Raw genomic sequence first — 109,636 nt, forward strand, 5'->3', positions numbered from 1 at the left:
CACTGTCTCAACGAGAGACTCGGTGAAATTATAGTACCTGTGAAGATGCAGGTTACCCGCGACAGGACGGAAAGACCCCGTGGAGCTTTACTGCAGCCTGATATTGAATTTTGGCACAGCTTGTACAGGATAGGTAGGAGCCTTAGAAACCGGAGCGCCAGCTTCGGTGGAGGCATTGGTGGGATACTACCCCCGCTGTGTTGAACTTCTAACCCGCGGCCCTTATCGGGCCGGGAGACAGTGTCAGGCAGGCAGTTTGACTGGGGCGGTCGCCTCCTAAAGAGTAACGGAGGCGCCCAAAGGTTCCCTCAGAATGGTTGGAAATCATTCGAAGAGTGTAAAGGCATAAGGGAGCTTGACTGCGAGACCTACAAGTCGAGCAGGGTCGAAAGACGGGCTTAGTGATCCGGTGGTTCCGCATGGAAGGGCCATCGCTCAACGGATAAAAGCTACCCCGGGGATAACAGGCTTATCTCCCCCAAGAGTCCACATCGACGGGGAGGTTTGGCACCTCGATGTCGGCTCATCGCATCCTGGGGCTGTAGTCGGTCCCAAGGGTTGGGCTGTTCGCCCATTAAAGCGGTACGCGAGCTGGGTTCAGAACGTCGTGAGACAGTTCGGTCCCTATCCGTCGTGGGCGCAGGAAATTTGAGAGGAGCTGTCCTTAGTACGAGAGGACCGGGATGGACGCACCGCTGGTGTACCAGTTGTCATGCCAATGGCATCGCTGGGTAGCTATGTGCGGACGGGATAAGTGCTGAAAGCATCTAAGCATGAAGCCCCCCTCAAGATGAGATTTCCCACACGCAAGTGGTAAGATCCCTGAAAGATGATCAGGTAGATAGGTTCGAGGTGGAAGCATGGTGACATGTGCAGCTGACGAATACTAATCGATCGAGGACTTAACCAAATCGGTTGATTCTCGGAAATTCCCTTACTTTGATGTCGTATCCAGTTTTGAGAGAGCGAATTTTTTCGTTTTTTCTCTAAACCTGTTGTTGAAATCAGCAATGGAAACTTGGTATAATAGATTTTGTTCCAAGTTAAGCAGATCAGTCTAGTGATGACAGCGAAGAGGTCACACCCGTTCCCATGCCGAACACGGAAGTTAAGCTTTTCAGCGCCGATGGTAGTTGGGGGTTTCCCCCTGTGAGAGTAGGACGTCGCTAGGCATTGTTCCACAGTAGCTCAGTGGTAGAGCAATCGGCTGTTAACCGATCGGTCGTAGGTTCGAGTCCTACCTGTGGAGCCATTTTTCTGCTTCCATAGCTCAGCAGGTAGAGCACTTCCATGGTAAGGAAGAGGTCGCAGGTTCAAATCCTGTTGGAAGCTCCACAGAGGCCCGTTGGTCAAGTGGTTAAGACACCGCCCTTTCACGGCGGTAACACGGGTTCGAATCCCGTACGGGTCACCATTTAAAATTTATTCCCATGGAGAATTAGCTCAGCTGGGAGAGCATCTGCCTTACAAGCAGAGGGTCGGCGGTTCGAGCCCGTCATTCTCCACCATTTCTAGCCGGTGTAGCTCAACTGGTAGAGCAACTGACTTGTAATCAGTAGGTTGGGGGTTCAAGTCCTCTTGCCGGCACCAGTTTTCAACTTTATATGGAGGGGTAGCGAAGTGGCTAAACGCGGCGGACTGTAAATCCGCTCCTTCGGGTTCGGCAGTTCGAATCTGCCCCCCTCCACCATTTTTTAAAAAAGGACATGCTTTTGAGGTGTCTTTTCGTTTTTTTCGGGTATATTACTTTTAAGCGTTGGGCTATAGCCAAGCGGTAAGGCAACGGACTTTGACTCCGTCATGCGTTGGTTCGAATCCAGCTAGCCCAGCCATACGAGCCATTAGCTCAGTTGGTAGAGCATCTGACTTTTAATCAGAGGGTCGAAGGTTCGAGTCCTTCATGGCTCACTCACAAAGCTTTTCAGCGATGTTGTCATCGCTGAAAAGCTTTTTTTATTGTTTAGTTAGAGCATTTCAGGCATGTTATACTATTGCGAGACAGATCTCTTACGATGAGAGGCGTGAATAGAATTTGAAATTGAAAGATACTGGTGAAAGAATTATTCCAGATGAAATGAAGCCTTCTAATATGATGCTGCTTGAGCATATGGCGCGTTATCAGTTTGCGTTTCCTTATGTGAAAGGGAGAGTATTGGATTTGGCGTGCGGCTCTGGTTACGGCAGTGTAATGGCAACCAGACAGTCAAAGCGTAAGATTAGTGAAATGGTCGCAGTAGACTTCTCTGAAGAAGTTCTTACTTATGCACGCGGCAGGTATCATCATCCAATGATCTCTTATGAATGTCATAATGCGGCTGACCCGGCACTTCCTGAGAAGCTTGGTACTTTTGATTGTATCCTTTCATTTGAGACTTATGAGCATCTTGAAGAGGAAGGCGTGTTTTTGGATAATTTATTTCAAATGCTGAAGCCTGGGGGCATACTGGTGTTATCAACGCCTTTTGGAGAAGGTAGAGGAAAACCGACTTCAGAGCCATTTCATATTCATCAGATTACGCGGGATGAATTCAGGTCATTGTTCGATCAATATGCATACGTTAAAAAGGATTTTTATTATCAGTCCGGTGTTTTGGTAGAGCCTTTGAGAGAGGGCATGAACTATCAGATGGGGATTGCTGTGTGCAAAAAAGAAGGTTAGTTTAGTATATTCTCATAGAAGAGGTGCATATAGATGAAGAAACTTTTAGTTGCAACAGACGGTTCAGAACACGCAAAGAGAGCTTTACTGAAGGCAGTTGATATTGCTGGAAAAGATGAAGAAGCGGTTATTAATCTCATGTATGTAGTGGACGGTGAGACATCTAAATCTGATGTCCTGCATTATGGTGATTCAGATACAGCCAGCTTTAAACGTGAGAAGAAGCTGCAGGGAAGTGTGGAATTGGTTGAGGCAGAAGGTATTAAAGCTAACCTGATCATTGAACATGGAGATCCTGAAGAAATGCTGATTGATCACGCTAACAGCAATGACTATGACCTTGTACTTGTTGGCAGCCGCGGCCGTAATAAGCTCCAGACAATGGTTCTTGGCAGCGTAAGCCATAAGCTTGTGAAACATATTAATGCGCCGGTGATGGTTGTTAAATAAGTGAGATAGAATGCCCTTGTCGTTCCTTGGTGGACGGTGGGGTTTTTTTGTGGAAGTGGCATGACCGGAGGAGCGGAAGAATTGGATCTTAGCTCAGTTTAATTGGGGTGGCAGGCCTCGTAATTGGTTACTTCCCCCGGTTCATTACATCATCGTTCTCTATATTTGAACACAATTCTGATCGCGTTTAGCCCCCGTGCATATTCATACATTATCCTGAGCAGTTGAACCACCTGAAATGTAAGCGTTACAATAGCTAAGTGAGACAAATTTCAGGGGGTATAAAGAGATGCAGAAAAAGAACATTTCAGTGATCGGTGTGCCAATGGATTTAGGGCAGATGCGCCGTGGAGTAGATATGGGACCAAGTGCAATCCGTTATGCCGGTTTGCTTGAGCGTTTAGAGGCAATTGGTCATACAGTGACAGACCTTGGTGATATTCAGATTGACCAGCCGGAACGTGTACATACGGCAGATACAAACCTGAGAAACCTGGATTCTGTTGTAAAAGGAAGTACAGCGCTTGCTGACCAGGTCAAGAAGGTAAAAACAGATGGCGACTTCCCGCTGATTTTAGGTGGAGACCATAGTATTGCGATTGGATCACTTGCAGGTATCAGCAGTAACTATGAGAATCTTGGAGTGATCTGGTATGATGCACACGGTGATTTAAATACAGGTGATACGTCACCTTCAGGCAATATCCACGGAATGCCGCTTGCTGTGAGTCTGGGTATCGGTCACGAAGACCTTGTAAACATCCATGACTACACGCCAAAAGTGAAACCTGAAAACATCGTGATTATCGGCGCTCGTTCACTTGATGAGGGTGAGAGAGAGCTGATTAAGGAAAGAGGGATCCGGGTCTATACAATGCACGAAGTGGACCGTATGGGAATGACGAAAGTGATGGAAGAATCAATTGAGTATCTGAAGGACCGTACAGACGGCGTTCACCTTTCACTTGATCTTGACGGCCTGGATCCAAATGATGCACCAGGCGTCGGAACACCTGTGATTGGCGGGATCAGCTACCGTGAAAGCCACCTGGCAATGGAGATGCTTGCAGAAGCAGATATCCTGACGTCAGCTGAATTCGTTGAAGTGAATCCAATTCTGGATGAAAAGAATAAAACCGCTACTGTTGCTGTTGCGCTGGTAGGGTCGCTGTTTGGCGAGAAGCTTCTATAATAATGTGTGCCGTCTGTGGATGAATGCTGCAGGCGGTTTTTTATGAAATGGGTGTGGGTCTAATTACATGATTTCCGGAACTACTGGCAAAATCTCCTGAACCACCACCAAAGTGTCATGAACAAGCCAAGTAATCTCATGAACACCAACCGTAATCTCCGGAATTACACACATAATCTCCTGAACCAATCCCCAAATACCCCCTACCGCTATTCCAAAAAATCCCTAACATTTTTGCAATAACTGGATGACACTGTACTACAATTAATAGTACAATAGAAGTGCGTGTTTATAATCAGATTCGGCTAATTACGTTTACATAAAAAATCTTGAAATAAAAATAAAAAAGCGTGAAACCTTTTGCGCGATACTTACGTAAATAGGTTAGAGCCGCATGGAGCGGAGGTAAAGAAGATGGAATCCATAGTGAAAAAGCGAATACAGCAGGTGCGGAAGGGAGATCAGGATGCGTTCGGTGAAATCGTGGAACTCTTTAAAGACAGAGTGTACCACGTATGCTTCAGGATGCTTGGCAACCGTCATGAAGCTGAAGATATTGCACAGGAGGCATTTATCAGAGCATATACGAACATTCACACGTTTGATATCGACCGGAAATTCTCAACGTGGCTGTTCCGTATTGCAACGAATCTGTGTATCGACCGGATCAGAAAGAAGAAACCTGATTATTATTTAGATGCTGAAGTCTCTGGTACAGATGGCCTGACGATGTATTCGCAGGTTGAAACAGACGGTCCTCTTCCCGAAGAAGAAGTCGAGTCGATGGAACTTCAGGAATCAATTCAAAAAGAAATTTCCAGATTACCCGACAAATATCGTTCTGTTATCGTATTAAAATATATAGAGGAGCTTTCTTTAAAAGAAATCAGTGAAATTCTTGAGCTGCCAATCGGAACAGTCAAGACGAGAATTCACAGAGGCAGAGAAGCGCTCCGAAAGCAGTTAAGATCAATATAGGAGAGGGTGAGTAAAGTGAACACTTGTCCTGAACATATCGTGCTATTGATGCATGATTATTTAGATGAAGAGATTTCACATGAAAACGAAAAGGAGTTGAAGGCGCACCTTCAGTCATGTGAAGCGTGCAAAACTCATTTTCATGAATTGAAAAAGACAGTTGCGCTTGTGCAAAGCACTTCACATATACAGGCACCATCTGACTTCACAAAGAATGTGATGGCAAAGCTGCCGAAGGAAAAGAAAAGAGCGGGTGTGGAGCGCTGGTTCCACCGTCATCCGCTTATGGCAGCGGCTGCAGTATTCTTCGTACTGATGGGTGGCAGTCTGTTTACAAATTGGAACGGGACAGAAGAGCTTTCCTTCACCCAGAGTGAACAGGTTGTCGTAGAAGGAAGTACGGTTGTAGTACCTGAAGGAGAAACGATTCAGGGTGACCTGACAGTCCGCAATGGAGACCTCCGCATCGAAGGAACGGTTGAAGGAAACGTCACAATCGTCAACGGTGAGCAGTTTATGGCCGGAGCCGGTGGCGTTACAGGAGAAATTGAGGAAATTGATCAGGCTTTTGAATGGTTATGGTACTCAATGAAGTCAGCTGCTAAAGAACTCGGCAGTTTTGGGCAGGATCAGGAAGAATAGATCAGCGATACGCCGGCAGAAAATGCCGGCGTATTTTTATATTAAAAAAAGATTTCTCTATGAATTAATGACAGAAAATTCTATTATTATACCGTTGTTTCTTATATGATATGGATATAGCGGATTTAATAAAATAGACCTGGATAAAAAATGTTAATGGCGAAAATATTCATTTATAGATAATGATTCCTATCATAAGGAGGTTTTAAAGATTTGAAAGACATCAAAACGGAACAGATTTTCTCGTATCTGAGATGGATTTTTTTAGTTGGTATACTGATTACATATCAGGTTCCTTTTCTTAAAGAAAAAATCGGTTATCACGGGAATTCGTTTTATCTGCTGCTGACCGCCTTCTTCCTGTTCACAGTGATCTCGCAGTGGCAGCTTCATATGAGTACGAAAAAAGAGATTAATTTTCCGCTGCTGATCAGAACGAGTGTCTGGATCGATTACGTGGCGTATGTCTGGCTGATTGCAATTACCGGTGGCATTCAGAGTGTTTTGTTGCCGATCATGTATGTCATCTTATTGCATGCGATGGTGCACTGGAAAGAGCGGGGAGCGATCTGGATGACAGCGGCATTAATCGTGGGATTATGGTCAGCACCGTTTTACTCGATCGGCTATACTGCTGAAGCAGTCGTAACAGGAGCTGTTCAGACTTTTGTATTAATCGTGATGAGTACATTCAGTGCGGTGCTCGTCATCAGGGAACGCAGGTATTACTCTCAGGCAGCAACGCTTGGCAATGAATTGAAAATGGATTATCTGACCGGGCTGTATAATGTACGATATTTTAGAGAGCAGATGAGAGTGATGGAACAAAAGCGTGAGCCATTTCATCTGTTGATCGGTGATATTGATTTTTTCAAGGTGGCAAACGACCGTTACGGACATTTGTTTGGCGATCAGGTGCTTGCTGTGATCGGACCGATTCTCAAAGAGATAACTCATGCACATAATGGGAATGCTTTTCGCTATGGTGGTGAGGAATTTGTCTTTTTATTTCCCGGGAAAGATTTTTATGTCGAAGACTTTTTATATGAGTTGAGAAATGAGCTTGAGAAGGCAGATATAAAGCAGGAAGACTGGCGTTTAAGCCTGAGCTTTGGGCATGCAGTGAGTGATGAAGGTGCCGGAGTGGAGGACGCAATTGCGCTTGCAGATTCGCGACTGTATCAGGCAAAGGAAAATGGACGTGCGTGTGCAGTATTAAATAATAATGAAGTGCTGGCTTATTTATATGCACTGTAACAACTTTTAAATTCATGTTTCAACTGAACAATGTAAGACTTATGCGGCGTGGTTGTGTTATAATGAGATGGTTTAAATTTGTTGGGTTAAATAGAGATTTTTTAAATAGATAATTGGAGGAAGTCACATGCCGTTTGCCGACCAGTTTTCAGATTTAACGGTGTTAGACCTTGCTGTTCATGCAATTGACATACTCCTCGTGTGGTTTGTTTTATATAAGCTGATCACGGTGATCAGAGGGACAAAGGCTGTACAGCTGTTAAAAGGAATTTTTGTTATTGTTGTCGTCCGCGTAGTCAGTGAGTTACTTGGATTTAATACACTGGCGTGGATCATGGAGCAGGTCATGCTCTGGGGGGTTCTTGGGATTATGATTATCTTCCAGCCTGAGCTGCGTCGTGCACTTGAACAGCTTGGACGGGGGAAGTTATTTGCCAGAGGAAACCTCCAGGAAGACGAGGAACGTAACCGCTTAGTAGAGGCTGTAACGAAATCAGTCAGCTATATGGCGAAGCGGAGAATCGGTGCCTTGATCACATTCGAACGTGAAACAGGTATGGGAGATTACATCGAAACAGGTATTCCGATGGATTCAAACCTTACATCCGAACTGTTGATTAATTTATTCATTCCTAATACACCGCTTCATGATGGTGCGGTGATTATCCAGAAAAACCGTATTGCAGCAGCTGCATGTTATCTGCCGCTGTCTGAAAGTCCGTTTATTTCCAAAGAACTTGGTACACGTCACCGGGCAGCCCTCGGTGTCAGTGAAGTAACCGACAGTATTACAGTCGTGGTTTCAGAAGAGACAGGTGCCATTTCCGTCACAACCAACGGCGAGCTTCAGCGCGATCTGGAGCTGGATGAATTCAGCAAGATCATCCGACGTGAATGGTTCGGTGAAAAGGAAACAACAGACTCTTCGACACGATGGAACTGGAGGGGGAAAAAGAATAATGGATAAATTCCTTGAAAGCCGCTGGTTCCTGAGAGGATTTGCTTTGCTGGTGGCTGTACTGATGTTTATCACGGTCAATACGGAAGAAGAAGGAACGAACACATCTGCAAGCTCTCAAAATGATGTGGAAGTGATTGAAAGTGTTCCTGTCGATACGATTTATAACGAGGAAGAACTCGTTGTGACGGGTGTGCCGAATACGGTCGACGTTACAATTCAGGGTCCTACTCAGTTTGTCACCAGAACCAATGCGGTGAGGGATTTCCGTGTGTTTATTAACCTTGCAGATCTGGAGCTTGGGACACATGAAGTTGAGCTCCAGTCAGAAGGTTTTTCATCACAGCTGACTGTGACAATTTCTCCTGCGGTTGCCACTGTGACAATCGATGAGCGCGTCACAGAAGAATTTGCAGTGGATGCAGAATTTAACCAGTCTATTATTCCTGAAGGCTATGAACTTGAGGGGATTGAATCAGATCCGGCAACGGTTCAGGTAACCGGTGCAAGAAACGTCATTGAATCAATCCGCTATGTCAGAGCATCAGTGGATATAGAAGGTCAGGTAGAGGATGAACAGACCATTGAATCCACGGTTCAGGTACTCAACGCCAATCTGGACAAGCTGCCTGTTACAGTTGAACCGCAGACAGTGGATCTGAGTATCAGCGTAACGCAGCCAAGTAAAGAAGTAACGCTTGTGCCGACAACATCCGGTACACCATCAGATGGCTTTGAACTTGAGTCCATTGAGCTGGCAAGTGAAACAGTAACCATCTATGGGCCAACAGACACGATTGACAATATTAGTGAAATTGAAGTACCATTTGATCTTTCGGGTGTTTCAAATGATGGTTCACGGATTGAAGTACCGATTCCGGTCCCTGAAGGTGTGACAAGCTTATCCAGTGAAACCGTCGCAGGTGTAATCTCACTCACTGAATCAGCAGCAGAAGAGGGTGCTGCAGCTGAAGATGAGTCAGAGGAGACAGCTGAAACACCTCCGCCTGAAGAAGATGAAGAACCTGCTGAGGAGACAGATACTGCCTCAGATAATAACGATAATACTGAATCCACAGAGGAGCTGACATTGTCGGCTCTTCCTGTTGAAATGCGCAATATAGGCGATGAACTGCAGGCGGCTTTTTTAACTCCTGCCAGCGGGGAGCTTAACTTACGCGTAACCGGAGAACCGGAAACGCTTGAAGAGTTGTCAGAAGAAGACGTCTCACTGTTTGTAGATGCGGAAGGGTTAGAAGAAGGCGAACATGAAATGGAAGTCCAGATCGAAGGACCTTCCAATGTGACATATATTTTATCGCAGTCCAGTATTACATTTACACTGGCAGCTGCATAAGCCCTGGGAGGGGCGTTTTATAAGAAGGAGCGATGTTTATCATGGGTAAATATTTTGGAACAGACGGAGTCCGCGGAGTAGCAAACGCTGAGCTTACGCCTGAAATGGCATTTAAGCTTGGACGTTTCGGAGGATACGTGCTGACAAAAGAAACAACACGCCCGAAAGTGTTAATTGGACGTGATACAAGAATTTCAGGTCATATGTTAGAAGGCGCACTTGTTGCGGGTCTTCTGTCAATCGGTGCAGAAGTCATGCGTCTTGGTGTCATTTCTACACCAGGTGTGGCATTCCTGACAAAGGCAATGGGAGCGCAGGCTGGTGTCATGATCTCAGCTTCACACAATCCTGTACCGGATAACGGAATCAAATTCTTTGGTCCGGACGGATTTAAGCTGACTGACGAACAGGAAGCTGAAATTGAAGGATTAATTGATGCAGAGACAGATACAACACCTCGTCCGACAGGTGAAAATCTTGGCGTTGTAACAGATTACTTCGAAGGCGGACAAAAGTACCTTCAGTATCTGAAGCAGTCAGCTGATGAAGATTTCAGCGGCATCCACGTCGCGCTTGACTGTGCACACGGTGCAACGTCAGCACTTGCGACACACCTGTTTGCAGACCTTGATGCTGACCTTTCAACAATGGGTGCATCACCAAACGGTCTGAATATCAATGAAGGTGTAGGGTCTACACACCCTGAAACACTTGCTGACTTTGTAAAAGATAAAGGTGCAGACGTTGGTCTTGCATTTGACGGAGACGGTGACCGGATCATCGCAGTTGATGAAAACGGTCAGGTTGTCGATGGTGACCAGATTATGTTTATCTGTGCGAAGCACCTGAAGAGCGAATCTCGTCTGAAGCAAAATACAGTCGTATCAACTGTCATGAGTAATCTTGGTTTCCATAAAGGGCTTGAAGAAGCGGGGATCCTGAGCATCCAGACAGCTGTGGGTGACCGTTACGTAGTAGAAGAAATGAAAAAAGGCAGCTACACACTTGGCGGTGAGCAGTCAGGACACATTATCTTCCTTGATTACAACACAACTGGTGACGGACTATTAACGGGTCTTCAGCTTGTAAATATCATGAAGCTGACAGGCAAGAAGCTTTCTGAGCTTGCTGCTGAAATGGAGATCTTCCCACAGAAGCTTGTGAATATCCGCGTAAGCGATAAGCACGGTGTAACAGATAATGCTGAAGTAAAAGCGATCATTGAACAGGTGGAAAAAGAGATGGATGGCAACGGCCGCATTCTCGTACGTCCATCAGGCACTGAGCCGCTTGTACGTGTAATGGCAGAAGCACCGACGAAAGAGCTTTGCGAAGAGTATGTAAACCGCATTGCTGAAGTGGTTGAGAATGAAATGGGCGTTAAAGCTTAATATAGATGGTTAGTGAAAGGAGAAATACACTGCAGCAGTGCGGTGTGTTTCTCTTTTTTTGTGTTGTGGTCGGAGCGTGCCTGTGTTTGCGGTTGAAGGAAAAGTGTTCACATGTGAGGTGAATACTGTAAATGGTGAAGGGAATATCATGAAACTTGAAGGGAATAGCCCCATTGATAGTCACCATGAAGAAATCTTTTTTGATATTGAAGGGATATTTTCTAAATTGAAGGAATCCATCAGTAGATTGAAGGGATAACTCTTGAAATGAAGGAATTCGCCCGCCCAAACCAGCCAACCAAAATCAACCACCACCACATGCGCCCGTATCCACCTTATCAACACAAAAGGCATACGCTCTCAAGCGTATGCCTCATATAGATAATTAGCCAGCTGCCTCACCCATCATCTCATAAGGATGAACATCCTTCGCCATGAAGTACGTAAGCGGCAGATTCTCGAGCGGCTGGTGATCTGCGGTAATATAGGATTTCAGATCAACGCCGTTGACCGCCATTTCAATCGCGCGGATCATCCAAGGGTCAATGGCTTCTCTTGTGATGGAGAATGTATCGTTTGAAGAAAGCATGAATTTAAACGATAGAATGCTGTCTTCGAGCTGCGATTTTTTATAGTTCACTGACAGTGGTTTGACCAAAAAGACCAGTATCGCCAGCGTAAATCCATATGTCAGGAATGTGAGGTTCAGACCGATATCTATGAGCATAATACCGGTAATGATATTCATGGCAATCACAATCAGCCACAACCATTTGTTAAGCGTGAACTTAAACGTCAGGGCGAACAGAATAACAGGAACCGTCAATAGGATCACGATCGCGAGCCAATGACTCTGATCAATGACATGTGTCGCAATGAGCAGTGCAAACATAAGTAACATCAGTATTCTCAGTAACAGAAGCGGTCTTTTGTTTGGTCCGAATTGTGAATTAAATTCTTTCTTCGCAAGCTTCTCCCATTTTTTATAGTCCTGGGATGGGAATTTAGTCAGCAGTGACTCATCCACCACCACTTCATCATGGTGTCGGAATAGAGCTTCCAATAGAAACTTTTCACTTTTCGTAAGTGATACGGTTTGTCCACTTTTACAGAAGGTCAGCTTTTCACCACGCACTCCGGATGTTAATGCACCTTTTTCTTTCATTGTATAAAGTGCTGCTAAAAGACTTTCAGGTTGCTTTGGTGCTTCATTTTGTCCGAAAAGGATTGCAAGCGGTGTAAAGTTCATCACATTTTCCGCATGCCCTGTAGAACGTTTACGTATAACGAACATCAGGATAACGGACGTAATGATTGCGATGATCAGGAAAATATTAAACCACATGATTGCATTTTGAATTGAAGACAGTGTCGAGGATCTCTCATCTGCTTCCGCATAAATGGCTTCCTGTTCCTCGATGGCTTCTTCAATAGACATCGGGGCAGGAACAGGCTCGGCTTCAGTCATCACATCTGAAGGGAACAGGATACGTACCTCAGAGTTTGTAAATATGGAAGAAGAAGGTGTGTAAAACCGGACACCGGACTCATCCTGCAGAGTGATCTCACCTTTTTTATCAGCAAAGAACACTGCCTGCTGATCTGTTGGAACGGGTCCCGGGAAAATGACATCAAGATACAGTTCATTTATATCTTCATCATGATGCGACCCGTCACTGAAAAATGGAAGGTAGGCGTCAGTATAGTCATCGTATACCCTGACTGCATTCTCAAGTGTATATGTATAGAAAACCTTGATTGTCTCGTACTCTCCGTCAACAGTCGTCCAGACTGTCTCGTCTCCATACTCGTACTCTCCGTCAACAGTCGTCCAGACTGTCTCGTCTCCATACTCGTAATCAAGCATGGCAAGGTCGGCGCTTTGGATAAAGCCGGGCTCATCATTCGACCCTGTAATGGCATAAGCCTCAAAGTCAGCAATCCCGCTATGTCCATCACGGTAAAGGGTACGACCGACTTCCTCCTCGTATTCAGTAAATGAATAATGAAAGACTTCGTTTACTTTTACATCACCATTGGGCTGAATCCATGCACGAACCTTTGCTTCTTCTACAGTATAAGCAGCAGCCTGTCCAGCAAATAGGAGCCATAAAAAACCTGCTGTCACCGTCAATTTCTTGATCATATTGTCACCTTCTTATTTTTAAGTCAGTATGCTTACGCATAATAACAGGAAAAAGTTTCAAAATGAAGCCGCTAAGTGAAACTGAAAAACATTTGTAACCAACGTAACAAACGAACATGGTATACTACTTCTCGTGCGTCACAAAAAATTAGATTGACGTAAAATTCGTTCAGACGTATGATAAGGTAAGTGTATTTTTCCCAAAATAGGGTATACAGGAAAAGTCGCACTTTTATTCAAAAAAGAAAGAGAGGGTCGTAAGGTATACAACACGATACAAAAAGCGCCAGGACTGTCCAGAGTAGCGGCAGTTGACGAGGAGAAGGAGCATCGAGTGTTCGGCGGATGCCTTCCGGCTGATGACTGCACAGCCGAAAACCTGTTTTTTGAAATCACCGAGGCGACTCAGTGGACAAAGAAAACAGGACTGCAGCACCCTAAAAACCAATCTAGCAAAGTTGAAGTACAGAAAGACAATCTAAGAGATTGCACAGCTGTGTGATTGGAGCGTAAGGCGACGACTCCGGAGCGATTAGTGGGACAGCTGAGACCCCACAGGCGAAGCCGAGGAGGCTCAGCGACCACCGCTCGGAAAGCGTTCGCCTGAAGCGGAAATCACCAGCCAACTTTAATAGAGCAAAAAACTAATAGAGAGATAAAGGGGGCACGTCCGTCCTCTATACGGTCATGCCCTCCTTATACTCACAGGAGGAAACTTATTATGTGTGGAATTGTAGGATATATTGGATCAAACGATACGAAGGAAATCTTGCTTAAAGGTCTTGAAAAACTTGAATACCGTGGTTATGACTCTGCTGGAATCGCAGTGAAAAATGACGACGGCGTATCAGTATTCAAAGAAAAAGGACGCATCGCAGACCTTCGTGCAATCGTAGATGACAGCGTGAGCGCTAACATCGGAATCGGCCATACACGCTGGGCAACACACGGCGCACCAAGCCAGGTGAATGCACACCCTCACCAAAGTACAACAAGCCGCTTTACGCTTGTACACAACGGTGTCATCGAGAACTATGCACAGCTGAAGCGTGAGCACCTTGCAGACGTTGAACTTGTATCTGAAACAGATACAGAAATCATCGTTCAGCTGATCGAAAAGTTTGTAAAAGAAGGCCTTGAAACAGAAGCTGCATTTGCAAAAGCACTAGCAGAACTGAAAGGTTCATATGCAATCGCGCTTTTAGATAACCAGAACGAAGACACAATCTTTGTTGCGAAAAACAAGAGCCCACTACTAGTTGGTCTTGGAGAAGACTTCAACGTTGTTGCATCTGATGCAATGGCTATGCTTCAGGTAACTGATGAGTACGTTGAGCTGATGGACAAAGAAATGGTCATCGTGACAAAAGAAAGCACAACGATCAAAACGCTTGATGGCGAAACAGTTGCGCGTGATTCTTACAAAGCAGAAATCGATGCAAGCGACATCGAAAAGGGTACTTACCCTCACTACATGCTTAAAGAAATCGACGAGCAGCCGGCAGTAATGCGTAAAATCGTTCAGGCTTACCAGAACGAAGAAGGCGAGCTTTCAATTGCGAAAGACACGCTTGACGCTGTAAATGCAGCTGACCGCATCTATATCATTGCTTGCGGAACAAGCTATCATGCAGGACTTGTAGGGAAAGAGTACCTTGAGAAAACAGCGAAAATCCCGACTGAAGTACACGTAGCGAGTGAGTTCGTATACAACACGCCGTTACTATCTGAAAAGCCATTATTTATCTTTATTTCTCAAAGTGGTGAAACAGCAGACAGCCGTGCCGTACTTGTACACGTTAAAGAACTTGGACATCCAGCACTAACACTGACAAACGTAGCAGGCTCAACACTTTCACGTGAAGCAAACCACACACTTCTGCTGCACGCAGGACCAGAGATCGCAGTAGCATCAACAAAAGCTTACACTGCACAAATCGCAGTCCTTGCGATCCTTGCAGAAGCAGCTGGAAAAGCAAAAGGTTTCGAAATGAAGTTCGACCTGATTCAGGAAATGGGTATCGTTGCAAACGCAATCCAGACACTGACAGACGACAAAGAAGCATTCGAGCAAATCGCACGTGACTTCCTAAGCACAACGCGCAACGCATTCTTCATCGGACGCTCAATGGATTACCATGTCGTTCAGGAAGCAGCGCTAAAGCTGAAAGAAATCTCTTACATCCAGGCTGAAGGCTTCGCAGGCGGCGAGCTGAAGCACGGAACAATCGCACTAATCGAAGACGGCACACCAGTCGTTGCACTAGCAACACAGGAAAACGTCAACCTGAGCATCCGCGGTAACGTCAAAGAAGTAGCAGCCCGCGGCGCCAACCCATGCATCATCTCAATGAAAGGTCTTGAAGAACAAGGCGACAGCTACGTGATCCCACACGTACACGAACTGCTTGCACCACTGGTATCAGTAGTGCCAACACAGCTGATTGCTTACTATGCAGCACTTCATAGAGATTGTGATGTTGATAAGCCACGTAACCTTGCGAAGAGTGTTACTGTAGAATAAATAGAATTTTAATAAAAAAAGCATCCGTTCTTTTATTATTTAATAAACGAGCGGATGTTTTTATTTAAAGAGAGTACTTTTGAATATTCTGAATTAAGAGGGTTTAATAAAAATTTATTAAGTGTATAAGGATCATAAAAATTTCGTATAAATTCAATCGATTTTATTAAATAACAAATGTTGTGATTAGTTTAATATTCAATTAAAACTTATATGATTCACATTTTAAGCGGAAATATTTGCTTAATAATAATTTCACATTAAATGTAAGATAAAAACATAGAGTATAATAAACGTACGAAATGATTTTTACATTAAACATTAGCTGTTGGAATTTTTAAACATAGGACACCCTATAAATGAACATACTTCTTGTCCTGAAAACTAGTATTTACTATTTAAATTTTAGATATGGCAATGTGATAAAATATATTGCATGAATAGTAAATGCATTTTTAATAGAAATTAGGTGAGGGAATGATAACTTACTTGAAAATGGACTTATTCCAAAGTCCGGCTCATGTATTAGTAAACACCGTCAATACGGTTGGTGTTATGGGAAAAGGAATTGCTAAAACATTTAAAGATATTTATCCCGATATGTTTACAGAGTATCAAAAGCTTTGTGAAAATAATTTGTTGACAGTTGGCAAGCTTTGGGTTTACAAGACCCCTAATAAATGGATACTAAATTTCCCAACTAAACAACATTGGCGAAGCCCTTCAAAGATAGAATATATTGAAGAAGGGTTAAAAAAGTTTGTTCAGCATTATGAAGAAAAGGGTATTGATTCTATTGCTTTCCCACCTTTGGGTTGTGGAAATGGTGGGCTTAATTGGGAAAGTGAAGTAAAACCCTTAATGGAAAGATACTTGAAGGATTTACCTATTGAGGTTTATGTTCACCTTCCACCTGAAGAAATGAAACATAAGAAAAAAGAACATCAAAATATCCAAGAGATTAAAAAATGGCTTTGGTCTCAACCAACCGAATTAAGTTTTTTTGAAGTTTGGGAAGATATTGTAAATAAAATTGATCAACAGCTAACTTTATATGCTAATGAAGTTCCCTATGATATCAGTTTAATTAACGAAAATAATGAAAATGCTATAAGATTTAAAACGGAGAAAAGCATCACTAATATATCAAAGAACCAATTAAATGATGCATGGGATACCTTAAGAAATATAGGGGTTATTACCAGAAAAACGATACCGGATCATCTAAAAGATGTAAGCAATTTGACCTTTAATCTTTTAAATCTATTACCTTATATTGAGCCTATCGAGGTTGCTCATACTTCGAAAAGTAATCAGGAGGGTTTTGAAGTGGGAATTAGGTTAGTTCCTGTTCTGGAAGATATTAATCACCAAGGGGAATTAATGATATGAAACCTAACACTCATTTGTTTAAAGAAAAATTAAAAGAAATTGAGAAAAGTGATTGGGTAGGTAATCGTGCATGGTGGCTCAAATTTGTATTCCACTTTACTAATATTCATAATGCGGTTCAGATATTACAAAGTGAACGGCTCTGCTCTAGAAATCTTGCAGCTAAAGAAGAATTAATGAAAACCGATAATGCCAGTGAAGAAGTCATGAGGGTAACTGAAGATAAATGGAAAAATTATGTGAGATTTTATTTTCGCCCTAGAACACCTACACAATATTATAATGAGGGTTTTAAGACTAGAAAAATGATTGAAAGCTCAGGTCTTACAGCACATTGTCCAGTCCCGGTATTTTTTTTATTCGACTCCTTATCAATGTTGAGTATGGATGGTTCATATTTCACATATGGAAATTTAGCGAGAAGTCCTGAAGTTTATTATGAAGGTAAAGATTTTAAAGAAATGCCTTTTCAAAATATTTATCATGACGATTGGAAGGGGTTTGACGATAAAATTATTTTCAATCGTCATGCTGAGCTGATTGTTGAAAATGAGTGTCAACTAAATCACTTGAAATACATCGTATGTAGAAGTCAAGCAGAAAAGGAAACGCTAGTCAGTCTTTATAATAACTTCCAGGGGAATGTAGTTGAGCCTCACAAGATTATCGTGAGACCCAGATTGAATATGTTTTACAGAAAATGTTTTTATATTGAGAAAGTGTCTTTGGGTATAGATAGTATTGAAATTAAGTTTAACAAAGGTGAATACTTTGATGAAAAATATAAACTATTGATTGAACTTTATAAGATCAATACAGATGAATTAATAACTTGGAAAAATGATGAGTTTCCCCCACAAACATCGTTAAAATTAAAATTTAAAGAAGAAAGACCTGAATATGTACTTACTATATACATAGAAGATCATATTGCTTACAAAAGTCAATATGTTTATGAATACCCTCTGCCGTTTTAATTGAATTTAAAACCAGAATTTGCTCTATATTGAAAAAATCGCCTTGTCCTGAGAACTATTCTGACAATACAAGTCAATTGAATAAGCAAAAGTAAGAAGTTAGTGAATAAAGCGCTTTACAACTGCTATTTTGAATAGTTATTTGTAGCTGTAAATATTCATAAATGTTTGTAGGACAGGGAGATATTCAATGATTTACTATGTGGAACTGGGGACGGAATTTACTGCGATGTATGGGGATATTGACGGGGCCTTTTATTCAAGTATGGCGAGCACTTTTGCGCAGGCGGTAGAGAGGATAGATACTTCCTATGAGCGGGTAGCTCCTTATGAAGATAGACTTCAATCTATTTTAGAAGAGGCTGCACAAGTCGGCTGGGGATATCCAGACGCGCTTATGGAAATTTATTATGATATGGAGTTTCGCGATGAGGATGAATGAAGTAAGTTGTCAGTATGTTTACCCTTGGGCAGGGGGCAAATATCTATTTTTCTAGCCATTAGTATTTAGAATGCTAGGCCGCCGCATTAGAAAAGTATCTCAAATGTATATTAATCAGCTTATCTAGTTTCTGGCTGCATTTAAGCGTTTGTATACTGCCTACCCCATGATGATTTGCCGTTAAAAACATTTCGTTTCTCATTTCATCAATTCTCTTCAAAACTATTTTTTCAAGATTATCATGATTCATTGTATAACACCTCCTAACTATTATCTCATTTTCCACATAATTGATAGTATAATAACTATTTTAAAATATAGATATAGTATCGACAAAGGTTTTAACAATTAGACAAAAACACTTATATTTTGTCTGTGGGGGAAGCGAAGAAGTAGAAGAAGCATGAAAAAACTCCCTGTCCTAAACACATCTCTAACACAATTTCACTTGTTGATATAACCAGAATGAATTGTGTGGAAATTGTTTTCAGGACAGAGAGCAAACAAAGATGTAAGACCCTGTTTTACGATAGAGAATCAAGACTGAATGTACTCAACAGCCTCTTTCAACAAATCAGTAAAATCATCAGGAAAGAAATGACCCAACCCTTCTTTGACAATCAATTTGCATGGGAAGTCGTTTTCTGCTAAAAGCTTTACAAATTCAACAGTTTTATCGTAAAAAGGATCCTGGTCACCCGTGATGATGCAGCCCTTCATTTTATTTTCATTTACCGCTAATAACCTTCCTAATGGGGCAACATCCTGAATCGCGGGTATAGCAGCTATAAACCCTTTTGTTCCAAGAGTATTTCCATTCAAACTGAGTTCAATTGCTAGCTTACCGCCTTGTGATGCACCAGCAATAATGTCCTGTTTGGTGTTGAATTTTTCTTTGAAATCCCCGAATGCTGTGTTAATTTCATCAACTGCAATACTTTGGTCATCCCAGCAATAAGCGTTATATCCGAAGACCTGAGATGATTGTGGAAAGGCAAAAAGCAGCTCGTCTAATAGCTGGTTGTTGAACCAATAGGCTGCAGAACTTTCCACATTGGAGCCCCGCATATGCAAAGAGAATAATCCTGTTTCTGATTGAGTATTTCCGTATGTAAACAATTGTGGCTGAGATATATGTTCTTGATTCTTCAAATTCGCATGGCATTCATCTAAGATTGTGTTGAATTCTTCGATGTTTTTGAGAGTACTTAATTGTCGATCACGAGTTAATACCATTGGGTTCCACCATATTCCCTGCTGCAGACCCTCTCTGAGCGCTGCAATAGCGTTTTCCTGATTCCCTTCAGCAGCATAAGCACAAGCCCTCCAAAAAATCGTCTTATCCATTCTTTCCGGAAATGCCGTCTGTGCTTTTTCAATCAGTGCATGAATTTCAGTGTATTGTTCCATTTCAAATAAGTGAAACAGTTCTTTTTGAAGCTCAGTAAAATTTGTTTCCGACATGATGTTCACGCTCCTTAATCTCTTTTTGAATAAAATTAATAATGCTAAGAATGGTTGCTACTATATAGTCTTTTTCACTATATAATTTCCTATTTACCAGATAATAACATAGAATGATGGTATGGTTTCTTGAAATTTAATATTTTATGTTCAAGGGAAGGTGAATATATTTGGAAAAACAATTTCTCCCACTTATGCAGTTCTTCGAAGGCTACGTAAGGAATTATCGAAGAATAAATTTATCCGACTTACATAATCGCTCAATGTTTACAAAAAGAGAGATAGATTATTTTGCTAATCTTGGTGAGATACTTGGTTTCAATGCATTTGTAGAAGATTCAAAATTTGATAAGTCGAAAGGGCGGTCCAGGCCGATGGATTTATCTTGGTGGAAGTGGGATGCACGGATTGACGACAAACATTTTTTATTCCTTGCTTTGCATTTGGAACGAGAAAATGTTTTAAGCAAAGATGTGGATACAGTTGAAAAGTTATTCTCACAAACAGATAAAGAATATATACCTCATAATGTAATAGGGATCCAATACGTTGAGTCAAGTGACAGAATTGATTTTCTAACCGAATTAATTCTTGAAAATAATTTGGTTCAACAATCGAATTGCTTAATGATCTATCGTTATTATGATAATGAACTTGAACTAGAAAGAGTTTGCGCCTATAACTATAATTCAAATGGATTGGAAGAAGTGAGAAAAGCTATATGTAAACAAGACGATTCTGGGTATTGGTATATGTCTTTTGATGAGGAATATGCACCTTTTCAAAATCATGCAAAATAGGGACTGAACATTTTCAGTTGTAGGGTTTTCGTTGGCTTTGCTTATTACAGGATGTTCAGGCAATCAGAATGAACCAAAACCGGATTTAGGTGAATAGTGAATCATTCCTGTCCTGAAAACTATTCCGAAAATAAAAGTTAGCATGCTGACTCCGTGACAAAATTTCGTTTTCACGCCATGTTATTTGATTATATAACTCAAATGAATTGTTTGGGAATTGTCTTTAGGACAGGGGAAAATACTGGTATAATCAGAATGAATTGTATGAAAGTTGTTTCTAACACAGGGACACTCACCGTTTTAAATGACCGGCAGGAGGGATTTCCCTCCTGTTTGGGTAAGTGCTGTGAAAAACCTGTGAAGTGGCTACTAGCTAAAAAAGCAGCTGGTGATCACTTCACGGAAGGAAGAAAAGCATACGCTTTTCTTTATGATTAGCAGGCATCGAGCCTGCAAGACCTCAAGACCGCTGCTAACGCAACCTTTAAAACCTCTTCTGTGTCATAGACTTTAAGCAACTCCTAAGAGCCAAGGTGAATAAAATGTATAGTTTATATGTTCTCTATTTTTAAGATGACCTTTGCAGTTCATATAGACTTAGTTGCTGTTAATAGAAGATAGTCTTACTCTATTACTTAAAAGAGGGTCTATAAGTAGATAAGGCTCTTCCTTTGTTACTTCATCAAAAGGTAAAGTTATCATGATGATTTGGTGGATATTTTTATTTGAAAGATGTCCACTGCTTATCTGTATGTCTGTATATTTTTCTTCATCGGCATTTAATTCGTCATAAATAAAGGTCTTTTCATTTATAGGCGTTTGCTCGTAGTCCACAAGAGAGACTAAGTAAAAGTCTAATTTCTCGGAGAATGAATTACCATAATACAATCGGTATTGAAAATCCTTAATACCCTCATGATCAAACACTACTTCATAAGGAGTGGCTTCTGAACTTATTAGAGGGCCATGTACTGTTCTAGATTCAGATAAAACTTGATCTTTATTAGCAAATGGCCGTTCATTGGGAATGTCTGCAATATTTTTTAACACATTTACTCTAATTGAATAGAGATCTGATCTTAACATAGCATCTTCATTATTTTCAGGAATTTCATCGGGATCTTTCATTAACATATAGGTTATAGAATGAAAACCATCCTCTATCCCGTTCAAATTAATTTCAAAATTTTTATATTCCTCAGATTCAATTTCAAACTTGTAATGGGTCATTACTTCTTCGCTGTCTCCTAAAGTAAAGCTTACCTGATTGCCATGATCAAAAACCAGTAAAACGAAGGAGCCATTTAAAGAAGTTCGATTCCCTAATACAACTGATTTTGAAAAGAACTTGTCACTAATAGTAAACGTTCTTTCATATTCAAAGTCCCCTCCCTCATATAACGCCATACTATAAACCTTAATTATTGTCCCTGTGTTGAACACAACTCCCACACAATTTTACTTGTTTATGTAACCAGTATAAATTGTGTGAGAGTTGTTTCTGACAAAGGGTCTCCCAGGACTATTCTATTCACCTGTCACCTGCTCAAGACCCAACACAGTATCAGCAACCTCCTGCCCATTAACCAAAAGCACAATACGATGCTCGCCTGGATAGTGGCGGCGAGTCGTCAGATCTGACCAGTTGTGTGTCCGTGTTCCTGTAAGGTGTGCACCGCCGGATACTGTTTTATTGGATAGGAGAAATGACTTGCGGCTTGTCTGTCCTTTGGCTTTGATAAAGTCGATTGCATATTCGATCCGAAGATAGACGGGCTCACCCTGGCGGATCGTTACTTGATAATGTAACTCAGATTTCTCACCTATTGTTAATAAGTCAGGCTGTACTGATATGGAAGCATGAGTGGTGAGCGAGTCTTCCATTGCATAACCGAATAATGCCATCGCTTCAGGGTTGGCGTGTTTGATTAATGTGCGGCAGCCGTGTCTGATGATCCAGTCTGTATCGGGATTTTTACCTGCCCACCTGCTTGCGGTTTCAAGCACGAGGTCAGGATGATCCTTTGAGATGTCATTCAGGTTATTGGCGATGCTTTTGCGTACATATAATGAATCATCTTCTTTAAGGATTTCTAAAACAGCTAAAACTGGTGCCGGATCCTTCTTGAATACTGGCAGCGCCTCACCCCATGGAAGACGGGGGCGGCAGCCTTCACTGGCCAATCGCCGCACGTGCTCATTGGGGTGCTTTGCCCAAGTGGTCATTTGATTCATAACTTTATCAGGATCACGCAGTAAAAACGGTCTGATGGCAAACTCAGAAGATGATTTCTGCGTGAAGTTTTCAAGTGCGCTCATAGAAAGGTCCCAATGTTCTTCTGCCTGTCCATATACCGCTACAAAATCCGGGAAGAAAAGGTAGGGGAACCCCACACAATCATCCGCAATTTTAAACAATACGTCTAACGCATCTTCATACTTGTCTGGCAAAAACTCACCCAGCTTCTTTGATATTCTGCGGGTGCGAGCCTTGAGTGCCAGCTCGTCCCACGTTTCATCCATGACCGAATTGATAAAGTCTGCTTGATGAAAAGCAGGGTATACTGATTGTACTTTTCTACTGAAATCCAACAAAAAATCCTTCGTATAAATGTCTTTTAATTGTGCTGCCATTTTTTTATCATCTCCCGGGAAAGTGCTGCAGATTTTTATGATTTACCTGCTGTAGTGATATTCAGTATAGCAATCTTCTGATCTTTCATCGTAAATACATATATATATAATAGAGAACCTAACAGCAGTATGGCATATGATCATGCCGAAAATAAAAGAATGAAAAGCTCCAGAAATAAAATTTCTGAAATATTAAAATATAAACTGATCTTTTTTCCCTTAATCTTCGTTTACTTGTTAACACAACCTAGAAAGGGTGGGAAATATGAAAAAGCAGCAAAAGCGTTTGTTCTTTCCTTTATTTTTATTGTTGGTTTTCACGGTATTGCTCGTAGGGTGTAATTCTAATGATTCCTCTGAACCGGCAGACATGTCCGATGGTGATACAGAGACAACTGAAACTGCAGAAGATACTGTGACAAACGAAGAAGAAGCTACAGAAGAGACAGAAACAGAGCATGATCAAGAGATGGATCATGAAGAAGCTGCGGAAGAAGACAGTGATCAGGAAATGAACCAGGAAGAAACAACGGAAGATCCGGAAAGCGCTAACGGAACTGAAGAAGAAAATGTAGTAACAGAAGACGTGGCTTCACCGCTCTTAGCACAAGGTGAAACAGCTACTTTCACATTTCAGGATGAGGGAGTTTACAATATTCACTGCGATCCGCACCCTGTGATGAAAATGACCGTTACGGTTGAAGAGGGTGCAGAAATAGAAGGTAGTATCGAATTGGATATTGCAGACTATGAATTCAGTGAGGATATTTCGGTGGCTCCAGGTACAGTGATTACCTGGACGAATCAGGATAGTGCAAGACATAATGTTGCGATAGAAATTGGAGAATAATTGAGGTGAGAAGCTATTCCGGTATGAGGGGATAGCTTTTTTATTATTTGCTCAATCACCTTCCCTGATTGATTTTTATAAATATCTACAAGGAAATCTTACTCATGATAAAGCTCAATTTTCAGATAACTGATATAATGTTAGATATTACCTAAAATGAAATGAGGGTTATCATGAAGAGCTGGCATGGAGCGGCGGGCGTTTGTGTGAATGAAAAAAATGAATTGTTAATGGTGTTGCAGGCAGCACCGGGTGAGGATAAGAAATGGACGATTCCATCAGGCGGGAAAGAGAACACAGAGACTTTTGAAGAATGCTGTGTAAGAGAAATTTTTGAAGAAACCGGCTATATCACGCAGGTGATATCCTCTATCTACATAAAAGAAACCAGACTTAAAGAGTATGAGGTGCTGGTTCACTATTATACTGTCACATGTACGGGCGGAAGTGCATCGATTCAGGACCCTGATGAACTCATCCATGATATTGCGTGGAAAAATGCAGAAGAAATCGGGCAGCTGCCACTGGCATTTCCTGAAGACCGGACGCTTTATTTGGAATGGGTGCAGGGTAAAATTTAATCAGTGAAACACCTCATCATAGGCAACATATTTATTGGTTTGTATAAAGGAGTAATGGTATGAAAATTCGTATAGTTGGATCTGTGGGCAGCGGGAAGACGACTTTGGCGAGAAGGTTTTCTAATCAATCCGGCACGCCATTTACTGAGTTGGATGAGATCGTATGGGAGCGAAGTAGAGAAGGGCTGGAGGACAGAAGGAGAACGGAGGCGGAGAGGGAATCGATGCTACATGGTATACTTGTTCGCCCTTCATGGATCATTGAAGGTGTGCATTCTGAAGAGTGGACACTCAGTACTTTTGAAAAAGCAGATGCTGTTTTGTTTTTGGATCCGCCGAGAAATGTTCGGAAATGGAGGATCACCAAACGATTTATCAAACAGCGGCTGAAGCTTGAATCTGTCCATTATAATCCAACCTGGACCATCTATAGAAAAATGTTCAAATGGGATCGCTACTTTGAGGAAAACGGAAAGCCACATGTGCTTCGGTTTTGTGAGGATTTTCCATGTCGGCTGGTCATCATCAAAAATCAGGCAGATCAGAAACGTTTTGTAAATGAAGTTACACTTATAAAGAAATAAGATGACTAAAAAATATGGCTGTTTTGAAATCGAGTTTGATCATAAAAGTTAGAAGAGTAATTAATAATTAAAAGGAGAAAAATATGCAGATAAAATGGAAACGTGAAAATATCATATTTGCCACTTTGCACGAAGCAGATGTCTGGGCTGATTCAATCGGGAATGAAATATATGCGGGGCTGTATAATGGATACGACACACCTGACTATAAAATCGCTTATTCTTTAGCTTTTATGCTCGGTCAGGCGAATGAGTTCAGAGTACTTACAGAAACGACAATAGCGCATGAAAAAAGATATAGGGTCTGGGTGAGGGTGTTAGAAGACCGTTTATCCGGCTGATCATATTTGCTACGATTGTTTTTCGTTCCTCAAGCAGGTGTACTGTTAAATTCATTGATGAATTCAATGATCAGAGCAATGATGACAATCGTTAAAGGTGATAAGTTAATAACAAGAGAAAAGCATCTTTTAAAAAGGTGTTCTTTACTGAACATGGAGATGATACTGATTGGAATATTCATCACAGATATTAAAAATGCAAAGAGCGAAAGGTTGTTAAGGATGGATTGCAACCGGTTATCTGATATCAATGATGATATATAGACGGATAGAGGAAGAAAAAGAATCGTAATCAATGCTGATATGAAGGCAATTTTGGTTAATAGATTGAGCGTTCTTCTTTTCATGATGCAGGTCACCTTTTTTGTTCAATTATATCGCGTGTGGATTAGCTAAATCTCAGTACCAATTGTACTCAATTCTTTTACATAATGATCAACAAAATGGCATTGATCATGACCAGTGTAGCCACCAGCCCCAATATGAGCTTTTTAACTGTGGTTCTGTTTCCGCTTTTCTTCGTCGCAAGTATCAATAAAGCAATACTGAAAATGATGACGCTGAAAGTAAGTTCCATGTGCGTGCTCCTAATCTGATGCAGTGTAATCCACTACTCTACTGTTAATATAGATAATTGTATCATGGATCAACTGACCTCACACTTTTATTTCCATTTAAACCCTCAAATTCAAATGATTTCAGCTATAATAGTAAGAATAGTTAGATAAATACATATAAAAGGAGACTCCTATGTATCTGAACATGTTTGAAGAAGTTGTGACGGCCATGCACTACGACTACTCCGGCTTTCTTGATAAAAAGGGATGGGATCAGCCGGAATTATTCAGAGAAAAGGTAAAGGGACTTGACCCGAAAGCTTTGGAATCACGTGCTGCTTTTACAGCTATTGTGAAGGATTACTTATTGGATTTCAGAGACAGGCATGTTTCGTTTACGGCTGCTGATCAGGAGGGGAGTCCTTCTGAATGGGCCGGATTTAAAGTGAGGCGGAATCGTGAGTTTTTGTACATAACAGAATCTGAGGATTCACGTTTTCAAAGAGGGGACAAAGTGATTTCACTAGAGGGAGAGCGCATTCCCGCAGCCGCAGAAACATATGCAAGAAAGCTTTATCGCGAAAAGGAAGAGCGCCAGGATTGGAATCTGGTTATGCTTTCAGCTGGCGAGATTGAGGTTGAAAGCATTTCAGGTGAACGGGCAGTGTATAAGGTACATAAGAAGAAAAAGCCGGTCTATGTCCCGGAATATACATCAAAAGAAATTGAACCTGGCATTCATCTGATCAAGCTGACTGACTTTGGTGATCCGGATTCAATTTTTAAGTTATTGGCTATGTTAAAGGTCAATGTTGATATTTGAAATTTACGAACGTTTGTTCTATAATAAGTGTATCAACTAAGGGATGGTGATGACAGTGAGAGCGACAGATATTCTTAAAGAGATACAAAGATTAAATCCCGCAGAAAAACAAAGACTGCGAGCATTTCTTATAGATGCTCTCACTGCATCATCTTCCACAGGAAACGCTCTTCAAGAGATTTCAGAACGAAAAAATAAACAGGGATACACTTGTCCTCGCTGCCAATCTAAGCAAGTAGTGAGATTTGGAAAATACACTACCCTTGTAGATGGCGACGAAGTAAAGAAACAGCGTTATCGTTGTAAATCCTGTACTGCTACTTTCACCGATTTAACCAACACTGCACTTTATAGAACCCGACGCTTGAACAAGTGGATAAAATTCATTGAATGTATGATTGATGGTTACTCCTCCGTAAGTCAGCTGAGATGGTTAAAGGTGTAACACACGTTACGTTGTTTTATTGGAGACATAAATTATTATCAGCGCTAAAGCAAATTGAAGTAGCCGATTTCCAAGGTATCGTTGAAATGGACGAAACCTATTTCCTGTACTCTGAAAAAGGGCAAAAGAAGATTGCAGGCAGAACACCTCGTAAACGTGGCGGAACAGCAAAGAAACGTGGTATCAGCAAGGAACAGGTCTGTGTTTTAGTAGCAAGAGACCGTGACAAAAATACAGTTTCGACAACCCTTGGTGTAGGTAGAATAAAAAAAGAGCAGTTGGATAAAGCCATTGGTCAAAAACTGTCATCTCAAAACATTTTATGTACAGACTCTTGGCGAGCGTTCAGAACCTACGCTACTGACAAAGGTATGAGCATTTATCAGTTTAAATCAGACGGGAAGGTCCGCACAAAGGGTCTTTATCATATCCAAAACGTCAACAGTTATCACAGCAGACTAAAAGGATGGATACAGCGTTTTAACGGTGTAGCAACCAAATATCTTGATAATTACCTTACGTGGTTCCAGGTGCTTGAGAGCATACAGCACCAACTGAACGAAGTGACAGTCAATAATATGATAATTAAAGGGAATTTAATTCCAATTGTCGAAACATATGATAGTCTTAGATTATCTAAATTTACTTTATAAAGGCAGGTGTGTTGAATAATGAAGCAAATGTTAATTACTTTTTCGGTTCTTATCGTCTTTTTATTGTCAGGATGTATTGCTGAAGATTACGACTTTACCCCTCCTAGTGTTACACTGATAGATTCGTATGTAGATGAGCAAGGAGAATTGGCAGAAGCAAATATAAAATGGAATTCTGATAAAGAGTACGCAAAAGAAACAGAGGATATTTTCTCGTTAGCTAAAGAGCAAGAACTAATGTACTTTAATTCTGGTGAGCAAGTTCAAATATCATTTGATAGTCAAGATTTTATAATTGAGGACCTAAGCGCTTATGTATGGACGAACGATAAAAAGACTGAATTACAGGTGAACGATAAAGAGTTCTCTCTCCCGGATGATAAAGGAGAATTTGTAGTCGTTGTAGACCTTATTTCAGATAATGGGAGTGCTCAATACGTAGGTAATATCGTCATTAATTAATTTAAAAACCAGGCTAATCTATATTCTTAATACCTGTTTGTTTAAAAGGTATTAAATAAATTGTTATTAAAGTGGCAGAGCTTTAATTAAATAAGACGGATAAGAAAAAGATAACTTCCATATAAATAAGTGGAAGTTATCTTTTATTAGTAATATCAACATTAATCTTTAACACAGCCAAGTTATTTAAAAAACATGAAGAAGCCTATAAAACAGCGAAGGCGTTGATCTTTGATGTAAGGGTCAACTATGGCGGAAGTGATTCAAGCTATTATCCTTTCTTTCCGTTTATTTTTGGACCGGAAGAAATAGATCCTTATGAAATGAGTCCGGAGATGCTGTTCAATTGCACAGAGAAAACTGCACAAAATCAGCTGGAGGAATTAAAGAAGACCCTGCAGGTAGTAGAGGAGGAAGAGACCCGGAAAATCCTGAGATTCTTTGAAGAACAGTGGCATGAAAAGAGCGGGAACGGGTTTCAGCGATTTCCTTTTGAACAGGTGATGAAGGCAGACAAAATAAGTGGTTTTCAAAAACCTGAGGAGATCTTTATTTTATCTGATATCTACTGTGGAAGCTCCGGAGATTCATTTGTAGAAACAAGTAAATGGTCAGAAAAAGTGACGGTTGTCGGCAGATCGACAATGGGGATCAATGACTACAGTAATGTAGCTTCATTGGATCTTGGGGAAGGGTTTACGCTCAGCTATCCAACTTCAAAGCTTGTGTATCAAAATCCTGATGATTACCAGACAGGGCGGGGCATTGAGCCTGATGAGTATATTGAGTGGACGCCTGAGCATTTAGAGCGGGATGTTGATTTAGAGGCCGTAATGGATCGGATCAAAAGCAGGTTATAACAATGAAGTATTAAATGTATTCTTCTAAAGTCTCTGAAGAAAGGACTCATCTCAAATGACAATAGCCAGCATCATCAAACACTTCGGTCTCTCCACTCAGTCCATCAGTGACGTAGCCGATTCGCACAGCTCAACGGTTTATAAAGTGCTGCTTTTAAATGGGGAGACTGTCTACATAAAGATTCCGTTCAGTAAATTAAAGTTCTACAGAGAGATTGAGGCATATAGCATTCTTGAAGGCCGTATATCAGTTCCGCGATTACTTGATGTATGGGAAGGCGACGATGAGGCAGTTGGCGCACTGTTGCTGTCGGAATTGAAGGGTGAGCCTCTTAGGCCAAAGGTTTCAACTTCCCTTGCTTATGAAACGGGGGTTTATCATGCTTCAATGCATTCAATTCAGCCACCTTCTGGAGTGGATATAATACATATAGATAATGAATTTACGCACTGGTCTGAATTTATGGACCGCGTGTTTTATGGGTTTGCAGAAGATACAAAGAAGGTGATTGAGCCATCCTTGTATGAACATTCTATCCAGAAATATATGAAGCTGAAAAGGGAACTTCCTGCACCGGATGGACCTGCGTTTATTCATATGGATTTTCGCCCGGCTAATATTTTAGTGAAGGACGATCTGGTCATGGGTTCTATTGATTTTGAAAGTGTCCGCTTTGGTGCAACAGAAATGGACTTTTCAAAAATTCACCGGGATTTTTTAAGTCTCGATCCGTCTCTAAAGCTGGCGTACGAGAACGGGTATCGTAGTGTCCGTCCACTGATTGATCTCGATCAAGTGCTCGAATTTTACCGTTTTACTGACGCTTTTAATAGTATTGGGTGGTGCCAGAGGCGTGGGGTTGAGAAAAACAGATCTTTTTATGACCAGAATCTTGGCATTTTGAGAGCTGAAGTATTGATGTAGGCTTGATACTAATTTTATGAAAGGGTTGTCTTTACCTAATATAATAAAAAAGGAAGTGCACATTCATGGATAAAGGTGATAAGAAAAAACAAAGTAAAATTCAAACTGATGATAGTTTCAGTAGAACATTGTATGGAACTCCTACAATAGGTGGATTTATCGTTATTCTAATCATTGTTGCCTTTATTCTTTACAACATCTTTTTTAGTTAAAGCTTCACAGAGTTTTAAAAGATAAAAATTCAAAGAGAACAGACGGATTGAACAAGTTTCGATTTGCTATAAGTACAAAAGAAGAAGAACCCAAATTTCCTCAAACCTTTTCAATTACAGGATACCGTATGGAGCATATAGAAGGTAAACGGTGTCACACCTATATAGGAGGATTTGATCATGAAGGCCCTTGGTACTTTAATGTTGTGTATATTCTTTCTGACCGGATGTTCAGACAAAGCGACATTTCTAGTTACAGAAGTCTCTGAGTATCAAGAGGAGGCCAATCAATATATGAAAATTGTTTTCAAGCCAGAAAACATCCCAGATGATGTGGAATTAAAAAGTATTAAGGTTGGTGGAGTGGTAATCAAAGAGGCTTATTTGATAGAAGATAATCATATTAACTCTCCGGCTGAATGGGAAAAAAATAAAGTTAGTAATTTACCTGTAAAAATTACTGAAGGAGAGACACATGCTGTGTTAATCATCTCAGAAGATCCTGAGATTAAAGAGCAGAAAAGATTATTGTTCGACTATATAGATGGAAACCAGGTGATTTCTGTAGAATCAGATTTTCTGAAATGAAGAATGTTTAAATAAATTAATTATAGAAATCAAGTATGAACAAGTACAATGAATTGTATGAAACCTGTAACTAGCATAGGGTCATTCTAATGGTTTTAGAGATCACTACTCTTTACATGAGAAAGGAAGAGCGCAATGATGAAAAAGTTAGATCAATCACGATGGAAACTTAGTCTTGCTGGCTTTACTGCGTTTATTTTAGCTACTCTTATCTACTCAATAATAGGTCCTAATATACCTGGAGTCCTTGGCTTTTTAACAGCGGCAATTATACTGTTCATTATAAATGTGGTGTATGTTTTTTATACAAACAAAAAATCCAGAGGAAAAAAAGCAAATGTGGAATAAATACTAGGCAGGCACTCTATTTATTTAAAGCCGTCCGAAATCTAACCCTATATGGCAACCATCCAATGATTTTACGAAACTTTTGTTTAAAACGACCCGTATACGTAACAAAGGGAGTGGAAGTTTTGAAAAAGTATCTCGTATTCATTGTAAGTTTAGTTGTGTTATATGCAGGTTTTCAAATCATATCCGGTCACGTATTAACGGCTCTTTATACGCCTGATCCATTCATTACAAGTCAAAGCGCAGGAGAAACACCTGTATTCTACTTATCTCCGGCCATTCAACTGATAGGAGTACTTGTCATCGCAACACTGGCTTATCTTTTCTCTCAAAAGCTGGTCAAAAACGCATGAAATGAGTAGAGCCATGCATCAGCACGGCTCTTGTTTTATTTAAAATAGATATATGATCAAAGCCCCACCATGTCAACCGCGTAAGTAGCATCTTCAACACTGAACCCCTCAAATATTAACTGGTCAATCAGGCCGGACCTTGAAAAAGAGGTGAAATCAAGGTAACTCTCAGCAGATTTAACTGCTTGTTCACTCCAGTCAACGCTAATGTTTTCAACTGCATATGTTGCATCTTCTGTACTGAATCCCTCAAATTCCAGCTGGCCCACCAATCCACTCTTTGAAAAAGCCGTATAATCTAAATAGCTTTCAGCAGATTTAACCGCCTGCTCTGTCCAGTCAACGCTAATATTTTCAACTGCAAATGTTGCATCTTCTGTGCTGAAGCCTTCAAACTCCAGCTGATCAACGAGTCCGCTTTTCGAAAATGCAGTAAAGCTCAGATAGCTTTCAGCCGTTTGTACTGCCTGCTGCTGAGACATTGTGCCGGCAGCTGCTTCGGCTTCTTCAGCAGCCAGTCTTTCAGCTTCCTCTTCGGCCTCGCGTTCCGCTTCCTCGGCCGCAATTCTTGCAGCCTCTTCTTCCGCTTCCCGCTCAGCTTCCTCAGCAGCCAGTCGCTCTGCTTCTTCTTCGGCTTCGCGTTCCGCTTCCTCAGCGGCCAGTCTTTCAGCTTCCTCTTCAGCCTCGCGCTCTGATTCTTCAGCCGCTAACTTCTCCGCTTCCTCTTTGGCTTCCTGTTCTTCCTCTTCAGCCGCAACCCTTTCCGCTTCTTCCTCTGCTTCGCGCTCAGCTTCCTCCTCAGCCAGACGTTCAGCCTCTTCTTCCTCCGCCTGTGCAGCGGCCGCATCCGCTTCAGCTTCCTCAACACCAGCAATATCCTGTTCTGCCGGTTCCGCTGTGACCCCGATCATCACGAAGAAAACGACCATTGAAGATCCGAAGTACATCAGCACTTTTTTTCTACTCCGCTGACCTGCAGGCACCCACCTCAGTACAAGGTCAGGCTTAACCAATCCAACAAAAAGAGCATCTGCTGCAACGACAAAAAGCAATAAAAAAAAGACCGCCATATGAAATCCTCCTTTGATGTGTAGTGAGATCACTTTGCCTGCACTGATCATAAAGCTGAACGTGACATCTGAGAAGATATTCATTTGGTGACCCTGCTTTAATGGCTTCTATGTAACTATATTAACTGAATATTTAGATTTATTTATATTGTAATGATTTATTACTTTAAACACAAGTAATTTAAATATATTACCAAAAATAAAATTCGTTTGAATTGATCAGTGTGTAAAGCGTTAGAAAAACAAGATACCCTAATTTAGCTTTTATAAGACACTAAATAGGGTACATGGATAAAAAAGGGAGGTTTTTAATTTGCATAAAATCGTTAAAACGGCCGGCATAGCATCTGTTGCTTTACTGCTTGCAAGCTGTCAAGGCAGTGAAAATGAAAGTGCGGAGCAGGACATCCAGCCGGCTGATGAAAACGCTCCACAGGAAGAAAGCTCAATGGATCAACCGGATACTGAAGATCATTCGGCAGAAAATATAGAAGATGAGACTGTAGATGAAAGTGAATCGGATCCTTACGAAGAAACCGAGGCGTCTCCTGACTATTTCATTGATACATATATTTATAACGGAGAAACTGAGTTCTTTACAGCGTTTACGATTAATCGCGAAGAAGGTCAAAGCACTTCTCCTGAAGAAAGACTGAAGTCGTCTCTTCTTGAAAATGATCCTTCTGAACAGGAAATCCTGCGTTCTTTTACTGAAATGACAGTTGAGTGGCCAAGGCTTCTGGTGAATTTTACTGAAGAGGGGAATCAGCTCTCTACTACCACTGCGCAATCAAATTTGTTTTATGACTCGCTGACGGGCATTAGTGGTTTATACGGAATTGAGGAAGTGTCATTTTTGAATCCGGATGGGGAGGAGGACATTATCGTAGCTGAAAGTCCGATTGATCAACCGATTCTGATTGAAGAGGAAAGAGGACTCACACGCGGGTATTATACTATTTACGATAAAGATTCAGAGCAGACATTTTTCCTGCCGGGCGGGGTGTTAGAGGAACCGGTTGAAAATGAAGATGGAGAACCTTTAACTTTTCCGGAAACGTTAGAAGCAATGGAGTCATTGAAAGGTGAGGATGTCTTTTACGATTCGGCGATTATAGAGGGGTTTGAAATTGTAGAGGCTTCAATGGACGATGATGTGGCAACAGTTCAATATACGATGGATGAACAAATGGTCACTGAGTTTGACCAGATCGTATTTGAAAATGCTATACAGCTTGCCGCGCTGGACTTTCATGCTGCAGAAGTGCATTTGTTGAATGATACTTTGCAGGTAAGCACGATTTATCCGTTAGTCAGTTACTAATTTAGTTTTGTTATGCCTTGGTTTGAACAAAATGATTACGCTGTATAAAAATATAAATAGATTCACCAAATGTTAAATGTAATGACTTATAATGGAAGTGAGAATGTAGCAGCGTCTTTACGATGAATTGAGAAGGGGAGTAACATGACAAGAGAAAAGTTAAACGGCTTAATCATTTTTAGCATTACGATCACTGTAATTGGTTTTGTTCTGCTGTTCTTCAGCGTGAGCTTCGGAACATCGCTTGCTGAGAACTGGTTGGTCCAAAGAGGCTCAGCAGATACTGCAATGTACCTTATTATTATCGAAAGCTATATTCAGAATTTCATTGTTGCCGGAGGTGTGCTTTTTGGTATTGGCCTCGTCACAATGACAATCTTTTATTACAAAATACTAAGTACTGCTGAGTTGAAGTGAACCTGTTCACACTTTAATATACTGAAATTATTGCCTCTGTATTGCGCACAACTCAAGCACTTTAAATAGACAGAATGAATTGTGCAGCATTTGTTTCTGACACAGGGTTCTCTACTGTAGATAAATATAAAAGGTGAATCACGCAAACAGCAGTTGATTCACCTTTTGTGCTTCTTATAATGATAAACGCCACGCAATAAATAAATGAATGAACCTGTGCCAAAAATAATAAGCGTGATCATGGTGTTAAATTCAAATTGAGCAAGTGCGATCGCTAAAACCAAAAAAATAATAAAATTAATAAAGTCGAATACGTAGACTAGGGTTTTACTCATTTTAAATAGCCACCTTTTACTGCTTAAAGACTGCTCTTATGCCAGAATTAATTTCCACACAACCACGTTTACTGATTACATGAATAAAGGTTTTCCGGGTTTCCTGGATTCTTTTGTAAAAAACCAAGAAACTAAAATAATGACACCAATCACACCGCCGATGAATTCAGCAATATAAAAATCTCCATCCCGTAATAATCGAATCAGAAAGCCCCCGCCAAAAATAAGTGTAATCAGTACACCTGCATATAACATCCAATACTTCATCTTTATCCACCTCTCTAAAAATCTGAAACCATCATTATCTTCCAATTGTTTATCTTTATTCTATATAATGATCATAATGATTGACCTAAACTAAGCGTATAAGCTTGTTGGAAAAGAGGGATTACTCCTTGAAACATGATGGTGAAACCGTACGTGATATTAGAATTTCAAAAAATTATAGTCAACCTGATGTGAGTAATGGAGCAATGCATCAGGCGAGTTATTCTAAATTTGAACTGGGCCGGATTGAATTGACTGATCATAAGTTTAAAAAGGTGCTGGACTCATTAGAGATGGACGTGGATGAATTCTTGTATGTCCATCATGACTATGAATTTCCTCCAAGGGAAAAGATTATACGCCTTTTTGAAGATCAAAGATTTATAGAAGTCGAGGCATTGAATCAAATTATTTCATTGTCGGAGAAATATTTAACAGAACATGAGGATCGATACGTTGAAGATATATTACAGATTTCTAAAGGATTTATATTAATTAACAACGAAGAGAGCTTTGAACCTGCCATGTCTCATGCAAGAAAGGTATGGGAAAGGCTTCAAAAAGCAGACACCTGGTATTTAACTGATTTCAGACTGGTTGCTGTCATCTTATTTTTATTTCCAGTCAGTACTGCGATTTCTATTACTGAATTTGCACTGCAACAGAGTAAAAAGTACAAAAATTATCCTGATTACAAAAAGCGATTTATTCCATTTAAATATAATCTGGTGATGTTACTGATGAAAGAAGAGATGTATGAAGAAGCGCATTCCTTGAATGAAGAAACCTTGGAGGAAATACGGGAACAGAATGCTTATAGGCAGGTTGCGCTTAGCTATCTAAGGAAGGGGATCATAAGTCAAAGGCTCAATAAATCAAATTCAGAAGTCTTTGTGCGCAAGGCATTTGATATCGCACAGGTGATGGAGGATGAAAATCTCAAACGTCAACTTGAAGAAGAAGAAAACCTATTTAATAAGTAGTTGATAGAAAGGAAGATCACCATGAAAAAAACACCTTTCTCTATCCATATCAACGCACCAAAAAGCCGCATATGGAACACGCTCTGGGAAGATAAAACATTCCAGGACTGGGCGAGTATTATTGATGAAGGTACGTACAAAAAAGGTGACATGAAAGAAGGAAGTGATATGGAGTTCATCTCATCAGTCAACGGCTATGGTGTCACAAGTAAAGTGGAGAAGCTCCGCCCTCAGGAGTACGTGTTATTCAGACATCGTGCTGACACGCAGCAAAGCGGTCAGCTGGCGCGTGATGATGAATGGACTGGCGGAAGTGAAAGCTACACGCTGACGGAGCAGAGTGACGGGACACTGTTAGTTCTTACAATGGATATTCCGGAAGAAGAGGAAGAAACGTTTGCTGAGCGGGTTCCGAAGGCTTTGGAGCGGATTAAGCGGTTAGTTGAAAGCGAATAGTTCCAAGCCTTGATTCAAGCTGAAAAAAAGGGGGTTAATCACCCGCTTGATGATCTAACCCCCGACGATTTTTAGTAAATAAAACAATCAATACATTGACCAGGACCAAGATGACAAGAGAAGTTAACGCACCCCACACTACATAGATATTGAGATTCACAATCAGCCCGCCAATGATGACCCCAATACTTGAAAGAACTGCATAACCGCTGAGTTTCCACTTAGAGTTTAAAATATTCTTCATCTTAGACCTCCACTATTATCAGCTTCATGATCTTCATTTCTATTTAATCAAGAATCTCCTGACCGTCCGCATCAAAATAACTAAACAGGTAATCACTTTCCAATCCATCTTCTACATCATGCAGGAAAAACACTTTGATCGAATCGTGATTCAGTTCAACTTCCTCAGCTTCATAAGGTCCATATGTGACCCGCACTGTTTCGGGCCAGGCATAGGCTGCTATAAAATGTTCGGTGCCCATAGCTGAACCTTTCTGTCGCTGGTCCATGTCCCCGAGCCCAATCGCTTCTTTCATACGCCAGCCATTTTCATTCTGATGTACTTCAGCGACTGAGAGATCGTTTCCTTCTGTCTCATCTTCCTGCGAGTAGAAAAATACATACGCAGTCTGATCATAGATTTTCGTCTCAATAAGCTGATCCACGTTCAGTGAGGGGTCTGCAGTATTTGATACCGCCTCTTCAGGTGTAGCAAAGAAAGAGCTTCTTGCCTGATTTTCCATAAAGAAATAGACCCCTAATATTAAAAGAATTGACCCGGCAAATAATAATTTTCTCATTGTATCCTCCTTTTTTTGAAAAACTGGATGTAAAATGATGGTTGCGATTTTAATTTTTAATGAGCATAGTATAGTTAGATGGATAATTTTAGTTAATGTTAGTGTAACAGAATGCAGATCTAAAAAAGAGTCTAAATCGATAATGCATAACTCTATTACATGAAGAGGCAGATGGACGCAATGACAGTTTTTCCATTCTTAATCAATATTGTCTTAAGCTTATTGATGTTTTCAGCCGGCTATTATGCCTGGACAAGATCAAAGGTGCAGAAAAATTATCGGATCGTATCCGTGATTTTAATGATCACTGGGATTGTTTCTCTAGTCGGTAACGGTGTAACTGCTATAATGGAAGTGTAATTAAATGGGAATTAAATGTTGCAACTCAAGTTTGAACGGGCCACAATCTTAAAGGGGGACTCACCCATGAACCGAACAGAAATCAAAAGAACAAACTGGGTTGTCTATGTTACCGCATTGGTGTCAGGGCTGATTTTCACAGCATATGCATTCTACGAAACAGCAAATCCCGGCACAGGTCCTGATGCCAGCCAATCAAGGTTCGGCTTTTCATCTGATGAAGCCATGATGTATTCACTGTTCTCATTATTTTTTATTGTGCTGCTGATCATCCTTTGGAAAAGAATCGCTCCTTATCACGTTGCTGCTTTAACTTTCGTTTCGTCTGTACTGCTTTATAACCTGATTCTTTCTGTCACGATTGGATGGGTTGGAATAGCGGGGATGGTGATTTTATTTTTTGGTTTATTGCTCACGATCTGTATGGTCATTTTTAATTTTTTTGTCCATCGCAGACTTAAAAAGCAGGTGCTTGCTGGAGAGTAGATCGAAATAAGTATTGAATTTATAAATTGGAGGACTATGAAAATGTATTGTTTTTGTGAAAATAAAAAAACGCATACTTTAAAGCTTGAAGGTGATGTCGGAGCGGATCCGATCTGGTGTAATCAATGCGGATGTAATCTGAATGTAGAAGATGCGCCAATTTCAAATGAATTAAAACGTGCACTGATCTTATGGGCAGGAGAGTATGGCGCATGGATAGATTGGAATAAAGATTGTCTGATTCAAAATGGAATTGAATTAGAAGATCGATTTAACGAGACTGGATATATTTTGACTGAACAGCTGAAGCGGGAATGTGGTGAGAGCTATAAAGTGACGTACAGTCCTTCTTCGAGCGCAAGGCATTATGCAAGAAAATTCAGGGCTGATTCTCAGACATAATGAAAGTCACTGTGTCCTGGAGATTATTCTGAAGCACGAGTAAATTTTAAGTCAAAGCGGGGGAGACTATGCACAAATTAACCTTGGAATTTGAATTAGATCAAACAAACCCGATAGAGCCAAAACTGCTCAAGAAGAGAAATGGCAAACTCCTTGTTGATATACAAGGGAGATTAGACATTTTCATAAATGGACGTTGTTTCTTCTCTGAACCATCTCTTGCCCTGTTGGAGTTTGGGGTCACCATGAAAAAGTGGAAAAGGGAAAAGGACTTTTATTACTTTACAATGGAGCATGATGAACGGGAAGGTCCTATTTTGGCTTTTGTTGAAAAGGAAAAGAAACAGTGGACTTTATTTTCAATCTGGCAGAAATACAATTTAAATGAACAATTAACTTTTAATGTGATCAGCGATGCTGTTGATTCTTTCTTGATGGAATTAGATAAAGATTTGATAAAAAACTACAGGATTAAAATAGATGATTTTATATAAGAATAATCTCATGAGATGCTTAAAATACTGACCCTGGGATAGACTCAATCCACACACAATTTTGATTGATAATATAATCAGAATGAATTGTGTGGAATTTGTTTCTGACACAGGGTCATTTACTAGGGTCATTTACTAAATCTCCTCATAAGCCCGATTCAAATGCCTCAACATCAACTTCTTCGCATCCTCAGCCCGCTTATCCTTAATTGCTAAATAGATCATCTCATGCTCAGCATACGTCGTCTGATAACGTGAAGCATCTGACACAAAACGCTGCCTGCGCGTCGTTTTAATGTTCTTTTCCATCTGTGCGACAATCCCATCCACTGCCTCAATCAGCATCCGGTTTTGTGAAGTGCGGACGACTGTCAGGTGAAAGGCGACGTCTGCTTTTGCACCCTGTTCTTCAGTCAGTGCATGCTTCATCAGATCCAGGCATTCCTCAAGCGTATCGAGATCCGCCTGAGTTGTGCGAATCGCCGCCAGATAAGCCGCTTCACATTCGAGTGCTCTTCTGACTTCAAGCATTTCAGCTGTGAGGGAGGGGTCTGCCTTCAGGTTCAGCGTAGCCTGGTTATCGGCCGCATCCTCAATCCGCGACACGAGCAGGTAATGCCCGCCGCCCTGCTTTGATTGGATCGCACCGGCTTCCCGCAGATAATGCAGCGCTTCACGCACGCCTGTACGGCTGACCCCTAGCTGCTTTGCAAGCTCACGTTCCGGCGGGAGCTTTTCCCCGATTGCCCGGTTTCCATTCAGATACTTATGTGAAAGCTGTTCCACTACTTTTTTGTACTTTGGGTAAGTTTCCACCGCGATGTCAGCAACTCCTTCCAAAATGTTCTTGAAATGTTCAGATTATTGCGTATAATGAGACTAAATTGGTTGGACCAATTAGTGTCAGGAGGTACATCTTATGTCAGTTACAGCATTTGTAGAGAGTTTACATGAGTTTTTACAAAAAGACCAGATTTCCGAAAATGAGACTGTAAGAGAACAGCATTCGGTAGATGAGTCTTATCATAAAGGCAGTATTACGCAGGTTGTCGTCTTCCCACGATCGACTGAAGAGACATCACAAATTTTAGCGGCAGCATCAAAGCATGTGATTCCGGTCGTGCCATTTGGTCTTGGCACAAGCCTTGAAGGACACGTTGTCCCAATGCAGGAGTGTGTGACGATTGATTTTACTGAAATGAATGCAGTGCTTGAGGTATCTCCGGATGATCTGATTGTAAAAGTCCAGCCGGGCGTGACACGGAGCCAGTTGAATAAAGAGCTGAAGAAACACGGATTATTCTTCTCAGTGGACCCCGGGGCGGATGCAACACTCGGCGGCATGGCTGCGACAAATGCGAGCGGCACAACATCTGTCAGATACGGAATCATGCGGGATCAGGTGCGTGACCTTGAAGTCGTGCTTGCGAGCGGTGAAGTTATTCACACCGGCTCAAAGGCAGCCAAGTCATCAGCAGGATTGCACTTGAATGGACTCTTCGTCGGTTCTGAAGGCATCTTAGGCTGCATTACAGAGCTTACGCTAAAAGTGTATGGCATTCCTGAATATGAAATGGCAGGACGTGCAACATTTCCTTCCGTTGAAAATGCAGTGCAGGCGGTAGTCAGTCTGCTGCAGTCAGGGATTCCAATTGCACGCGTTGAACTGCTTGATGAGATTTCACTAAAGCAACTGAATCACCATCAGAAAACAGATTACCCTGAGATCCCAACGCTGTTCATGGAGTTCCATGGTAATGAAGCAGGACTCGCACAGGACGTTGATTTTATGAAGGAAATCGTCAGTATGTATTACTGCAAAGCGATTGAATTCGTGGCAGACAACGCTGAACGGAATCGCTTATGGGAAGCACGCCATAACCTCGCATACTCATTTATCCACGGCTATCCTGGCCGCAAAATGATGGTCACGGATGTCTGCGTACCGATCTCTGAACTGGCAGGGGCTGTCCGTCATGCGCAGGAGCAGCTTGGTGAGTTGAATCTCATTGGCGGTGTGACAGGTCACGTTGGAGACGGGAACTTCCACGTCATTCTGATGATTGATCTGGCAGATGAGGAAGAGAAAGCACGAGCAAATACTTTTAATGAAAGTCTTGTAGCATACGGACTCGCGCGCAACGGTACATCAACCGGAGAGCATGGCGTCGGTTACGGCAAGCAGAAATATATGGAGCAGGAATTTGGGGCAGCGCTTGGCGTCATGCAGCAGATCAAGGCTGCGCTTGATCCACAGGGGATTTTAAACCCCGGCAAACTATTACCCGCTAAAGGAGAGAACGCCTATGAACCTGTTATCAAAAGTTAGCACGCTCGCAGGCAAATACTTTGCAGTCTGGGTCGTTTCGGCTGCACTGCTCGCCTTTTTCGTACCAGGCATCTTTTCTCCTTTCGGAAGCTATATCACGATTTTACTTGGAATCGTCATGTTCGGAATGGGGCTTACACTAAAGCCGGTTGATTTTAAAATCGTCGCGAAGCGTCCACTCCCGGTTGTACTTGGCGTGGCAGCTCAGTTTCTTGTTATGCCACTCGTTGCATTTGCGATTGCCTATGCACTGAACCTTCCACCTGAACTGGCAGCGGGGCTTGTGCTTTTAGGATCCGTACCTGGTGGAACAGCATCTAACGTGATGGTGTATCTGGCAAAAGGAAACCTTGCACTGTCCGTTGCGATGACAAGCTTATCAACGCTTTTGGCACCAATCGCAACACCGTTGTTGCTGTTACTGTTAGTCGGACAATGGATGCCGGTAGATGCAGTATCAATGTTCATGTCGATCTTCCAGGTCATCATTATTCCAATCGTACTCGGCTTTTTAATCCAGCGTCTTGCACCTAAAGCAGTGGAAGCGAGTCTTTCTGTGATTCCATTGATCTCTGTTACTGCGATCCTGATCATTGTAGGTGTTGTAACAGGCGCAAACGGACCGAACGTCATCACAGCCGGCTGGATCGTTTTCGCAGCAGTCTTCCTGCACAATGGCTTTGGCTTACTGCTTGGATATCTTGTCGCAATGGTACTTGGTCTGAAAGAAGACGACCGACGTGCAATTTCACTTGAGGTCGGGATGCAGAACTCAGGTCTTGGCGTGGCACTCGCAACCGCACACTTCAGTCCGCTTGCTGCACTGCCAAGCGTCTGGGGCGCAATCTGGCACAATATCTCAGGCCCATTCCTTGCGACGATCTGGTCGAAGAGAGCGGCTGGTAAAGCGAGAAGTCAGGATGAGGCTTATGAGTATGAGACCCGTAGTGTGACGGGTGGGTGAATAAGTGATTGAAAAAAGGAATGAGCGGGGATGTGATCCCGTGCTCATTCCTTTTATGTTGATTTTTCTTTTGAGGGACTTGGCTGAAATAGCCAGGTTAAAAACAAGATAATCAAACCATTACAAAATCTCATAAATAAACTAACCGCAGTAATAGGATGATCAAATAAATCTCCCGGAATAAAATAAGTCATGATAAATCCAATGAGGAAAATAGCTATATATCTGTACTTCATTGTCAGCCTCCTGACATATACCTTAAGTAAACCGCCTGCACTTCACACAATAAGGCGTCGTATGACCTCTCTTAATCGCACCATCACAACCCGAGCAGCGGATATACCGTGATTCCTCCGCATTCACACCGTCCCAGCCCTTTGCCATCAGGCGGCTGAGCAAGCTCATTGATTGAACCTCATACTTAAAGTAGATCCAGATACCAAATGCACAAATGAATAAAACGAGAAGAATCATGGCAGTCACACTCCTTATGAAGTTAGATGAAATGTGTAAAGTTCTTTAGATGATCATATCATACATTTAGTGGAAAAGTTTCCTTATACTGAATGAGGAGTTGTGGTAGGGTAGATAGTATAAATGCTATTAGGAATTGGAGGAGAGTCTCATAGAAATTTTCATTAATATCTGTATGTCCTTAACGATGTTCATGCGTGGCGAACCTAAGGATGAAAAGGTAAACAAAAATATTAAACTGTTACATAAAACAGAATGGTTTCCACCGGTCTATGCTGAAAATGAGGCGTTATTTAAAAACAATGAACATCTGCGGTATGTTGTTGGGTGGGCAAAGGTTGAAAAGTCGTTAAGAAGTGAAAAGCGGACAGATAAGCTGAAGGCAGATATTTTAGAAGCAATGAGCGTGAAATATTAATCAGGTTTTAGTGTAGGTCAGTTAAATTACAAAATAAAAGGGGATAATCATATGTCTATTGGCATTCTTACCTTATTAACAAGCGTTGTGTGGATTATAGTAATTCAGGAGTTTTTGAAACCTGAAAAAAAGCAAAGTAACCGAAAAATCGTTACCTTAACTTCAGCCGGTTCCTTGCTAACTTTCGTTCTGACTATTTCGCTGTTTCAAAACTTAAATTTTTAAATAAAGGAGCAGGTCATTTGATTGATTTATTCTTATATAATTGGCAGGTGCGGGATGACTGGTTTGAATGGTGTAAATCGCTTCCTGAAGAACAGTTTCATGCAGAAAGAACAGGAGGAATGGGCAGCCTGTTTCAGAATTTGGTCCATATTATAGACTGCGAACTTTTATGGATTAACCATCTTGTAAAGGATCCGGTCACTTATGAACCCCGGGAAATGATCAGCACTTTAGAGGATATCATTGACTATTCGGATTTCACTAAAGCCATGACACAGCGCACACTTACAACATGGAACGATGGAATTGAAGATCAAAGCATTCAAATCACCGGCAGGAACGGAAAGGTCCATTCTTTTACATACGAGAAGGTCATCAAACACCTGATCACACACGAGGTTCATCATATTGGTCAGTTATCCGTCTGGGCGAGGGAGATCGGCAGTAAGCCTGTTTCTTCAGATTTGATTGCTCGTAACTATGAGACATAAAAGTGATATTAGACCAATAAACAGAAGAAATGTGAAAAGGATGTAAGAATAAATGGATGGCTGTCTGTACATTGAATTCCGCATAGTTTTCCGTTAAAATGATTATAATAAAAAGAGAAGAGCGGTGAACTCTTCTCTCTTGCAGCCTCTACCGTCAGGGTGGTGGTTGTCACAAATTAATTGCGTTTATGAGAACCACCCTTTTGCTTCCGACGGCGCAGGGTGGTTTTCTTTTCGTCCAGAAAAGCTTTGTGAAAGAGATACGCACTCACTGCGCGCGTAATCCCTTTCAGTACTTCTCGTGTAAACTCAAGAAAAATGTCCATAGTTATCACCCCCCTTCCCAAAAAGGAAAAGGAAAAGGTGACAACCATCCACCCGTACAATGTTAGCTGCCAACATATTCTACCATAAAAAAATCAGTGTATATGTAAGCATCCTGTACTAAAGATTCTACTTAGGTCATTGCATTCATCATGGCTGTTGAAACCCATACATACCCACAAAAGAAAGCGTCAGATTAGCCCCAATCAGCACTACACTTCCAGCCAGCAGCAATATTCTGTACCTGTCCCTTTTTCCAAAGATCGCGCAGAACAATGCAAGTGCTCCATAGAGGTTAAACAGCAAAATAAAAGCGGCACCTGATGTACCAAATGTCAGCGCTGCAATCATCTCGCCTTTGTTTGCTAAAGAGATGATATTACTAAATCCCAGTATAGAAAATATTAATGATAAGGTCGAAAGAATGCTTCGCATGATCATCCTCCTGGTCAATAAGTATGATATAAACTGTAACATACATCTACGTTATTCATTTAAAGAAAAAAATAAATTCCGTCTCTCGAAACAGTTCAACTCATGGTATTATGTGGATAGAAACAGCTTAGTATAGATGGAGGTTACATATGACAAGGAAAGCTTATGGAATATACCCTGACTGTCCATTTATAAAGAAGACTGTAGAAGTCGGTGGCATGACGAAGTATGAATTGATGCAGCAGCTGCATATAGCCTCCATTCATTTAAATGAATACGCTGAAAAACTGCTGCTGGATGAAAGCTTTCTGATCTCTGAAACCGCATATTCTTTGGACGTAATAGAGGTAGCAGTGCATGCACTCGACCTTCAAAAAGGTGCTGTCTCAGCAGATTTGTTCAAGAGAGCAGAGGAGCTCGGATTAAGTCTCTGTCCTGTGGAACTGGGTCCATTTTTAAGGCTCGCATACACAGATCAGACTGAGCAGATCTCCACGGTGAAAAACGAGGCGCCCACTGGAGCAGTTACGATTGCGTCAACTCCACTGTATAACATTGATGATTTTCCAAAAGGCTTTTACTTAAGACGAATTGAAGGTGAGATTTGGCTGAGAGGATACACAGCAGATGCCTTACATGTCTGGAATCCTCAGGATGTTTTTGTTTTCTGTATAAAGGGTTAAGCGTTTACAGGTGAACAATCATATAGGAGGGAATCGTTTGGAGTGGTCAAAAAAGCATTACATTGTGAGCGATGATATTGAGTTGTTGGATGTTGAGCGCATTTATCAAATGCTTGTCAATACATACTGGGCTTCAAACAGAACGAGAAAAATAATTGAGCAAAGTATCGGGCATTCGATTTCTTTTGGGATGTATGAAGAGGGAAAACAAATCGGCTTTGCGAGAGTGGTCACAGACCGCACCGTTTTTTCATGGATCATGGACGTTGTCATTGATGCTGACTATAGAGGAAATGGCCTTGGACAATGGCTGGTGGAATGCGTACTTGAACATCCGGATATTAAATACACAGCGATTGCACTGGCTACATCAGATGCACAGGATTTTTACAGGAAGTTTAAGTTCAGGAAAAATGAGTGTATGACGAGGCCTGTGGTGGAGCGGGAGTAATCAATAATCATTCTATTATTTAATATCTGAAAATAATGAATATTTAATAAAAATAAGATGTTTCCGGACAATGTCTGATATAGGGAGATTTCTTTTTCGGTAGTACGCGCTTTCTCATATAAAAAATTTTAAGAAAAAGGTGGCGTTCTCCATGACCCTGGCGAATAAAAAGTATAGGCAAATGAAGGCGCAGGAAAAGTACAGACGGACGAAAAACAAATATCAAAACAACGCAACAAAATTAGAAGTCTATCTGGTTGTGATTGTTTTGTTTCTTATTGCTGTTTTTAATAAAGTCCTATAAGAATCTATTGTAACGACAGCTTTAAGATACTTTGTAGTAATTTCTCTGTATCCCCAGATTGTTTTTGGATTGGCTGGAGATAGGGCCAGGTTACATTATGGTAAGAAGCAAAAGACCCGGAGATCTGTACGATCTCCGGGTCTTTGTGTTATTGGCCGCTGAATTCTTCAGCTTTCATTGCCTGAGCCAGTGTACTGTATATTTCAATATCCTTAAAGTTTAAACCTAACTGAACAGCGGTCTGGGCAATTTGAGGACTGATCCCTGACATGGCTGTCTGGACACCAATCAGTCTCAATCCGCTGATTAATTGAAAAATCTGTTGAGCGACCATGGTATCAATAATAGGAACGCCCGATACGTCAATGAATAACTTTTTCAATTGCTGATTAGCACTTTGAGTCAGAGTTTGTCCAAAGACAACCTGTGCTCTATGGGTATTAATTTCTCCTACTAACGGAAGGAAGCCAATATCTTTTGTGAGTGATATTACAGGTGCGCTCATTTCAATGATCATTTCCTGCTGAGCATGCAGTCTTCTTTCAGCAACCCTGGAGTGTTGTAGAGTGAATTCAAGGATGATCTGATTGATGGACTCAACAATCAGGTTTGTCCAGCTCATCATTTCCTGGTATGTTACTTCTTCAGGCGTATGATGCACAAAGTTTTCTATTAACTTAAGATATTGTTGCTGAGTTCTGAAAAACTCCTGAATGATGTCTTCAAGCGCTGTCGTCTGGTGCGCCTCGTCTCCGGCAATGCTTTCAATCCAATCTTGAAAGCTCGCTATATAGTCTTCACTATCAGGATGGAAAATCTTGCAGAAACGCAGGTGGAAAGCTCTGTTCTGATCTTTAATCTTCTGGATCGCCTCAGGGTTAGTCGATCCATAAACGCCACCTTTATTCTTATCCAATGATTCATACCACTCATCAGTTAACGCTTCTGCTTTATCACATAGATAATTATGCAATTCTTGATCTCTCAGCATGTTTTGGTTCCTCTCCACTATGTCATTGATTCAATCTATAATATTGGTTTATATTCCCTTTTCCGACAGAATGAAACCAGGTGTTGGATTCCTTTCTTCAATCAATATTGAGTATCCCTCCAGGTCACGATGCGTAAATGCAATCTCGTGTGACAATGACTTCGAAAAGAGCTCCATTGTATATTTTACCACTTAAATGCATTACAGGAGCATAATTACTTATAGATTGAAAACATATGTTTTACATTCTCATCAATTTCTAATCTTCCTCAAGCCTTCCTCTCATCTTGCCTGGCTAATATAAGGGTAAGAAACAAACACAAATTATCAGGAGGCGTTATAAATGAAGAAGGTAGTTGTAGGAACAGTAGCGAGTGCAGTGATTTTAGGTGGAGCAATTGGTGCAGGTGCGATGACAGACGGATTTAAAACATTTGGATCAGTTAATCCAGCACCATCTGAGCCATCTGAGCTGATCAGTGTGGAAGAAGCAAAGGAAAAAGCACTGGCAGAATATGATGGTGTGGTAGAGAGCATTGAGCTTGAGAAAAAGCGTGACGGTTATGTATATGACATTGATGTTGATAATGGGGACATGGATTACGACCTTGACATGGATGCGTCAAATGGTGAGATTTTAAGAGTTGAAGAAGAACGTGATGACGACGATGACAGCGACGACAATGTAATATCGACTAACTCAGACGGAACAGCAGGCAGTACAAGTGAAGACTATATTTCTCAGGAAGAAGCGGTAGAGATTGCACTGGCTGAAGTGGAAGGGACACTTGAAAGCGTTGAGCTGGACGACGATGATGGAAGAGCCGTTTATGAAGTAGAGATTAATACTGGATCAGGCGATGACGCTGAGTTTGATATTGATGCAGTGACAGGTGAGATTCTGGAAATGGATATGGACTAATAGAGTAGAGAAGCCGGCCTTGGCCGGCTTTTTTGTATTGTGTGCCGGGGGAAGGATGGTGATGGTGAAGGGAACGAGAGTGTAGTTGATGGAATGATCGGCAATATTGAAGGATATCCCGGTAAAGTTGAATGAAAAAGTGTGATCTGGAGGTAAATGAAGGAATCATTATTAACATTGATAGAATCATTTTCGATATTGATGCAATGATTTCAGCTCTGAGCGAAAAAGTGTGTAAATTGAAGGGAATCCTTTTTGCATGGTCGGGCCCCCTGGATCCGGGACGTAGTGATCCATCCGGGAACTTATCGCAATCCAGGCGCAGGATGTATCAATCAGTGAGCTCAAATGTTACTTTCATCTGAGTTGAAGTGCTGTTCCCACTTGATGCCCTTGAGAAACTAAAGGCTTGTTACCTAAGGGCATGCAGGGCAGCAAACCGAAGATAGATTAAATTCAAACTGGGATCATAAAGGAAAGTGATATCCTTAGCCTTATAATAGCGGGTGCAGGATATCACTTTGTTAAGTCCGCTTAAGAAATATCACTCTTCAAAAGCGAGGTTCACCGGCTCATTCCGTATAACGAAATCCGTCTCAAGATTCGTAGTGGGTGTTTTTTCATCGACTTCTTCAAACGTCACAGCATCTGCCCAAATGCACCCATTACCTGAGAGAATCATTCCAAAGGAAATGGTCGCGCTGTTTTCAGGTATATCCAGCACAATCGTATAATGATTCCAGTTCGACGTACCCTGAAGCGGACGGTCACTCATATTATCGAATTGCAGTACTTCCTCAGAAGCACTGTCTACCCGCATCCATATAGAAGCCATATGCTGTACATCCTCTGTCTTTAAAAAAGCAGACAGCTTCATTCTTTTTCCTTTATAGTTGTCAGCCTTAAACTGCTGCATCATCGTCGCAAATTCACCTTCCGCAGGGTTTACCGTCTTGGACTTTAAGTAACCGGATTGCTTACCCTGATGAACGATCTCCGTATCTGCACCCATTTCATAATTAAAGGGGTGACTCCCACTTAAAAACCAGCCTCTTAACTTTTCTTCCATTTCAAATTCCTCCTTTTGATTGACCAATCTCATCATCTGCTTCCGGTACTGCCCTGGTGGGAATCCATAAACTTTTTTGAACGCACGTGTAAATACTTCCTGAGAATCAAAACAATAATGGAAAGCAATATCGATGATCCGTGCATCAGTATGAATGAGTGCGACTGCTGCATTTGTGATTCTTCTTATCCGTATATACTCAGAAAAAGACATACCGACTGAAGCCTGGAACAGCCTGTGAAAATGATAGCGTGAGAACCCTGCATAAGCGGCAATGTCTTCTGCTGATATTTCTTCGTGTAAATGCTCCTCAATCCAATGAATCGTCTTTTGAATGATCGCTTCGTTTGTCACGTCGTCACCTGCCTTGATTAAATCATAGCAGAAGGATATGAGGCGTTTTTGACTTTTTTTGCTAAGTATATGGGGGTGTGCGGGGGCTGAATTGTCGGGATGTTTCCTGAAGTTGCAGCAATCCATCCGAAAGTTGTATCGATCCACCCGGCAGCTTGTACCATTCCAAGCGCAGGATGTACTCATCACTTGGGAGTTTGCACCATTCCGCGCGCCGGGATGTAGTACCACCAATCGGGTGTTCTGTCTCTCCAACAACCATGTCCACAAAAAATACACACCCTCCATATTTTTCCGTAGATCTAATTGCTTTCAATGCTTCCATATGGATATTCTATCCATATAAGACTTTTCGAAATGACCAGGGGGTGCACGATGCCAATTTTAGAGGTGAGCAAGATTGTAAAAGTGTATGGGGACTCAGGTAAGGAGCATTCAACTACTGCTTTAAAAGAAATTGATTTGTCTATTAATCAAGGAGAATTCATCGCAATTATGGGTCCTTCAGGGAGTGGGAAGTCCACTTTGCTGAATATCCTTTCTGGCATGGATCAGCCGACAAGCGGTGAAGTGACAATTAAAGGTGAGAAGATCAATGAGATGAAAGGTGATCAGCTCGCTTTGTTCAGGCGCAGGGAGCTGGGGTTTATTTTTCAGCATTTTAACCTGCTGGACAGCCTGACGGTTAAGGAAAACATGATTCTCCCAATGGTGCTTGAAGGGAAATCAACTGATGAAATGGATAAAAGAGCAGACTATTTATCAGACTTGTTCGGGATTCAATCGGTATTGAATCAATATCCTTATCACATCTCAGGCGGTCAGCAGCAGCGGACTGCGGTGAGCAGGGCGCTGGTGAATGAGCCGGGGATTATATTAGCAGATGAGCCCACCGGTAATCTGGACTCTTCTTCATCAGCTGCGATTATGGAGTGCTTTGAAAAGGTAGTGGAGGAACTTTCAACAACTGTGATTCTAGTGACGCATGATGTATTTGCTGCAAGTTACGCGGACCAGGTGATCTTCTTAAGAGATAGGGTTATCCACTCTTCCATCACGAAAAATGACAGCCGGGAGTCATTTCTAAAACAGATCATTGATCATCAAAGAACATTTGGAGGAGCGAGTCATGTCTTTTAACCAAATGGTTCGTAAAATGATCAGGCATGATGTTAGAAAATACATATTTTATTTTGTCTGCAACAGTATGGCTGTGATGCTGTTTTTCCTGTTTGCCACGTTATTTTACAATGATGCTGTCGTGACAGCGAACACAACAGAGTTAATCCGGGATGCGCTGACCATTCCTGGTGTTGCGCTAATCGTCTTTACCATCTTTTTTATCAGTCACGCTCACCAACTTTTTATTAAAAGCAGAAAGCGCGAATTCGGTTTGTTCAGGACACTGGGTATGACAAACCGTGATGTTGTCAGGCTGCTGATGATAGAAAACGGATTAATTGCGTGTCTTTCAATCATCACTGGCTTGCTGACAGGTATGGTGTTCTCCCGTTTATTCTTTTCAGCTTTATCCACCATAATGAATTTTCAAACGATCTCTCATGGGCTTAACACTCAGATGTTTACAGCGACGATTTTTGTCTACCTGCTTATATTTACTATAGCGGTAGGGAGAACGCTTTACATGATTCTGACACAGAATCTGATTCTAACCCTGAAGAGTGACAGAGTCGGGGAAGTTGTGAAGCTGAACAGTCCACTGCTTGGGGGGATCGGGGCAGGTCTGATTCTGCTTTCTGTAGTGGGTCTGTATCTGACCTCTTCAAATAGAGGAAATCAGGGCGGTGAACTTCTTCTCCTCTGGATGACACTTACAATGATCGGACTGTACTTCAGCATTAATCAGCTCTCCAGCTTATTAGTACAAATGGTCAAAAAGAATAAAGGGCTGTATTACAAAAATCTATTGCCTTTAACCAGCCTGAACCATAAATTTAAGCAGCTGACTTCCACGCTCATGCTGATCAGTGTGATGGTTATGATAACAGTTTTATATAGCACGATTATTTTATTCACCTACCTTGATGCTGCTCGTCAGATTGAGGAGCGTAACCCCTATGACCTGGCATATTTACAAACAGAAGAGAAAAATAATCTGGCGGAAGAACAGCTTTACCGCATTGTTGGCCAGGAAGAGAATCCGGTACAGACGCATGATAAACTGCGGGTTTTTACATTTTTTCAGGAGAATATAGATGCGGGATGGACTGACACTTTTCATCTTGTGGATGTACAGAACTTCAATCAGTTAACTGGACACTCACTTGGTCTTGATAACGGTGTGTATATTTATCACCCAAACCAGACTGCAGCAGATCCTGACGCAGAATATCAATTTCAGTTCGAATTTAAAGAGGAAGAACCCGCTCAATCCTATACACAAGCTGATGCACTTGTGGAAGACACGCTTAACTATCTGGGTGGAGAATTGATTCTCGTGAATGAAGAGGATTTCCGTTCACTGCAGATGCATTTGAATGGCTTTGAAGCGACAATGAACTTTATCAACGTGGCCGACTGGAAAGGAGCTTTTGAAGTCACTGAAAAGCTTGGAACTGCATTTATGGAACAGAATCAATTGACTCCGCCTGTCACCTCTGAATCTGTTGGGGATGTTTCAGAGGAACGATTGTTTCAAGTTGATTCAAAAATGGAGGATGCTGCGATCATCCGGCAGACAGATGGATTGACCTTCTTTGTTATCTCCTTTCTAAGCGTGCTGTTTTTCATTGGATCATTTGTGATTCTTTACTTGAATTTATTCTCGAGTATTGAAAAAGAACAGCTCAGATTCAGTAATCTTTACCGGATTGGCGTTACTATATCAGAAATCAAAAAAGCGATCTCAAAAGAGCTGATTCCAGTCTTTTTTATACCTGCACTCGCAGGTATTCTTTTGGCGTTGCTATATATAATTGCGATGGCCGCTGATATTGGAGGGGTTCTGCAAAACCCGGGCGTGCTGGCTAATTTTTCAGTGAATGCAGGCGTTTATATTGTGCTGCAGATCGGGTTTTACCTGTATTCGAAGCAGAGAATTGTGGCTGCGGTGGTGAAAAGACTTGGGTGAAAGGAAATCATAGTTTTAAATGAATCATACAAATAACATCCGGCACAGATTGTCGGATCACATCCTTTGGAAGCTGTTAACCTTTTCTACCAGGAGGTCATGAGAATGGATACACTAAAACTTTTTAACGAAGCTATCAGCTAAATTGAAGAAAACCTGACAGGCGAGATTGACATAAAAGAGGTTGTCAGGCGGGCGGGGAGTTCTGAATATCACTTCCGGAGAATGTTTTCATTTCTGGCGGGTGTTTCTTTATCCGAATATATTCGCTTCAGAAGACTGACGCTCGCAGTTTCTGACATGCAGGATCACCGGGTGGTTGATCTTGCGGTAAAGTACGGCTATCAATCCGCGGATGCATTTTCAAGAGCATTCCAGAGTTATCATGGCGTTACGCTTGCAGAGGCCAAGACGACAAACAAGCCTCTGAAATCATTCTCTCCAATGACCTTCCAGCTGACGATCAGAGGAGGAGAAAATATGAATGTACGCATTGTGGAAAAAGACGCTTTTCGTATGATTGGTTTGAAGAAGAGAGTCCCGATCATTTTTAACGGAGTAAATCCGGAGATTGAAAAAATGTGGCACAGCCTGACTCCAGAAAATATTCAGGAGTTGAAGCACTTATCAAATATTGAACCTGCAGGAATGATCAGCGCCTCGGTAAACTTTTCTGAGGACAGAATGGAAGAAAAGGGTGAACTGGATCATTATATCGGTGTTGCATCCACTGAAAGTTGCCCCGAACGCTTCGACTGCCTGGAGGTTCAGGCTACAACATGGGCAGTATTTGAAGCGACAGGTAAGTTCCCCGACACGCTGCAAAATGTGTGGGGCAGAATCTACTCAGAGTGGTTTCCAACCAACCCATTCGAACAGGCGGAAGGGCCTGAAATTCTCTGGAACGAGCAGTCGGATACAACAGTGCCGGATTTCAGAAGTGAGATTTGGATTCCTGTGAAAAAGAAATCATGATTGAATCAGACCTGGCCAATTTGGTCAGGTCTGTTTTTTGGAAAAGTGTAGAAATTTGGAAGGGATTTGAGGTGGGGAGTAGAAGGTTATAAGAATGAAATATTTGAAAGGGATGACAACATGAAGATTATCGATACGGCGTCTCTTTTTGTCCGTGACTATGAACCGACGATTGCATACCTGGATAACTTTTATGCACGACATGCAGATGAGTATGCACACTATTTTGAACGGCATTGTCTGAATCCTGAAGAGAAAAAGAAGAAAGCAATACATAAGCACCCTGAGAAGTTGAAAGACATTCTGCCAATGCGCAATCTGTTTTTTGAAGAGATTCCCCGGATCACTGGTGCTTATGAAGAGATGTTCCAAGTGACGTTTACACAGGACGTGCACTTATTTGTAGGTCTTTATGGCAGCAATGCATTTACATATAGACAGTACAATCCGGAAGTCGGCTTTTGCCTTGAGAAGCTTCCTTATAATCGAAAACATATTCAGCTGATTACTGCCCATGAGTTCGGTCATGCCACGCATCACATTTATAACGATACGCATGGAACGGACTGGGAGAAGGTTGACTGGCTAAGTCCACTTACCTGGCTTTTACAGGAGGGGATCGCGACCTACCTTTCGATACAGCTGGTTGAAGCTGATTTTGATGAGTATTTTGCTTATGAAGAGGATAAGGAATGGATTCAGTTTGTATTGGAAAATGAAACGCAGATTGCGAAGCGGCTGATGGAAGATATAAATCATCAAACGGACAATAACATCATTTTCAAAGAGTGGTTTTCAATCAATGGCGGCAGTTATTTCACCTATACGCGCCTTGCTTATTACATAGGATATAAGATTGTAGAGCGACTGGCAGCGCAATATAGCATGGAAGAGATATTTACGTTTTGGGTGAAGGATGGATTTCAGAAAGAGATGAAGGATCGCCTTGCAGAGTTGGCTAAAGCTGTTGATTGAATGGAAGGAGGTACACACATGGGTTCAAGAATCATGCACTTAGTGATCGCAAACAGAATTGCTGAAGAGCTTTCTATCAAAGACAAGGTCTCCTTCCTATTGGGAGGTATTGCCCCGGACGCTGTTTCACCAAAAGATCTTTCTCACTTTTATAAAGGCAGTGAAGCCGATTATTCCAGAGCGATTGACTATCAGGGCTTTCTGAAGAAGTACCACTCAGAAAAAGATAAGCCTTTTATACAGGGGTACTACACCCACCTGCTGGCAGATGATATCTGGTTAACAGGCTTCTATCTTCCTTGGCTGAGAAACAGAATGCAGGCTGATCAGAATACATTCAGCCGCTATCATCAGGATTTTAGATTCCTTAATGCTAAGTTGTTGGAGCATTATGGGTTTGCTCAGGATTTAAAAGATGTTTTAGTACAGCCTTATCATGTGAAAGAAATTAAGGAAGTCACGGCAAAAGAGGTCTCTGATTTTATCCCTTATGTAATTGGAGATATGCAGTACGAACAAAGCGATGTGGATCAACCACTGGTGGTTTTTACATTAGAACAGATCATTGGGTATGTGGAAACGTCGGTTGAACGTGGTGTCGCCCGCCTCCGCGAAATCAATGAGTTATAAGTGTAAGTTGTAAAGGAGAAGATTAGTCATGCATCCAAGAGCAAATGCATTGGGGATTGTTATAAAAGGGGAGTCTATCCTTTTAGAGGAACAGAAAGGAAAGCACTCAAAGGGAGATGGATACTTCTATCGTCCAATTGGCGGTACGATTGAATTCGGTGAGTGGTCAGAAGAGACCCTGGTGAGAGAGTTTCGAGAGGAAATAGACGTTGAGATCATCGTTAAAAGTTATATGACTTGTATAGAAAACATTTACGAGATAGGTCAGCGCAAAGGGCATGAAATTACACAGTTGTATATGGTGGATCTGCAAAGTAAGGATTTATATCAAAAAGAAAAATTCACAGTTACTGAAGGGGATAAAATTACTTGTGCAAAGTGGATTCCATTAGAAGATGTTTACTCAGGTGAGAAGGTGATTTATCCGGATGGATTGGCAGCTACGCTTAAGCTGGAGGTATAGGCTGGTAATAGTATCATCAATTTTTGTACTTTAGTAAAAAAGCAGGTGGAAATCATGCCAAGAATATATATCATCTCAGGACCATCAGGCGTCGGGAAGTCAACAACTGCAAGAAGGTTAGCTGAGTCTTTTGAGCACAGTGCTTATATCGAAGGTGATGTCGTCAATCACATGATCGTTGGCGGATATTTGCCGCCATGGAAAAGTGAAGCATCGCTTGCGTTAGTCTGGAAAAATATCGCGGATCTGAGTATTAATTTTATTCATCATAATAAGAATGTCGTGGTTGATTATGTAGCTTTTCCTGAAGAAGTAGAACTGTTTTCGCAGAGGGTACGCGCTAAGTGCCCGCAAGTTGAGATTGCGTATGTTGTTTTGTGGGTGAGTCCTGACGAATTGCTGAAAAGGGACGCCCGGAGGATTAGAGAACATCAAATGGGTGAAAGGTGTCTGGAGTTAGTAAAGGAATTTGAAGCTGCAAAAGTGAATGAGCGCTACATATTCAATACGACAAATTTACAATTATCTGATGTAGATCAGGTTATCAAGGAAGTAAAAAGAAATCCTTTATTTCTCATTCATTAACTAAAAAAGTTGTTAGAAAGGATGGAGTAAGGTGACCAAGCACAAAATCTACACTATGAGCTTCGCAAGCGTTTATCCCCATTATATTAACAAAGTCGAAAGAAAAGGGCGCACAAAAGCAGAGGTGGATGAAATCATCCGCTGGCATACAGGATACAGTCAGGAAGAACTTGAGACATTGATTGAGAAAGAGACTGATTTCGAAACTTTCTTTGAAGAAGCACCTGAATTGAATGCTTCACGCAAATTAATTAAAGGTGTTATTTGCGGTGTAAGGGTTGAGGATATTGAAGAGCCGATTATGCAGGAGATTCGTTATTTGGACAAGATGATTGACGAGCTGGCAAAGGGGAAGAAGATGGAGAAGATTTTGCGGGCATGATGATTTGATCTTATATAGGAGGATTTGATGAAAAAGAAAGTAATAGTTATTACACTTTTGGTTATAGCTCCTGCAATTCTAATTGCTGTTTTGATTGACCGGCAAACACCAACAGAATCAGATTTTGCAGATTGGATGGAAAGTACATATGTAGTGGAATGTCAGGATGAGCGCTGTGGGGTAATTGAAGCTGAGACTGAGAGCGGTGAAACAGTTTTAATGCAGACTGCCCGCGGCACGTATTCGCCGGGTCCATTTATTCTTGATATAGACAGAGCATACATTAGCTTTGAAGATAATTCGTATCGTCTGGAAGTTCATGTGAAAGGTTTTATGAACCAAATCAATCTAGAAAAAGAAGTGCTTCGTAACATCGAAAAGAATGAACCCTAAACCTTTGCAAGGGGTGACCCATCATGAACTTAAAAACCGGTAACCGCCTGGTGCAGAAATTCTGAGAGCGGATTGTGCCAGGCTGATAAAAGAGCTACCTGAATTGCTGCATCCTTATCATTGAATAGCAAAATGAAAAAGAGCGGTGATCACGAAGAAGTATATAAAAGAATGGTTGAATGAAGAAGAAGTAAGTTTTTCGGAGTGGCATTATTAGAAAAAAACCACGAATCAAGAAGATAATAACTGCGTAAACTTCTACTCTCGAAGTTGTTTCCGTATTCTATAAATGCTCCTAATAATAGATGTAGACATGAGTAACGGCACAAGAATATAAAACCAGACAGGAGGGTCAAAACTTACAACATTGAAAACCAAAATAACAGCCAGGATCCATATGATGATATTCGCAATTAAATTATGTTTTTCAGACTTAAACATTCAGGTCACTTCCTTGTATTTTAAAACTTAATGTCACTTTTAAAACCTCCGCGCCACCATCCCAATCACCGATCCAATCATCATCAACACCCCTGCAATCACTAAAATGATACAGCCAAGCGCTAGTACGTAAGCGATTCCTTCAGTAGGGGCAATGGCTGCGACTCCACCGCTGACGATAAATATCAGAGGCAATATAGTAAGAATCAATCCTGCATACAGTAGCGTTCTAACTCCATTTTCCATAACAGACAACTCCTTATCCAAACGTTTTTTCAAGCTTCTCTTTATGATAATAGGCTAATCGAATCGGTTCGAAACGCTGTTGCTCGATCATAATCTTCAGCGTATCAGCTTCTTTCCACGCAAGATCATACATCTGCTGGTCAATCACCTTATTTTCCAATGCCTCCTCAAGCTCATCCGCATCCTTTACAATCAGCTCACCACTGGGTAAAAGAATCAGATCCAAAAACAAATCATCCATCCACGGACCATGCTCATCCTTCCCGTTAGAAAGACAAATGTCAATATACCATTGGACCACATGTCCATCCGCATCAAACATTGTGGTGACCGAATGATGAGCGTCAGCAGGAAACTGTTGCAGCCATGTATAGCCGTCGTCAACAATACAGATCTCTTTATTGCCGTATGTAAACGATGCTGGTGCGGTGACTTTCACTGCGTGCAGCAACGTCAGGTATCCTTTGAAAGTATCTGTCTCTTCAAATAAACTGGCAGATTGTCTCGTAATAATCCGCTGCCAATCCGGCCGTTTTCCGTATTTTCTTTTTAGCATAAGGGGTGGTCTCCTTTTTAAAAGTGTAAATCCATAATTTTCATTGTAAGTAAAAGCGTATCATAACCTTCATATTTATAATGAGAATTTTTAGAAAAAATCCAAAGTTTAGTAGTATCAAAATATCTGTTCAGGTACACTAAAATGGATAAGACTTTTCTAAATATGAACATAAGGAGTGTCCCCAGCATGCCGCAGGAAAACAAAATTGCCTCAATCCTGAAAATGATTGGTTATATCATATTTGGCTTAACAGTTGTGGTTGCCTTTATTCAATTTCTGATGGTGAATCCTACTTTTCTTACGCTGGTTTTAACCTTTTTCAGCGGATTTGTAACAGGCATGGTGTTTATTGCACTGGGAGAGATTATTGAGCTGCTTCAGTCGATTCATAATCGTCAGCTTGTCACGACTGGTGTGAAAGAAGTTCCGGTAGCTGAAGTACAGGAAGAGCCGAAGCAAGTAGTTGATCAACGCATCGGTGAATTTGAAAGAACTGAAATCGTGGAGTTTTTTGAAAAGAAAGGTCAAACCGTAACGGAAATTAAGCAGATGGAAAAAGTGGATTTTTACCTAGTGACTGTTGACGGTGAAAAGCTTGTTGTTGAACTGGGTGGATTCCAGCCGATTGTTCGTAAAAGGTATTAATCATGATCTTATATAATTTATTCTTACTATTTACAATAACCGCTGCAGGGCAGTTGATTGCAGATCCTTTACTGAGTAAGCTGATCAAAAACGAAGACCTTACTGACCTCATTGCCTTTCCATTATCAGGACTCATCGCCTATTCGCTGAGCTTTGTACACAATAGAGATACGGCATTGCTTCTCGAAATCCTTTCACTGGCTAATGTCGCAGTATTTATCACAACAGGTATCAAACTGATCATTCGCAAAAGAAAGTTACGTAAATAAAGGAGTCTGTACATGTACACAATTGATGGATACATCAGCTCAATAAAAATGAATTTTGATAAACAGAATGACCAGGTATCAGAGAGTCTTTATGTGTTATTTAAACGAACTTTTACTGATGAAATTGAGCTGCTGGACTTTACGGTGTTTATTGAGCCCACCCGATTTGAGTGCAGCGTGAGCGTTTTTGCTATGGACAGGAATGCGAACGAGGTATTAAGCGATTCAACTGGCACCGGTCATTTTTATGGGAGTCAGGAGATTGCAGCAGAGATAGAATATTTTAAGCTTCCGGACAACAAGCGTACTAAATTTGAACAATTTTATATGGAGAATGAGGAAGAGCTTATGTCACTGGAGCTAAAAGTACTGACAGACTGGTTCCAGGAGAACTGGGAGAAAGCCGGTGGCAGGTCGCTGGCACTTCCTTCGTATCTGATATTACACGATGGTTATTCATCATATGACCTGAAGCAGAATCGCTGGGTCGGTGATGGGGAAAAGTGGGGGTAAAGAAGTTAGGAGGTGCTCCTTATGGCTGAAGTGATTGTAAATCTGGTGCTGATGATTCCGTTTCTGATTATGGGTTTCGTGTTTTCAAAGGGAAAAGGCGCATCGCTGATTGCGGGATACAATACCATGTCAGAAAGTAAAAAAGCACAATATGATGAAACCGCACTTTGTAAGTTCATGGGCAAGGTGATGTACGGGGTAAGTTTTTGTCTATTGCTATTTAGTTTGAACGCAGCGCTCAACATGGAGGTCATTTTCTGGACAGGGATGATCCTGCTGTTTGCACTGATTCTTTTTACTGTTGTGTATATGAATACGGGAGATCGGTTTAAGAAGGGACTATGATTTTAGAGGAAATGAAACTTTTCCTGTTTCTTACACGTAATTCCAGTTAGAGGTGAAGAAAAATGTATTTAAACATTCCAGAACCGTCCCGGCCGATCTCTGCTAAAATCATCAGCATTTGGCGCTGGACGAACACAATTGGTCACGCAGTTACCCTGATTATTCTTGGCGCATTGCTTTATTTTGATGCAGCCTACAACTGGGTTAGCTGGATTGATAATGTACTTTACATACTAATCGGACTAATGGTCATATCATCTGTATTTTCAATCTTGATTGAACCATCTTTCGTACAAAAATCCTGGCGCTATGAGATTAACGAGGAGTTTGTTCAGTTAAAGCACGGGCGTTTTAATCAGCAGCACACATTGATTCCCATGACAAAAGTGGAATACGTGACGACTGACCAGGGTCCATTTTTAAGAAAACATAACTTATATAATCTGAAAATCGGAACGACCACATCAAGTCATAACATTCCGGCGCTTCCTAAAGAAGAAGCGATTCAGCTCAGATCGCAAATTGCCATGTTTGCAAAGGTCAAGGATATCGAAGGGGAAGAAGCAGAATGAATGATCAGCCAAAACGTTATCATCCTTCCTGGCTCGTATTCGAATACGTTTCATTTATCAAAAATGCATTCTTCTTTGTCCTGTTCTTATTTGTCCTGCGCGGGGATGTCATGACCGGCTGGATTCTATGGGCAAAAATCATTTTTCTCCTGATTGCCGGCTGGACCATTATTCATATTTTGCTGAAATGGCTATTTCATACATATCAGATCAATGAACGTTCAATTACGTTAAGAGAAGGCGTATTTGTGAAGAACCACCGGGTAGTGCCGTTTGAACGGATTCAAAATCATCAGACAAACACGAACTTTCTTCACAGACTATTTAAGATGACGTCTTTAAGCCTTGAAACGGGAACCAGTGATTCAGAATCATCGATCAAATTCTCGGTGATCACGCATCATGAAGCCAGAATGATCCTGAAAATGATAGAAGAAAAGGATTCTGGTAAGGATGCAGAAAATGAAGTGTTAGAAGAAAAGCCTAAGCGTAAGGTCTATTTCCGTTCAACCAAAAAGGATACGATCAAAGCTGCGCTGACGTCATTCAGCTTTCTTGCGATTTTTCCGCTATTATCAGCAGCATATTTTCAGGTGAATGATTTTTTTGACCTGGAATCCACGACTCAAAGTGCATTTGAATACTTACAAACACATATCGGTCTGCTGATCATGTTGTTTGTCGTTGCGATGATTCTGTCAGTGGTGATCGGTTACATTCAAACAGTCGTGAAATACGGGAATTATGTAATTTCTGCTGATAGTGACAGGATCTATATTCAAAAAGGTGTATTTCATACATCCACTTTTTCGATTCAGAAAGATAAGGTACAAGCGATCAAAATTGAGCAGCCATTGATCAAACGGCTGCTGAATATGGTTGAAATCAAGTTGATCAGTGCCGGGGGTTTAGGAGAGGAAAAGCTTGAAACAAATGCGCTCTATCCTTTTATGGCAAAGCATGCAGCTTATGAACTCGTGAATACACTTCTGCCTGCTTACCATATTGAAGAAGAGATGAAGCGGCTGCCGCGGAAAGTACTTGTTCTTAAGCTGCTTACACCATACTATGGCACGCTGATCGTCGGGGCAGGACTGTTCTTCTTTCAGCGCGAATGGCTGTGGGTAACAGGTGTCGTCTTTGTAATCTCGATTCTATCCCGCATACTGGATTACTTTTTTACTAGCTACCTGCGCCACGGCGAATTCATCCAGACGAGAAAAGGCGGTTTTTCAAACGAGACGTTGCTGACCAAGAGAGCGCGGATCGAGGAAATAGAGGTTCGGCATTCCTGGATTCAGCGGAAGTTTAACGTTGCTTCTCTAAGTTTTTCAAATCGCGCAAAGCCGGTGTTTATAAGTGAACTGACGTATTTGCCAAAAGAGGATGTAGCTGCTTTTTATGTGTGGTATGGGGAGCGGAAATAATATGATTACCCCGCCTGATGCGTATTTGTTTGGCGGGGCTTTGTTTATCAAAGCAATTAATTACACCTTATAAGACGAGCCGTTTTTTGCATGATAGTAGGGTGTGGAGGGTTTAAATGATTGAATTGATCATCGGATATGCAGTGGCACTTTTCATTTTTCAGCCCATCAACGTTCTGATTCATGAAATCGGTCACGCTTCTTTTGCCAAAATGTTTGGCGGGAAAATCGAAAAGGTTGAAATAGGGATTGGAGACCCTTTCTTCTCTATTGGTAAATACGTTCAGGTGAATAAAGTGTTTTTTATGATGGGAGCGCTCCATTATGACAATAACCTTGACCAGAAGCGTCATAAAGTGAGGTTGTCATTGGTGGCTTTAGGTGGTGTTTTATTTAACTTGCTAACTGTCGTGCTGTTCATTTCCTATAAGGCCTATACCGGACATCAGCACTTTCTGGACGGATACTTTTTTGGTTTTACGGCTGTATTAATCATTTCGGCACTGATTCCTGTTACGTACTCAACTGGATATGACAGCGACGGGAAATGGCTGTTGGATATATGGAAGAGGTGAACGATAGTAATCGCTCTATATTCTAATAAAAAATAATCTACTTTGTTGATGTCCAAGTAAACAAGGTAGTTACTATTTACTAAACACTCTATTAATACTCAAACGTACTTCATGTGGACCTCGGCTGCATTGACAGTGTGTAGATCTTATCTGGTCTTTTTTATTATATTTTCATTTTATAAAGGTTATCAGTATTTTTTACATTTCTCTGTAAATCGTGCTTAGTTGAACTTAGCTAAAAATGAAATAGGAGTTGGTCCATTTGTTAATTAGAGAAATAGAAACAAAAGATGCTGAAAACTTCAGACAGCTGATCCAACAGGTAGAGAGCAAGTCGGAATTTATGATGATGGAGCCTGGTGAACGCAAAACAGCGCCTGAACAGCAATTGAGACAGATTGAACAGATTAAAAAGCAATCGAACTCCACTGTGCTTGTGGCTGAAGATCAGGATCAGCTTGCCGGTTATATGTTCGCAATTGGCGGGAGTGCGAAGCGGAACAGGCATGCTGCATATCTTGTGATTGGTATACTGCCGGAATATCGTGGTAAAGGCGTCGGCACTCAGTTATTTCAGCAGATGGAGGAATGGACGGCTGCAAATGGGATTTCAAGACTTGAATTAACGGTTGTTACAGAGAATGAAGCAGGTCTCGCGCTTTATAAAAAGCAGGGGTTCGAGGTTGAAGGAACGAAGAGGCAGTCGCTGAAGATTAACGGAAGAATGGTTGATGAGTATTATATGTCGAAGCTGCTATTTACATAAGGAGTATTTTTCGATGGAAAAGCGGTAAAACGGCCGTGATGGAATGACGTGCAAAGTTGATGGGATTAACTAGCTGGATGAAGGGATTCGTTATCAGAATGAATGAAATAAGCACTGTCATACTGCTAGTGAAGGGATTATTTTCGATTTTGAGCGAATCATTTCAGGATTGAAGGAATCATCACACAACCTGAAGGAATAACGCTCAAATTGAAGGGATTCCGCCTGAACGCCAAATCATGCCCGGTCCCCCATCACAACACAATCACTACATTTTAATAAAGGAGGTATGCCAACATGATCCAATACCCAACACTACATAAACCCGCAACAATCGGCGTCACAGCTCTATCATCAGGTGTGCCGGAAGCGCTGCACCCTCTTTTGAAACGAGCAGACAAGCAGCTGCAGAAAAGAGGCTACCAGCTAATTTTCGGTGGAACAGCCTGGACACAGCATAAGGCAAAATCAGCCCCTGCAGATGTCCGCGCCAAAGACTTTCACGCAATCATTCAAAATGAGGACGTAGACCTTGTCATCCCGCCGTGGGGTGGTGAGCTGCTACTTGAGGCGATGGAGTATCTCGACTTTGATTTGATACCACCTAAATGGATACTCGGCTACTCAGATACGAGTGTACTACTGCTCGCGATCACACTCACTAAGGGAATCGCGACTGCTCATGGAACCAATCTGGTTGATCTGAGAGGCGAATCGATGGACGCGACGACAGCAATGTGGGAAAGCGTCCTGCTTACAAAAGAGGGTGAGTCTGTTACACAATATTCATCATCCCTTTATCAAAAAGAATGGGATTTTGAAAATCCAACACCGCATATTTTTGATCTGACAGAACAGACCGAATGGAAAACAGTGTCCGGGAATCCCGAGACATTAAAAGGGCGTCTGCTTGGCGGTTGTGTGGATGTCATCAGGCACTTGATTGGCACGCCTTTTGGCAATGTAGCTGCTTTTCGCAAAACATTTATTCAGGACGAGCCGATTCTCTGGTTCTTTGAAAACTGTGAGCTGTCAGCGACTGACCTGAGACGATCACTTGTGCAGATGAAGCTTGCCGGGTGGTTTGAACATTGCTCAGGAATCCTGTTTGGCAGAAGCGACGCGAATCATGAGGTTGATGGATACACTGTAGCCGATTTATATCAGGATCTTGCAGAAGAACTGCAGATTCCAATTGTTTATGACGTTGACTGCGGTCACGTTCCGCCTCAGGTTACATTTATAAATGGGGCCTATGCTGAGGTTGAAGTGGAGAATGGTAAAGGGAAGGTTGTGCAGTATTTCAGGTGACATAGAGGAAATAAATGGGCTGCAGGAGCCAAATGAAAATCGGTTTGAGGTGAGTCATATGAATGTTAAGTTTTGGACAGTCTGTATGGTGCGGAGTGGAGATGATGTATTGTTACTTGATCGACAGCATGATGATCACAAAGGTTTCATCCCTCCCGGTGGTAAGGTAGAGTTTCTTGAAAGCTTTACAGCATCCGCAATCAGAGAGGTAAAAGAGGAAACCGGGTTAGAAGTGAGCGATCTCATTTATAAAGGCCTTTATGAATATGTGAACCCGGAGAAAAATGACCGGTATATGATTTTTAACTATATCTCCAGCACTTATACGGGGGAATTATTGGAGAACGCACCTGAAGGTAAGCCGGTCTGGGTTTCGATTGAAGAAGCTGCTCAGCTTCCTATGATGGATTCCATTAAAAGAAGGTTTCCATTGTTTTTTGAAGAAGGTACTTTTGAAATTCAGGTGGAGTGGGACAATGAAAAGGATCAGGAAGGGAAAGTGACGGTGAGGAGAACATAAACCGTTTCTGAAAAATCATCCAAAGCAGAGGTGTGACAATGTTTTCGACTGACAGGATTACATTACGCAAAGTAACTGAAGAAGATACAGAGATCTATCACAGCTGGCGGAACAATACCGAGGTCATGAAGAGTACAAGCCCGACCTTGGACCAGTATACAAAAGCGGATACAGCTTCTTTCATCCAGATGATTTCAGGAGCAACTGATGCGAAGAGTTATATGATTGAACTGAACGAGACAGCCCAGCCTATCGGTATTATTTCACTTATTCATATCGATTACAAAAACAGAAATGCAGAGTGTGTGATTGACCTTGGAGAAGCAGATCAGTGGGGAAAAGGGTTTGGGAAAGAGGCGATGCAATTGCTTCTGTCGTACGCTTTTGAAGAATTGAATCTGCATAAGGTGTATTTGCGTGTTTTTTCATTCAACGAGCGTGCAGTACGGCTATATGAAAAGCTTGGTTTTGAAAAAGAAGGGGAGCAGAAGGATCAGCTGTTCCGAAATGCTGAATGGCATAGTGTAGTCCTAATGGCCATTTTTCAAAAAGTATATCTCGAACAAAGATAATCAATCATCACGGGGGTAAACGATGAAATTCTACATAGCTTCAGGATTTATTAATAAAGAAAAAGTCCAATATGTTGGCCAGCGCCTGATTGAGCAGGGCTATCAACTGACTTATGACTGGACGGTCAATGAGAGAGCTTCAACGATTGAAGAACTGCAGTCGATTGGTCAAAAAGAAAAAGACGCGGTCATTGATGCAGACTTTCTTATCGTACTGCTCCCTGGGGGCAAAGGAACTCACATTGAAATGGGGATTGCGCTTGGTTACGGTAAGCAGGTATTTCTTTATTCACCTGATGAAGCGGTGAACAATCCTGAGACGACGAGTACGTTTTATCATCTGCCGGAGGTGAGGAAGTGCTCTGGGACGCTGGATGATTTGGTTAGAATGATCATTCAAACTAGTTAAGTTTACTAAAGCAGTCTACCATTATCTTGTCAGAAGGCCCTTCGATTGAACAGATTCTAATACATCCGAATCGAATTCAGTAGAGGCTTTATGCCCGCTGTTCAAAGCCCTGATGAGCAAATATCTTATGGCAAATGAAGAGGAGTATTTGTCATGAAATATCAGGTTGCTTCTGTGGTGTAAAGTTCATCACTTATTTGCTCCAAAAGGGCTATAGCCTAAAAAATCTTGTGTATTAAATGACAAAAGAAATCAGTATTTTTTATAAACATGCATACTGATATAAACGGAGGGCACATGAACTACATTAACTGGATCAGAAAAAAAGTCGGTCGTGAACGGATTTTTCTAAACTTTGCAGGTGCCTGCGTGACAAATGAGGATGGACAAATCCTGTTGCAGAGAAGAAGTGACAAAAATATGTGGGGATTTCCAGGTGGTGCGATGGAGCTGGGTGAATCTGCAGAGGAAGCAGCGGCTAGGGAGGTATTTGAAGAAACTGGACTTCATATTAAAACAGACTACCTGATTGGATTATATACAAAATACTTTGATGAGTACCCTAATGGGGACCAGGTGCAGTCCATTTTGTTTTTCTTTAAAGCGCATGCTAGTAGTGGTGATTTGAAAGCAGAGAACAAGGAGACACTTGAATTACGTTATTTTGATCCGGAACATATACCTCCGCTAGTAAACATACAGCATGAAGATTGTCTGCAGGATTACCTGTTAAATAGAAGGGGGATATACAGATGAAAATGAATGTTCACTGCGGGGAAAGTTTTAGTAAGTTTCTGATTTGAATCAGGCCCCATCAGTTTTAATACTAACTATCAGCCATACATGAGATTCTAGTGTGTTGATCGATTTATCCAATACGCAGCTTCAGTTTACTCAGCATTTTTGGCGTATCAATTAATCACATTCACTTTTAATTTTCTTCCTGAAACTCCCGCCATTCTTCAGTGTAATCAGGATTAGTAATTTCTATCTCTTCTGATACAATCTCCATCCGATTTAAATCATATATGATTATATAATGGCCTAATGGGGATTTATCTTTTGCCAAGCCTCTATTATATTCAACGATCCCTTCTGAACTAATCTTAGAAGCGATTACCGTTTTGTAATCTTCATCAACAAAAGCATCAAGAGCAGGGTTGAAATGGCTTAAATGATTTGTCACTTTATCCATTACTTCTTGTCTTTTTTCTTCCAAATGACTTGCACGTTCCGTTCTTTCGGTATCATAGAACATATATCCGATTCCTATCAAAACGATGAAAGCAACACTTACTCTAAAAAGCTTTCTTTTCAAACTTAAGCCCCCTATAGTTAAAATAAATAGAACCCAGTCATTCACCCGTCATCAGAATCATTTTCAACTCTTCCGTCTGATCTGTATTCAAATGATAATAGTCTACCTCATCAGTTAAAACAGCCCCTCCATCAGGCATAAACCATACAAAACGCTTAATATCCTCAGCCTCTTCATCTTCCGGATAACTTAAATAAAAATATGCATCTGCAACTCCGGAATCTGATGGCTGGGTGACGACCTCTTCATGAGAAATAATGTTTTTGACTGTTTCAATGGACTTGCTGTCTGTGATCTCATGCTCTATATCCAGTAAAGTCTCTCCATCTTCCTCAAAAGGAATCCCTGTCCAAAGTACTTCATCCTGTTCTTCTTCATAAAGAAGGATGATTGAAATCACCAATAAAGCTAGCGGGGCCAGTAGTTTTACATTTTTCCACATACTTAACCTCCTTTTCAGCATAAAAGGTGTGACTCACCAGGAACCTTTTTTCTTATACTGATCAATTCGATAAGCAAACAAGATCTCAGAAAGGATCACCGCAACAATTAAAGCAGTGAGAAAAGGACGGGCAGCGTCAAACAGATCGAAAAGGAACGCAGTGAATATAAAAATCAAAACCCCGATGAGCAATGAACGCCTGAAAATCTTCAGCAATTAATCTCTCCATCCTTTCCATATCCTAAGCTGGTTACCACAACGGTTCATCCTTGTCAGTCAACTTAATCATAAAAGGTAAAAACAGAATAAACAGCACGCTCCAGAATTCTATTGTCATCATCCTCTGTGACTCAGAAGAAATATATTGCCTCTTTCCACAAGCAGGGCAGTTCCGTCCATCTTTTGAAAACCCAAGCTTCCATATATCACTTATTTTCCATTTAGTGTAACAGTTTGTGCATCTCGGCATCAACGTCACTCCCTTTACTATCTTTACGAAAAAGTTAGAGAGAGGTTTCGGGTAATTGGAAAATAACTGCACGTACTCACCTGAATAAATAGGTAATCACCACTGCTAATCCGTTAAACGAAGCATGAACAATTATGCTGCTCAGAATTGTACCGGTTTTTTCATACACCCAGGCAGTGATCAATCCCGCTACAAAATTTATCGGAAGTGTATTGTATGTAGGGATATGTACTACCGTAAAAATAGCAGAACTGATTAGCATAGATGGAAGTATGGAAGTGCGCTGTCGCAGCCACGTGTAGATCAGGCCCCGGTAAAAAAGCTCTTCATACAAAGGAGATATAATGGCTGCTGAAGTAAAAGCCAGCAGGAACATGATCAAAGTCTGGTTTTCAAGACTTTCGGTTTTTGCATTACCTGAACCACCAGCTAAAGTTTCCAGGATGATAACGAAAAATATCCCAATGGTGATCTGGATGACTGACCATATAACAACAGTCTTAACATGACTTAGCTGTAACCTTTTAACGCCTAATGCACGAAGCGTTCCTTTTTCTTTGAATAAGATTAAGTAAAGAGTTAAGAAGGTAATCGACACAGCGAGTACCAGTCCGTGTAGTAATGAATCCTTGATTGATCGTGCCAGTAAATTCGAGATGAAGTGATCGAATATCAAAGGTACGACTAGCAGCGCAAAAACAATTGCAATGATAAAAGTAGAATTTGACCATTTCTTCATGGTAATAACCTCCAAATGACTTGTTTCATGTAGTATAGGTGGTAACGTTACGTCACCTGCAAGAAAAACATTGGAGGAATTTAATCATGTGGACTACAGGACAGATTGCAAAGATGTTCGATATCTCAGTCAGAACGCTGAGGTACTACGATGAAATTGATTTAGTAAAACCATTAGAAATTGAAGAAGGTGGCCGCCGGATTTATGGTGAAAATTCTTTGGTGATGCTAGAAAAAGTATTGCTGCTTAAGAAAATGGATCTTCCGCTTGATGAAGTCAGGAGAATTGTTGCTGAAGAATCAATTGAAGCGATATTAGAAAGGCATCTGGATAGTCTTAACGAGCAGCTTTTACATATAAAAGAATCTATTGCACAGACAGTTTCTTTAAAAAATGAGATCCGTATCACCGGAAAGCCAGATTGGGATCAAATATTTTCACTGGTGAAACGTGGACAGGAGCAAGCTGCCTGGAGTGATCACTTTTCAGAAGAAGAAGCGGAAGATCTGCAGGAAGCACTGCCAAAATTAAACGAAGATGCTGAAGCAACAAATAAATGGATCAGAATCATAAAAAGAATTGAGTATTGTGTTAAGAGAGGAGATTTGCCGGTATCCGAAGAAGGGCAGATCATCGCAGAAGATGTAAGGTTGTTAGCTGACGAAATGTTTGGTGGTGATAAAGAGTTAGAAGAAAAATTTTGGGGTGTCAGAAAATCAGAAAGTGCATCTGCCTCGCTACATTTTTATCCGATTAGAGAAGAAGTATTGGAGTTTTTAGAAGAGGCGATGAGTTGTCATCAAGGTGATATTTAACAAGGAGTTAGTTAAATTGTTCTCATACAAATAACTAACTCCAATATATACCTTTGAACATTTTAAGAATCAAAGTAAGTTGTCCAGTTTTCCATGAATCCCATCTCATTTTGAATGGAAGAAAAATCTACTGATATAAAATATGGTCGATGCGAGGCAAACAACTGTTCAATTTTATTTACTAGTAAATTGTGTTCTTCACGTGTAAGAACTAATTTCAAAAAAGATACAACCGTAAATAGGTTACCTTTATCTAAAAGGTGATGAGGGATGTTTAACATACCCGCAATTTGACCACTCCGGGCAGGCTTTCTCAATTTAAAATTGTAAAGTCGTTCTTCATGAGCGCAAACATTTCTGAAAAAGGTGAAAGTCTTTAAGATATTTTCAAGTACGTCTGGAGTAAAGTGAATAGCGCTATTGTGCTCTCTATAAAAAGATGACGAAAAGTCTTTAGCGATTACATTTTTAAGAGAATCGTTTAGACAGGCATAAAAATACTGCATATTCCCAAAAGAAAGGTAATGAACAAGTACCCAAAGTGGGACACCGGAATGCTTATCCAAATAATGACCAATTGGATTATTAGAATCTTTCCCTTTTTTCGATATGGTATTTGAAATTGTAGATATCAGATTTAATACGTCCTTTAACTTTCTCGGGTCTCTAGTGTAATTACTATGAATCAAGTAAGCATGTGCTTCAGAATATTCCTCAGTAAAACGATATGAAACTTTGGACTTGATATTGCTTTCAAATTTAAGTAGCTGTTCTAAAATTACATTCCTTAAACTTCTATCCAGGCTATAAAGCTGATATATTTCTTCAAATGTAGCTCCTTCTTTATACTTTTCAGGAGAAACATTTTGGTTTTTACTATCTTTTTTTAAGAAAAAGTCTTTGTACCCGTTGATGACTCCGTAGTAATTTTCAACTTCTAAAATGTATTGTGCTTTTAAAGGGTCTTTAATTTCCAACCCTCTAGATACAAGGATGCTTAATTGTTCTTGGTGCGTTTTAAACGGTTTCATGTTTATCAACTCCAAAAAAAATAGCCCACCCCTCGTAAGGGAATGAGCCTGATCACTTAAGATCATTTTATTATATGCGTGATTATCTGTCAATATACTGGCATTAGGATTGGTAGTTTAAATCATGAGTGTCATCACTGAATAAAGCTTTTATAAGAAAAAGAAGCCAGGCCTGTTAGCCTGACTTCTTTTTCTTATCTTTCGCTATGCTTTTTGTCCTTATTAACCCCGCACCCGCAACCGGAATCAGTCTCACCATGGATACCCAGTTCCTGAGCAAATTCCTCAGTTCTGTTTCTTTCATGATCAACCTTCATTCCTTTTGGCGTCTGAGGAAGAGATCTTTTGTTCTTTGATGGCGTTTGATGATTCGAACGACTCAACAGAAAAACCTCCTTTTAGATAAGGTACCTTACTAATATGGACAGCCTCCCTGATTTTATTTATTAAATGTTCATCCAAATTTTTCAGCCTGACGCATAAAAATGATCACTGACAGCCATCGTAAGAATTAGAAAACAGTGGAGGTATCAGAAATGGATCAGCAGACAGATATGAGCTGGAAAGAAGATCAGGTCATCATCCAGCTTCACAATTCAGTTGAAAATGCAGAAGAAGCAGTGAGGCAGGCGCGAACAAACCCTGAAGAAGAAAGAATTAAGGAAGCATTTGAAAAAATTGAAACGGCTGAACGCAGCTGCACAAATGCGATTCAATCGAGAGGAAACAGTAAGCCGATTCTGGAACTGCAAGAGACTTTAGCACAAAGCAGAGAGAAGCTAAATCAGCTCCACTAATGATTGCTAGTAGAAAGAAGGTTTTGTACCTATGTATTCTGACAAAATAACTGCTCATCCTCTCACCCCTGAAGAGGAAACGATCGTTACAGACATTAAAAAAAAGTCGCTTTACTGAACCTCAATAATGTCACCAGAACAGTCGCATATTTTCGCTTTTACTGTAAGCATCCGGAGGTTCACTGGGCACTTCTTGCACATCTGGTGTCCAGAAATGGCGGCTGGAATATGACTGATCTGAAGGGAAGTCTCCTTGAACATGTTTTCACTGAACGTTCGAGGACAGATTTTTTTACCTTTTTAGAAAAAGCCAATGCTTTCATTTTTCATGATGCCTACCCGCAGTTACTTTTGTATGAGAAAAGCAAGGAAGCCAAAAAGGATTATATGCATCTGCTTTCTCAATTTGACGTCTCAGCTATTATGGGACCTGTGTGGCGAAAATTTCTGCAGCAGCAAAATTCAAAGTTGCTGACGACCGCACTGATTATCAACGAACAACATTATATCGAATTGCGGCTGATATCGAATGTTTACTACCGCGTGCATGTATATGAATCATTCACGTTTAAATATCAGGAATTTTTCCATCTGAACCATGTGATTTTTCCTTATGAGATGGAAAAGCAGGTGAGAGTAATCGGTCTGAATGTCAGTCATTTTGCGCCGCTTGAACAAAGAATTGAGCTTGGGAAGAAATTGTATGGCATGCTGTATCACTCTCCATATCAATTGAAAACCATACTTCGTTTTGCGCAGAACAAGCCGCATACAGGATCAAGATCGGACTACTGGCCGCAAGTATTTTCTTCCCGGCGTGGAAAAGGTATTTTTAGTCCGGAGTTAAAAGAGGCATGGGAAAATCAAGAGCATGTTTTTACGAATGGAGATTGGTATCAACCCGGTGATGCACTGCCATATTTTAAGGAAGTTGCCGTACCTGAAAAGCTTGATATCACCAGACAATATGCCAGCACGCTTGCGATCGTTCGGGCAGGTGCAGGTTTGTTATCTCTAAAAGATAAATTGATTAAAGCGGGTCATCATAACGGGAAAAAGGAGTGAAAATTGTGGGGCAAAACCATCAGTTTAAGCCTGGACAAAAAGCGCCGAATAATGGCTATTATGTTGAGATTGGAGAAACAGGAAGTCAGGTGAATGATCCAGCTCAGATCAAACTTGAGGCTGGGGATGAATTCCCTGATACCAAAAATCACAATCGGGTTTGGATGCCGAAGCGCAAGCCGTAATAGAAGTGTTCAATAATAAACTTAGTAAACCAGACATCTCCACGAAAGAGAGCACCCCTCAGGATGCTCTTTTTGTGATTTATTTATGAAAGCTGAGATTTTTTTACAGTGGACATCGTCTTAACTGCAAAGAAGGCTACCAGACCAAACCCTACTTTATTGATTAAGTCAGCAAAGTTATAGATCAGTTCACGTACAAGCTGTACCTCTACTCCTGAAGCAAAAAGCGTAACGGCATAGCCAATTGGATAAATGGCCCAACCAATTAATATAAAAAGGCGCATTTGTAAAAGAGCTTTTCGAATCGGAGCGGGCTTGTCCATTGCTGCTTTTGTCACGTTTGTGAACAGCAGATAAATGATATAAAGCCATGCAATACATCCAATGACATAACTCCAGAGGCCAAGCTGTGTAAAGCCGCCCGCAATATTGATTGATGATTCTCCGATGTAACCAGCAATAATCATGATGATGTCAGCGATAATTAATGAGATAAGGAGTGTCCGGCTTGCTTTTCCCTTAAGTCCGAGTAATAACGGAAATTTCACGAGTAGCAGGGGCGTGGTGACAAGCCAGTCGATATAACGTATTTCTGTTGGAAAACCAGTGATTTCTGATAACAAACCTGACGTTCCGACTGCATCCTTCATAAAGTAATAATGGATAGCTGCAACGAATGTGACGAGCGCTGCCACGGTTGCAGTGGATCGGTATTCAGGTGCCAAACTATTCCGCTCCACAAGAAAATATAACGTCCCAGCAGCCATTCCAACGAACCCAACCCAGAACATATATTGTGTAGCCAAAACCAATAGATTGACATCGGTTTCCATCTTCTTTTTTCCTCCTTTTATTAGGTGTTATTACACCTCTATTTTATACCCGACAAAGGACTTATACATTATCTGAATACTCTGAAATAAGTGTCTGAATGTGCTCTAGTAAGCGGAATGTACTTATCGTTTCTCAGCATCAGAATCGCATATAAAAAATGGACTTTCATCTGCGGAAAAATGATAATGATTGTATTTTTAGTGGTTTTCTCGTTAACATCATGCAGCTTAATTCATTTTAAAAATAAGAACGCCCTATCCGCATTCAAAGCAGACAGGGCGTTGACGATTATTTTATCTCACTAACTTTTACAACTGCCTTACCAAGATTCTTCCCTTCAAACAAATCAAGAAAAGCATCAATTGTATGATCAAAGCCTTCAGTTACAGTCTCCTCATACTTCAGCTTTCCTTCACCAAGCCAGCCTGCAAGTGCTTCTGCGCCTTCTTTGAAGCGTGAAGAATAGTTGCCGACTGTGAAGCCCTGCATCAGTGAGCTGGTCTTGATCAGGTAGCCCTGAACACGAGGTCCCATATCACGTTCAGCTTTGTTGTAGCCTGAGATCGCACCGCAGACAGGAATTCGGGCAAAGTTGTTCAGCAGTGGCAGTACCGCATCGCCGATTTCTCCGCCGACGTTTTCAAAGTATACGTCAATACCATCAGGACAGTTTTCTTTCAGTGCCTTATAAACATTTTCCGTCTTATAGTTAATGGTAGCATCAAAGCCAAGCTCATCTTTCAGGTAGCTGATTTTTTCATCAGATCCCGCAATTCCGACTACACGTGCGCCTTTAATTTTAGCGATTTGTCCCACAACAGAACCAACCGCACCGGCAGCTCCAGATACAACAACCGTTTCGCCTTCTTTCGGCTTACCGATATCAAGGAGTCCGAAGTATGCAGTCATGCCGGTCATGCCGAGTACGCTCAAGTAAGCTGATGCAGGAGCCTGGTTGTGATCAACTTTACGGATTTCGTTTTCTTTTACAACAGAATACTCCTGCCAGCCAAGTGAGCCGATCACAACGTCGCCTTTTGAAAAGCGATCTGATTTGGATTCCTCAACCTGGCCAATCACAGCACTTGAAAGTACTTCATCTAACTTAAATGGTGCAATATAAGATTTTCCTTCATTCATTCTGCCGCGAAGGTACGGGTCAACTGAAATGTAGACTGTGCGGATCAGGACTTCACCCTGTTCAGGTGAACCAATCGGCGCTTCTACAAACTTGAAATCGTCATGTGTCGGTGTACCTTTCGGGCGGTTAACTAACTGAATTGTCTTTTGCATCGTCTAATCCCTCCAATAAATGTCTATGTACAATACCCATATTTTAACGTGGATGAACATTTGATGATAATGATTTGCTTGTAAAGTCAGGTCTGATTCTCTTTCTTCGCTTTCATGTCAGCTTCAATTGCCTCTTCAAGTTTGTCAGAGCTGATGAGCCAGCAAATCGATATTGTAACTGAATAGATGGCAATGTTTGAAAGAGCTGTGTCGCCTGACTCCAGGATAGAACGACCGTTGAAATACGGCATGACAAAGGCGAATATAGTAAAATAGAGAATCGGATTGATAATGAAAAATAACGCAAAGATTAATTTTTTTGGGTTCATATGATCCCTCCATTCCATTATGTACGGATTGATTAAACGCAAAGTTACACTATTAGACAAATTTATCAATCTTTCAGCAAATTCCACACTGACTTCTTCTTCAGATATACTTATGTTTACGTTGGGAGGAAGATGGATGGCTGACAATGGAAAAAAATCAGTGAAAGCGTATCAGACAATCTGGCGCTGGCATTTTTATGCCGGGATTATCATGGCGCCTGTGTTGCTGGTGCTCGCAGTCACTGGGGCAGTGTATTTATTTAAATGGAACATCGAAGATTATTTATACGAGGATTTGTATGTGATTGAGGATGAAGGGCAGCAGGTGGCGCCTTCTGTTCTGGTATCGAATGTACAGGCGTTATATGATGATGCAGTGATTACCCGCTACCGTCCAGGGGATTCTCCTGAGCGGTCGGCAGAGATTGGCATATCAGATAATGGCGTGTCAAAGACAATCTTTATGAATCCGTATAATGGATACATGGTTGGTGAGTTAAATGATGATGAGCGAATCATGGATATCATTGAAAAAATTCATGGAGAATTAATGGCAGGAACGATTGGTGATCGGATTGTTGAACTTGTGGCAGGCTGGACGATTATTCTGATTGCAACAGGTTATTATCTCTTCTGGCCAAGAGGAAAGCCTTCGCTTTGGGGCACACTGCTGCCGCGTCTGAAAAAGAATAAGCGTACAACCATCCGTGATATTCACGTGGTTCCGGCAGTATGGATATCAGCGGGACTTGTCTTTCTGCTGATGACCGGTATGCTTTGGACCGGATTCTGGGGAGATGGTGCACAGCGGATCGCAACAAACGCAGGGGTTGGTTACCCGCCATCAGTCTGGGTGGGAGATGCCCCAGTGTCTGAGGTGAGTACAGAGGATGTGGCTGATGTTGTCTGGGCAGCGGAAAAATTACCTGTTCCGGAATCAGTCACAGGTGAAGCATACATACCTGTCACAATTGATCAGGCTGTAGAGCAGGCAGAACGTCTGGATATCTACCCGGGTTATCAGGTTTACTTCCCTGGTGGACCGGAGGGGGTCTACACTTTATCTGCTTTCCCGGACCGTGCTGAAGATGAAGCAACTGTTCACCTGGACCAATATACCGGGGCTGTGCTTGCCGATTATCGTTACAAACACTACGAGCCTGTCGGAAAAATGATGGCCATTGGCATTACGCTTCATAAAGGCCTTCAATACGGGATATGGAATCAATTGATTGGGCTTGCGATCTGTTTGGGTCTGATCACAATTGTCATCTCCGGATTATGGATGTGGCTGAATAGGAAGCCTTCAGACAGCATTGGCGCACCTAAGGCATTACCAATCCGGAAAGTTAAATGGGCATTTGTGATTTTGATTGGCTTTTCGCTGTTTTTCCCGCTTGTAGGGCTGTCGGTGCTCGCTATTTTTCTACTGGATGTTCTATTGCTTAAAAGAGTGGCATGGATGCGCAGATTTTTTAACATACGACAGGAGGACCAATGATGAAGAAAATGCTTGTGCTCTTTTTATTCACGTTCCTTCTGAGCGGATGTCTGCTTGATGCACCGGATAATGCAGAAGACTATCATCGTACTGAGCGAATCAGTGTAGAAATCGGTGCCGGAAATGATGAGAATGACGATACGGTTTTTCAATTTTATATCAGACAGGGCGAAGAGCCGGTAGATGAACTCACTGTTACAGCTGACATTTCGTATAGAGGAGAACGCTGGAGTGAGCAAGCTGAATACGTAAGCAGTGGTTTGTATCAGGTGCCGCTTACTGATGCAGAAGATGGGCTGTATGAGGTCAGGTTGTCTACTGAAATTGAGGGCCAGCCTGTTACGCCCGGGAAATATATTGGACTGGGGCAGCTGACAGATGAAGAAATGATGGTCCTTGAAGGTGAATCTGATGAGGCATCAGGCGGACATCATCATTAATATAAAACAACCGGAGAGCAGATACTCTCCGGTTGTTTTATATATGAAAAATAGCTGTTATAAGACATGTTAATATATTTGATTTTAAGTTTTTCTAGTAATAGATCAAGATGCTTCTAAAAGACATAATCAGTTCAAAATATTTTGATAAATATAGCATTCTATATGGTTTTTGGATATCATAACCATATGAAGGTTTTTATGTTAAAAAGTAATAGTGCTTTTTAAATATGTAATAAACGTCATTTATTTGGATGGCGAGAAGCAGGGAGTTACTCTTCATCATCATTCTCAATGACTTCAAATGAAATAGGATCATCCTGCTCTTCATCAACTTCATTGATTTCAAATGAACAGCCGGCAAGCATCATAGTAGTCAATGTGAATAGCATAAATTTTTTCAATTATGTCACCTCCAGAGTGGGTAGATCAATTTAATTTACATACGTAATTCATTTACAAAAGTTTCAAAATACTGTATTTCAGACAAAACTTAATTTAAGTGAGGAGATTTTACATGAAAGCACCGATCGCCAAGCGCGTACCTTTTACGCACGATATGCATAACGATATTCGTGAAGATGATTATTACTGGATGAAGGATAAGACAAATCCTGAAGTCGTTTCATATCTTGAAAGTGAGAATGAGTATTTTGGTGAAGTGATGAAGCCGCTTGAAGAAAAGACGAATGGAATTTTTGACGGGATGGTGGCACGCGTACCTGAATCAGAAGAGAAAGTGCCGGTTCAAAATGGTCCTTACTTCTACTATTCACGCGAGCAAAAGGATAAGCAGTATTCAATATATGCGCGTAAGAAGGCTGAGAGCCGTGAGCTTCTGGGTCAGGCTGAAGAGGAAGTCATACTGGATTTAAATGAGCTTGCAGGGGATGACGATTATCTGAGTGTGACGCTGCAGCGGCTGAATGAAGAGCAGACAAGGCTTGCGTACCTTGATAATCGTGACGGATCAGATCGTTATACGATTTATATTAAGGACCTGGAAACAGGAGAGTTACTTTCTGACAGAGTAGAAAACGTATATATTTTTGGAAGTGTGGAATGGAGCCAGTGCGGCAAGTACATCTTCTATGTGACAATTGATGATATGCAGCGTCCTTACCGCCTGTGGCGTCATGAGGTTGGCAGTACGGAAGCGGATGAGCTTTTATATGAGGAAAAGGAAGTCACTTTTGCGTTATTCATTGCGAAGACGAAAAGTGGGAAGTATATCACTGTCCACTCAAGTTCAACGATGACAGAGGAAGTCCGTTTGGTTGATGCGGAAAATCCGCTCACGCCGGTTCAGCTGGTGGATGAGCGCCGCAGAGGAATTAAGTATGATGTTGATCACTGGGGTGATGATCTGCTAATTCTGACGAATGAAGACGCGTTGAATTTTAAGCTGCTTCGCTGTCCGGTATCGGATCTTTCTAAGCGTACGGAAGTTGTTCCTTATGATGAAAACCGTTACCTTCAAGCTGTGTATCCAACACAAGACAAGCTTTTCGTATTCGGACGTGAACAGGGGCTGACACAGGTCTGGGTACTTGAAAATAGTGAATTGCAGCAGTTCGAGTGGGATGAACCGCTTTATACATTGTCCATTGTAAGTGGTCAAAGCTATGATTCTGATGAGCTTTTAGTAGATTACGAATCACTTTTAACACCGGACACAACTTACAGCCTGCAGATTGCAACAGGTGAAAAGCAGGCGATCCACACTGCGGCAGTTAACGGAGAATATGACCCGGAAGCATTCAATCAGCATCAGCTGTGGGCAACTGCAAGAGATGGCATCAAAGTACCACTCATGGTCAGCTATAAAAAAGGTGCACTTGATAACGGACCAGCACCACTGATTCTGACTGGGTATGGATCCTACGGGATGGATAATAACCCTTATTTCAATGCATACCGTCTGCCGCTTTTAGAAAAAGGCGTTGTCTTCGTAACAGCTCAGGTGCGTGGTGGCGGCGAAATGGGCAGACACTGGTATGAAAACGGAAAGACACATCACAAGCTTAATTCGTTTACAGACTTCATTGATGCAGCCCGCTTCTTAATCGAAGAAGGCTATACAACAGCTGATCAAATGGCTGCACGGGGCGGCAGTGCCGGAGGGCTTCTTGTAGGCGGTGTGTCGAATATGGCAGGAGAATTATTTAAAGTAATCGTCCCTGAAGTGCCATTTGTCGATGTGCTGACAACGATGCTTGATGACACGATTCCATTAACGACGCTTGAGTGGGATGAGTGGGGGAATCCGCAGAAGGAAGAGGATTATACCTATATGAAAACTTACAGCCCGTATGACAACGTGGAGGAAAAGGAATATCCGCACATGTATATTACAACCGGTCTGAACGATCCGCGTGTTGCTTACTGGGAGCCTGCGAAATGGGTAGCGAGACTACGCACGAAGAAAACAGATGACAACACTCTTGTACTGAAAACCAATATGGGAGCAGGGCACTTTGGTGCGTCAGGACGCTTTGATCACTTGAAGGAAGCGGCTGAGTGTTATGCGTTTATTTTGGATAAGATTGGCGTGGAGTGAAGGCCGGGGTCAGACCCCTTGCCTTCGGGCTGAAAGAGAGTTGACTATATGATTCATATACTATTTGGAGCATCAGCAGCGGGCTCTCTTAAGATCGCACTAAAGAGACCGAAGCTTATTTCGTTTTGGGATACATTTTCTGTAGGGCCAGTCTTGCAGCTGCATGAAGAAGCAGGTATTAAATCAAGATTAGAATGGATGAAAAAGATTACAACTGGTTTGTATGACGATTATCCTGATTATAACAAACGTTTTTGGAAATCAGTTAAAGAAATAAGGGAGATTCCTGCCGGAGAACATGTAACCATCTGGTCAGCTGAGAATGCCCATGAGCAGACAGGCATGCGCTATGTGATGTATTTACTGAAGGGAAAAGACATTGATATTACGTTAATTAACACAACTGTTGCTCATCAGAAATTATTTGATACACCCGAAGTTCGTCAAACCCTGCGACATTCAGGAGAAATCATACCGGAAAAACTCCTTGAAATTTATAAAGAAGGAGCGAATGTTTTACTCACAGATCATGATAGAGAAAGAGTTGAACAAGAATGGCTCGATCAATCTGTGAGCAAAGAAGCACTCAGAGTCTGGCTTAATAGTGACGTTCGTGAAGTTCCAGAAAACTATCTGGATCCATTCTTTATCAAATACGCAAAAAGGCTGCACAAGGAAAAGGGAAAGCAAAACTTCTTTCCGTCGGCGAGGCTGATAGGAGAAATCATTGGTCACGTGGATGAGTATACTGGAGATGCATTTCTTGAGTACCGGCTGAAGGAGCTGATCCGTGAAGGCGTTTTTGAGTATGAAGGGAATTTGGAGAATATGAGATTCTATCATATTCGGCTGAAAGAATAATACGATATTAAGATTGGGCTTAGATATCGCGTCTTCATGGATCAGTATAGCGAACTCTTAATCTCACACTAATCAATAGTGTAAATTAAGAGTTCGCTTTTTTTTGCAAAAAGAATAGTAGTATTGGAACTTATATCTTAGTAGAACGTCTGATTTACAGAAGTTGGATTTAATCCTATTGAAATATTAGCATCAATTAAGCAAAGAAGCGGGGTACATATGGAAAATTGGCTGACTGACATCATGAGTGAATATGGTTATTTGGGCGTGATGTTGTTAATTGCACTTGAAAATGTTTTTCCTCCAATTCCTTCAGAAATTATTTTGACGTTTGGAGGGTTTATGACAGTTGATTCTTCAATGACAATACCTGGCGTGGTCATGGCTGCAACGGCTGGTTCTGTGATTGGAGCGGTAATCCTTTATTGGGTTGGACTTCAGCTTGACGTAGAAAAATTAGAAAAGATCGTGGACAGGTGGGGACATTTGCTCCGCGTGACTAAAAAAGATATCCATCGTGCGGATGCTTGGTTCGACAAGTACGGACCGTGTACGGTATTCTTTTGCCGTTTCGTGCCGCTGATCCGCAGTCTGATTTCTATTCCTGCAGGAATGTCCAATATGAAATTCCCACTGTTTCTGTTGCTGACCACACTTGGCACGCTGATCTGGAATATCGTACTTGTCTCCCTCGGCGCATCACTCGGAAATTCGTGGGATGTTGTTGTGGAGTATATGGAGATCTATTCGAGAGTGATTTATATCATCCTGCTCGCGATTGCTGTATTTGTGGTGATCAAATTTTCTAAAAGGCTAAAAAGAGCTTAAAGAAAGGTGTTTTTCAAAATGAAGTTAGTGAAGAAATATATATACTTAAGTGTCCTGCTTTTGCTCATAGTGGGCTGTTCTGACACAGACGCTGATGAAAATGAATCAAATGTTTCAGAGAGCAATACGGCTGTTGAACAGGCAGAGGATACAGTGCAGTCGGATGGTGTAGCGTCTGAAGAAGAGTCAGTTGAGACAGAAGAACAGAGCGAGGGTGGAACAGAAATCAGTGTTGAAGAAAAGGAACAGGTACTTTCACAGTATTCAGCTCAGGAGATTGAGTATGCAAGCGTCTGGCTTCAACTTGGTCCAAACCAGGATATAGATGGATTATATGTTGAGAACATTCCTGCAGGCACACCACTGAATGCAAAAGATGAAACAAGTGACGTGTATCCCGAAGATGTCATACAGCTATCGGGCTCAAGACTGGTAGAAGGGTCAATTACATACAGCGGTAATGGCGATGGAACAATCAATGTATATAACGTGCCAAAGCGTTGGGATGGCGTATACCCGGTAGAGGATGTGAATTTCTATATTGAGATCATCGAAGGTGCAGAGGAAGTTTATATTGAGACTGGTGATGCTGAAGAGGTGGCAGGGTTGATTGAGTTGCTGGAGAGGCAGGGTTAGATATATTAATTGTGAGATGATGACGCAAAAACAACTGATACGTCTCTTACTTCTATCAAATTAACATGATAAAATATAAGTTGCAGCTATCTAAAGCGGATGGGCGGTTGGCACTCCCTGAGAAAGGGGGTGTTTATATGGTGACTTACGAGGCGATGAATATGTTATTTCAATTTGGCATGTTTATTGCTGCAGCAACAACAGCTATTGTAGCTTTGGTTGCTCTTTACACCAATAAAAAAAGTAACCACCCTCCGCTACCGACTAAGAAGCTGAGTGGTTACTCTTTGTAACACTTAAAGGCTCTTACTGGTCAACCGCACTTCATGCGGATGACAGCTGCATTGACCGGGTGTGCTCAGCACCTGGTCTTTTTTATTATATGTATAGTTTACCACAGCCATACTTAAAATACACTTGTTCAAATGTTAGAATACTATAAGTGTTTTATCTAGTAACGCTTCGACAACACCACAAAAGATACAAAAACAGTACTTATCGACAATGCTGCCAGCAAACTAACAGTCTGATAACCATCCAGCATGAAGCCTTCAAATTGAAATAAAGTCATAAGAATCAGCATGTATCCTAAAATGAAAAAGTAGCTGAAAAACATTCCGCGTTCTTTGATCCTTTTGGTGCGCTCATCATTTTCCTTGAATTGAGGATAAAGATAAGAAAGACAAAAACACATAATGGTTGTCCCTATAAAAACTGCTTCATGACCTACATAGAAGTTTCCTGTTGAGATCGTTGCAAAACTAATTAATAAGCTATATGTAAGAAACATAAAACCAAATATCAAAAACGCTCTACTTCCAGCTTTACTACTCATCTGCATAACAAAATCCTCCAAACATTCTATTCCTTTTTATCTTCCAGCAAAAAAACCTCTTCCACATAAGTGTCAAAACATCGTGCAATTTGAATCGCAAGCGGCAGGGATGGGTTATAGCGACCCTTTTCAATCGAAATAACAGTTTGCCTTGAAACACCAAGCATCTGTGCCATTTGCTCCTGAGAAATGCTATTTACCTGCCTGAGCTCTTTCATTCTATTTTTCATGTACCACATTCCCCTCTGGAATTCATTATAATGTAAAGCATCCTTTACGTAAAGTGTGCTTTACATATTTTCTGATTTGCGAAGACGGGGGTCTGACCCCTGCCTTCGCATCCAATCAAAATTTGTAAAATATCCAAAGGGATTATGTAATAAGTTGTAGAATAATGAAAGAGGTATGTGAAGTTATGTGATAAAGGAGTCAGTTCATGAATATTGAAATCACTGAAGTAAAAGAGGGCAGCCATACGGTGATTCCTTCTTTTACGTTTGATGCCGGCCTTACCGGTATATATACAGATGTTAAGCGAACGCAGATCATTATGGACCAGTTAAAACATATAGGTTACCTTCATGGAAATCATGAAGGGCTGACTTTGCGTTTAACTGTAGAGGAGACGTTTCGTTATCATAAAGATCTTTCCGGGGTATCAGCTTCTGTCGAAGAAATGGTAGCTCTCTTTGGTCTGCAGCATGTAAAAAAGACAAAAGTGAAGAACCTTTCAGAGAGCCATAGAAATTGCCTGTCTTTTCTCAGACCTTATTTGTATGCGAAAGAGTTTTTAGTGATAGAAGAACCCTTTGACAGAATGGATGAGGAGGGGAGACAGGTGATGGCGCATCTGATTAGCAAAATGAGAGATGAAAAGAAAACGATTTTGCTGCTTGGACATAACCTGGAAGAATTGCTCCTTGTGACGGAAGATATTTATCGAATTGATCAAGGTGGTTTACATAAAATGGATTTTAATGAAGAGGAAGCTGCACCTATTCAAGAAGATCAGCCGGTGATCAGGATTGAAAAAATCCAGACAAAACATGAAGGGAAAACGATCCTGTTTAACCCTCCTGAAATTGATTACGTTGAAAGTGTAGATGGATCTGCACAGGTAAATGTAGCTGGTAAAGGATACAACTGTACATTAACGCTTCAGGAGCTCGAGAAACAACTACGTCCATATGGCTTTTACCGCTGCCACCGTTCTTACATCGTGAACCTGCAAAAGGTGAGGGAAATCATCACATGGACAAAAAACAGTTATAGTCTGAAGCTGAATGATAGAGAAAGCAGTGTCATTCCGCTGTCCCGTGCGAAGCTTGCGGAATTAAAGGAACTTCTTGGCGTTTCTTAGTATTTCCCGGGGAATATCCTGGGACCATTCGGCAGTTTCCGGGTACAGTTCGTCATCATTTTTCTACAATTGACCCGGATCTTACTGCGCACTTTTGTTGATCTGACTACACTTAGGTTAGACATCAACAAGGGAGGCTGCGCAAATGACTGCGGAAATTAACGTACAGCATATTGGGAAAAATTTTGACAAGTTTACTGCTTTAGAGGATGTATCATTTACAGTTCAAAAAGGAGAGATTTTTGGCTTTCTTGGCCCGAGTGGATCAGGAAAGACAACACTCATTAAAATATTGACCGCCCAGCTGGATCAGAACAGAGGACAAGCATCTGTTTTCGGTATGCCGGTGAATGAAATGAAGCGTGTAGAGAATAAATCGCGCTTTGGTATATTAACGGATAACAGTGGGCTGTATAAGAGATTAACTGTAGAAGAAAACTTAACACTTTATAAAGAATTATACGAGCTAAGTGACAGTGCCATTGATGAAGCGCTGGCATTCGTAAATCTTCAGGACGCCCGTAAAAAGAAAGTCTCTAAGCTTTCTAAAGGAATGCTTCAGCGTGTGACACTTGCACGGGCATTGATGCATAATCCGGAGCTGCTGTTTCTTGATGAACCAACTTCTGCGCTGGACCCGGGGAACACGCATCACATCTATAAAGGGCTGCGCAGGTTAAACGAAATGGGTACAACGATTTTTCTGACGACGCATGATATGGCAGAGGCTGAAACGTTGTGTGATCGTGTCGCATTTTTACATGAAGGAAAGATCAAAGCAATTGGCGCGCCTTCGGAATTACGCTTGCGTCATAGTGACCAGTCAATGGTAGTTGAACTGAAAACTGGTGAGCAGCACACTCTGCCACTGAATGAACTGACAACAGCCGGCAGACTTCAAGAATGGATGAGCAATCAGCTGATCCAGCGTATCTGGTCAAATGAGCCGACACTTGGAGATATCTTTATGGAGATGACAGGGAGGGATTTACGATGAACGTTTCAGTTAAAAGAATGCGTGCGATTTTTATTAAGGACTACAAAGAGTTTTCACGTAACTATGCAGTATCATCGATGCTTTTAATGCCCTTAGTGATTGCATTTCTCTACCGGGATTCAGGTACTGCCTCATTGGATCTGTATTTTCTGCCGATCAATATGGCATTTGCGCTTCTTACAACGTTTATTCAGGCCTGCCTGATTGCTGAAGAGAAGGAAAGTAACACATTGCGCAGTCTGATGATGTCCCCGGCATCGATGGCGGATATCTTAATAGGAAAAAGCACGCTTGTCTTTTCAATTACGCTTGCGATCATTGCGCTGACGATTATAATCCTCGGATTCACGCCGGCAAATCTGCTTATTCTAACAGTGGGATTAATGATTTCAGCAGTCTTCTATATTGGACTTGGCATTATCTGCGGTCTTTTCACTAAAACTGTGATGGAAGCATCTGTTGCAGTACTTCCTGTGATGGCAGTCTTTTCACTCGGACCGCTTGCGAGAGGACTAGCTGAGACATACCCGGTGCTTGAAGCATTGAAGTGGCTGCCAAGTGCTCAGCTGATTATGCTTGAAGGACATAGTGCAGCAGGAACTACATCAGATATTCTGATTTCACTAGCGGTGATCTCAGTGTGGACAGTGGTCGCACTGGTAGTTGCAAGTATGTTATTTAAAAAACGGATGAAGGATGAATAGGATTCGTATACCCGGAGAGGATGATTCTCCGGGTTTTTTATCTAATCAGCTGGATCTGATCGCAGTCGTCGTCCGGAGCAAAGCATAAAACAGTCCTGCGCACCCTGAAGTGAGGCATAATATAAATAATCCGTAATCAGTTGACCCGTTAAATAAAATGACAATAGTGCCAATTATTGCGCCTGTAGCAATATGTATGCCCAACGACATTTTTTCTCCATATCTGCTTAATTTTCTGCGCATAACCCATTGCAAAAATGAAGAAACAGGCACCCCCACCAGAATCATAATGATCATGACTGGAACGAAAATAACAGCAGCCATATCAGCGCCGGCGCTGTTTAAGCTTAATAGTAAGGTAACTGCCAGTGATGTGAAAAAGGCTGCAATGAACTGTGATAATAAATGGTGAAAAGGTCCGTGCACGGGCTCTCTCATGGTACTCATCGCCTCCTGAAAGTGATCTGGGACTTCCAGTGTAGCACGCCCTTTTAGAAAGAATACTCAAAGTCTTTCTTCAAGCGAGCATTGGAGTTTGTCTCCTTTTAAAAAAGTATATAAAATTAAATCGTACACGACATATATTTTATAAGGAGGCACTTTTAAATGACTGTCTACGAATATAACGTCCAAAAACCGAATCGCGAAGAGGTAAATCTGGCATCTTATAAAGGAAAGCCAATGCTGATCGTCAACACGGCGAGTAAATGCGGTCTTGCACCACAGTTCGAAGGGCTGCAGAAGCTTCATGAAAGTTATGGTGACAAGGGACTTCGGGTGCTCGGCTTCCCATGTGATCAATTCAATAATCAGGAGTTTGACGATATTGAGAAAACAACTGAGCATTGTAAGGTCAACTATGGTGTGAGCTTCCCGATGTTTGCCAAAATCAAAGTGAATGGAAAAGAGACACATCCATTATTTGATTACTTGAAAAATCAGCAAAAGGGGATGCTGTCAAAGGAGATCAAGTGGAATTTTACGAAGTTCCTCATTGATAAAGAAGGAAATGTTGTAAAACGTTATGCGCCGACAACGCCTCCTGATAAGATTGAGGAGGACATTAAGTCAATATTGTAGGAGGACCTGCATGAACGATTATCTCTCGCTGGATCAGCAGCTGTGCTTCGCAGTCTATGAGACATCCAGTGAATTCAATAAGCTTTATACAAAAGCACTCGAACCATTTAACCTGACCTACCCGCAGTATTTAGTGCTGCTTGCATTATGGGGAAATGATGGTCTCACACAAAAAGAGCTTGGGGAAATGGTCAGACTGGGCACCGGGACGCTGAACCCGATGATCACAAGGATGATTGCAAACGAATGGGTGATCAAAGAACGTTCGCCCCATGATTCGAGAAGTGTCATTATTTCACTGACAGAGCAGGCAAAGGTTGCGAAAAAAGAGATTGCACGTGCAATTGAGCAGGCAATTGAACGTTGTGGCATTCAACCGGAGGAATATTTCGAGCTGATGAAGCTTCTTGGTTCAGTTCGTGATAAGATGAAGAAGAGCCGGATGGAACAGTAACGATTTCCGGTTGTTTCAAGTCACTAACGTATTAAGTGGTATTCTATTCTTTGGAGTGAAAATAGATGGCAAAATCAAAAAAGAGCGGCGTAGGTCAGGGGACCGGCAAAAAAGGCTGGAACCGCTGGCAGGCAAAAGCGAAAAAAGCAAAAAGCTTTAAGCCTTATCAGAGTAAAGCGAACAAACAATCTTCAGATTCTGATGAGAAATAAAAATCCGGTCTTCCGTATGTGGGAGACCGGATTTTTTGTTGGCTGTAGTGTTTTTGCTGGTGATGGTAGTGTGGGGCTCTGCGACGGTAGGATACACCCGGGTTGACGGTAGTGACGAGGCTGGCGATGGTAGTGAGAGCACGATCGACGGTAGTGACCACAAACACGGCAGTCATAAATCAACACAAAATCCCCATTCACAAAAGAATGGGGACACTCAATACGAATCTTATCTCACTGACTCCTCAAAAATCATGTCAGCTTCAACATCAACTTTTTCTTTATTTTTCGACTGTGATGGATGATCGAATTGTGCAAGGTCATAGACGGCAGACCCTACAATTTCAGCGACATCCTGCAGTTTATCAATATCAATTTTATCAATCGTGTCATCTGGCGTATGGTACCATGGCTCTAGCGGTGAGTGGATAAACAGGGCTGCCGGAATACCTGCTGCTGCAAATGGCACGTGGTCACTGCTGCCACCGCGGGAAAATGGCGTGGCTTCCCCATTTAACTTCAGACTGGACTTCTGAGCAAGCTCCGTTACCAGGTTCGCTTCTCCATCGAGTGTACGCATCACAAGATCTCCTGCATCACGGCTTCCGACCATATCAAGGTTGAAGTTTGCTATAGTGTTGTCAATTTCCTCATCACTCAGCGTATCAACGTAATGATAAGATCCGATTAATCCAAGCTCCTCAGCTCCAAAAGTTACAAAGCGAAGCTCAGTATCAGTTGGAACTTCTTTCAATACCCGCGCGAGTTCCAGGGTCATTGCTGTTCCTGACGCGTCATCATTTGCACCAGGCGCGCCTGGAACGGAGTCATGGTGTGCACCGACAACAATGATATCGTCATTGGCTTTCTTTTGATTTGTCGGCTCTTTCGTCGCAATTACGTTGTGTGAAGTACGGTCGCCCGCTTCAGCACCTTCAACTGTTAGCGTTGCAGTACTGCCGGCAAGTGCTTTAAGCGCTTCACCCTCGGATTTTGATAGGCTGACAGCAGCCACATAGCGCTCATCATAAGCGCCGAGCGTCCCATTTAATACGCCATCAACGGTATTATAAATGACGACACCAGCTGCTCCTCTTTCAGCAGCATTCAGCACTTTTTGACTAAAAGAAATACTACCTCTTTGAATTAATGCGATTTTACCTGAAAGATCGAGTCCTGCTACGTCATCCACAGTACCGAGTCCTGCGTCTACAAGCTCACCTGTCACATCACCGTTCACTGAATATGTAAAAGAACGTGGATTCAACTCGCCTTCAAACCCTTCAACTGACAGAGAAAGTGAGGAAGGAGGAGTATATCCGAAGAATGTGAATGGCTGAATTTCAACATCATAGCCATAGGATTCAAACTCTTCTGCGATAAACTCGACTGCCTGATCCTCTGCATCGGTACCGGCAACTCTTGGTTCCTGCGCCAGCGTATCAATATTGTCATAGATTCGCTGTGCATCCAGCTGGTTTAAGACCTTTTTGTCAAACTGGCTATTAACCTTTTCAAGGGATGGTCCCTTCATATAAGCCAGCTGGGGAGTAGCAGCACCGAGTGCTAACGTTGTAGCAAGTGCCATTGTAACAACCGTTTTCTTCTTCACAAAATCGCCTCCTGAAATATGATAAGAAATTTCTGACAATTATAATGTTACATAATGGGATTGAAGGGATTAAGTGCTAAATATACTATTTGACTAGTTCTATATAACTGTTTGTTTATGTGTGAAGGCATCGGTCTGACCTCGTCTTCGCTAAACGCTTACACCCATTTTTTGCTATACTTATGTAAAATCAATGGAATCTGGTGGGAGTGATTAGATGGAACTTATGATTATAAGACATGGTCAATCTGAGGCAGACCTGCTGCATGTGCATGAAGGCAGAGCGGACTTTCCGCTGACGGAGCTTGGGGAAATGCAGGCTTGGAAAATGGCGGAGTTGGTGGCCGAACATTTTAAGCCTGAAGTGATCATTGCGAGTCCTCTAAAGCGCGCACATCGTACTGCTGAGATTTTAAAAGAATTGGCTGGATGTGAGTGTGTGGTAGAGGAGGACTTGATGGAGTTTAATAATGGCGTGCTTGCCGGTCTTTCAAGAGAAGAAGCATTAAGAAAATATCCGATTCCTGAAGGAGGCAGACCGATTCACATTCCGATTGAGGGAGGCGAATCTGAAATTGAATTCAGGATGAGGGCAGAGAAAGTTCTACATAAGATTCTAAATGACTTTAAAACACACGACAGAGTGGCAATCGTGTCACATGGCGGAATGATCTCCAATCTTCTGAAATCCCTGCTGGAGCTGCCCGTTGTAACACTTGCTGCTTTTCCAGCAGATGATACAGGGATTCATCTGGTTGAAGTGACTGAAGGTAAAAGAGTGGTCAGATTTTAAATAGACAGGAGCATTTGATGTAGAAGAAGGGGAGATTTGATGAATTTTTTAGAAGGTGCGAGTACTAATGCGATTTTTATTGTATTTATCATCATTATGCTCATCGTGATGATTTTTAGGCCGATTATGAGGCGGGTGCTGGGTGCGGATAAATATAAGATGTTTTCATACGATAACTATGTAAATAAACAACATAAAAAATATGACTGGATGATTCGAATTACAACAATCATTGGCATTATCACGTTAGGTGCCATTCAAATATCTACCATCAATAGTGGTGGGCAATTAAAATGGTACCTTGGGCCGTACCTTGTAATTTTTGCAATGATTCTTTTAACAGAATCTTTAAGGACTTATATGGAGTGGAAGTACTCGGAAAATCGAAACAACTATAAAGTCACGCTGTTGGATTTTGGATTACTAATTATATTGACCATTGTTATTTTGGCTACAGACTTCTTTGGAGCATTTGATTTCGGATCGCTGAACTGAAGAAAGAATCTGACCTCTTTCTTCAAAACGCCACAAAGAAAAAAGCGAACAGAACGGCTGCTATGTTTGAAATGATAAAGAGATTTGCTACTTTTTTAATCACCAATTCTTTATATGAAAAACGGTTGATCAATGACTCTATTACCCAAAAACAGGCGATGGTGCTGAAGAGAGGGATCATGAAGGCCGGTCCAAGAAATACAGTCGTGATCGCAAATCCAGCTGCCACATACAACGCTAGTCTTGCAGATGTACATAGCTTCATGAATCCTGCAATAAGCGATAGCGGGAGTGCAACCATCAGCAGGCCTGCTGCGAAATATAAGTAGTAAATCACAACTGACATATTGCTGACCGGAATCGGAAACGCCAGTGTGAACAAAGCAGTCATGATCGTTAATGTAATGACTAGTGATAGAAATGTTGCTTTCATATTAAGACTCCTTTAATGCAAGTTTCACAGCTTCTACTGCGTGAATTTCAGCTGTATCAAACAGTGGTACAGCAGCATCTTCCGGACTGATCAGTAAACCGATTTCCGTACAGCCGAGAATGATCCCTTCAGCCCCATCAGCGACTAACCGCGCAATCACTGATTTATAGTAGTGTCGTGAACCATCTTCAATTTTACCAAGACACAGCTCTTCAAAAATGATCCGGTTAATCTGCTGCCGTTCTTCTTCGGGAGGAGTCATGACGTTAATTCCCTTAGACGTCAGCCTCTCTTTGTAAAAATCCTGCTCCATTGTATAGCGTGTGCCAAGTAAACCAACTCTACCGATTCCCGCATGGTGGATTTGCTTTGCAGTAGCGTCCGCAATATGTAAAACGGGGATATGAATACTTTTTTCTATCTGATCAACAACCTTGTGCATGGTATTTGTACAGATCACGATAAAATCAGCGCCTGCTTTTTCCAAAGAACGCGCAGCATCTGAAAGACTTGTGCCTGCAGCATTCCAGTCTCCTTCTGTTTGATAACGTTCAATTTCATCAAAATCCACACTATATAAAATACATTTCGCAGAATGCAGGCCACCAAGCTGTTCTTTTACCGCTTCATTAATGATCCGGTAATAAGAAGCCGAGGATTCCCAGCTCATCCCGCCGATCAGTCCAATCGTTTTCATTGTTATTCCACCCTTCATACCTGCAAGTATACTCGTTTTAATGATTTGGAAAAAGTGGAGGTGTCCATCTATGAGGAATAGAAGTGCAGTTGTTATTGTTCAAAAAGGTCAGGTCGCTTTAATTAAAAGAGTCAGAAATGAAGAAGTCTATTATGTGTTTCCAGGAGGCGGTATAGAGTCTGGTGAGACACCTGAAGAAGCGGCAAAGAGAGAGGCTTTTGAAGAGCTGGGTGTGCATGTGCAGGCGGGACAATGCATTTCTAAAATAGAATGTGAAGTAACACAGTATTTCTTTGAGGCTGGCATTACAGGAGGTGTGTTTGGAACTGGGCAGGGAGAAGAATTAACGGACGTCAACCGCAACAGAGGAACGTATCTGCCGGTATGGGTTGATATAGCAGCACTAACTACGAAAGATGTCAGACCAAGAGAAGTTGCAGTGAAAATAACCAATAGTTCTGCTTTACGAAAGAATCCCCATCAATGATGTTAGCCCGATTCTCAACATACATAATCAAACTGAATATCTGATTACGTTCATCATCTGTCAGTTCATATTTCGTTCATATCTTTTGTTTATGATCTCCTTATCACTTAAATAGGAGGATTCATCATGACAAAAAAACAGGGTAAGAAAAAAGGATGGCTGATTGGTGCAGTCGCATTAATCGTAGCAGCAGGGGCAGCTGTTCCACTTTTTGCTGCGAATGATACAGCTGCTGTCAAAACAGAGGAAGTGACAGAAGAAACGATTACCACATATAACAGCTTTACTGGAACGCTCACGCCGGTCAGCCGTACGCTCGTCTCAGCAGAAAGATCGGATCTTTTTAACATCGTTGTTGAAGAAGGTCAGGTCGTCAATGAGGGAGACGTGCTGGCTAAAGGAGAACAGGGCAATATCACATCACCAGTCAGCGGCACAGTTAGTGCAGTTAAGGCGGAATCGGGGCAGCTTATGCAGGGGACGCCACTTATAGAGGTTGTAGATTACACAGATTTAGAAGCAAGTATACAGATCGATGAGTCTGATATTGGCTACGTAACTGAAGGCGAGTCTGTGATGATCCGTATCTCTTCAATGGATGAAGAGGTAAATGGTGAGATCAATAGTATAGCAAATGAGGCAATCACGAACGGTACACCAAGTGCACGTGCTTACTTCACAGCAAAAGTGAACATTGAAGAAACAGATAATATGAGAGCAGGAATGACACTCGAAGCATTAACAGTGCGGGAGGAAGAAACCGATGTGCCCACTCTTTCGCTTGACGGCATCAAATATGATGAGCAGGACCAGCCATTTGTATGGATCGAGAGTGATGAAGAAGATTTAATCAAGCGCTACATTAAGCTTGGGGTGACAGATGGATTACGTGTACAGATTACTGAAGGACTTGTCAGTGGTGATCAAATCGTAATCGAAGAAAATAACGCTGCCGGAGGATTTGCTCCACCGATGATGGGAGGCGGCGGTCAATGAGTGCCATCGTTTCAATGAATGATCTATCAAAATCTTATCAATTGGGAGAAGACCAGCAGACCGTGTTGAAATCGATTCAATTAGAGGTGCAGCAAGGCGATTTTGTTACCGTACTTGGTCCTTCAGGATCAGGAAAATCCACGCTGATGAATATGATCGGCTGTCTGGATACACCAACATCAGGTGACTATACAGTAGGTGATAAAAATACAGCTGATATGACTGAAAAGGAGCTTGCTGCGCTTAGAAATAAAGAAATCGGCTTTGTTTTTCAGCAATTTCAGCTCCTTCCAAGGCTATCTATTTTAGAAAATGTTGAATTGCCGCTCATTTATTCAGGTGTGTCAAAAAAAGCCCGGCGGAATCGTGCCACTGATTTGCTCGGGAAAGTAGGCCTTGCAGATAAGCTTGGGCACAAACCGAATCAACTGTCCGGTGGTCAGCAGCAGCGTGTAGCCATTGCGCGTGCCCTGGTGACAGAACCTTCATTGCTGCTTGCAGATGAACCGACTGGTGCACTTGATCAACAGACAGGCAAACAGATTATGGGGCTGTTTACTCAGCTTCATGATGAAGGGAAGACAATCGTCATGATTACCCATGATGAGAAGATTGCACGCTATGGCAGCCGTATCGTTCATTTGCTTGATGGAGAGGTCAGAGAGGAGCGTGCAGGGAATGTTTAAAGAGAATATTCGAATGGCCTGGCTGAACATTTCAGCAAACCGGATGCGTTCCTTTCTGACAATGCTCGGGATTGTCATAGGTGTTGGTGCGATCATTGCATTGATGACGATTGTAAATGGTGCAACTGCTTCAATTAACGAAGAAGTATCCACCTTTGGAGCTGACCGGATCAGTGTACAGATTCAGGGAACAGAACAAAAAGCAGGAATGACATCAGCAGAGATAGAAAACTTAACAGAGATAGCAGGTGTCAGAGGTGTATCACCGACTGTTCAGGGGCTGGTCACGAGCTCTGCTTCAGCGGGTGATATCTCATTATCCGGCAGAAGTGAAGTCTATTTTGAACAAACACCTGATGCGCTTGATAAGGGAAGAGGGCTGACACAGGCAGACGTAGAGCAGGAAACGCCTGTTGCAGTCATCGGATCTGACCTGGCAGATCAGTGGTTCCCGCTTGAAGATCCGATTAATAAAGAAGTGACATTGAATGGCAGAAGCTTCACGGTTGTCGGTGTACTGGCACCTTCAAGCAGCTTCTCTGTCACATCCGTCAATGAACTCGTGATGATTCCTTACCCATTAGCACAAAGAGTGTTAGGTGTTACGACAATCAATCAGACTGACCTTTATATGGCATCAGGTGCCGATGCAAATGACATTGTCGATCAGGCAACAGTGATTCTGCAAAATGCTTTCAACCAGAATGATGATGTCTACAGTGTCACAAATTTTGAGGATGCATTGGCATCTATTGACCAGATTAATTCGATGTTATCAATGCTATTAGTAGGGATTGCTTCTATTTCACTGCTTGTAGGCGGAATTGGCATTATGAATATGATGCTTGTGTCAGTCACTGAACGCACAAGTGAAATCGGGCTCCGGAAAGCGCTAGGGGCTTCACCCGGTTATATTCAGCTTCAGTTTTTACTGGAATCGATCTTCCTGTCACTGCTTGGCGGTCTGATCGGAATCGGCTTTGGTGCCGCGCTCGCCTACCTTGCGAGTCTTGTGATGGGAATCGGCTTTACACTTTCAGGCACATCAATTGTTTTAGCTGCAGGATTCTCAATGATCATTGGTGTGATTTTCGGCTTTGTTCCGGCCAGAAAAGCTTCGCGCCTGAATCCAATTGAAGCACTCCGCAGCGCATAGGAGGCGAAAACATGGTTCGGGTATTAATCGTAGAAGATGATCAGGCCCTGCGTCATTACTTGAAAGAAGGACTCACTCAGGCGGGGTACAACGTGTTTGAGGCAGAAGATGGCTCAGACGCGCTTAAAGTACTTGATCAGCAGGGAATTGACCTTGTCATAACAGATGTGATGATGCCGAATCTCGATGGCGTCACACTGACATCAGAGCTCCGGGAAGTTTATGACTTCCCGATTCTGATGCTGACTGCACTTGAAATACTTGAAGATAAAAAGAAGGGATTTTTATCCGGGGCAGATGACTACCTGGTTAAGCCGGTTGAATTAGAAGAGCTGCTGCTCCGGGTAAGTGCACTTCTCAGAAGAGCGCATATTTCAAAAGAAAAGCAGATTCAACTGGGCAATACAGTGATTAACGAATCTTCAAGAACGGTTACTTACGGTGAAATGACACTGGAGCTGCCTCTAAAAGAATTTCAGATATTATTTAAACTCGCATCGAGCCCAACAAAAATATTCACCCGTCAGCAGCTGATGGATGACATCTGGGGATATGACGCTGAGAGTGACCTTCGCACAATCGATGTGCATATCAAAAGAATCCGTCAGCGTCTTGAGGGTGTCAGTGACTTTGAAGTGAAAACAGTGTGGGGGCTCGGTTACCGGTTGGAGGTGCTGATATGAAGCGTTTTTTTCATACGATCTATGGACGCTTTTTAGTTATCTTCATCGGGTTATTATTGATTCCAATGCTGATTTCTTTCACACTTCTTTTTACCATTCAGCTGGATCGGATCAGAGAGGATGTTGAACTTCAGCTGACTGATCAGGGAGAAATGCTGCAGAGGCTTGTTTCATCGGGTTCTTTTACAGCAGAAGAGGCTGTTGACCTGGTAATTGGTGACATTCTGGTATCCCGTTCATATGATTCAATCGCTGCCTGGCGGAATGCCGGAGCAGCGGATTACACGGATGATCAGATTAATCGGCTTGAATCAGGGCAGGTGATCACCGGAGCTTTATCTGATTTTCGTGAGCTGCCCTATGCTGCATTTGAATTAAGTGGAGACATCTACATGATTTCCCCCAATCTGAATAATAACCAGATTACACAATTTCGTGATACAACCCTTTACAGCTTCATCGCAGTGGCATTAATTGGCTCTCTGCTGATTTTATTCGCTATTTCCTTTTTAACAAGGCGCTTGAAGAAGATCAGTCAGGCCTCCCGTCAGGTGTATGAAGGGAATTATGCGGTGAAAATTCAGGACAATGGAAATGATGAGATAGGTGATTTAGCAAGGCAGTTTAATCAAATGGCTGAGGAGCTTGAGACAAATGAATACTTGAATAAAGAATTATCTGCTGTCATGGCACACGAATTCAAAACACCTGTTTCTTCATTAGTCGGGTTTGCAGCGTTACTCCAAAAAGAAGATGTTGCGGACGAAAAGCGGATTGAATATGCTGCTGTCATTGAAAGAGAAGCAAAAAGGCTGGCTCAATTATCTTCAACATTATTAAAGCTTTCTAAGTTTGACCATAAACTGGTGCACCTTACACAAGCAAGTTATCAGCTGGATGAACAAATCAGAGAATGCATTTTAATGCTTCAGCCCCAGTGGGAAACCAAAGACCTTGAACTCGACATTGACTTGCCGGATTGCAAGTGGACCGGAGACCGTGAGCTGATGTCGCAGGTATGGATTAATATATTGAAGAACGCTGTTGAGCACTCGTCTCATCATGGAAAGTTATTTGTCCGGATGAAGAAATCTGAAGAAGCAATTCATGTGGAGATCAAGGATACCGGAGAGGGAATTGCCCCTGAACACCTTGAGCGGATATTCGAACGGTTTTATCAGGTCGATCGCAGCAGAAATGCTTCAGGAACAGGGCTGGGTCTGTCTCTCGTGAAAAAAATTATCGAATTGCATCATGGGGAAGTAAAGGTTCACAGTGATAGTGGGAGAGGAGCAACTTTCTTTGTGATTCTTCCAATCAATCAATAATCGTGAATTTAATTGATAGAGGGGGCAACTTATGAATGAATCAGAACTAACCGGAGGCAATGTCTCCAAAGTCGTTCTCTCAGGGAATACAGTCCGTAGGAAACAAAAAGAAGGCAGTGAGAGAATTCATAAGCTATTACTTCACCTGGAAACCAAAGGCTACCCTTACTCACCGCGATTTCTCGGTACAGATGAACAGGGAAGGGAAATGCTCACGTATATCGATGGTGAAGCTGGAAATTATCCTGTTAAAACGTATATGTGGTTAGACGAAAATCTGGAAGGAATTGCAGTTATGCTGCGAGACTATCACAAGACAGTGCGTGATTTTTCGTTTGATCAGAGCTGGACGTCTCTTCCTGGAACCCCTGAAAAACATGAAGTGATCTGTCACAACGATTTCGCAATCTATAACCTGATTTTCCGCGACGGGAAGGTATGCGGTGTCATTGATTTTGATGTAGCCGCTCCAGGTCCTGTGAATTGGGATATTGCCTATACGTTGTACACGTGTGTGCCGTTGAGCAGATTCTATTTAGATGAAAATGGAGACAAGATTATACCTGATCCCACTGAACAGCTGAGGAGAACTGAGGTATTTTTAAAAGCATATGGAAATGAGTTTGAACATATATTAGATGTCATCATACAAAGGCTTGAGGCACTTTGTCAGCTGATCGCTGAAAAGTCGGAAGCGGGTGACCCTGCTTTTCAAAAGATGAAAGCTGAAGGACATATTGAACATTACAGAGAAGATATTCTATACATAAGGGAGTTGGAAGGGAAATGAAACAATTAGAGACAAATAGACTGATCTTGAGAATGTTCACTGAACATGACGCAGAGGATGTTGCGGCAATGTGTAACAACGTAAAAATCTATCAGCATACATTGAATATCCCGTACCCATACACAAAACAAGATGCACTGACTTGGATCGGGTTCCATGAAGAGAATAGAGAAAATGAGAGAATGTATGATTTAGCCGTTACAGATAAGTTAACAGGTCAGCTGCTTGGCTCAGTTGGGTTATCCATACATAAGACGTTCAATCATGGTGAACTGGGCTACTGGATTGGCGAAGATCATTGGGGAAAAGGCTATGCCACAGAAGCTGCAGAAGCAATGATTAAGTTTGGCTTTGATCAAAAAGGACTTCACAAAGTCTACGCCCGCTGTTTCGATTCCAATCCGGCTTCAGGGAAAGTACTCGAAAAACTTGGGATGAAAAAAGAAGGCGTTTTGAGAGAACATGTGAGGAAAGACGGGGAGTATGTGGATCTTTTACATTATGGAATGTTAATGAGTGAAGCATAGGGTCAGACCCTGTACTTCACTCCTCCAAAAACCCCTTCACCGTCATCATCACTTCCATCAGTGCCGCAAGAGAACCCTTCGTGTCATAAAGACCGGTGTCTAATGAGTGGTTGCCCTCTGGAATAATGGATGTATGTATGCCTGAACGCCCGAGGGTAAGGAGCTGTTCATTATTGTAATGAGGGTCTTTATCGCCAATCACCAGCAGCTGCTCGTGCTCACTATGCAGCATACCTTCTAAGACTGGATCCAGTTTTAGAAGAGGTGTGAGCAGGATCATTTTAGCATCAGCAAATGACTCTCTTTGCATTAGATCGCACGCAATCGGGATCGTACCAAGTGATTTTCCAAGAAAGATCACATGTTGATAAGCGTGCTGGCTCAAAACGTCTGATAGAACCGGGTTAACATCGCTCATCATCGTGTCGATCAGCTCATCCATCGGTTTCTTCAGAATGTTCTCTTTAAATGAATAATGGACCTGGACGATATCAATCTTTTTTTCAAGCATCAGCATGGTTGAGTAATAAAATAATGGTTTTTCATAGGTATAACCTGCTCCGGAAAACATAAAGCAGACCGTGTCTGATCCTGAATGGATATGTGTATATTTAGTTGTATCCGCGACATTTTTATAGACGTTCATTGAGATCTCCTTTTAATCGATATGGTGAATGATTCAAACTTTCAGTACGCCGCGAAATCCCCTTGAAGCATAATAAGAGTCTGCACCGTTGTGATAGACAAAGACAGTATCATAGCGGCGATCACAGAAAAGAGCACCGCCTTTACTTCGGATCGCGTCAGGCGTTTTCACCCAGCTTGATGTTTTTAGATCGAAATTTCCAAACTCCTGGAGTCTGCGGTATTGTTCCTCAGTCAGTATTTCAATCCCCATCTCCTCAGCTATATTCAATGCGCTGTTTTCAGGGGGAAACTTCTTTCTTGCTTCAAGTGCAGCATGATCGTAGCACACGCTTCTGCGGCCTTTAGGACTTTCAGGTGCACAGTCCACGAAAGTGAAATCATCAGCTTTAGCATTAAGTGCCACGACATCCGGCTCGCCTTTACTTTCTTCCATTTCGTTCAGCGACCATAGTTTTTCAGGCTGCTCCAATAGCTTTTGCTCTACATGCTGCCAATCGATTTCAGGGTGCCGGTCTATATGATTCTCAAATCTGTTTTTCAAAACAGATAATAGTTCTGTTTGTTGTTCTTCAGATAACGCCATACCAAAGCCTCCCTGCTAAAATTGCTAATCCACTCCTCAACCATTTCGCTATCTATATTGGAAATACCTGCATGAAGTGATAACCATATTGTGGTAAGGTTGAATGACAAGTCATTAAAGAGGGAGGATCTCTCAGTGAAAACGCATAAGTATATGAATCTGTCCGCATTATTTTTTGTGCTGGGTGTCTTAGCGTGGCTGCCAAACCTGATTCTTGATTACGGTACACCACTCACACTTCTATCCATGCTCTTTGGCGCACTCGGTATCGTCTTTGCCGGCATCGCAAGAAACTGGCTGCTCGTTGTCGCAAATGTATTTGTGATGTTCAGTTTCTTTATCGTGATGGGGCTTGGGTATTATTTTTATAGTTTGGCTGCTTGATTTAAAAAGGGTTGGGAGGACGCTCAAGTGAATTCCTTCATTTGAGCAATTATTCCTTCAGATCTGTAAGTCATTCCTTTAATTTGAAGTTTATTCATTCAATACCTAAAATGATTCTATCAGGAGCCCGTGCAACACCTGAATTTCCATCATTCCCATTGTTATTTCCATCAAAATCTTCTGTGATCCCTTCATTTCACCATACAATTCCATCGCCACCTAAAAAAGGAGAAAAACAATGTCACTCTACCAGATTCAAAACATGACCATAAAAGCCGCACAACAGATTAATCAATGGACTTACGAAGAACCATACGATCTCTACAGCATGTCCGGTGACCAGGAGGACCTGGATGAATTGATGGATGGGACTTACTTTGCCGTTTATGAAAACGCTCAGCTCATCGGATACTTTTGTTATGGGGAGAATGCGCAGGTTCCTGCGGGAAGGAAAGCTGGGGTTTATGAGGAGACAGCCTATTTGGATATCGGGCTGGGATTACATCCGAAGCTGACAGGAAACGGAAAAGGATTCAGCTTTTTGTCTTCGGGTCTGGCATTCGGTCAAGCTGAATATAGCGCCGGAAATTTCAGGCTCAGTGTCGCTGGTTTTAACAAAAGAGCCATCCGTCTCTATGAGAATGCGGGATTTGAAGAGGCAGCATCTTTTGTAAATATAATTGGCGAAGAGGAAATTGAATTTTTTCTCATGAAAAAGTGTAGAAAAATGTAGCCACTCAAAATTTCCAATTTTCTCTAATCACTGCACACCTGTAAATCTGCAGGTGTTGTCATGTCTTTTGAGGGAAGAAAAAACGACTTCTGCTGAATGCACCAGCATACATTCAGCAGAAGCCGCTTCAGTTTTCTCTCCGAACTCAACCTATGCCATATTCCACTAATACATCCTGTAGCGCTACAGCAGGTAAAGGCCGGCTGAAAAAATATCCCTGCATGAAGGAACATCCCTCTTCCATTAGCAAATCGATTTGCTCCTGTGTTTCCACACCTTCTGCGACAACTGAATAATCAAGCTGTTTAGCCAGGTGGATAATGGTAGAACTAAGCGCAGCGATATGCGGGCTGTGTGTCATACCGTCAACAAATGAGCGGTCAATTTTGATACAGTCAATCGGAAAGTCTTTAATATACTTCAAGGATGAATAACCTGTTCCAAAGTCATCAAGAGCTAGTGTCAGCCCAAGTTCTTTCAACTGTTGAAGCTTATCTATATCATGAGATTGGATTAATGTATGTTCCGTTAATTCAATTTCAAGATATTTTGGATCTATACCTGCTTCGCTAAGGATTGCACTCACTGTTTGTACAACACGGGGGTGCTGGATCTGCCGAATAGAGAAGTTAACTGCCATTGTGAATTTGTAGCCCTGATCGTGCCAGGTTTTGAGCTGCTGTACAGCCTCGCGCAGCACCCAGTTACCAAGCTTCAGGATCATACCTGTTTCTTCGGCAAGCGGTATGAACTTATCCGGAGGCACTCTTCCAAGAGATGGATGTGTCCATCGTAGTAATGCTTCTACACCGAAGATTTTCCGAGTATGGTAATCGACCTTTGGCTGATAGTGAAGCTCAAGTTCATTACGTTCAACAGCCTGATGAAGTGCGTTCAACAGGTTGGATCGCTCAATATTTTTCTCCATAAGCATACGTGTAAAGTAATGATACGTTCCACCCTGTTCCTTAGCGACATACATTGCCGCATCTGCATTACGGATCAGCTCATCTTCATCTGCAGCATCATCTGGATAGACGCTGATGCCAATGCTAGTACCTGTATATAATTCATGTTTCCCTATTCGAATTGGTTCAGTTAAACATTGAAGGAATTGGACTGCCAGATCATCAAGATCCTCCAGTTGATCGACATCTTCAATCAGCACCATAAATTCGTCTCCACCAAGCCTGGACACCGTTACGCTTGAAGTCACAAGCGTGCGAAAGCGTTCAGCTACCTCGTATAATACTCTGTCCCCGATCGTATGACCGTAGGAATCGTTGATCAGTTTGAATCGGTCCAGGTCTAGAAACATGACGGCCAGACGTCGTTGTGCACGGCTTGCTCCCTTGAGTGCCGTCTGTATTTTTTGAACCATGTAACTTCTATTCGGCAGGCGTGTGATGAGATCATAATAAGCCTGATTGTGGATTTTTTTCTCCATTTGTTTACGCTCTGTGATATCTCTGAAGGTAATGACTGTTCCATTATGCTGATCGCCATGTCGAATCGGTGTAGAAACATACTCCACATCAAATATACTGCCATCTTTTCTCGCAAATTTTTCATCAGCTGAGTATGCTTTTTCTCCAGTTCCAAGCGATTCATAGATCGGAGAACGCATCTGCTGATAAAGGGCCAGTTCTTTTGAATAGTGAGCCACTACTTCATCCTGCGCTTTGCCAACCAGTTCATCGACTTCATAGTCGAGCATGGCAGCAGCCGTTGGATTACAAAAAGTAATCTGTCCTTCCTTATTTAAGCCGTAGATGCCCTCACCGGCTGAATTAAGAATGGATTCATTCCGTTTACTTAGCAAACGGAGGTCGTTATTCATATTTTCAAGGATTTCATTTTTCTCCTGTAATTCATGTGTGCGGTGCTGAATGATATCCTCGAGCTGATCAAGATGAATCAAATTGGCAAGCACACCAGCTGTGGCATCCGCAATTGACATAGCCAGCTGCTGCTCAGCGCTTGTATATGCCTGTGGGACATCAAAGCTCACTACACCTAACGTACCCAGTACTTCACCACGGGAAATCATAGGGAATGTATACATTGACTTAATCCCAAAGCGATTGATCACTTCTTTATTTGTTCTTGGATCGTTCAGCGCATCCATAATAATTGAGGGCTCTTTTGTTTTCTGAATCTCTTTGAAAACCTCATCCTCTTCAAAATTAATATGAGCGTCCTGATGAACCTTCTTCCATTCTTCCTCATTCCAATTGCTATTTGAGGAAAGCCTGTATGGAGAGGTGGATTGTGTATGGATATCTTTCAGGTGCGCCCCGACATTCGGGTTATTTAAAGCTCTGCTGATATATTGAAAGCTTGTTTCAAGCGTTTCTTCGACTGTTATACAGCGTGACAGCTCGCTTGTTGCATCGAGTAACAGCTGCTTATCCTTCAGTAATTTCTGAGAATGCGTCAGGAGTTCTGCATTCCTGATCGCAACAGCCGCCATGGCAACATATGATTCAATTGCGCTGATTTCTTCACTGCTGAGATGAAGAGGGGAACTGTAATCAAACAGAAAAACAAGGCCATAAAATTCTTCTTCAAAATAAATAGGCATGCCAAAGATAGACTTGATATTGAAAAGCTGAATTGGTACAGGATCAGGTCTCGAATCCTTACTCGTGTCAGGTATATAAATACTTCTTTTTGTTCTGACAATTTCTTCTGCAAACCGGTCATTGCGAATGTCAATGACCATTTTATCCAGTGTGATGCCGTTGAATTGATCCGGTTTTCCGACATAGCCCTGAAACTGACTTGGTCCAACAGGAAGATAAATTCCTACAGCATCGCAACGGACAATCTCTTCAGAAATCGCCAGTACTACCTGCTCTAACGCAGAGCGCTTATCAAGCTCAGCGTGTATGATCTTTGTAATTTCTGCTAATCTGGAGTATCTACCATGGTGCATCAGCCATCACCCTTTCAACTCATATATACAGAAAATCTGACAATAAAGTGGTCATCATGTAAATATTCGACTGATTATTTCAAAATCCTTCTTTTTACATGTGTAAAGTGTAAGAAAGTTGAAAGAATATTTCTTTTAGCATGTGTACCAGGTACCGTAAGTGCTAAACAGATGGTAATGACAAACATTAAGCTGACACCTGACAAGACAATCTGGCGGAGCGGAAAAGAAAAAACTAACAGTGCGAATACCCCGGTCAAGAGGGTTTTCTGCACACGATCAACAAGGCTTCCGCACCAGAAGGAAGTGAGAAGGGCAGCTGCCGGACGAATGATATAAAGTAATCCAACCGCAGCAGCAGAACCTGTCTGATTAAAGATCATCAGGTTGAGTGCGATAAAATAAATCCAGGAGCCGATCCCTGTAAGGCCAATGGAGGTTAATAAAAGTAAAGCATTTCTGTTCATCGTGACACCGCCTTTTCATTAGTGAAAAACAAAAAAATCTCACCCCCAGGACAATTTGTCCTGAGGGCGAGATTCCGTCGCGGTGCCACCTCAGTTTGCCAATATGTCACCATATCAGCCTTTTCAGGTACAAGATCTATACCCAAGCCCGTTAACGGAGGCGTCCGTTCTGCCATCACTTCTGATCCGGCAGAATGCTCTGAGGCTTGCTTCAATCACCGTTCACCTGCTCCTTTTCACCATACGGAGCTCTCTGTCGAAGTTTCAGGTTATCTACTGTTCTCTTCATCGCATGTAAATGTCAGATGATTATACCACTAAATGTAAGAGGGGAGTCAACATTATATTTTGGTTGGGTCGTGCGCTGCGATCCAATCTCCTGTCACTACCGTCGATTGTGCTCTCACTACTGTCGGCAGTCGCGTCGCTACCATCAACCCGGGTGTATCCTGCCGTCGCGGAGCTGCACACTACCGTCACCAGCCACAACACTGCCGTCAACGAAGGAGAGATACATTCATTCCAATAAAAAAGCAGGGGAAGGATCCCCTGCTTAATTTCAAAACTCCGGCCATCTCAATCGCTGCCGCTCGATTTCAAGTTCCTTTTTCCCGTCCGCTACCACTGTCTGCATGATCATACGGAGCTGTTCTTCTTCAGTGTCATGAGGATTCACATTGATCCGGCTCATGATCTCCAGGTTTCTATCACGCTCATTGACGATCTGCTCGTAATATCCGTGATGCATTTCTGTCAGCTTACTCCAGGCACCTTCATTTTTCATCGAGTCGATCCAGTTTGAAATTACACCAGCATGTTCAACCGCTAATCCCAGCCTTTGATGGCGAAGCATTTCGAAGTATGCTGCACATTCCTGAAGTATTTCAACGTCTTCAGTAAGAATCTGGTGGGGCTCTGCAATAAAGCTTTTAAATCGTTTGTGCTGTTCAGAAAACGCCAGGTGACGGTCGTATAACTGCTCAATGGCTTTTTTCGCTGCTGTCATATCAACGCTTTTATGCACTTTAATCAAATCCAGGGGATCAGTGAAAACTTCATCAGGGATCCCGGCTGATTCATTTGTAGACACGTGGATGGATTGAATTAACCTATTAAATAACACAAGAGCGGGAAATACTTTTTTTGCATCCGCTTTTTGACTCTCACCGGAAGATAAGATTGCGGTGCCTTTCATTTTTTGGTTGCGTTGATACACAATCCGGTAATAAGCATCTCCATCGACTACACAGAAGTGCGGGTTAACCACACAATGCTCAAGCATTTTCTTAAACGATCTGGCGTTTTTTTCAACAGCCGCTGTCGATTCAGTCTGAACAGCCATCATGAAAACCCCTTTCTAGCCGTTATTCTTCGTCGGGCTTTGACTCTTCAATCATCTGATTCATTCCTTCAACGCCTTCTTCTTTCATCTGCTGAAGCTCCTCATAAAAAGCACTTCCGGTTTCACGCGCGCGGTCATAGTTTGCGGTAGCCAGGTCCTTCATTGGCTGAAGCTGATCATAGGTGATTTTTTCTTCATCAAGCAGAACATTCATGGCGTTATATTCTGAATTCACCTGACCTCTGGCTCTATTTTGCCAGGAAGTACTGAAGTGGTTAATATCAATTGTTGCATTGGCACTCGCCCAGTTTCGGTCATTTTTGGCACCGACACTCCACTGTCTCCATTCCTGCAGAATGTCTTCAGTTCTTTCAAATTCACTGCGTAATCCTTCTGCATTATTAACATTTGCATACGCACCGTCAGCTTCTTTTGCCACTTCTTTTAACTGCTGCTGGGCCTCTGAGTCTGCGTTAAAACCGATGACGTTAATAATCGGTGATACGTTACTCCCGGCAAAGCTTTTCGCAGCTGCAACAGGGTCACCGTCACATGTTTCAATCCCATCACTCACAAGGTAGATCAGGTTCGTATTTTCTTCACCGTCAAGATTTTTAAAGCTCTCGGCAGCTGATTCAAGTGCACCTGCAACCGGTGTCCATCCGGCTGGTTCGAACTGATCGAGCGCCTCCTGGAAAGCTGCTTCGTCATAAGACCCGCGCTCATACACTTCATCTATGGCAGCACATGACATATCCTTATCAGCGTCATCACCCGTTCCTTCATGACCATAGACGCGCAGAGAAACATTCGCTTCTTCAGGGGCAGAAGAGAGGAAGCTCTGGATTTCGTGCTTTGCCTGTTCCATCCTCGTCTCACCGCCTGCATCAGCGCCCATCGAGCCGCTGGCATCCAGAATGACTTCAATATTATAGTTTTCCTTAAACTCATAGCGGCGGTCTGCTTCAGGCATTCCCTCCATATCAAAACGCGCCATATCCAGCACGCCGGATGGATCAGGAAGCTGCACTCTTGTGATGTTGTGGATGAACTGATAATACAATTCCATTTCCTCCTGCGTCGCATCCTCCGGAAGGGCAGGTACCTCACCAAACAGCTCAAGAAACTCAACATCCTCATTGCCGTTTTCCACTTCACTCTGCATTAACCCGTTACCCTGCTGGACAAAATCCTGTGGCTCCTGCGGTAATGCAGGCAGACTCATTTCTTCAAGCTCAGCAAGTGTACCCTCCGGCTCAGCAGGTGCTTCCATGGCTTCCTGCTGCTCACTTTCCACAGCCGGTTCAGCTTCTTCAGCCTGAGATGCTTCATCAGATTGTTCTTCACCCTGACAGGCTGTAAGTCCAAAACTTAAAGCCAATATCGTTAACCATGATTTCTTATTCATATGACGGCTCCTTCCGATAGACAACTTTGAGATTATAAAAACTTTATACGTTTACCTGCTAAATACGTTTCAAAAAAATGTTAAACTACTACTTTTTTAATAGGGAAGGGGTGAATTGTCAAATGGTGGATTGATTATGTGTGACAGGCGGCAGTCATAAGACTTATGTGTTTGTCATAAATGAAGTCCTTAGTAATAGTCTTTAATAAGTCATTTGTAGTTAAAAGGTCTTGTAAATGAAAATAAAAGAGGTTGTATATAACGAAGTTTACAATTTGCAGGACTTAAGTAGCTTTTTGTAAAAAAGTGGAGAGGTTAGTACCTTTTTGAAGACCGGGTTCAGACCCTGGCCTTCGGAATTTTAGAGAAGCACCATCACGTTAGTGTGATAAAATATATAATAATTTTTTAAGAACAATAGAAAAGAGGAACTAATTTGAACATCATCAAAGCTTCAGTCAAAGACAGTACTGCACTCGTACCATTATTTGATGCATATCGTCAGTTTTATAAGCAGGCTTCCGATCTAAAAGGTGCTGAAAACTATTTGCATGAAAGACTGTCAAAAGAAGAATCAGTGATCTTTTATGTGAAGGGAAATGATCAAATCCTTGGTTTTACACAGCTATATCCTGTTTTCTCCTCCATCTCTATGAAAAGAGCATGGGTGCTGAATGATTTATATGTGATCGAAGCTGCCAGGAAAAGTGGAATTGGCGAACTGCTTTTGCAGAGAGTGAAAGAGTTCGGGCTTGAAACAGGGGCAGCGAGCATCGGTCTGAGTACGGCTCCGGATAATGTGAACGCCCAGCGTCTATATGAGCGCAATGGATATGAGCGTGATGAGACATTCTGGCATTATGACTTGAGCTTATAGCGTTAAGAAGAGTCACAAACTGCCCTTCGGCTGCATTTACTAAACTAACCATGATAGTTTTGTCCGTGTGGGTAGGGAGGGCGAAGCTTATGTATGATCCGTATTTGTATAGTGGGAAAAATGACAATGCCGGTGGGATCTCTGCTTCTAGACTGGCAGTGATTGCAGCTGCACTGACAACAGTTGCTGATGCCATAGGGACAATAGCGGCGATCAAGGCAGTGAAAGAAGAAGAGATCAGTCAAATTGAGGATCGAAAGAGGCAGGATCAACAGAATCAAATGTTTGCCGATCTGCAGGCTCAAATAGCAGCGTTGCAGGCACAGATTTCATCTGATATCACGAGCACGTCAACGACTCCGACTTATTCTATTACGATTGAAAACCTTAACCTGACTCTTCCTTCTGCCTCAGGGGATCAGAAAATGATAAAAGGGACGGACCTTTGAACTCATTCGTTTGGATTGAGTAAAAGAGTCGTCCCTTTTTGTGTAAGCTTATTCTTTATCAAGCTTTGTACTAATCAAATGAAGGCCGCTTGAAATCTTAGCTAGCTGTTCATTTTTCTCACGCTGGATTCTGATCAGGCTGACCATGAACCAGATCACGAAACCAACAGCAGCAATGTATGTAAAAAAGACAAGCAGTGGGAAGAGAGCAGGACCTATATCAAACATCATAGTAATGCCTCCTTGAAAAGTTTTATGAAGTTACCTGAAGAAATTAAAAATAATTGGAAAAAGAATGACAAATAAAGTGCTTTGTACTAAGGTAATGATCAAATCTTTTTTGATTGGGTTAGGTTCAGGATAACGGTTAGACAATCTCTGAAATACAAACAGAATGACCCACCAGAGTAAGATAATCATTAAAAGATGTGTAAAGCTGCTGTAGGGATACATGTCATTACCTCTCAATCAAAAAATTAAAAAGCTACGTAAAAAGGCTGTTTTTCCGAATCCAGACACCGCTCAATCCGCTCTCTGAAATTTCCAACTGTTACCTTTTCAAGCGCTTCATCAATCGGAAAGAAGCCAACCTCCAGACTTTCAGGGGAAGTTGTACAAACTCCACCAATAGGTTTTGCGAGAAACAATGTATTACAAATCGATCGCTCTACATTCTGAAAAACCCCGCAAAACCTGATCAATTCAATATCAATACCGGCTTCTTCTTTCGTCTCCCGGATCGCAGCCGCTTCCAGTGATTCACCTTCCTCTACCTGACCGCCAGGCATTTCCCAGCCTCTTCTTGGTCCTTTAATCAACAGTAGCTCATTCTTGTCATTCACAACAATCGTAGCCGCTGAAATGATATGTTTTGGCACCGTATATACATGCGCAGATTGTGACAAATTCGTGCCTCCTTTCCATTTTCGTAAAATTCAATCAATATTAATGTTAACATATAATGGTTTAGAAGGATGGGTCACTTAATGAATTTTG

Annotated in this window: 139 protein-coding genes, 8 tRNA genes, 2 rRNA genes, 1 pseudogene and 1 other annotated feature (1 of these 151 cut by a window edge); of the genes and pseudogenes, 106 read left to right on the top strand and 44 right to left on the bottom strand. The window is 41.8% G+C overall.

Going from position 1 to position 109,636, the window contains the following annotated elements; genetic code table 11:
• The 19 genes from DH10bf12_RS04940 to glmM all read left to right on the top strand — a co-directional run.
• Nucleotides 1-910, top strand: a 23S ribosomal RNA gene (locus DH10bf12_RS04940); it begins 2,016 nt to the left of the window's first position.
• Nucleotides 911-1,056: 146 nt separating this feature from the next.
• Nucleotides 1,057-1,172, top strand: a 5S ribosomal RNA gene (gene rrf / locus DH10bf12_RS04945).
• Nucleotides 1,173-1,177: 5 nt separating this feature from the next.
• Nucleotides 1,178-1,252 (top strand) — tRNA-Asn (locus DH10bf12_RS04950).
• A 7-nt stretch (nt 1,253-1,259) separates the two neighbouring features.
• Nucleotides 1,260-1,335 (top strand) — tRNA-Thr (locus tag DH10bf12_RS04955).
• A 4-nt stretch (nt 1,336-1,339) separates the two neighbouring features.
• Nucleotides 1,340-1,414, top strand: a tRNA-Glu gene (locus tag DH10bf12_RS04960).
• 18 nt (nt 1,415-1,432) lie between these two features.
• Nucleotides 1,433-1,508, top strand: a tRNA-Val gene (locus DH10bf12_RS04965).
• 6 nt (nt 1,509-1,514) lie between these two features.
• Nucleotides 1,515-1,590: transfer RNA gene (locus tag DH10bf12_RS04970), tRNA-Thr, on the top strand.
• 16 nt (nt 1,591-1,606) lie between these two features.
• Nucleotides 1,607-1,690, top strand: a tRNA-Tyr gene (locus DH10bf12_RS04975).
• Nucleotides 1,691-1,757: 67 nt separating this feature from the next.
• Nucleotides 1,758-1,832, top strand: a tRNA-Gln gene (locus DH10bf12_RS04980).
• A 3-nt stretch (nt 1,833-1,835) separates the two neighbouring features.
• A tRNA-Lys gene (locus tag DH10bf12_RS04985) sits at nt 1,836-1,908 on the top strand.
• A 124-nt stretch (nt 1,909-2,032) separates the two neighbouring features.
• Nucleotides 2,033-2,659: a class I SAM-dependent methyltransferase gene (locus DH10bf12_RS04990; protein ID WP_471737422.1), complete on the top strand. Its 627-nt coding sequence runs from the start codon at nt 2,033-2,035 to the stop codon at nt 2,657-2,659.
• A 33-nt stretch (nt 2,660-2,692) separates the two neighbouring features.
• Entirely contained in the window at nt 2,693-3,109 is a 417-nt protein-coding gene (locus DH10bf12_RS04995; RefSeq protein WP_471737423.1) for a universal stress protein, read from the top strand.
• A 289-nt stretch (nt 3,110-3,398) separates the two neighbouring features.
• The gene (rocF, locus tag DH10bf12_RS05000; protein WP_471737424.1) at nt 3,399-4,301 is read left to right on the top strand and encodes an arginase; all 903 of its coding nucleotides are present in this window, start codon (nt 3,399-3,401) and stop codon (nt 4,299-4,301) included.
• Nucleotides 4,302-4,715: 414 nt separating this feature from the next.
• Nucleotides 4,716-5,279, top strand: coding sequence for an RNA polymerase sigma factor SigW (gene sigW / locus DH10bf12_RS05005; RefSeq protein WP_039806395.1), 564 nt, complete (start codon nt 4,716-4,718; stop codon nt 5,277-5,279).
• 15 nt (nt 5,280-5,294) lie between these two features.
• A complete protein-coding gene (locus DH10bf12_RS05010; protein WP_471738189.1) occupies nt 5,295-5,921 on the top strand; it encodes an anti-sigma factor family protein in 627 nt (208 codons plus the stop codon).
• A 213-nt stretch (nt 5,922-6,134) separates the two neighbouring features.
• Nucleotides 6,135-7,178 (top strand): GGDEF domain-containing protein, encoded by a 1,044-nt coding sequence (locus DH10bf12_RS05015; protein ID WP_471737425.1) that lies wholly within the window; start codon nt 6,135-6,137, stop codon nt 7,176-7,178.
• A 127-nt stretch (nt 7,179-7,305) separates the two neighbouring features.
• Nucleotides 7,306-8,145, top strand: coding sequence for a diadenylate cyclase CdaA (cdaA, locus tag DH10bf12_RS05020; RefSeq protein ID WP_471737426.1), 840 nt, complete (start codon nt 7,306-7,308; stop codon nt 8,143-8,145).
• The gene (locus DH10bf12_RS05025; protein WP_471737427.1) at nt 8,138-9,493 is read left to right on the top strand and encodes a CdaR family protein; all 1,356 of its coding nucleotides are present in this window, start codon (nt 8,138-8,140) and stop codon (nt 9,491-9,493) included. The genes cdaA and DH10bf12_RS05025 overlap by 8 nt, the downstream gene beginning before the upstream one ends.
• Nucleotides 9,494-9,534: 41 nt before the next feature.
• On the top strand, nt 9,535-10,884 hold the full coding sequence (gene glmM, locus DH10bf12_RS05030; protein ID WP_471737428.1) for a phosphoglucosamine mutase: 1,350 nt from the start codon (nt 9,535-9,537) through the stop codon (nt 10,882-10,884).
• A gap of 385 nt (nt 10,885-11,269) precedes the next feature.
• Here glmM and DH10bf12_RS05035 read toward each other — a convergent pair whose 3' ends face one another.
• Nucleotides 11,270-13,030, bottom strand: a complete 1,761-nt coding sequence (locus DH10bf12_RS05035) for a DUF2207 domain-containing protein (RefSeq protein ID WP_471737429.1) — start codon at nt 13,028-13,030, stop codon at nt 11,270-11,272.
• 721 nt (nt 13,031-13,751) lie between these two features.
• Here DH10bf12_RS05035 and glmS point away from each other — a divergent pair.
• The 4 genes from glmS (at nt 13,752) to DH10bf12_RS05055 (ending at nt 18,365) form a co-directional block, all read left to right on the top strand.
• Nucleotides 13,752-15,554, top strand: a complete 1,803-nt coding sequence (gene glmS, locus DH10bf12_RS05040; RefSeq protein WP_471737430.1) for a glutamine--fructose-6-phosphate transaminase (isomerizing) — start codon at nt 13,752-13,754, stop codon at nt 15,552-15,554.
• Between the two features lie 495 nt (nt 15,555-16,049).
• On the top strand, nt 16,050-16,946 hold the full coding sequence (locus DH10bf12_RS05045; protein WP_471738190.1) for a macro domain-containing protein: 897 nt from the start codon (nt 16,050-16,052) through the stop codon (nt 16,944-16,946).
• Nucleotides 16,943-17,923, top strand: coding sequence for a DarT ssDNA thymidine ADP-ribosyltransferase family protein (locus DH10bf12_RS05050; RefSeq protein ID WP_471737431.1), 981 nt, complete (start codon nt 16,943-16,945; stop codon nt 17,921-17,923). Before DH10bf12_RS05045 ends, DH10bf12_RS05050 begins: the two co-directional genes overlap by 4 nt.
• 190 nt (nt 17,924-18,113) lie before the next feature.
• The gene (locus DH10bf12_RS05055) at nt 18,114-18,365 is read left to right on the top strand and encodes a hypothetical protein (RefSeq protein ID WP_471737432.1); all 252 of its coding nucleotides are present in this window, start codon (nt 18,114-18,116) and stop codon (nt 18,363-18,365) included.
• Nucleotides 18,366-18,438: 73 nt separating this feature from the next.
• On the opposite strand, the gene DH10bf12_RS05060 is transcribed toward DH10bf12_RS05055, so the two are convergent.
• On the bottom strand, nt 18,439-18,615 hold the full coding sequence (locus DH10bf12_RS05060; protein ID WP_471737433.1) for a Spo0E family sporulation regulatory protein-aspartic acid phosphatase: 177 nt from the start codon (nt 18,613-18,615) through the stop codon (nt 18,439-18,441).
• Between the two features lie 287 nt (nt 18,616-18,902).
• On the bottom strand, nt 18,903-19,829 hold the full coding sequence (locus tag DH10bf12_RS05065; RefSeq protein WP_471737434.1) for an alpha/beta hydrolase: 927 nt from the start codon (nt 19,827-19,829) through the stop codon (nt 18,903-18,905).
• 170 nt (nt 19,830-19,999) lie between these two features.
• On the opposite strand from DH10bf12_RS05065, the gene DH10bf12_RS05070 reads away from it, so the two are divergent.
• The gene (locus DH10bf12_RS05070; RefSeq protein ID WP_471737435.1) at nt 20,000-20,629 is read left to right on the top strand and encodes a hypothetical protein; all 630 of its coding nucleotides are present in this window, start codon (nt 20,000-20,002) and stop codon (nt 20,627-20,629) included.
• Between the two features lie 597 nt (nt 20,630-21,226).
• Here the strand turns inward: DH10bf12_RS05070 and DH10bf12_RS05075 are convergent.
• Both DH10bf12_RS05075 and DH10bf12_RS05080 read right to left on the bottom strand, forming a co-directional pair.
• Complete coding sequence (locus DH10bf12_RS05075; protein ID WP_471737436.1) at nt 21,227-22,036, bottom strand: hypothetical protein; 810 nt, start codon at nt 22,034-22,036, stop codon at nt 21,227-21,229.
• Nucleotides 22,037-22,156: 120 nt separating this feature from the next.
• On the bottom strand, nt 22,157-23,263 hold the full coding sequence (locus DH10bf12_RS05080; RefSeq protein WP_471737437.1) for a DNA alkylation repair protein: 1,107 nt from the start codon (nt 23,261-23,263) through the stop codon (nt 22,157-22,159).
• 265 nt (nt 23,264-23,528) lie between these two features.
• Between DH10bf12_RS05080 and DH10bf12_RS05085 the strand changes: the two genes are divergently transcribed.
• The 4 genes from DH10bf12_RS05085 to DH10bf12_RS05100 all read left to right on the top strand — a co-directional run bounded on the left by DH10bf12_RS05085 (nt 23,529) and on the right by DH10bf12_RS05100 (nt 25,619).
• Complete coding sequence (locus DH10bf12_RS05085) at nt 23,529-24,113, top strand: plastocyanin/azurin family copper-binding protein (RefSeq protein ID WP_471737438.1); 585 nt, start codon at nt 23,529-23,531, stop codon at nt 24,111-24,113.
• A gap of 173 nt (nt 24,114-24,286) precedes the next feature.
• Nucleotides 24,287-24,694: an NUDIX hydrolase gene (locus DH10bf12_RS05090; protein WP_471737439.1), complete on the top strand. Its 408-nt coding sequence runs from the start codon at nt 24,287-24,289 to the stop codon at nt 24,692-24,694.
• A 59-nt stretch (nt 24,695-24,753) separates the two neighbouring features.
• Nucleotides 24,754-25,278: a P-loop NTPase family protein gene (locus tag DH10bf12_RS05095; protein WP_471737440.1), complete on the top strand. Its 525-nt coding sequence runs from the start codon at nt 24,754-24,756 to the stop codon at nt 25,276-25,278.
• 89 nt (nt 25,279-25,367) lie between these two features.
• A complete protein-coding gene (locus DH10bf12_RS05100) occupies nt 25,368-25,619 on the top strand; it encodes a hypothetical protein (RefSeq protein WP_471738191.1) in 252 nt (83 codons plus the stop codon).
• Nucleotides 25,620-25,648: 29 nt separating this feature from the next.
• Here DH10bf12_RS05100 and DH10bf12_RS05105 read toward each other — a convergent pair whose 3' ends face one another.
• Nucleotides 25,649-25,966: a 2-acyl-glycerophospho-ethanolamine acyltransferase gene (locus DH10bf12_RS05105; RefSeq protein WP_471737441.1), complete on the bottom strand. Its 318-nt coding sequence runs from the start codon at nt 25,964-25,966 to the stop codon at nt 25,649-25,651.
• A gap of 77 nt (nt 25,967-26,043) precedes the next feature.
• Nucleotides 26,044-26,196 (bottom strand): hypothetical protein, encoded by a 153-nt coding sequence (locus DH10bf12_RS05110; RefSeq protein WP_471737442.1) that lies wholly within the window; start codon nt 26,194-26,196, stop codon nt 26,044-26,046.
• Nucleotides 26,197-26,369: 173 nt separating this feature from the next.
• Between DH10bf12_RS05110 and DH10bf12_RS05115 the strand changes: the two genes are divergently transcribed.
• From DH10bf12_RS05115 to DH10bf12_RS05155, 9 genes and pseudogenes are all read left to right on the top strand, one after another.
• The gene (locus DH10bf12_RS05115; protein WP_471737443.1) at nt 26,370-26,999 is read left to right on the top strand and encodes a hypothetical protein; all 630 of its coding nucleotides are present in this window, start codon (nt 26,370-26,372) and stop codon (nt 26,997-26,999) included.
• A gap of 49 nt (nt 27,000-27,048) precedes the next feature.
• Nucleotides 27,049-28,097 (top strand): annotated as a pseudogene (locus DH10bf12_RS05120) (IS1595 family transposase).
• 18 nt (nt 28,098-28,115) lie between these two features.
• The gene (locus DH10bf12_RS05125; RefSeq protein WP_471737444.1) at nt 28,116-28,559 is read left to right on the top strand and encodes a hypothetical protein; all 444 of its coding nucleotides are present in this window, start codon (nt 28,116-28,118) and stop codon (nt 28,557-28,559) included.
• A gap of 164 nt (nt 28,560-28,723) precedes the next feature.
• Nucleotides 28,724-29,419: a S41 family peptidase gene (locus tag DH10bf12_RS05130; RefSeq protein ID WP_471738192.1), complete on the top strand. Its 696-nt coding sequence runs from the start codon at nt 28,724-28,726 to the stop codon at nt 29,417-29,419.
• 55 nt (nt 29,420-29,474) lie between these two features.
• Entirely contained in the window at nt 29,475-30,344 is an 870-nt protein-coding gene (locus tag DH10bf12_RS05135) for an aminoglycoside phosphotransferase family protein (protein WP_471737445.1), read from the top strand.
• 65 nt (nt 30,345-30,409) lie between these two features.
• On the top strand, nt 30,410-30,556 hold the full coding sequence (locus DH10bf12_RS05140; protein WP_471737446.1) for a hypothetical protein: 147 nt from the start codon (nt 30,410-30,412) through the stop codon (nt 30,554-30,556).
• A 180-nt stretch (nt 30,557-30,736) separates the two neighbouring features.
• The gene (locus DH10bf12_RS05145) at nt 30,737-31,144 is read left to right on the top strand and encodes a hypothetical protein (protein ID WP_471737447.1); all 408 of its coding nucleotides are present in this window, start codon (nt 30,737-30,739) and stop codon (nt 31,142-31,144) included.
• A 138-nt stretch (nt 31,145-31,282) separates the two neighbouring features.
• The gene (locus DH10bf12_RS05150) at nt 31,283-31,492 is read left to right on the top strand and encodes a hypothetical protein (protein WP_471737448.1); all 210 of its coding nucleotides are present in this window, start codon (nt 31,283-31,285) and stop codon (nt 31,490-31,492) included.
• Between the two features lie 125 nt (nt 31,493-31,617).
• Nucleotides 31,618-31,848, top strand: coding sequence for a hypothetical protein (locus DH10bf12_RS05155; RefSeq protein ID WP_471737449.1), 231 nt, complete (start codon nt 31,618-31,620; stop codon nt 31,846-31,848).
• A gap of 56 nt (nt 31,849-31,904) precedes the next feature.
• Here DH10bf12_RS05155 and DH10bf12_RS05160 read toward each other — a convergent pair whose 3' ends face one another.
• A complete protein-coding gene (locus DH10bf12_RS05160) occupies nt 31,905-33,002 on the bottom strand; it encodes an Ltp family lipoprotein (protein ID WP_471737450.1) in 1,098 nt (365 codons plus the stop codon).
• Nucleotides 33,003-33,231: 229 nt separating this feature from the next.
• On the opposite strand from DH10bf12_RS05160, the gene DH10bf12_RS05165 reads away from it, so the two are divergent.
• Complete coding sequence (locus DH10bf12_RS05165) at nt 33,232-34,242, top strand: hypothetical protein (RefSeq protein ID WP_471737451.1); 1,011 nt, start codon at nt 33,232-33,234, stop codon at nt 34,240-34,242.
• Between the two features lie 144 nt (nt 34,243-34,386).
• Nucleotides 34,387-34,659 carry a hypothetical protein gene (locus tag DH10bf12_RS05170; protein ID WP_471737452.1) on the top strand — a complete coding sequence of 91 codons (273 nt, stop codon included), beginning with the start codon at nt 34,387-34,389 and terminating at the stop codon, nt 34,657-34,659.
• A gap of 158 nt (nt 34,660-34,817) precedes the next feature.
• Here the strand turns inward: DH10bf12_RS05170 and DH10bf12_RS05175 are convergent, their stop codons facing one another.
• The gene (locus DH10bf12_RS05175) at nt 34,818-34,994 is read right to left on the bottom strand and encodes a hypothetical protein (protein WP_471737454.1); all 177 of its coding nucleotides are present in this window, start codon (nt 34,992-34,994) and stop codon (nt 34,818-34,820) included.
• Nucleotides 34,995-35,069: 75 nt separating this feature from the next.
• Complete coding sequence (locus tag DH10bf12_RS05180) at nt 35,070-35,261, bottom strand: hypothetical protein (protein WP_471737455.1); 192 nt, start codon at nt 35,259-35,261, stop codon at nt 35,070-35,072.
• A gap of 128 nt (nt 35,262-35,389) precedes the next feature.
• Between DH10bf12_RS05180 and DH10bf12_RS05185 the strand changes: the two genes are divergently transcribed.
• Together DH10bf12_RS05185 and DH10bf12_RS05190 are read left to right on the top strand one after the other, a co-directional pair.
• A complete protein-coding gene (locus DH10bf12_RS05185; protein ID WP_471737456.1) occupies nt 35,390-36,244 on the top strand; it encodes a helix-turn-helix domain-containing protein in 855 nt (284 codons plus the stop codon).
• A 21-nt stretch (nt 36,245-36,265) separates the two neighbouring features.
• Nucleotides 36,266-36,700, top strand: a complete 435-nt coding sequence (locus DH10bf12_RS05190) for an SRPBCC domain-containing protein (RefSeq protein WP_471737457.1) — start codon at nt 36,266-36,268, stop codon at nt 36,698-36,700.
• A 34-nt stretch (nt 36,701-36,734) separates the two neighbouring features.
• On the opposite strand, the gene DH10bf12_RS05195 is transcribed toward DH10bf12_RS05190, so the two are convergent.
• Nucleotides 36,735-36,944, bottom strand: coding sequence for a hypothetical protein (locus DH10bf12_RS05195; protein ID WP_471737458.1), 210 nt, complete (start codon nt 36,942-36,944; stop codon nt 36,735-36,737).
• Between the two features lie 43 nt (nt 36,945-36,987).
• Nucleotides 36,988-37,503 carry a hypothetical protein gene (locus tag DH10bf12_RS05200; protein WP_471737459.1) on the bottom strand — a complete coding sequence of 172 codons (516 nt, stop codon included), beginning with the start codon at nt 37,501-37,503 and terminating at the stop codon, nt 36,988-36,990.
• Nucleotides 37,504-37,674: 171 nt separating this feature from the next.
• On the opposite strand from DH10bf12_RS05200, the gene DH10bf12_RS05205 reads away from it, so the two are divergent.
• From DH10bf12_RS05205 to DH10bf12_RS05220, 4 genes are all read left to right on the top strand, one after another.
• Entirely contained in the window at nt 37,675-37,863 is a 189-nt protein-coding gene (locus tag DH10bf12_RS05205) for a hypothetical protein (RefSeq protein WP_471737460.1), read from the top strand.
• Nucleotides 37,864-37,929: 66 nt separating this feature from the next.
• Nucleotides 37,930-38,349, top strand: a complete 420-nt coding sequence (locus DH10bf12_RS05210; RefSeq protein ID WP_471737461.1) for a hypothetical protein — start codon at nt 37,930-37,932, stop codon at nt 38,347-38,349.
• A gap of 42 nt (nt 38,350-38,391) precedes the next feature.
• Nucleotides 38,392-38,751 (top strand): hypothetical protein, encoded by a 360-nt coding sequence (locus DH10bf12_RS05215; protein WP_471737462.1) that lies wholly within the window; start codon nt 38,392-38,394, stop codon nt 38,749-38,751.
• A gap of 68 nt (nt 38,752-38,819) precedes the next feature.
• Nucleotides 38,820-39,245: a DUF7878 domain-containing protein gene (locus DH10bf12_RS05220; RefSeq protein ID WP_471737463.1), complete on the top strand. Its 426-nt coding sequence runs from the start codon at nt 38,820-38,822 to the stop codon at nt 39,243-39,245.
• A 135-nt stretch (nt 39,246-39,380) separates the two neighbouring features.
• On the opposite strand, the gene DH10bf12_RS05225 is transcribed toward DH10bf12_RS05220, so the two are convergent.
• Nucleotides 39,381-40,061 (bottom strand): FadR/GntR family transcriptional regulator, encoded by a 681-nt coding sequence (locus DH10bf12_RS05225; RefSeq protein ID WP_471737464.1) that lies wholly within the window; start codon nt 40,059-40,061, stop codon nt 39,381-39,383.
• Between the two features lie 103 nt (nt 40,062-40,164).
• On the opposite strand from DH10bf12_RS05225, the gene DH10bf12_RS05230 reads away from it, so the two are divergent.
• Nucleotides 40,165-41,574, top strand: a complete 1,410-nt coding sequence (locus DH10bf12_RS05230; RefSeq protein WP_471737465.1) for an FAD-binding oxidoreductase — start codon at nt 40,165-40,167, stop codon at nt 41,572-41,574.
• On the top strand, nt 41,552-42,538 hold the full coding sequence (locus tag DH10bf12_RS05235; protein ID WP_471737466.1) for a bile acid:sodium symporter family protein: 987 nt from the start codon (nt 41,552-41,554) through the stop codon (nt 42,536-42,538). Before DH10bf12_RS05230 ends, DH10bf12_RS05235 begins: the two co-directional genes overlap by 23 nt.
• A 53-nt stretch (nt 42,539-42,591) precedes the next feature.
• Here the strand turns inward: DH10bf12_RS05235 and DH10bf12_RS05240 are convergent, their stop codons facing one another.
• Complete coding sequence (locus DH10bf12_RS05240) at nt 42,592-42,774, bottom strand: hypothetical protein (RefSeq protein WP_471737467.1); 183 nt, start codon at nt 42,772-42,774, stop codon at nt 42,592-42,594.
• 22 nt (nt 42,775-42,796) lie between these two features.
• Complete coding sequence (locus tag DH10bf12_RS05245) at nt 42,797-43,012, bottom strand: hypothetical protein (RefSeq protein WP_471737468.1); 216 nt, start codon at nt 43,010-43,012, stop codon at nt 42,797-42,799.
• Between the two features lie 187 nt (nt 43,013-43,199).
• Between DH10bf12_RS05245 and DH10bf12_RS05250 the strand changes: the two genes are divergently transcribed.
• Both DH10bf12_RS05250 and DH10bf12_RS05255 read left to right on the top strand, forming a co-directional pair.
• Nucleotides 43,200-43,430, top strand: a complete 231-nt coding sequence (locus DH10bf12_RS05250) for a hypothetical protein (protein WP_471737469.1) — start codon at nt 43,200-43,202, stop codon at nt 43,428-43,430.
• 242 nt (nt 43,431-43,672) lie between these two features.
• A complete protein-coding gene (locus DH10bf12_RS05255; protein ID WP_471737470.1) occupies nt 43,673-44,146 on the top strand; it encodes a DinB family protein in 474 nt (157 codons plus the stop codon).
• A 176-nt stretch (nt 44,147-44,322) separates the two neighbouring features.
• Here DH10bf12_RS05255 and DH10bf12_RS05260 read toward each other — a convergent pair whose 3' ends face one another.
• The gene (locus DH10bf12_RS05260; protein ID WP_471737471.1) at nt 44,323-44,472 is read right to left on the bottom strand and encodes a hypothetical protein; all 150 of its coding nucleotides are present in this window, start codon (nt 44,470-44,472) and stop codon (nt 44,323-44,325) included.
• A 148-nt stretch (nt 44,473-44,620) separates the two neighbouring features.
• Complete coding sequence (locus DH10bf12_RS05265; protein ID WP_471737472.1) at nt 44,621-44,905, bottom strand: hypothetical protein; 285 nt, start codon at nt 44,903-44,905, stop codon at nt 44,621-44,623.
• Between the two features lie 149 nt (nt 44,906-45,054).
• Here DH10bf12_RS05265 and DH10bf12_RS05270 point away from each other — a divergent pair, with 149 nt between their 5' ends.
• The 3 genes from DH10bf12_RS05270 (at nt 45,055) to DH10bf12_RS05280 (ending at nt 46,343) form a co-directional block, all read left to right on the top strand.
• Nucleotides 45,055-45,588, top strand: coding sequence for a helicase (locus tag DH10bf12_RS05270; RefSeq protein ID WP_471737473.1), 534 nt, complete (start codon nt 45,055-45,057; stop codon nt 45,586-45,588).
• Nucleotides 45,589-45,625: 37 nt separating this feature from the next.
• Entirely contained in the window at nt 45,626-46,039 is a 414-nt protein-coding gene (locus tag DH10bf12_RS05275; protein WP_471737474.1) for a GNAT family N-acetyltransferase, read from the top strand.
• 151 nt (nt 46,040-46,190) lie between these two features.
• Nucleotides 46,191-46,343 carry a hypothetical protein gene (locus DH10bf12_RS05280; RefSeq protein WP_471737475.1) on the top strand — a complete coding sequence of 51 codons (153 nt, stop codon included), beginning with the start codon at nt 46,191-46,193 and terminating at the stop codon, nt 46,341-46,343.
• Between the two features lie 148 nt (nt 46,344-46,491).
• Here DH10bf12_RS05280 and DH10bf12_RS05285 read toward each other — a convergent pair whose 3' ends face one another.
• Nucleotides 46,492-47,334: an STAS domain-containing protein gene (locus DH10bf12_RS05285; protein ID WP_471737476.1), complete on the bottom strand. Its 843-nt coding sequence runs from the start codon at nt 47,332-47,334 to the stop codon at nt 46,492-46,494.
• A gap of 343 nt (nt 47,335-47,677) precedes the next feature.
• Here DH10bf12_RS05285 and DH10bf12_RS05290 point away from each other — a divergent pair, with 343 nt between their 5' ends.
• Complete coding sequence (locus tag DH10bf12_RS05290; protein WP_471737477.1) at nt 47,678-48,256, top strand: PepSY domain-containing protein; 579 nt, start codon at nt 47,678-47,680, stop codon at nt 48,254-48,256.
• Nucleotides 48,257-48,800: 544 nt separating this feature from the next.
• Here the strand turns inward: DH10bf12_RS05290 and DH10bf12_RS05295 are convergent.
• Nucleotides 48,801-49,679, bottom strand: coding sequence for a helix-turn-helix transcriptional regulator (locus DH10bf12_RS05295; RefSeq protein WP_471737478.1), 879 nt, complete (start codon nt 49,677-49,679; stop codon nt 48,801-48,803).
• Nucleotides 49,680-50,054: 375 nt separating this feature from the next.
• On the opposite strand from DH10bf12_RS05295, the gene DH10bf12_RS05300 reads away from it, so the two are divergent.
• From DH10bf12_RS05300 to DH10bf12_RS05340, 9 genes are all read left to right on the top strand, one after another.
• Nucleotides 50,055-50,819 carry an ABC transporter ATP-binding protein gene (locus DH10bf12_RS05300; RefSeq protein WP_471737479.1) on the top strand — a complete coding sequence of 255 codons (765 nt, stop codon included), beginning with the start codon at nt 50,055-50,057 and terminating at the stop codon, nt 50,817-50,819.
• Nucleotides 50,809-52,770, top strand: a complete 1,962-nt coding sequence (locus DH10bf12_RS05305) for an FtsX-like permease family protein (protein ID WP_471737480.1) — start codon at nt 50,809-50,811, stop codon at nt 52,768-52,770. Before DH10bf12_RS05300 ends, DH10bf12_RS05305 begins: the two co-directional genes overlap by 11 nt.
• 144 nt (nt 52,771-52,914) lie before the next feature.
• Nucleotides 52,915-53,745: an AraC family transcriptional regulator gene (locus tag DH10bf12_RS05310; RefSeq protein ID WP_471738193.1), complete on the top strand. Its 831-nt coding sequence runs from the start codon at nt 52,915-52,917 to the stop codon at nt 53,743-53,745.
• 120 nt (nt 53,746-53,865) lie between these two features.
• Nucleotides 53,866-54,720 carry a hypothetical protein gene (locus DH10bf12_RS05315; RefSeq protein WP_471737481.1) on the top strand — a complete coding sequence of 285 codons (855 nt, stop codon included), beginning with the start codon at nt 53,866-53,868 and terminating at the stop codon, nt 54,718-54,720.
• Nucleotides 54,721-54,738: 18 nt separating this feature from the next.
• Complete coding sequence (locus tag DH10bf12_RS05320) at nt 54,739-55,350, top strand: zinc dependent phospholipase C family protein (RefSeq protein WP_471737482.1); 612 nt, start codon at nt 54,739-54,741, stop codon at nt 55,348-55,350.
• 28 nt (nt 55,351-55,378) lie between these two features.
• A complete protein-coding gene (locus tag DH10bf12_RS05325; protein ID WP_471737483.1) occupies nt 55,379-55,813 on the top strand; it encodes an NUDIX hydrolase in 435 nt (144 codons plus the stop codon).
• Between the two features lie 54 nt (nt 55,814-55,867).
• Complete coding sequence (locus DH10bf12_RS05330; protein ID WP_471737484.1) at nt 55,868-56,398, top strand: AAA family ATPase; 531 nt, start codon at nt 55,868-55,870, stop codon at nt 56,396-56,398.
• Nucleotides 56,399-56,429: 31 nt separating this feature from the next.
• Complete coding sequence (locus DH10bf12_RS05335) at nt 56,430-56,780, top strand: DUF2200 domain-containing protein (protein ID WP_471737485.1); 351 nt, start codon at nt 56,430-56,432, stop codon at nt 56,778-56,780.
• Nucleotides 56,781-56,807: 27 nt separating this feature from the next.
• A complete protein-coding gene (locus DH10bf12_RS05340; protein WP_471737486.1) occupies nt 56,808-57,173 on the top strand; it encodes a hypothetical protein in 366 nt (121 codons plus the stop codon).
• A gap of 480 nt (nt 57,174-57,653) precedes the next feature.
• Here DH10bf12_RS05340 and DH10bf12_RS05345 read toward each other — a convergent pair whose 3' ends face one another.
• Together DH10bf12_RS05345 and DH10bf12_RS05350 are read right to left on the bottom strand one after the other, a co-directional pair.
• Nucleotides 57,654-57,860: a hypothetical protein gene (locus tag DH10bf12_RS05345; protein WP_471737487.1), complete on the bottom strand. Its 207-nt coding sequence runs from the start codon at nt 57,858-57,860 to the stop codon at nt 57,654-57,656.
• Between the two features lie 13 nt (nt 57,861-57,873).
• On the bottom strand, nt 57,874-58,416 hold the full coding sequence (locus tag DH10bf12_RS05350) for a ribonuclease FAU-1 family protein (protein WP_471737488.1): 543 nt from the start codon (nt 58,414-58,416) through the stop codon (nt 57,874-57,876).
• 189 nt (nt 58,417-58,605) lie between these two features.
• Between DH10bf12_RS05350 and DH10bf12_RS05355 the strand changes: the two genes are divergently transcribed.
• From DH10bf12_RS05355 to DH10bf12_RS05415, 13 genes are all read left to right on the top strand, one after another.
• Nucleotides 58,606-59,064 carry a hypothetical protein gene (locus DH10bf12_RS05355; protein ID WP_471737489.1) on the top strand — a complete coding sequence of 153 codons (459 nt, stop codon included), beginning with the start codon at nt 58,606-58,608 and terminating at the stop codon, nt 59,062-59,064.
• Nucleotides 59,065-59,066: 2 nt separating this feature from the next.
• Nucleotides 59,067-59,333, top strand: a complete 267-nt coding sequence (locus DH10bf12_RS05360; protein WP_471737490.1) for a hypothetical protein — start codon at nt 59,067-59,069, stop codon at nt 59,331-59,333.
• Nucleotides 59,334-59,345: 12 nt separating this feature from the next.
• Nucleotides 59,346-59,846, top strand: coding sequence for a hypothetical protein (locus DH10bf12_RS05365; protein WP_471737491.1), 501 nt, complete (start codon nt 59,346-59,348; stop codon nt 59,844-59,846).
• A gap of 21 nt (nt 59,847-59,867) precedes the next feature.
• A complete protein-coding gene (locus DH10bf12_RS05370; RefSeq protein ID WP_471737492.1) occupies nt 59,868-60,191 on the top strand; it encodes a DUF3784 domain-containing protein in 324 nt (107 codons plus the stop codon).
• Nucleotides 60,192-60,253: 62 nt separating this feature from the next.
• A complete protein-coding gene (locus DH10bf12_RS05375; RefSeq protein WP_471737493.1) occupies nt 60,254-60,763 on the top strand; it encodes a PH domain-containing protein in 510 nt (169 codons plus the stop codon).
• Complete coding sequence (locus tag DH10bf12_RS05380) at nt 60,760-62,190, top strand: PH domain-containing protein (RefSeq protein WP_471737494.1); 1,431 nt, start codon at nt 60,760-60,762, stop codon at nt 62,188-62,190. The genes DH10bf12_RS05375 and DH10bf12_RS05380 overlap by 4 nt, the downstream gene beginning before the upstream one ends.
• A 116-nt stretch (nt 62,191-62,306) precedes the next feature.
• Nucleotides 62,307-62,765, top strand: coding sequence for a site-2 protease family protein (locus DH10bf12_RS05385; RefSeq protein WP_471737495.1), 459 nt, complete (start codon nt 62,307-62,309; stop codon nt 62,763-62,765).
• Between the two features lie 262 nt (nt 62,766-63,027).
• Complete coding sequence (locus DH10bf12_RS05390; RefSeq protein ID WP_471737496.1) at nt 63,028-63,531, top strand: GNAT family N-acetyltransferase; 504 nt, start codon at nt 63,028-63,030, stop codon at nt 63,529-63,531.
• A 297-nt stretch (nt 63,532-63,828) separates the two neighbouring features.
• Nucleotides 63,829-64,842, top strand: coding sequence for a S66 family peptidase (locus DH10bf12_RS05395; protein ID WP_471737497.1), 1,014 nt, complete (start codon nt 63,829-63,831; stop codon nt 64,840-64,842).
• Nucleotides 64,843-64,900: 58 nt separating this feature from the next.
• Nucleotides 64,901-65,362, top strand: a complete 462-nt coding sequence (locus DH10bf12_RS05400; protein ID WP_471737498.1) for an NUDIX domain-containing protein — start codon at nt 64,901-64,903, stop codon at nt 65,360-65,362.
• Between the two features lie 38 nt (nt 65,363-65,400).
• Entirely contained in the window at nt 65,401-65,934 is a 534-nt protein-coding gene (locus DH10bf12_RS05405) for a GNAT family N-acetyltransferase (protein WP_471737499.1), read from the top strand.
• Between the two features lie 22 nt (nt 65,935-65,956).
• The gene (locus DH10bf12_RS05410; protein ID WP_471737500.1) at nt 65,957-66,343 is read left to right on the top strand and encodes a nucleoside 2-deoxyribosyltransferase; all 387 of its coding nucleotides are present in this window, start codon (nt 65,957-65,959) and stop codon (nt 66,341-66,343) included.
• Nucleotides 66,344-66,640: 297 nt separating this feature from the next.
• A complete protein-coding gene (locus DH10bf12_RS05415) occupies nt 66,641-67,099 on the top strand; it encodes an NUDIX domain-containing protein (protein ID WP_471737501.1) in 459 nt (152 codons plus the stop codon).
• A gap of 175 nt (nt 67,100-67,274) precedes the next feature.
• On the opposite strand, the gene DH10bf12_RS05420 is transcribed toward DH10bf12_RS05415, so the two are convergent.
• The 3 genes from DH10bf12_RS05420 to DH10bf12_RS05430 all read right to left on the bottom strand — a co-directional run bounded on the left by DH10bf12_RS05420 (nt 67,275) and on the right by DH10bf12_RS05430 (nt 69,311).
• On the bottom strand, nt 67,275-67,661 hold the full coding sequence (locus tag DH10bf12_RS05420; RefSeq protein WP_471737502.1) for a hypothetical protein: 387 nt from the start codon (nt 67,659-67,661) through the stop codon (nt 67,275-67,277).
• Between the two features lie 37 nt (nt 67,662-67,698).
• Complete coding sequence (locus tag DH10bf12_RS05425; protein WP_471737503.1) at nt 67,699-68,103, bottom strand: hypothetical protein; 405 nt, start codon at nt 68,101-68,103, stop codon at nt 67,699-67,701.
• A 545-nt stretch (nt 68,104-68,648) separates the two neighbouring features.
• Entirely contained in the window at nt 68,649-69,311 is a 663-nt protein-coding gene (locus DH10bf12_RS05430; RefSeq protein ID WP_471737504.1) for a lysostaphin resistance A-like protein, read from the bottom strand.
• 86 nt (nt 69,312-69,397) lie between these two features.
• Between DH10bf12_RS05430 and DH10bf12_RS05435 the strand changes: the two genes are divergently transcribed.
• The gene (locus DH10bf12_RS05435; protein WP_471737505.1) at nt 69,398-70,126 is read left to right on the top strand and encodes a MerR family transcriptional regulator; all 729 of its coding nucleotides are present in this window, start codon (nt 69,398-69,400) and stop codon (nt 70,124-70,126) included.
• 62 nt (nt 70,127-70,188) lie between these two features.
• On the opposite strand, the gene DH10bf12_RS05440 is transcribed toward DH10bf12_RS05435, so the two are convergent.
• The gene (locus DH10bf12_RS05440; RefSeq protein ID WP_471737506.1) at nt 70,189-71,157 is read right to left on the bottom strand and encodes an Abi family protein; all 969 of its coding nucleotides are present in this window, start codon (nt 71,155-71,157) and stop codon (nt 70,189-70,191) included.
• A 194-nt stretch (nt 71,158-71,351) separates the two neighbouring features.
• Complete coding sequence (locus DH10bf12_RS05445; RefSeq protein ID WP_471737507.1) at nt 71,352-71,540, bottom strand: hypothetical protein; 189 nt, start codon at nt 71,538-71,540, stop codon at nt 71,352-71,354.
• A 153-nt stretch (nt 71,541-71,693) separates the two neighbouring features.
• On the opposite strand from DH10bf12_RS05445, the gene DH10bf12_RS05450 reads away from it, so the two are divergent.
• The 3 genes from DH10bf12_RS05450 to DH10bf12_RS05460 all read left to right on the top strand — a co-directional run bounded on the left by DH10bf12_RS05450 (nt 71,694) and on the right by DH10bf12_RS05460 (nt 73,204).
• Nucleotides 71,694-71,954 (top strand): hypothetical protein, encoded by a 261-nt coding sequence (locus DH10bf12_RS05450; RefSeq protein ID WP_471737508.1) that lies wholly within the window; start codon nt 71,694-71,696, stop codon nt 71,952-71,954.
• Between the two features lie 114 nt (nt 71,955-72,068).
• Nucleotides 72,069-73,019 carry a DUF2515 family protein gene (locus DH10bf12_RS05455; protein WP_471738194.1) on the top strand — a complete coding sequence of 317 codons (951 nt, stop codon included), beginning with the start codon at nt 72,069-72,071 and terminating at the stop codon, nt 73,017-73,019.
• A 5-nt stretch (nt 73,020-73,024) separates the two neighbouring features.
• The gene (locus DH10bf12_RS05460; protein WP_471737509.1) at nt 73,025-73,204 is read left to right on the top strand and encodes a YjzC family protein; all 180 of its coding nucleotides are present in this window, start codon (nt 73,025-73,027) and stop codon (nt 73,202-73,204) included.
• Nucleotides 73,205-73,287: 83 nt separating this feature from the next.
• Here DH10bf12_RS05460 and DH10bf12_RS05465 read toward each other — a convergent pair whose 3' ends face one another.
• The 3 genes from DH10bf12_RS05465 to DH10bf12_RS05475 form a co-directional block, all read right to left on the bottom strand.
• Nucleotides 73,288-74,037, bottom strand: coding sequence for a bacteriorhodopsin (locus tag DH10bf12_RS05465; RefSeq protein ID WP_471737510.1), 750 nt, complete (start codon nt 74,035-74,037; stop codon nt 73,288-73,290).
• A 289-nt stretch (nt 74,038-74,326) separates the two neighbouring features.
• On the bottom strand, nt 74,327-75,331 hold the full coding sequence (locus DH10bf12_RS05470) for an NADP-dependent oxidoreductase (protein WP_471737511.1): 1,005 nt from the start codon (nt 75,329-75,331) through the stop codon (nt 74,327-74,329).
• 86 nt (nt 75,332-75,417) lie between these two features.
• Nucleotides 75,418-75,660: a hypothetical protein gene (locus DH10bf12_RS05475; RefSeq protein ID WP_471737512.1), complete on the bottom strand. Its 243-nt coding sequence runs from the start codon at nt 75,658-75,660 to the stop codon at nt 75,418-75,420.
• Nucleotides 75,661-75,796: 136 nt separating this feature from the next.
• Between DH10bf12_RS05475 and DH10bf12_RS05480 the strand changes: the two genes are divergently transcribed.
• Nucleotides 75,797-77,161 (top strand): PepSY-associated TM helix domain-containing protein, encoded by a 1,365-nt coding sequence (locus tag DH10bf12_RS05480; RefSeq protein WP_471737513.1) that lies wholly within the window; start codon nt 75,797-75,799, stop codon nt 77,159-77,161.
• Nucleotides 77,161-77,601: a hypothetical protein gene (locus tag DH10bf12_RS05485; RefSeq protein WP_471737514.1), complete on the top strand. Its 441-nt coding sequence runs from the start codon at nt 77,161-77,163 to the stop codon at nt 77,599-77,601. The genes DH10bf12_RS05480 and DH10bf12_RS05485 overlap by 1 nt, the downstream gene beginning before the upstream one ends.
• A gap of 272 nt (nt 77,602-77,873) precedes the next feature.
• On the opposite strand, the gene DH10bf12_RS05490 is transcribed toward DH10bf12_RS05485, so the two are convergent.
• Nucleotides 77,874-78,005: a hypothetical protein gene (locus DH10bf12_RS05490; RefSeq protein ID WP_471737515.1), complete on the bottom strand. Its 132-nt coding sequence runs from the start codon at nt 78,003-78,005 to the stop codon at nt 77,874-77,876.
• A 113-nt stretch (nt 78,006-78,118) separates the two neighbouring features.
• Between DH10bf12_RS05490 and DH10bf12_RS05495 the strand changes: the two genes are divergently transcribed.
• The 5 genes from DH10bf12_RS05495 to DH10bf12_RS05515 all read left to right on the top strand — a co-directional run bounded on the left by DH10bf12_RS05495 (nt 78,119) and on the right by DH10bf12_RS05515 (nt 82,779).
• Nucleotides 78,119-80,161: a S9 family peptidase gene (locus DH10bf12_RS05495; RefSeq protein WP_471737516.1), complete on the top strand. Its 2,043-nt coding sequence runs from the start codon at nt 78,119-78,121 to the stop codon at nt 80,159-80,161.
• A gap of 48 nt (nt 80,162-80,209) precedes the next feature.
• Entirely contained in the window at nt 80,210-81,022 is an 813-nt protein-coding gene (locus tag DH10bf12_RS05500; RefSeq protein WP_471737517.1) for a DUF1835 domain-containing protein, read from the top strand.
• A gap of 219 nt (nt 81,023-81,241) precedes the next feature.
• Nucleotides 81,242-81,850 (top strand): DedA family protein, encoded by a 609-nt coding sequence (locus DH10bf12_RS05505; protein ID WP_471737518.1) that lies wholly within the window; start codon nt 81,242-81,244, stop codon nt 81,848-81,850.
• Between the two features lie 18 nt (nt 81,851-81,868).
• On the top strand, nt 81,869-82,486 hold the full coding sequence (locus DH10bf12_RS05510) for a hypothetical protein (protein WP_471737519.1): 618 nt from the start codon (nt 81,869-81,871) through the stop codon (nt 82,484-82,486).
• A gap of 137 nt (nt 82,487-82,623) precedes the next feature.
• Nucleotides 82,624-82,779, top strand: a complete 156-nt coding sequence (locus DH10bf12_RS05515; protein ID WP_471737520.1) for a putative holin-like toxin — start codon at nt 82,624-82,626, stop codon at nt 82,777-82,779.
• Nucleotides 82,780-82,937: 158 nt separating this feature from the next.
• Here DH10bf12_RS05515 and DH10bf12_RS05520 read toward each other — a convergent pair whose 3' ends face one another.
• Both DH10bf12_RS05520 and DH10bf12_RS05525 read right to left on the bottom strand, forming a co-directional pair.
• Entirely contained in the window at nt 82,938-83,327 is a 390-nt protein-coding gene (locus tag DH10bf12_RS05520; RefSeq protein WP_471737521.1) for a hypothetical protein, read from the bottom strand.
• A 20-nt stretch (nt 83,328-83,347) separates the two neighbouring features.
• The gene (locus tag DH10bf12_RS05525) at nt 83,348-83,551 is read right to left on the bottom strand and encodes a helix-turn-helix transcriptional regulator (protein WP_471737522.1); all 204 of its coding nucleotides are present in this window, start codon (nt 83,549-83,551) and stop codon (nt 83,348-83,350) included.
• Nucleotides 83,552-83,757: 206 nt separating this feature from the next.
• On the opposite strand from DH10bf12_RS05525, the gene DH10bf12_RS05530 reads away from it, so the two are divergent.
• From DH10bf12_RS05530 to DH10bf12_RS05540, 3 genes are all read left to right on the top strand, one after another.
• Nucleotides 83,758-84,681, top strand: coding sequence for a LytTR family transcriptional regulator DNA-binding domain-containing protein (locus DH10bf12_RS05530; protein WP_471737523.1), 924 nt, complete (start codon nt 83,758-83,760; stop codon nt 84,679-84,681).
• Nucleotides 84,682-84,826: 145 nt separating this feature from the next.
• Nucleotides 84,827-85,678 carry an ABC transporter ATP-binding protein gene (locus DH10bf12_RS05535; protein WP_471737524.1) on the top strand — a complete coding sequence of 284 codons (852 nt, stop codon included), beginning with the start codon at nt 84,827-84,829 and terminating at the stop codon, nt 85,676-85,678.
• Entirely contained in the window at nt 85,675-86,382 is a 708-nt protein-coding gene (locus DH10bf12_RS05540; protein ID WP_471737525.1) for an ABC transporter permease, read from the top strand. The genes DH10bf12_RS05535 and DH10bf12_RS05540 overlap by 4 nt, the downstream gene beginning before the upstream one ends.
• A gap of 45 nt (nt 86,383-86,427) precedes the next feature.
• On the opposite strand, the gene DH10bf12_RS05545 is transcribed toward DH10bf12_RS05540, so the two are convergent.
• Nucleotides 86,428-86,829 (bottom strand): hypothetical protein, encoded by a 402-nt coding sequence (locus tag DH10bf12_RS05545; protein ID WP_471737526.1) that lies wholly within the window; start codon nt 86,827-86,829, stop codon nt 86,428-86,430.
• 159 nt (nt 86,830-86,988) lie between these two features.
• Here DH10bf12_RS05545 and DH10bf12_RS05550 point away from each other — a divergent pair, with 159 nt between their 5' ends.
• From DH10bf12_RS05550 to DH10bf12_RS05560, 3 genes are all read left to right on the top strand, one after another.
• A complete protein-coding gene (locus tag DH10bf12_RS05550; protein ID WP_471737527.1) occupies nt 86,989-87,462 on the top strand; it encodes a glutathione peroxidase in 474 nt (157 codons plus the stop codon).
• Between the two features lie 10 nt (nt 87,463-87,472).
• The gene (locus DH10bf12_RS05555) at nt 87,473-87,916 is read left to right on the top strand and encodes a MarR family winged helix-turn-helix transcriptional regulator (protein ID WP_471737528.1); all 444 of its coding nucleotides are present in this window, start codon (nt 87,473-87,475) and stop codon (nt 87,914-87,916) included.
• A gap of 65 nt (nt 87,917-87,981) precedes the next feature.
• On the top strand, nt 87,982-88,128 hold the full coding sequence (locus tag DH10bf12_RS05560) for a DUF3934 domain-containing protein (RefSeq protein ID WP_374097591.1): 147 nt from the start codon (nt 87,982-87,984) through the stop codon (nt 88,126-88,128).
• Between the two features lie 229 nt (nt 88,129-88,357).
• Here the strand turns inward: DH10bf12_RS05560 and DH10bf12_RS05565 are convergent, their stop codons facing one another.
• Nucleotides 88,358-89,716, bottom strand: coding sequence for a DUF4910 domain-containing protein (locus DH10bf12_RS05565; protein ID WP_471738195.1), 1,359 nt, complete (start codon nt 89,714-89,716; stop codon nt 88,358-88,360).
• Nucleotides 89,717-89,957: 241 nt separating this feature from the next.
• Between DH10bf12_RS05565 and DH10bf12_RS05570 the strand changes: the two genes are divergently transcribed.
• Entirely contained in the window at nt 89,958-90,533 is a 576-nt protein-coding gene (locus DH10bf12_RS05570) for a histidine phosphatase family protein (RefSeq protein WP_471737529.1), read from the top strand.
• Between the two features lie 39 nt (nt 90,534-90,572).
• Nucleotides 90,573-91,028 (top strand): DUF4181 domain-containing protein, encoded by a 456-nt coding sequence (locus DH10bf12_RS05575; protein WP_471737530.1) that lies wholly within the window; start codon nt 90,573-90,575, stop codon nt 91,026-91,028.
• Nucleotides 91,029-91,050: 22 nt separating this feature from the next.
• On the opposite strand, the gene DH10bf12_RS05580 is transcribed toward DH10bf12_RS05575, so the two are convergent.
• Together DH10bf12_RS05580 and DH10bf12_RS05585 are read right to left on the bottom strand one after the other, a co-directional pair.
• Nucleotides 91,051-91,461, bottom strand: a complete 411-nt coding sequence (locus DH10bf12_RS05580) for a hypothetical protein (protein WP_471737531.1) — start codon at nt 91,459-91,461, stop codon at nt 91,051-91,053.
• A gap of 1 nt (nt 91,462) precedes the next feature.
• Entirely contained in the window at nt 91,463-92,158 is a 696-nt protein-coding gene (locus tag DH10bf12_RS05585) for an aspartate/glutamate racemase family protein (RefSeq protein ID WP_471737532.1), read from the bottom strand.
• Nucleotides 92,159-92,228: 70 nt separating this feature from the next.
• Between DH10bf12_RS05585 and DH10bf12_RS05590 the strand changes: the two genes are divergently transcribed.
• The 8 genes from DH10bf12_RS05590 (at nt 92,229) to DH10bf12_RS05625 (ending at nt 98,811) form a co-directional block, all read left to right on the top strand.
• The gene (locus DH10bf12_RS05590) at nt 92,229-92,645 is read left to right on the top strand and encodes an NUDIX hydrolase (protein WP_471737533.1); all 417 of its coding nucleotides are present in this window, start codon (nt 92,229-92,231) and stop codon (nt 92,643-92,645) included.
• 126 nt (nt 92,646-92,771) lie between these two features.
• Nucleotides 92,772-93,641, top strand: a complete 870-nt coding sequence (locus DH10bf12_RS05595) for an efflux RND transporter periplasmic adaptor subunit (protein ID WP_471737534.1) — start codon at nt 92,772-92,774, stop codon at nt 93,639-93,641.
• Between the two features lie 5 nt (nt 93,642-93,646).
• Nucleotides 93,647-94,327, top strand: a complete 681-nt coding sequence (locus tag DH10bf12_RS05600) for an ABC transporter ATP-binding protein (RefSeq protein ID WP_471738196.1) — start codon at nt 93,647-93,649, stop codon at nt 94,325-94,327.
• Nucleotides 94,320-95,483: an ABC transporter permease gene (locus tag DH10bf12_RS05605; protein ID WP_471737535.1), complete on the top strand. Its 1,164-nt coding sequence runs from the start codon at nt 94,320-94,322 to the stop codon at nt 95,481-95,483. Before DH10bf12_RS05600 ends, DH10bf12_RS05605 begins: the two co-directional genes overlap by 8 nt.
• A gap of 11 nt (nt 95,484-95,494) precedes the next feature.
• Nucleotides 95,495-96,166 (top strand): response regulator transcription factor, encoded by a 672-nt coding sequence (locus DH10bf12_RS05610; RefSeq protein ID WP_471737536.1) that lies wholly within the window; start codon nt 95,495-95,497, stop codon nt 96,164-96,166.
• Nucleotides 96,163-97,494, top strand: coding sequence for a sensor histidine kinase (locus tag DH10bf12_RS05615; RefSeq protein ID WP_471737537.1), 1,332 nt, complete (start codon nt 96,163-96,165; stop codon nt 97,492-97,494). The genes DH10bf12_RS05610 and DH10bf12_RS05615 overlap by 4 nt, the downstream gene beginning before the upstream one ends.
• Before the next feature lie 31 nt (nt 97,495-97,525).
• Complete coding sequence (locus tag DH10bf12_RS05620; RefSeq protein ID WP_471737538.1) at nt 97,526-98,284, top strand: phosphotransferase; 759 nt, start codon at nt 97,526-97,528, stop codon at nt 98,282-98,284.
• Nucleotides 98,281-98,811 carry a GNAT family N-acetyltransferase gene (locus DH10bf12_RS05625; RefSeq protein ID WP_471737539.1) on the top strand — a complete coding sequence of 177 codons (531 nt, stop codon included), beginning with the start codon at nt 98,281-98,283 and terminating at the stop codon, nt 98,809-98,811. Before DH10bf12_RS05620 ends, DH10bf12_RS05625 begins: the two co-directional genes overlap by 4 nt.
• A 16-nt stretch (nt 98,812-98,827) precedes the next feature.
• Here DH10bf12_RS05625 and DH10bf12_RS05630 read toward each other — a convergent pair whose 3' ends face one another.
• Both DH10bf12_RS05630 and DH10bf12_RS05635 read right to left on the bottom strand, forming a co-directional pair.
• The gene (locus DH10bf12_RS05630; RefSeq protein ID WP_471737540.1) at nt 98,828-99,457 is read right to left on the bottom strand and encodes an alpha/beta hydrolase; all 630 of its coding nucleotides are present in this window, start codon (nt 99,455-99,457) and stop codon (nt 98,828-98,830) included.
• A gap of 33 nt (nt 99,458-99,490) precedes the next feature.
• Entirely contained in the window at nt 99,491-100,042 is a 552-nt protein-coding gene (locus DH10bf12_RS05635; protein WP_471737541.1) for a DUF4256 domain-containing protein, read from the bottom strand.
• A gap of 135 nt (nt 100,043-100,177) precedes the next feature.
• Here DH10bf12_RS05635 and DH10bf12_RS05640 point away from each other — a divergent pair, with 135 nt between their 5' ends.
• Both DH10bf12_RS05640 and DH10bf12_RS05645 read left to right on the top strand, forming a co-directional pair.
• On the top strand, nt 100,178-100,426 hold the full coding sequence (locus tag DH10bf12_RS05640) for a hypothetical protein (RefSeq protein WP_471737542.1): 249 nt from the start codon (nt 100,178-100,180) through the stop codon (nt 100,424-100,426).
• Nucleotides 100,427-100,664: 238 nt separating this feature from the next.
• Complete coding sequence (locus tag DH10bf12_RS05645) at nt 100,665-101,159, top strand: GNAT family N-acetyltransferase (protein WP_471737543.1); 495 nt, start codon at nt 100,665-100,667, stop codon at nt 101,157-101,159.
• A gap of 145 nt (nt 101,160-101,304) precedes the next feature.
• On the opposite strand, the gene DH10bf12_RS05650 is transcribed toward DH10bf12_RS05645, so the two are convergent.
• The 4 genes from DH10bf12_RS05650 to DH10bf12_RS05665 form a co-directional block, all read right to left on the bottom strand.
• Nucleotides 101,305-104,097, bottom strand: a complete 2,793-nt coding sequence (locus DH10bf12_RS05650) for a bifunctional diguanylate cyclase/phosphodiesterase (protein WP_471737544.1) — start codon at nt 104,095-104,097, stop codon at nt 101,305-101,307.
• 74 nt (nt 104,098-104,171) lie between these two features.
• Nucleotides 104,172-104,564 carry a hypothetical protein gene (locus tag DH10bf12_RS05655; protein WP_471737545.1) on the bottom strand — a complete coding sequence of 131 codons (393 nt, stop codon included), beginning with the start codon at nt 104,562-104,564 and terminating at the stop codon, nt 104,172-104,174.
• A gap of 59 nt (nt 104,565-104,623) precedes the next feature.
• Nucleotides 104,624-104,862: a binding site (T-box leader), on the bottom strand.
• 261 nt (nt 104,863-105,123) lie between these two features.
• Nucleotides 105,124-105,906 (bottom strand): hypothetical protein, encoded by a 783-nt coding sequence (locus DH10bf12_RS05660; protein ID WP_471737546.1) that lies wholly within the window; start codon nt 105,904-105,906, stop codon nt 105,124-105,126.
• 22 nt (nt 105,907-105,928) lie between these two features.
• Complete coding sequence (locus DH10bf12_RS05665; RefSeq protein WP_471737547.1) at nt 105,929-107,314, bottom strand: vWA domain-containing protein; 1,386 nt, start codon at nt 107,312-107,314, stop codon at nt 105,929-105,931.
• Nucleotides 107,315-107,750: 436 nt separating this feature from the next.
• On the opposite strand from DH10bf12_RS05665, the gene DH10bf12_RS05670 reads away from it, so the two are divergent.
• Both DH10bf12_RS05670 and DH10bf12_RS05675 read left to right on the top strand, forming a co-directional pair.
• Nucleotides 107,751-108,191 (top strand): GNAT family N-acetyltransferase, encoded by a 441-nt coding sequence (locus DH10bf12_RS05670; protein WP_471737548.1) that lies wholly within the window; start codon nt 107,751-107,753, stop codon nt 108,189-108,191.
• An 89-nt stretch (nt 108,192-108,280) separates the two neighbouring features.
• Nucleotides 108,281-108,640 carry a hypothetical protein gene (locus DH10bf12_RS05675; protein WP_471737549.1) on the top strand — a complete coding sequence of 120 codons (360 nt, stop codon included), beginning with the start codon at nt 108,281-108,283 and terminating at the stop codon, nt 108,638-108,640.
• A 48-nt stretch (nt 108,641-108,688) separates the two neighbouring features.
• On the opposite strand, the gene DH10bf12_RS05680 is transcribed toward DH10bf12_RS05675, so the two are convergent.
• Both DH10bf12_RS05680 and DH10bf12_RS05685 read right to left on the bottom strand, forming a co-directional pair.
• Nucleotides 108,689-108,871 (bottom strand): hypothetical protein, encoded by a 183-nt coding sequence (locus DH10bf12_RS05680; protein WP_471737550.1) that lies wholly within the window; start codon nt 108,869-108,871, stop codon nt 108,689-108,691.
• 245 nt (nt 108,872-109,116) lie between these two features.
• A complete protein-coding gene (locus DH10bf12_RS05685) occupies nt 109,117-109,545 on the bottom strand; it encodes an NUDIX hydrolase (RefSeq protein ID WP_471737551.1) in 429 nt (142 codons plus the stop codon).
• Between the last annotated feature and the right edge of the window lie 91 nt (nt 109,546-109,636).

Source organism: Jeotgalibacillus sp. 10bf12 (assembly GCF_055597105.1).

Coding starts and splice junctions, on each gene's coding strand:
- DH10bf12_RS04995 (WP_471737423.1), top strand. CDS start 2,693: ATGAAGAAACTTTTAGTTGCAACAGACGGTTCAGAACACGCAAAGAGA.
- rocF (WP_471737424.1), top strand. CDS start 3,399: ATGCAGAAAAAGAACATTTCAGTGATCGGTGTGCCAATGGATTTAGGG.
- sigW (WP_039806395.1), top strand. CDS start 4,716: ATGGAATCCATAGTGAAAAAGCGAATACAGCAGGTGCGGAAGGGAGAT.
- cdaA (WP_471737426.1), top strand. CDS start 7,306: ATGCCGTTTGCCGACCAGTTTTCAGATTTAACGGTGTTAGACCTTGCT.
- DH10bf12_RS05025 (WP_471737427.1), top strand. CDS start 8,138: ATGGATAAATTCCTTGAAAGCCGCTGGTTCCTGAGAGGATTTGCTTTG.
- glmM (WP_471737428.1), top strand. CDS start 9,535: ATGGGTAAATATTTTGGAACAGACGGAGTCCGCGGAGTAGCAAACGCT.
- DH10bf12_RS05035 (WP_471737429.1), bottom strand. CDS start 13,030: ATGATCAAGAAATTGACGGTGACAGCAGGTTTTTTATGGCTCCTATTT.
- glmS (WP_471737430.1), top strand. CDS start 13,752: ATGTGTGGAATTGTAGGATATATTGGATCAAACGATACGAAGGAAATC.
- DH10bf12_RS05045 (WP_471738190.1), top strand. CDS start 16,050: ATGGACTTATTCCAAAGTCCGGCTCATGTATTAGTAAACACCGTCAAT.
- DH10bf12_RS05050 (WP_471737431.1), top strand. CDS start 16,943: ATGAAACCTAACACTCATTTGTTTAAAGAAAAATTAAAAGAAATTGAG.
- DH10bf12_RS05055 (WP_471737432.1), top strand. CDS start 18,114: ATGATTTACTATGTGGAACTGGGGACGGAATTTACTGCGATGTATGGG.
- DH10bf12_RS05060 (WP_471737433.1), bottom strand. CDS start 18,615: ATGAATCATGATAATCTTGAAAAAATAGTTTTGAAGAGAATTGATGAA.
- DH10bf12_RS05065 (WP_471737434.1), bottom strand. CDS start 19,829: ATGTCGGAAACAAATTTTACTGAGCTTCAAAAAGAACTGTTTCACTTA.
- DH10bf12_RS05075 (WP_471737436.1), bottom strand. CDS start 22,036: ATGGCGTTATATGAGGGAGGGGACTTTGAATATGAAAGAACGTTTACT.
- DH10bf12_RS05080 (WP_471737437.1), bottom strand. CDS start 23,263: ATGGCAGCACAATTAAAAGACATTTATACGAAGGATTTTTTGTTGGAT.
- DH10bf12_RS05085 (WP_471737438.1), top strand. CDS start 23,529: ATGAAAAAGCAGCAAAAGCGTTTGTTCTTTCCTTTATTTTTATTGTTG.
- DH10bf12_RS05090 (WP_471737439.1), top strand. CDS start 24,287: ATGAAGAGCTGGCATGGAGCGGCGGGCGTTTGTGTGAATGAAAAAAAT.
- DH10bf12_RS05095 (WP_471737440.1), top strand. CDS start 24,754: ATGAAAATTCGTATAGTTGGATCTGTGGGCAGCGGGAAGACGACTTTG.
- DH10bf12_RS05105 (WP_471737441.1), bottom strand. CDS start 25,966: ATGAAAAGAAGAACGCTCAATCTATTAACCAAAATTGCCTTCATATCA.
- DH10bf12_RS05110 (WP_471737442.1), bottom strand. CDS start 26,196: ATGGAACTTACTTTCAGCGTCATCATTTTCAGTATTGCTTTATTGATA.
- DH10bf12_RS05115 (WP_471737443.1), top strand. CDS start 26,370: ATGTATCTGAACATGTTTGAAGAAGTTGTGACGGCCATGCACTACGAC.
- DH10bf12_RS05125 (WP_471737444.1), top strand. CDS start 28,116: ATGAAGCAAATGTTAATTACTTTTTCGGTTCTTATCGTCTTTTTATTG.
- DH10bf12_RS05135 (WP_471737445.1), top strand. CDS start 29,475: ATGACAATAGCCAGCATCATCAAACACTTCGGTCTCTCCACTCAGTCC.
- DH10bf12_RS05140 (WP_471737446.1), top strand. CDS start 30,410: ATGGATAAAGGTGATAAGAAAAAACAAAGTAAAATTCAAACTGATGAT.
- DH10bf12_RS05145 (WP_471737447.1), top strand. CDS start 30,737: ATGAAGGCCCTTGGTACTTTAATGTTGTGTATATTCTTTCTGACCGGA.
- DH10bf12_RS05150 (WP_471737448.1), top strand. CDS start 31,283: ATGAAAAAGTTAGATCAATCACGATGGAAACTTAGTCTTGCTGGCTTT.
- DH10bf12_RS05160 (WP_471737450.1), bottom strand. CDS start 33,002: ATGAATATCTTCTCAGATGTCACGTTCAGCTTTATGATCAGTGCAGGC.
- DH10bf12_RS05170 (WP_471737452.1), top strand. CDS start 34,387: ATGACAAGAGAAAAGTTAAACGGCTTAATCATTTTTAGCATTACGATC.
- DH10bf12_RS05175 (WP_471737454.1), bottom strand. CDS start 34,994: ATGAGTAAAACCCTAGTCTACGTATTCGACTTTATTAATTTTATTATT.
- DH10bf12_RS05180 (WP_471737455.1), bottom strand. CDS start 35,261: ATGAAGTATTGGATGTTATATGCAGGTGTACTGATTACACTTATTTTT.
- DH10bf12_RS05190 (WP_471737457.1), top strand. CDS start 36,266: ATGAAAAAAACACCTTTCTCTATCCATATCAACGCACCAAAAAGCCGC.
- DH10bf12_RS05195 (WP_471737458.1), bottom strand. CDS start 36,944: ATGAAGAATATTTTAAACTCTAAGTGGAAACTCAGCGGTTATGCAGTT.
- DH10bf12_RS05200 (WP_471737459.1), bottom strand. CDS start 37,503: ATGAGAAAATTATTATTTGCCGGGTCAATTCTTTTAATATTAGGGGTC.
- DH10bf12_RS05205 (WP_471737460.1), top strand. CDS start 37,675: ATGGACGCAATGACAGTTTTTCCATTCTTAATCAATATTGTCTTAAGC.
- DH10bf12_RS05210 (WP_471737461.1), top strand. CDS start 37,930: ATGAACCGAACAGAAATCAAAAGAACAAACTGGGTTGTCTATGTTACC.
- DH10bf12_RS05215 (WP_471737462.1), top strand. CDS start 38,392: ATGTATTGTTTTTGTGAAAATAAAAAAACGCATACTTTAAAGCTTGAA.
- DH10bf12_RS05220 (WP_471737463.1), top strand. CDS start 38,820: ATGCACAAATTAACCTTGGAATTTGAATTAGATCAAACAAACCCGATA.
- DH10bf12_RS05230 (WP_471737465.1), top strand. CDS start 40,165: ATGTCAGTTACAGCATTTGTAGAGAGTTTACATGAGTTTTTACAAAAA.
- DH10bf12_RS05235 (WP_471737466.1), top strand. CDS start 41,552: ATGAACCTGTTATCAAAAGTTAGCACGCTCGCAGGCAAATACTTTGCA.
- DH10bf12_RS05240 (WP_471737467.1), bottom strand. CDS start 42,774: ATGAAGTACAGATATATAGCTATTTTCCTCATTGGATTTATCATGACT.
- DH10bf12_RS05245 (WP_471737468.1), bottom strand. CDS start 43,012: ATGATTCTTCTCGTTTTATTCATTTGTGCATTTGGTATCTGGATCTAC.
- DH10bf12_RS05250 (WP_471737469.1), top strand. CDS start 43,200: ATGTTCATGCGTGGCGAACCTAAGGATGAAAAGGTAAACAAAAATATT.
- DH10bf12_RS05260 (WP_471737471.1), bottom strand. CDS start 44,472: ATGGACATTTTTCTTGAGTTTACACGAGAAGTACTGAAAGGGATTACG.
- DH10bf12_RS05265 (WP_471737472.1), bottom strand. CDS start 44,905: ATGCGAAGCATTCTTTCGACCTTATCATTAATATTTTCTATACTGGGA.
- DH10bf12_RS05270 (WP_471737473.1), top strand. CDS start 45,055: ATGACAAGGAAAGCTTATGGAATATACCCTGACTGTCCATTTATAAAG.
- DH10bf12_RS05280 (WP_471737475.1), top strand. CDS start 46,191: ATGACCCTGGCGAATAAAAAGTATAGGCAAATGAAGGCGCAGGAAAAG.
- DH10bf12_RS05285 (WP_471737476.1), bottom strand. CDS start 47,334: ATGCTGAGAGATCAAGAATTGCATAATTATCTATGTGATAAAGCAGAA.
- DH10bf12_RS05290 (WP_471737477.1), top strand. CDS start 47,678: ATGAAGAAGGTAGTTGTAGGAACAGTAGCGAGTGCAGTGATTTTAGGT.
- DH10bf12_RS05300 (WP_471737479.1), top strand. CDS start 50,055: ATGCCAATTTTAGAGGTGAGCAAGATTGTAAAAGTGTATGGGGACTCA.
- DH10bf12_RS05305 (WP_471737480.1), top strand. CDS start 50,809: ATGTCTTTTAACCAAATGGTTCGTAAAATGATCAGGCATGATGTTAGA.
- DH10bf12_RS05315 (WP_471737481.1), top strand. CDS start 53,866: ATGAAGATTATCGATACGGCGTCTCTTTTTGTCCGTGACTATGAACCG.
- DH10bf12_RS05320 (WP_471737482.1), top strand. CDS start 54,739: ATGGGTTCAAGAATCATGCACTTAGTGATCGCAAACAGAATTGCTGAA.
- DH10bf12_RS05325 (WP_471737483.1), top strand. CDS start 55,379: ATGCATCCAAGAGCAAATGCATTGGGGATTGTTATAAAAGGGGAGTCT.
- DH10bf12_RS05330 (WP_471737484.1), top strand. CDS start 55,868: ATGCCAAGAATATATATCATCTCAGGACCATCAGGCGTCGGGAAGTCA.
- DH10bf12_RS05340 (WP_471737486.1), top strand. CDS start 56,808: ATGAAAAAGAAAGTAATAGTTATTACACTTTTGGTTATAGCTCCTGCA.
- DH10bf12_RS05345 (WP_471737487.1), bottom strand. CDS start 57,860: ATGGAAAATGGAGTTAGAACGCTACTGTATGCAGGATTGATTCTTACT.
- DH10bf12_RS05350 (WP_471737488.1), bottom strand. CDS start 58,416: ATGCTAAAAAGAAAATACGGAAAACGGCCGGATTGGCAGCGGATTATT.
- DH10bf12_RS05355 (WP_471737489.1), top strand. CDS start 58,606: ATGCCGCAGGAAAACAAAATTGCCTCAATCCTGAAAATGATTGGTTAT.
- DH10bf12_RS05360 (WP_471737490.1), top strand. CDS start 59,067: ATGATCTTATATAATTTATTCTTACTATTTACAATAACCGCTGCAGGG.
- DH10bf12_RS05365 (WP_471737491.1), top strand. CDS start 59,346: ATGTACACAATTGATGGATACATCAGCTCAATAAAAATGAATTTTGAT.
- DH10bf12_RS05370 (WP_471737492.1), top strand. CDS start 59,868: ATGGCTGAAGTGATTGTAAATCTGGTGCTGATGATTCCGTTTCTGATT.
- DH10bf12_RS05375 (WP_471737493.1), top strand. CDS start 60,254: ATGTATTTAAACATTCCAGAACCGTCCCGGCCGATCTCTGCTAAAATC.
- DH10bf12_RS05380 (WP_471737494.1), top strand. CDS start 60,760: ATGAATGATCAGCCAAAACGTTATCATCCTTCCTGGCTCGTATTCGAA.
- DH10bf12_RS05385 (WP_471737495.1), top strand. CDS start 62,307: ATGATTGAATTGATCATCGGATATGCAGTGGCACTTTTCATTTTTCAG.
- DH10bf12_RS05395 (WP_471737497.1), top strand. CDS start 63,829: ATGATCCAATACCCAACACTACATAAACCCGCAACAATCGGCGTCACA.
- DH10bf12_RS05400 (WP_471737498.1), top strand. CDS start 64,901: ATGAATGTTAAGTTTTGGACAGTCTGTATGGTGCGGAGTGGAGATGAT.
- DH10bf12_RS05405 (WP_471737499.1), top strand. CDS start 65,401: ATGTTTTCGACTGACAGGATTACATTACGCAAAGTAACTGAAGAAGAT.
- DH10bf12_RS05410 (WP_471737500.1), top strand. CDS start 65,957: ATGAAATTCTACATAGCTTCAGGATTTATTAATAAAGAAAAAGTCCAA.
- DH10bf12_RS05415 (WP_471737501.1), top strand. CDS start 66,641: ATGAACTACATTAACTGGATCAGAAAAAAAGTCGGTCGTGAACGGATT.
- DH10bf12_RS05425 (WP_471737503.1), bottom strand. CDS start 68,103: ATGTGGAAAAATGTAAAACTACTGGCCCCGCTAGCTTTATTGGTGATT.
- DH10bf12_RS05430 (WP_471737504.1), bottom strand. CDS start 69,311: ATGAAGAAATGGTCAAATTCTACTTTTATCATTGCAATTGTTTTTGCG.
- DH10bf12_RS05435 (WP_471737505.1), top strand. CDS start 69,398: ATGTGGACTACAGGACAGATTGCAAAGATGTTCGATATCTCAGTCAGA.
- DH10bf12_RS05440 (WP_471737506.1), bottom strand. CDS start 71,157: ATGAAACCGTTTAAAACGCACCAAGAACAATTAAGCATCCTTGTATCT.
- DH10bf12_RS05450 (WP_471737508.1), top strand. CDS start 71,694: ATGGATCAGCAGACAGATATGAGCTGGAAAGAAGATCAGGTCATCATC.
- DH10bf12_RS05465 (WP_471737510.1), bottom strand. CDS start 74,037: ATGGAAACCGATGTCAATCTATTGGTTTTGGCTACACAATATATGTTC.
- DH10bf12_RS05470 (WP_471737511.1), bottom strand. CDS start 75,331: ATGCAAAAGACAATTCAGTTAGTTAACCGCCCGAAAGGTACACCGACA.
- DH10bf12_RS05475 (WP_471737512.1), bottom strand. CDS start 75,660: ATGAACCCAAAAAAATTAATCTTTGCGTTATTTTTCATTATCAATCCG.
- DH10bf12_RS05480 (WP_471737513.1), top strand. CDS start 75,797: ATGGCTGACAATGGAAAAAAATCAGTGAAAGCGTATCAGACAATCTGG.
- DH10bf12_RS05485 (WP_471737514.1), top strand. CDS start 77,161: ATGAAGAAAATGCTTGTGCTCTTTTTATTCACGTTCCTTCTGAGCGGA.
- DH10bf12_RS05495 (WP_471737516.1), top strand. CDS start 78,119: ATGAAAGCACCGATCGCCAAGCGCGTACCTTTTACGCACGATATGCAT.
- DH10bf12_RS05500 (WP_471737517.1), top strand. CDS start 80,210: ATGATTCATATACTATTTGGAGCATCAGCAGCGGGCTCTCTTAAGATC.
- DH10bf12_RS05505 (WP_471737518.1), top strand. CDS start 81,242: ATGGAAAATTGGCTGACTGACATCATGAGTGAATATGGTTATTTGGGC.
- DH10bf12_RS05510 (WP_471737519.1), top strand. CDS start 81,869: ATGAAGTTAGTGAAGAAATATATATACTTAAGTGTCCTGCTTTTGCTC.
- DH10bf12_RS05515 (WP_471737520.1), top strand. CDS start 82,624: ATGGTGACTTACGAGGCGATGAATATGTTATTTCAATTTGGCATGTTT.
- DH10bf12_RS05520 (WP_471737521.1), bottom strand. CDS start 83,327: ATGCAGATGAGTAGTAAAGCTGGAAGTAGAGCGTTTTTGATATTTGGT.
- DH10bf12_RS05525 (WP_471737522.1), bottom strand. CDS start 83,551: ATGAAAAATAGAATGAAAGAGCTCAGGCAGGTAAATAGCATTTCTCAG.
- DH10bf12_RS05530 (WP_471737523.1), top strand. CDS start 83,758: ATGAATATTGAAATCACTGAAGTAAAAGAGGGCAGCCATACGGTGATT.
- DH10bf12_RS05535 (WP_471737524.1), top strand. CDS start 84,827: ATGACTGCGGAAATTAACGTACAGCATATTGGGAAAAATTTTGACAAG.
- DH10bf12_RS05540 (WP_471737525.1), top strand. CDS start 85,675: ATGAACGTTTCAGTTAAAAGAATGCGTGCGATTTTTATTAAGGACTAC.
- DH10bf12_RS05545 (WP_471737526.1), bottom strand. CDS start 86,829: ATGAGTACCATGAGAGAGCCCGTGCACGGACCTTTTCACCATTTATTA.
- DH10bf12_RS05550 (WP_471737527.1), top strand. CDS start 86,989: ATGACTGTCTACGAATATAACGTCCAAAAACCGAATCGCGAAGAGGTA.
- DH10bf12_RS05555 (WP_471737528.1), top strand. CDS start 87,473: ATGAACGATTATCTCTCGCTGGATCAGCAGCTGTGCTTCGCAGTCTAT.
- DH10bf12_RS05560 (WP_374097591.1), top strand. CDS start 87,982: ATGGCAAAATCAAAAAAGAGCGGCGTAGGTCAGGGGACCGGCAAAAAA.
- DH10bf12_RS05565 (WP_471738195.1), bottom strand. CDS start 89,716: ATGGCACTTGCTACAACGTTAGCACTCGGTGCTGCTACTCCCCAGCTG.
- DH10bf12_RS05570 (WP_471737529.1), top strand. CDS start 89,958: ATGGAACTTATGATTATAAGACATGGTCAATCTGAGGCAGACCTGCTG.
- DH10bf12_RS05575 (WP_471737530.1), top strand. CDS start 90,573: ATGAATTTTTTAGAAGGTGCGAGTACTAATGCGATTTTTATTGTATTT.
- DH10bf12_RS05580 (WP_471737531.1), bottom strand. CDS start 91,461: ATGAAAGCAACATTTCTATCACTAGTCATTACATTAACGATCATGACT.
- DH10bf12_RS05585 (WP_471737532.1), bottom strand. CDS start 92,158: ATGAAAACGATTGGACTGATCGGCGGGATGAGCTGGGAATCCTCGGCT.
- DH10bf12_RS05590 (WP_471737533.1), top strand. CDS start 92,229: ATGAGGAATAGAAGTGCAGTTGTTATTGTTCAAAAAGGTCAGGTCGCT.
- DH10bf12_RS05595 (WP_471737534.1), top strand. CDS start 92,772: ATGACAAAAAAACAGGGTAAGAAAAAAGGATGGCTGATTGGTGCAGTC.
- DH10bf12_RS05605 (WP_471737535.1), top strand. CDS start 94,320: ATGTTTAAAGAGAATATTCGAATGGCCTGGCTGAACATTTCAGCAAAC.
- DH10bf12_RS05610 (WP_471737536.1), top strand. CDS start 95,495: ATGGTTCGGGTATTAATCGTAGAAGATGATCAGGCCCTGCGTCATTAC.
- DH10bf12_RS05615 (WP_471737537.1), top strand. CDS start 96,163: ATGAAGCGTTTTTTTCATACGATCTATGGACGCTTTTTAGTTATCTTC.
- DH10bf12_RS05620 (WP_471737538.1), top strand. CDS start 97,526: ATGAATGAATCAGAACTAACCGGAGGCAATGTCTCCAAAGTCGTTCTC.
- DH10bf12_RS05625 (WP_471737539.1), top strand. CDS start 98,281: ATGAAACAATTAGAGACAAATAGACTGATCTTGAGAATGTTCACTGAA.
- DH10bf12_RS05630 (WP_471737540.1), bottom strand. CDS start 99,457: ATGAACGTCTATAAAAATGTCGCGGATACAACTAAATATACACATATC.
- DH10bf12_RS05635 (WP_471737541.1), bottom strand. CDS start 100,042: ATGGCGTTATCTGAAGAACAACAAACAGAACTATTATCTGTTTTGAAA.
- DH10bf12_RS05645 (WP_471737543.1), top strand. CDS start 100,665: ATGTCACTCTACCAGATTCAAAACATGACCATAAAAGCCGCACAACAG.
- DH10bf12_RS05650 (WP_471737544.1), bottom strand. CDS start 104,097: ATGCACCATGGTAGATACTCCAGATTAGCAGAAATTACAAAGATCATA.
- DH10bf12_RS05655 (WP_471737545.1), bottom strand. CDS start 104,564: ATGAACAGAAATGCTTTACTTTTATTAACCTCCATTGGCCTTACAGGG.
- DH10bf12_RS05660 (WP_471737546.1), bottom strand. CDS start 105,906: ATGGCTGTTCAGACTGAATCGACAGCGGCTGTTGAAAAAAACGCCAGA.
- DH10bf12_RS05665 (WP_471737547.1), bottom strand. CDS start 107,314: ATGAATAAGAAATCATGGTTAACGATATTGGCTTTAAGTTTTGGACTT.
- DH10bf12_RS05675 (WP_471737549.1), top strand. CDS start 108,281: ATGTATGATCCGTATTTGTATAGTGGGAAAAATGACAATGCCGGTGGG.
- DH10bf12_RS05680 (WP_471737550.1), bottom strand. CDS start 108,871: ATGATGTTTGATATAGGTCCTGCTCTCTTCCCACTGCTTGTCTTTTTT.